The sequence below is a fragment of the Streptomyces xylophagus genome (genome assembly GCF_000716435.1).
Classification (GTDB): domain Bacteria; phylum Actinomycetota; class Actinomycetes; order Streptomycetales; family Streptomycetaceae; genus Streptomyces; species Streptomyces xylophagus.
In genome coordinates, this window is the sequence record NZ_JNWO01000028.1 from 1 (window position 1) to 97,271 (window position 97,271).

89 protein-coding genes and 7 tRNA genes are annotated in these 97,271 nt (G+C 69.9%); 27 read left to right on the forward strand and 69 right to left on the reverse strand.

Features of this window, described 5'->3' with window-relative positions; genetic code table 11:
* Window positions 1–2,002: primosomal protein N' (locus OO70_RS41470; protein ID WP_043683916.1), on the reverse strand; the 2,002-nt coding region annotated here is incomplete at its 3' end.
* A gap of 61 nt (window positions 2,003–2,063) precedes the next feature.
* Window positions 2,064–2,594 (reverse strand): TetR/AcrR family transcriptional regulator, encoded by a 531-nt coding sequence (locus OO70_RS41475; protein ID WP_043683918.1) that lies wholly within the window; start codon window positions 2,592–2,594, stop codon window positions 2,064–2,066.
* A gap of 77 nt (window positions 2,595–2,671) precedes the next feature.
* Between OO70_RS41475 and OO70_RS41480 the strand changes: the two genes are divergently transcribed.
* The 6 genes from OO70_RS41480 (at window position 2,672) to OO70_RS54120 (ending at window position 9,667) form a co-directional block, all read left to right on the forward strand.
* Complete coding sequence (locus OO70_RS41480) at window positions 2,672–3,586, forward strand: ABC transporter ATP-binding protein (protein WP_043683920.1); 915 nt, start codon at window positions 2,672–2,674, stop codon at window positions 3,584–3,586.
* A complete protein-coding gene (locus tag OO70_RS41485) occupies window positions 3,576–4,328 on the forward strand; it encodes an ABC transporter permease (protein WP_043683922.1) in 753 nt (250 codons plus the stop codon). The genes OO70_RS41480 and OO70_RS41485 overlap by 11 nt, the downstream gene beginning before the upstream one ends.
* 201 nt (window positions 4,329–4,529) lie before the next feature.
* A complete protein-coding gene (locus OO70_RS41490) occupies window positions 4,530–5,819 on the forward strand; it encodes a helix-turn-helix domain-containing protein (protein WP_043683924.1) in 1,290 nt (429 codons plus the stop codon).
* A 13-nt stretch (window positions 5,820–5,832) separates the two neighbouring features.
* Window positions 5,833–6,585 carry a TIR domain-containing protein gene (locus tag OO70_RS41495; protein ID WP_043683926.1) on the forward strand — a complete coding sequence of 251 codons (753 nt, stop codon included), beginning with the start codon at window positions 5,833–5,835 and terminating at the stop codon, window positions 6,583–6,585.
* Window positions 6,582–8,534 (forward strand): hypothetical protein, encoded by a 1,953-nt coding sequence (locus OO70_RS41500; protein ID WP_051742096.1) that lies wholly within the window; start codon window positions 6,582–6,584, stop codon window positions 8,532–8,534. Before OO70_RS41495 ends, OO70_RS41500 begins: the two co-directional genes overlap by 4 nt.
* Window positions 8,535–8,581: 47 nt before the next feature.
* A complete protein-coding gene (locus tag OO70_RS54120; RefSeq protein WP_051742098.1) occupies window positions 8,582–9,667 on the forward strand; it encodes a hypothetical protein in 1,086 nt (361 codons plus the stop codon).
* A gap of 60 nt (window positions 9,668–9,727) precedes the next feature.
* Here the strand turns inward: OO70_RS54120 and metK are convergent, their stop codons facing one another.
* The 13 genes from metK to pyrR form a co-directional block, all read right to left on the reverse strand.
* Window positions 9,728–10,936: a methionine adenosyltransferase gene (gene metK / locus OO70_RS41510; protein WP_043683928.1), complete on the reverse strand. Its 1,209-nt coding sequence runs from the start codon at window positions 10,934–10,936 to the stop codon at window positions 9,728–9,730.
* A 239-nt stretch (window positions 10,937–11,175) separates the two neighbouring features.
* Window positions 11,176–12,378 carry a bifunctional phosphopantothenoylcysteine decarboxylase/phosphopantothenate--cysteine ligase CoaBC gene (gene coaBC / locus OO70_RS41515; RefSeq protein WP_043683929.1) on the reverse strand — a complete coding sequence of 401 codons (1,203 nt, stop codon included), beginning with the start codon at window positions 12,376–12,378 and terminating at the stop codon, window positions 11,176–11,178.
* 121 nt (window positions 12,379–12,499) lie between these two features.
* Window positions 12,500–12,772: a DNA-directed RNA polymerase subunit omega gene (rpoZ, locus tag OO70_RS41520; RefSeq protein WP_019059732.1), complete on the reverse strand. Its 273-nt coding sequence runs from the start codon at window positions 12,770–12,772 to the stop codon at window positions 12,500–12,502.
* A gap of 40 nt (window positions 12,773–12,812) precedes the next feature.
* On the reverse strand, window positions 12,813–13,406 hold the full coding sequence (gmk, locus tag OO70_RS41525; protein ID WP_078651760.1) for a guanylate kinase: 594 nt from the start codon (window positions 13,404–13,406) through the stop codon (window positions 12,813–12,815).
* A 59-nt stretch (window positions 13,407–13,465) separates the two neighbouring features.
* Window positions 13,466–13,789, reverse strand: coding sequence for an integration host factor (locus OO70_RS41530; protein WP_019059734.1), 324 nt, complete (start codon window positions 13,787–13,789; stop codon window positions 13,466–13,468).
* 289 nt (window positions 13,790–14,078) lie between these two features.
* Window positions 14,079–14,924, reverse strand: a complete 846-nt coding sequence (gene pyrF, locus OO70_RS41535; protein WP_043683937.1) for an orotidine-5'-phosphate decarboxylase — start codon at window positions 14,922–14,924, stop codon at window positions 14,079–14,081.
* Window positions 14,921–16,030, reverse strand: a complete 1,110-nt coding sequence (locus OO70_RS41540) for a quinone-dependent dihydroorotate dehydrogenase (RefSeq protein WP_043683939.1) — start codon at window positions 16,028–16,030, stop codon at window positions 14,921–14,923. Before OO70_RS41540 ends, pyrF begins: the two co-directional genes overlap by 4 nt.
* Before the next feature lie 52 nt (window positions 16,031–16,082).
* Window positions 16,083–19,391 carry a carbamoyl-phosphate synthase large subunit gene (gene carB / locus OO70_RS41545; protein WP_043683941.1) on the reverse strand — a complete coding sequence of 1,103 codons (3,309 nt, stop codon included), beginning with the start codon at window positions 19,389–19,391 and terminating at the stop codon, window positions 16,083–16,085.
* Window positions 19,384–20,541 (reverse strand): glutamine-hydrolyzing carbamoyl-phosphate synthase small subunit, encoded by a 1,158-nt coding sequence (gene carA / locus OO70_RS41550; RefSeq protein ID WP_043683943.1) that lies wholly within the window; start codon window positions 20,539–20,541, stop codon window positions 19,384–19,386. Before carA ends, carB begins: the two co-directional genes overlap by 8 nt.
* Entirely contained in the window at window positions 20,538–21,122 is a 585-nt protein-coding gene (locus tag OO70_RS41555; RefSeq protein WP_043683944.1) for a PH-like domain-containing protein, read from the reverse strand. The genes carA and OO70_RS41555 overlap by 4 nt, the downstream gene beginning before the upstream one ends.
* On the reverse strand, window positions 21,119–22,405 hold the full coding sequence (locus tag OO70_RS41560; RefSeq protein WP_043683946.1) for a dihydroorotase: 1,287 nt from the start codon (window positions 22,403–22,405) through the stop codon (window positions 21,119–21,121). Before OO70_RS41560 ends, OO70_RS41555 begins: the two co-directional genes overlap by 4 nt.
* 5 nt (window positions 22,406–22,410) lie before the next feature.
* On the reverse strand, window positions 22,411–23,388 hold the full coding sequence (locus OO70_RS41565; RefSeq protein ID WP_043683948.1) for an aspartate carbamoyltransferase catalytic subunit: 978 nt from the start codon (window positions 23,386–23,388) through the stop codon (window positions 22,411–22,413).
* Between the two features lie 85 nt (window positions 23,389–23,473).
* Window positions 23,474–24,037 (reverse strand): bifunctional pyr operon transcriptional regulator/uracil phosphoribosyltransferase PyrR, encoded by a 564-nt coding sequence (gene pyrR / locus OO70_RS41570; protein WP_019066396.1) that lies wholly within the window; start codon window positions 24,035–24,037, stop codon window positions 23,474–23,476.
* 253 nt (window positions 24,038–24,290) lie between these two features.
* Here pyrR and bldD point away from each other — a divergent pair, with 253 nt between their 5' ends.
* Window positions 24,291–24,791: a transcriptional regulator BldD gene (bldD, locus tag OO70_RS41575; protein ID WP_019059743.1), complete on the forward strand. Its 501-nt coding sequence runs from the start codon at window positions 24,291–24,293 to the stop codon at window positions 24,789–24,791.
* Between the two features lie 202 nt (window positions 24,792–24,993).
* On the opposite strand, the gene nusB is transcribed toward bldD, so the two are convergent.
* From nusB to OO70_RS41640, 13 genes are all read right to left on the reverse strand, one after another.
* Window positions 24,994–25,428 (reverse strand): transcription antitermination factor NusB, encoded by a 435-nt coding sequence (nusB, locus tag OO70_RS41580; RefSeq protein WP_043683949.1) that lies wholly within the window; start codon window positions 25,426–25,428, stop codon window positions 24,994–24,996.
* A 2-nt stretch (window positions 25,429–25,430) separates the two neighbouring features.
* Window positions 25,431–25,997 carry an elongation factor P gene (efp, locus tag OO70_RS41585; RefSeq protein WP_043683951.1) on the reverse strand — a complete coding sequence of 189 codons (567 nt, stop codon included), beginning with the start codon at window positions 25,995–25,997 and terminating at the stop codon, window positions 25,431–25,433.
* A 50-nt stretch (window positions 25,998–26,047) separates the two neighbouring features.
* Window positions 26,048–27,160 (reverse strand): aminopeptidase P family protein, encoded by a 1,113-nt coding sequence (locus OO70_RS41590; RefSeq protein WP_043683952.1) that lies wholly within the window; start codon window positions 27,158–27,160, stop codon window positions 26,048–26,050.
* A 138-nt stretch (window positions 27,161–27,298) separates the two neighbouring features.
* The gene (locus tag OO70_RS41595; protein ID WP_063749774.1) at window positions 27,299–28,129 is read right to left on the reverse strand and encodes a Pro-rich N-terminal domain-containing protein; all 831 of its coding nucleotides are present in this window, start codon (window positions 28,127–28,129) and stop codon (window positions 27,299–27,301) included.
* A 164-nt stretch (window positions 28,130–28,293) separates the two neighbouring features.
* The gene (aroB, locus tag OO70_RS41600) at window positions 28,294–29,385 is read right to left on the reverse strand and encodes a 3-dehydroquinate synthase (protein ID WP_043683955.1); all 1,092 of its coding nucleotides are present in this window, start codon (window positions 29,383–29,385) and stop codon (window positions 28,294–28,296) included.
* Entirely contained in the window at window positions 29,382–29,900 is a 519-nt protein-coding gene (locus tag OO70_RS41605) for a shikimate kinase (protein WP_043683957.1), read from the reverse strand. Before OO70_RS41605 ends, aroB begins: the two co-directional genes overlap by 4 nt.
* Window positions 29,897–31,081, reverse strand: a complete 1,185-nt coding sequence (aroC, locus tag OO70_RS41610; RefSeq protein ID WP_043683958.1) for a chorismate synthase — start codon at window positions 31,079–31,081, stop codon at window positions 29,897–29,899. The genes OO70_RS41605 and aroC overlap by 4 nt, the downstream gene beginning before the upstream one ends.
* Window positions 31,082–31,537: 456 nt before the next feature.
* Window positions 31,538–32,377, reverse strand: a complete 840-nt coding sequence (locus OO70_RS41615) for a shikimate dehydrogenase (protein WP_043683960.1) — start codon at window positions 32,375–32,377, stop codon at window positions 31,538–31,540.
* Complete coding sequence (gene mltG, locus OO70_RS41620; RefSeq protein ID WP_043683961.1) at window positions 32,358–34,136, reverse strand: endolytic transglycosylase MltG; 1,779 nt, start codon at window positions 34,134–34,136, stop codon at window positions 32,358–32,360. The genes OO70_RS41615 and mltG overlap by 20 nt, the downstream gene beginning before the upstream one ends.
* 122 nt (window positions 34,137–34,258) lie before the next feature.
* Entirely contained in the window at window positions 34,259–34,723 is a 465-nt protein-coding gene (gene ruvX / locus OO70_RS41625; RefSeq protein ID WP_043683963.1) for a Holliday junction resolvase RuvX, read from the reverse strand.
* Window positions 34,724–34,738: 15 nt separating this feature from the next.
* Window positions 34,739–37,411, reverse strand: a complete 2,673-nt coding sequence (gene alaS, locus OO70_RS41630; RefSeq protein WP_043683965.1) for an alanine--tRNA ligase — start codon at window positions 37,409–37,411, stop codon at window positions 34,739–34,741.
* Window positions 37,411–37,770 carry a hypothetical protein gene (locus tag OO70_RS41635; RefSeq protein WP_043683967.1) on the reverse strand — a complete coding sequence of 120 codons (360 nt, stop codon included), beginning with the start codon at window positions 37,768–37,770 and terminating at the stop codon, window positions 37,411–37,413. The genes alaS and OO70_RS41635 overlap by 1 nt, the downstream gene beginning before the upstream one ends.
* 7 nt (window positions 37,771–37,777) lie before the next feature.
* The gene (locus OO70_RS41640) at window positions 37,778–38,218 is read right to left on the reverse strand and encodes a DUF948 domain-containing protein (RefSeq protein ID WP_043683969.1); all 441 of its coding nucleotides are present in this window, start codon (window positions 38,216–38,218) and stop codon (window positions 37,778–37,780) included.
* 152 nt (window positions 38,219–38,370) lie between these two features.
* Between OO70_RS41640 and OO70_RS41645 the strand changes: the two genes are divergently transcribed.
* A complete protein-coding gene (locus tag OO70_RS41645; protein WP_199827507.1) occupies window positions 38,371–40,539 on the forward strand; it encodes an ATP-binding protein in 2,169 nt (722 codons plus the stop codon).
* A gap of 30 nt (window positions 40,540–40,569) precedes the next feature.
* On the opposite strand, the gene rpsD is transcribed toward OO70_RS41645, so the two are convergent.
* From rpsD to OO70_RS41660, 3 genes are all read right to left on the reverse strand, one after another.
* Window positions 40,570–41,184 (reverse strand): 30S ribosomal protein S4, encoded by a 615-nt coding sequence (rpsD, locus tag OO70_RS41650; RefSeq protein WP_043683972.1) that lies wholly within the window; start codon window positions 41,182–41,184, stop codon window positions 40,570–40,572.
* A gap of 316 nt (window positions 41,185–41,500) precedes the next feature.
* Window positions 41,501–42,856 (reverse strand): replication-associated recombination protein A, encoded by a 1,356-nt coding sequence (locus tag OO70_RS41655; protein ID WP_043684068.1) that lies wholly within the window; start codon window positions 42,854–42,856, stop codon window positions 41,501–41,503.
* A gap of 47 nt (window positions 42,857–42,903) precedes the next feature.
* A complete protein-coding gene (locus tag OO70_RS41660; protein WP_043683974.1) occupies window positions 42,904–43,560 on the reverse strand; it encodes a vitamin K epoxide reductase family protein in 657 nt (218 codons plus the stop codon).
* Between the two features lie 142 nt (window positions 43,561–43,702).
* Here OO70_RS41660 and OO70_RS41665 point away from each other — a divergent pair, with 142 nt between their 5' ends.
* The 4 genes from OO70_RS41665 to OO70_RS41680 are packed head-to-tail and all read left to right on the forward strand — an operon-like array spanning window position 43,703 to window position 47,233.
* The gene (locus OO70_RS41665) at window positions 43,703–44,569 is read left to right on the forward strand and encodes an ABC transporter ATP-binding protein (protein ID WP_043683976.1); all 867 of its coding nucleotides are present in this window, start codon (window positions 43,703–43,705) and stop codon (window positions 44,567–44,569) included.
* Complete coding sequence (locus tag OO70_RS41670) at window positions 44,566–45,417, forward strand: ABC transporter permease (RefSeq protein WP_043683979.1); 852 nt, start codon at window positions 44,566–44,568, stop codon at window positions 45,415–45,417. The genes OO70_RS41665 and OO70_RS41670 overlap by 4 nt, the downstream gene beginning before the upstream one ends.
* On the forward strand, window positions 45,414–46,613 hold the full coding sequence (locus OO70_RS41675; protein WP_043683981.1) for a sensor histidine kinase: 1,200 nt from the start codon (window positions 45,414–45,416) through the stop codon (window positions 46,611–46,613). Before OO70_RS41670 ends, OO70_RS41675 begins: the two co-directional genes overlap by 4 nt.
* Window positions 46,610–47,233 carry a response regulator gene (locus OO70_RS41680; RefSeq protein ID WP_043683984.1) on the forward strand — a complete coding sequence of 208 codons (624 nt, stop codon included), beginning with the start codon at window positions 46,610–46,612 and terminating at the stop codon, window positions 47,231–47,233. The genes OO70_RS41675 and OO70_RS41680 overlap by 4 nt, the downstream gene beginning before the upstream one ends.
* Before the next feature lie 265 nt (window positions 47,234–47,498).
* On the opposite strand, the gene hisS is transcribed toward OO70_RS41680, so the two are convergent.
* Together hisS and OO70_RS41690 are read right to left on the reverse strand one after the other, a co-directional pair.
* Window positions 47,499–48,761 (reverse strand): histidine--tRNA ligase, encoded by a 1,263-nt coding sequence (gene hisS, locus OO70_RS41685; protein ID WP_043683985.1) that lies wholly within the window; start codon window positions 48,759–48,761, stop codon window positions 47,499–47,501.
* 12 nt (window positions 48,762–48,773) lie between these two features.
* Window positions 48,774–49,481 carry an MBL fold metallo-hydrolase gene (locus OO70_RS41690; RefSeq protein ID WP_043683987.1) on the reverse strand — a complete coding sequence of 236 codons (708 nt, stop codon included), beginning with the start codon at window positions 49,479–49,481 and terminating at the stop codon, window positions 48,774–48,776.
* 179 nt (window positions 49,482–49,660) lie between these two features.
* On the opposite strand from OO70_RS41690, the gene OO70_RS41695 reads away from it, so the two are divergent.
* A complete protein-coding gene (locus OO70_RS41695) occupies window positions 49,661–50,485 on the forward strand; it encodes a peptidylprolyl isomerase (protein WP_043683989.1) in 825 nt (274 codons plus the stop codon).
* Between the two features lie 135 nt (window positions 50,486–50,620).
* On the forward strand, window positions 50,621–51,850 hold the full coding sequence (locus OO70_RS41700; protein WP_043683991.1) for a DUF349 domain-containing protein: 1,230 nt from the start codon (window positions 50,621–50,623) through the stop codon (window positions 51,848–51,850).
* An 87-nt stretch (window positions 51,851–51,937) separates the two neighbouring features.
* Here OO70_RS41700 and OO70_RS41705 read toward each other — a convergent pair whose 3' ends face one another.
* The 16 genes from OO70_RS41705 to pgsA form a co-directional block, all read right to left on the reverse strand.
* A complete protein-coding gene (locus tag OO70_RS41705; RefSeq protein ID WP_043683993.1) occupies window positions 51,938–54,478 on the reverse strand; it encodes a RelA/SpoT family protein in 2,541 nt (846 codons plus the stop codon).
* A gap of 670 nt (window positions 54,479–55,148) precedes the next feature.
* A complete protein-coding gene (locus OO70_RS41710) occupies window positions 55,149–55,688 on the reverse strand; it encodes an adenine phosphoribosyltransferase (RefSeq protein WP_043683995.1) in 540 nt (179 codons plus the stop codon).
* Window positions 55,685–56,809, reverse strand: a complete 1,125-nt coding sequence (gene secF, locus OO70_RS41715; protein ID WP_043683997.1) for a protein translocase subunit SecF — start codon at window positions 56,807–56,809, stop codon at window positions 55,685–55,687. Before secF ends, OO70_RS41710 begins: the two co-directional genes overlap by 4 nt.
* A gap of 1 nt (window position 56,810) precedes the next feature.
* Window positions 56,811–58,583 (reverse strand): protein translocase subunit SecD, encoded by a 1,773-nt coding sequence (gene secD, locus OO70_RS41720; protein WP_078651761.1) that lies wholly within the window; start codon window positions 58,581–58,583, stop codon window positions 56,811–56,813.
* Between the two features lie 143 nt (window positions 58,584–58,726).
* Complete coding sequence (yajC, locus tag OO70_RS41725) at window positions 58,727–59,233, reverse strand: preprotein translocase subunit YajC (RefSeq protein WP_043684001.1); 507 nt, start codon at window positions 59,231–59,233, stop codon at window positions 58,727–58,729.
* A 164-nt stretch (window positions 59,234–59,397) separates the two neighbouring features.
* A complete protein-coding gene (gene ruvB, locus OO70_RS41730) occupies window positions 59,398–60,468 on the reverse strand; it encodes a Holliday junction branch migration DNA helicase RuvB (RefSeq protein ID WP_043684004.1) in 1,071 nt (356 codons plus the stop codon).
* Window positions 60,469–60,479: 11 nt separating this feature from the next.
* Window positions 60,480–61,088, reverse strand: a complete 609-nt coding sequence (gene ruvA, locus OO70_RS41735; protein WP_043684006.1) for a Holliday junction branch migration protein RuvA — start codon at window positions 61,086–61,088, stop codon at window positions 60,480–60,482.
* Window positions 61,085–61,660, reverse strand: coding sequence for a crossover junction endodeoxyribonuclease RuvC (gene ruvC / locus OO70_RS41740; RefSeq protein ID WP_043684008.1), 576 nt, complete (start codon window positions 61,658–61,660; stop codon window positions 61,085–61,087). The genes ruvA and ruvC overlap by 4 nt, the downstream gene beginning before the upstream one ends.
* A gap of 203 nt (window positions 61,661–61,863) precedes the next feature.
* Window positions 61,864–62,616 carry a YebC/PmpR family DNA-binding transcriptional regulator gene (locus OO70_RS41745; RefSeq protein WP_043684009.1) on the reverse strand — a complete coding sequence of 251 codons (753 nt, stop codon included), beginning with the start codon at window positions 62,614–62,616 and terminating at the stop codon, window positions 61,864–61,866.
* Between the two features lie 51 nt (window positions 62,617–62,667).
* Window positions 62,668–63,282 (reverse strand): pyridoxal 5'-phosphate synthase glutaminase subunit PdxT, encoded by a 615-nt coding sequence (gene pdxT, locus OO70_RS41750; protein WP_043684011.1) that lies wholly within the window; start codon window positions 63,280–63,282, stop codon window positions 62,668–62,670.
* Window positions 63,283–63,288: 6 nt separating this feature from the next.
* Window positions 63,289–64,200 (reverse strand): pyridoxal 5'-phosphate synthase lyase subunit PdxS, encoded by a 912-nt coding sequence (gene pdxS, locus OO70_RS41755; protein WP_043684013.1) that lies wholly within the window; start codon window positions 64,198–64,200, stop codon window positions 63,289–63,291.
* A 126-nt stretch (window positions 64,201–64,326) separates the two neighbouring features.
* The gene (locus tag OO70_RS41760; protein ID WP_043684015.1) at window positions 64,327–64,869 is read right to left on the reverse strand and encodes a LemA family protein; all 543 of its coding nucleotides are present in this window, start codon (window positions 64,867–64,869) and stop codon (window positions 64,327–64,329) included.
* A gap of 25 nt (window positions 64,870–64,894) precedes the next feature.
* Window positions 64,895–65,779: a formylglycine-generating enzyme family protein gene (locus OO70_RS41765; protein ID WP_051742100.1), complete on the reverse strand. Its 885-nt coding sequence runs from the start codon at window positions 65,777–65,779 to the stop codon at window positions 64,895–64,897.
* 46 nt (window positions 65,780–65,825) lie between these two features.
* Window positions 65,826–66,986, reverse strand: a complete 1,161-nt coding sequence (locus OO70_RS41770; RefSeq protein ID WP_043684017.1) for a glycosyltransferase family 4 protein — start codon at window positions 66,984–66,986, stop codon at window positions 65,826–65,828.
* The gene (locus tag OO70_RS41775; RefSeq protein ID WP_043684019.1) at window positions 66,983–67,894 is read right to left on the reverse strand and encodes a phosphatidylinositol mannoside acyltransferase; all 912 of its coding nucleotides are present in this window, start codon (window positions 67,892–67,894) and stop codon (window positions 66,983–66,985) included. Before OO70_RS41775 ends, OO70_RS41770 begins: the two co-directional genes overlap by 4 nt.
* Window positions 67,891–68,625 (reverse strand): phosphatidylinositol phosphate synthase, encoded by a 735-nt coding sequence (gene pgsA / locus OO70_RS41780; RefSeq protein ID WP_078651762.1) that lies wholly within the window; start codon window positions 68,623–68,625, stop codon window positions 67,891–67,893. Before pgsA ends, OO70_RS41775 begins: the two co-directional genes overlap by 4 nt.
* Before the next feature lie 232 nt (window positions 68,626–68,857).
* On the opposite strand from pgsA, the gene OO70_RS41785 reads away from it, so the two are divergent.
* Both OO70_RS41785 and OO70_RS41790 read left to right on the forward strand, forming a co-directional pair.
* Complete coding sequence (locus OO70_RS41785) at window positions 68,858–71,053, forward strand: elongation factor G-like protein EF-G2 (protein ID WP_043684023.1); 2,196 nt, start codon at window positions 68,858–68,860, stop codon at window positions 71,051–71,053.
* A 208-nt stretch (window positions 71,054–71,261) separates the two neighbouring features.
* Window positions 71,262–72,929: a hypothetical protein gene (locus tag OO70_RS41790; RefSeq protein ID WP_043684025.1), complete on the forward strand. Its 1,668-nt coding sequence runs from the start codon at window positions 71,262–71,264 to the stop codon at window positions 72,927–72,929.
* A gap of 17 nt (window positions 72,930–72,946) precedes the next feature.
* Here OO70_RS41790 and OO70_RS41795 read toward each other — a convergent pair whose 3' ends face one another.
* Window positions 72,947–73,507 (reverse strand): HIT family protein, encoded by a 561-nt coding sequence (locus tag OO70_RS41795; protein ID WP_043684026.1) that lies wholly within the window; start codon window positions 73,505–73,507, stop codon window positions 72,947–72,949.
* A gap of 67 nt (window positions 73,508–73,574) precedes the next feature.
* Between OO70_RS41795 and OO70_RS41800 the strand changes: the two genes are divergently transcribed.
* The gene (locus tag OO70_RS41800) at window positions 73,575–74,231 is read left to right on the forward strand and encodes a potassium channel family protein (protein ID WP_043684027.1); all 657 of its coding nucleotides are present in this window, start codon (window positions 73,575–73,577) and stop codon (window positions 74,229–74,231) included.
* A gap of 36 nt (window positions 74,232–74,267) precedes the next feature.
* On the opposite strand, the gene thrS is transcribed toward OO70_RS41800, so the two are convergent.
* The 3 genes from thrS to OO70_RS41815 form a co-directional block, all read right to left on the reverse strand.
* Window positions 74,268–76,244 (reverse strand): threonine--tRNA ligase, encoded by a 1,977-nt coding sequence (thrS, locus tag OO70_RS41805; protein WP_043684028.1) that lies wholly within the window; start codon window positions 76,242–76,244, stop codon window positions 74,268–74,270.
* A gap of 113 nt (window positions 76,245–76,357) precedes the next feature.
* On the reverse strand, window positions 76,358–77,587 hold the full coding sequence (locus OO70_RS41810; protein ID WP_043684029.1) for a hypothetical protein: 1,230 nt from the start codon (window positions 77,585–77,587) through the stop codon (window positions 76,358–76,360).
* Window positions 77,584–78,150 (reverse strand): DUF4365 domain-containing protein, encoded by a 567-nt coding sequence (locus OO70_RS41815; RefSeq protein ID WP_043684031.1) that lies wholly within the window; start codon window positions 78,148–78,150, stop codon window positions 77,584–77,586. The genes OO70_RS41810 and OO70_RS41815 overlap by 4 nt, the downstream gene beginning before the upstream one ends.
* A gap of 169 nt (window positions 78,151–78,319) precedes the next feature.
* On the opposite strand from OO70_RS41815, the gene OO70_RS41820 reads away from it, so the two are divergent.
* A complete protein-coding gene (locus OO70_RS41820; protein WP_043684033.1) occupies window positions 78,320–79,048 on the forward strand; it encodes a 3'-5' exonuclease in 729 nt (242 codons plus the stop codon).
* Between the two features lie 90 nt (window positions 79,049–79,138).
* Here OO70_RS41820 and OO70_RS41825 read toward each other — a convergent pair.
* A tRNA-Val gene (locus tag OO70_RS41825) sits at window positions 79,139–79,210 on the reverse strand.
* Window positions 79,211–79,263: 53 nt separating this feature from the next.
* Window positions 79,264–79,710, reverse strand: a complete 447-nt coding sequence (locus OO70_RS41830) for an SRPBCC family protein (RefSeq protein ID WP_043684035.1) — start codon at window positions 79,708–79,710, stop codon at window positions 79,264–79,266.
* 66 nt (window positions 79,711–79,776) lie between these two features.
* Between OO70_RS41830 and OO70_RS41835 the strand changes: the two genes are divergently transcribed.
* Complete coding sequence (locus OO70_RS41835; protein WP_043684037.1) at window positions 79,777–82,209, forward strand: SCO7613 C-terminal domain-containing membrane protein; 2,433 nt, start codon at window positions 79,777–79,779, stop codon at window positions 82,207–82,209.
* Window positions 82,210–82,216: 7 nt separating this feature from the next.
* Here OO70_RS41835 and OO70_RS41840 read toward each other — a convergent pair whose 3' ends face one another.
* The 7 genes from OO70_RS41840 to OO70_RS41870 all read right to left on the reverse strand — a co-directional run bounded on the left by OO70_RS41840 (window position 82,217) and on the right by OO70_RS41870 (window position 89,754).
* Window positions 82,217–84,952: an exo-rhamnogalacturonan lyase family protein gene (locus OO70_RS41840; protein ID WP_043684039.1), complete on the reverse strand. Its 2,736-nt coding sequence runs from the start codon at window positions 84,950–84,952 to the stop codon at window positions 82,217–82,219.
* 109 nt (window positions 84,953–85,061) lie between these two features.
* Complete coding sequence (locus OO70_RS41845) at window positions 85,062–85,652, reverse strand: hypothetical protein (RefSeq protein ID WP_043684040.1); 591 nt, start codon at window positions 85,650–85,652, stop codon at window positions 85,062–85,064.
* Between the two features lie 4 nt (window positions 85,653–85,656).
* The gene (locus OO70_RS41850) at window positions 85,657–86,532 is read right to left on the reverse strand and encodes a carbohydrate ABC transporter permease (protein ID WP_043684042.1); all 876 of its coding nucleotides are present in this window, start codon (window positions 86,530–86,532) and stop codon (window positions 85,657–85,659) included.
* Window positions 86,529–87,497 carry a carbohydrate ABC transporter permease gene (locus OO70_RS41855; RefSeq protein WP_199827508.1) on the reverse strand — a complete coding sequence of 323 codons (969 nt, stop codon included), beginning with the start codon at window positions 87,495–87,497 and terminating at the stop codon, window positions 86,529–86,531. Before OO70_RS41855 ends, OO70_RS41850 begins: the two co-directional genes overlap by 4 nt.
* Window positions 87,497–88,783, reverse strand: a complete 1,287-nt coding sequence (locus OO70_RS41860; protein ID WP_043684044.1) for an ABC transporter substrate-binding protein — start codon at window positions 88,781–88,783, stop codon at window positions 87,497–87,499. The genes OO70_RS41855 and OO70_RS41860 overlap by 1 nt, the downstream gene beginning before the upstream one ends.
* Window positions 88,784–89,127: 344 nt before the next feature.
* Window positions 89,128–89,199, reverse strand: a tRNA-Val gene (locus tag OO70_RS41865).
* Window positions 89,200–89,277: 78 nt separating this feature from the next.
* Window positions 89,278–89,754, reverse strand: coding sequence for a TIGR02611 family protein (locus OO70_RS41870; RefSeq protein WP_043684046.1), 477 nt, complete (start codon window positions 89,752–89,754; stop codon window positions 89,278–89,280).
* Window positions 89,755–89,945: 191 nt separating this feature from the next.
* On the opposite strand from OO70_RS41870, the gene OO70_RS41875 reads away from it, so the two are divergent.
* Both OO70_RS41875 and OO70_RS41880 read left to right on the forward strand, forming a co-directional pair.
* Window positions 89,946–90,359 (forward strand): SsgA family sporulation/cell division regulator, encoded by a 414-nt coding sequence (locus OO70_RS41875; RefSeq protein WP_004002642.1) that lies wholly within the window; start codon window positions 89,946–89,948, stop codon window positions 90,357–90,359.
* Between the two features lie 304 nt (window positions 90,360–90,663).
* Window positions 90,664–91,224: a CGNR zinc finger domain-containing protein gene (locus tag OO70_RS41880; protein WP_043684047.1), complete on the forward strand. Its 561-nt coding sequence runs from the start codon at window positions 90,664–90,666 to the stop codon at window positions 91,222–91,224.
* A gap of 71 nt (window positions 91,225–91,295) precedes the next feature.
* Here OO70_RS41880 and OO70_RS55565 read toward each other — a convergent pair whose 3' ends face one another.
* The gene (locus tag OO70_RS55565; RefSeq protein ID WP_019059824.1) at window positions 91,296–91,448 is read right to left on the reverse strand and encodes a hypothetical protein; all 153 of its coding nucleotides are present in this window, start codon (window positions 91,446–91,448) and stop codon (window positions 91,296–91,298) included.
* A gap of 169 nt (window positions 91,449–91,617) precedes the next feature.
* Window positions 91,618–92,061, reverse strand: coding sequence for a hypothetical protein (locus OO70_RS41885; RefSeq protein ID WP_043684049.1), 444 nt, complete (start codon window positions 92,059–92,061; stop codon window positions 91,618–91,620).
* Window positions 92,062–92,366: 305 nt separating this feature from the next.
* On the opposite strand from OO70_RS41885, the gene OO70_RS41890 reads away from it, so the two are divergent.
* The gene (locus OO70_RS41890) at window positions 92,367–92,882 is read left to right on the forward strand and encodes a DsbA family protein (protein WP_043684051.1); all 516 of its coding nucleotides are present in this window, start codon (window positions 92,367–92,369) and stop codon (window positions 92,880–92,882) included.
* Window positions 92,883–92,897: 15 nt separating this feature from the next.
* On the opposite strand, the gene OO70_RS41895 is transcribed toward OO70_RS41890, so the two are convergent.
* Genes OO70_RS41895 through OO70_RS41905 form a run of 3 tightly spaced genes read right to left on the reverse strand, consistent with a single transcriptional unit; the run spans window position 92,898 to window position 95,637 of the window.
* Window positions 92,898–93,722: a GNAT family N-acetyltransferase gene (locus tag OO70_RS41895; RefSeq protein WP_043684053.1), complete on the reverse strand. Its 825-nt coding sequence runs from the start codon at window positions 93,720–93,722 to the stop codon at window positions 92,898–92,900.
* 53 nt (window positions 93,723–93,775) lie between these two features.
* Window positions 93,776–94,597 (reverse strand): aminotransferase class IV, encoded by an 822-nt coding sequence (locus OO70_RS41900; protein WP_043684055.1) that lies wholly within the window; start codon window positions 94,595–94,597, stop codon window positions 93,776–93,778.
* Window positions 94,594–95,637: a chorismate-binding protein gene (locus OO70_RS41905; protein ID WP_043684058.1), complete on the reverse strand. Its 1,044-nt coding sequence runs from the start codon at window positions 95,635–95,637 to the stop codon at window positions 94,594–94,596. The genes OO70_RS41900 and OO70_RS41905 overlap by 4 nt, the downstream gene beginning before the upstream one ends.
* Window positions 95,638–95,816: 179 nt before the next feature.
* Here OO70_RS41905 and OO70_RS41910 point away from each other — a divergent pair.
* The 5 genes from OO70_RS41910 (at window position 95,817) to OO70_RS41930 (ending at window position 96,272) form a co-directional block, all read left to right on the forward strand.
* Window positions 95,817–95,889: transfer RNA gene (locus tag OO70_RS41910), tRNA-Gly, on the forward strand.
* 39 nt (window positions 95,890–95,928) lie between these two features.
* Window positions 95,929–96,002: transfer RNA gene (locus OO70_RS41915), tRNA-Cys, on the forward strand.
* Window position 96,003: 1 nt separating this feature from the next.
* A tRNA-Val gene (locus OO70_RS41920) sits at window positions 96,004–96,075 on the forward strand.
* A gap of 19 nt (window positions 96,076–96,094) precedes the next feature.
* Window positions 96,095–96,166 (forward strand) — tRNA-Val (locus OO70_RS41925).
* A 34-nt stretch (window positions 96,167–96,200) separates the two neighbouring features.
* Window positions 96,201–96,272 (forward strand) — tRNA-Val (locus tag OO70_RS41930).
* 60 nt (window positions 96,273–96,332) lie between these two features.
* Here the strand turns inward: OO70_RS41930 and OO70_RS41935 are convergent.
* Window positions 96,333–96,632, reverse strand: coding sequence for a TFIIB-type zinc ribbon-containing protein (locus tag OO70_RS41935; RefSeq protein WP_043684060.1), 300 nt, complete (start codon window positions 96,630–96,632; stop codon window positions 96,333–96,335).
* Between the two features lie 80 nt (window positions 96,633–96,712).
* On the reverse strand, window positions 96,713–97,271 hold a 559-nt coding region (locus tag OO70_RS41940), incomplete at its 5' end, for a phosphotransferase family protein (protein ID WP_043684074.1).

The window sequence follows — 97,271 nt, forward strand, 5'->3', positions numbered from 1 at the left end:
CCCCCACCGGCGGCCCCCCCACCCGCCGAGGCCCCCCCGCCAAAGCAACAGGCACCGGCACAGGCCCCAACACCTCAGCATCAGAAGGCAGTTCAACGGCCGCAAGAAACTCCGCGACCGCCTCCGCAACCCCCGCCACCGCAGCCATCCGAGAAACCGGCGGAAACCCCAACTCCGCCCGCTCCGCAAGCTCCCGCACCGCATGCCCCACGGGATCCCACCGCACAAGCGCCTGCACAGGCCGCAAGGTGGGCTCAGCCACGACAACCACCGTCCCCCCACCCCCCTGCGGCCGTACCAACGAACTCGCCGCGATCCACCGCCGCAACGCATCCTCCCCGGCCCGCAGATCAGGCCGTCCGAGCATCGCCCACCCGTCCAGCAGCAACGCCGCCGCATACCCGCCCTCGGCAACGGGCTCGGCCCCCGGCGTACTCACGACCAGCGCGGGAGTCCCCGGCACCGTATCGAGCACCTGCTCCCGCCCGGACGTCCGCACCGGCACCGCGGGAAACGCCCGCCCCAACTCCTCGGCGGTCCGCCGCGCCCCCACCACCTGAGCCCGCAGCCGGAACCCACCGCACTCGGGACAGTGCCAGGAGTTCTCCTCGACCCCGCACCACCCACACCGCAGCCCGCCCGCGTCCTGCCCCTCCAACGGCCCGGCACAGTGCCGACACCGCGCGGCAGCCCGGCACTGGGCACAGGCCATCCGCGGCACATACCCCCGCCGAGGCACCTGCACCAGCACGGGCCCGTGCTTCAGCCCCTCCCGCACGGCCTGCCAGGCCAGCGTCGGCAACCGGGCGGCCCGAGCGGCCTCGTCCCGCGCCAAGTCCCCGTCCCCCACGGTCCGTACGAGCGGAGCGGCCCCCCGCACCTGCTCGCGCGACGCGACCAACGGCCGCGCCCACCCGCTCTCCACGAGCTGCGCGGCCTCCACCGTGCAACTCCAACTCCCCAGCAGAAACCCGCACTTGTCCAGCGCGGCCCGCAACAGCAACACCTCCCGCGCATGCGGCTGCGGCGCGTGCTGCTCACTGTGACTGTCGTCCCCGTCGTCCCAGATCACGACGAGCCCGAGGTTCTGCACCGGCGCGAACATCGCGGCCCGCGTCCCGACGACCGCGCGCACGGACCCCCGCCGTACGGCAAGCCACTGCCGATACCGCTTCTCGGGCCCGGCGTCGGCGGTGAGCAGCGCATGCCGCCCCTCACCCAGCAGCGCCGTCAACGCGGCGTCGACCCGCCCGGCAGCCCGCCCGTCCGGTACGACGACGAGCGCCCCGCGCCCGGAGGCGAGCGTCGCGGCGACGGCCCGCGCGATCTCCTCGCTCCACTCGGGCCCCGGCAGCGCGTTCCACACCGCCCGCGGCGCACCCCCCGAAGCCAGCGCCTCCAGGAACCCGGCCCCCCGTTCGTACCGCGCCCAGGAACCCGCATCGGGCGCCCCCGGCGGTGGCAGTGGCGCGGGCGACGGCTTCTGCTCGGCCCGCGCGCTGCGTGGCGGCACGGCCAGTTGCAGCACATCGGCGAGACTCCCCGCGTACCGGTCGGCAACAGCCCTCGCGAGCCCGAGCAGCTCCGCGCTCAGCACCGGCTCCGGCGACACGACCTGCGCCAGCGCGGCGAGCGGCCCGGAGTAGTCCGACTCGGCCAGCCGCTCGACGAGGAATCCGTCGATCAGCCCCCCGCCCTCGCGCCGACCGTCCCGCACCCGGTGCCGCCCGGCCCCGAACCGCACCCGCACCCGCACCCCGGGCTGCGCGTCGGCGTCGAGTTCCTCGGGCACGGCGTAGTCGAAGTACCGGTCGAGATGCAACACACCCTTGTCGACCAGCACCCGCGCGACCGGCAACTCCCCGGCCAGGGCGGCCCCGCGCCACGTCCGCGGCTTGGCCTTCGGCCCCTTCGCCTGCCGCACACTCTCCCGGATCAGCGCAAGCTGCTCGGGCGGCGCACCCTCCGCACCGCCGCCCCGTTCCCCGTTCTCGCTGCTCACGCCTGCATTCTTACCAAACGCGACTGACAACGGCCGCCGACCGCTGTACGCACCCGGTCTTCTAGCCCTCGGCGAGGAGCCGGACGATGAGCTCTTCCGCGCAGGCCATGTCCTCGTCCGGGTCACTGTCACGGAACCGTCCCCCCGCCTCGGAGGCGGCGAATCCGAGCATGAACGTCGACAGCAACCGCTCGGCCCGCGGAATCCGCTCCTCCTGGAGACCGGCGGCGCGCAGAGCGTCGTAGACCGCGTTGCGCGGCCCGACGGCCTCCGGGGTGACCGCGGGACGTTGGAAGAGGAGCAGGAACAGGTCGGGGTGGCGCCGGGCGGTGGCCCTCATGCTGCGGGCGAGCAGGCGCAGTTGATCTCGCCAGTCGAGTCCGGGACCGGGCACGTCGATCTCGAGCAGCAGCCGTTCCACGAGGCCGTCGAGGAGTCCCTGCTTGTCGCCGACATGGCGGTAGAGCGTCATCGGGTTCACATCGAGTTCCTGTGCGACGGCCCGCATCGTGACCGCCGACAGTCCCTTCCGGGTCGCCAACTCCCATGTCACATCCAGCACTTGATCACGACTGATCCGCCGTGGCGTCACTTGACATCCTCCCTCGAAGCTACGTATACACAGTATACGTATACGCTGTATATATCGAGGGAATCGAGGGAGTGGCCATGCTGACAGTCAGTGGCCTGCGCAAACGATGGGGCCCTGTCCAGGCCCTCAACGGCTTCGACCTGCACATCGAGCCCGGCGAGATCTGCGGCCTGATCGGCCACAACGGCGCGGGCAAGACCACCTTCGCCCGCACGGTCGCCGGCCTGGAACGCCCCGACGCGGGTTCGGTCCTCGTAGCGGGGGTGGATCTCGCCACGGCCCCACGTTCCGCACGCGCCCTGATCGGACTGGCACCCCAGGAGCTGGCCCTCTACCCGACCGCCACCCTGCGCCAGAACCTGCGCCTCTTCGGCGGCCTCGCCGGCCTCCGCGGGACTCAACTCCGCACCGAACTGGCCGCCGTAGCGGAGGAGTTGATCCTCACCGACGTACTCGACCGACCGATCGCGACACTCTCCGGCGGCCAGCAGCGCCGCGCCCAGGCAGCCACGGTCCTCCTCCCCCGCCCCCGCGTCCTGCTGCTCGACGAACCCACCGTCGGGGCCGACCCCACCACCCGCGAGGCGTTGCTACGACTCGTCAGGACCCGCGCCGACGAAGGTGCGGCGATCTGCTACACCACGCACTACCTACCGGAGTTGGAGCACCTGGACGCCACGCTCGCGGTCGCGGCGTCCGGCCGTGTGATCGCCCGCGGACACCGCGCCGACCTCCTGGACGGCCTGCCCGGCGAGGTCGCCGTGACGTTCAACGGCCCCGTACCTGAGCACCTGAGCCGGCCCTCAACTGCCCCTGGGGAACTGCGTTTCAGCACCGTGGACCCGGCGCGGGAACTGGCCCAACTGCTACGGGACCTGGGCCCCGACACCACCCGGGTCCGTTCGGCCACGATCCGCGAACCCTCACTGGACGACCTCTACCGCAGCCTGGCCACCCACCAACTCCCCACGGGAGCACACGATGCGGCCTGAACTCGCGTCAACTCCGGCCCGCCGCACCTGGGTCATGACCCGCCACACCCTCGTCCTGCTCATCCGGGACCCGGGAACCCCCGTCGCCTACACCGTCATGTCCCTGGTACTCCTGACCGTGCTCCGCCCGGTGTACGACCGCCTGGCCACCTCCGGCCCACCGGGCATCGTGCAGGCCGCTCCGGGCATCGCGGTGATGTTCACCCTGCTCGCCCTGGACGTGGCCGGCCAACTCCTGCTCTCCGAACGCACCTGGCGCACCTGGGACCGCCTGCGCTCCGGCCCGGCGTCCCCGTCGACGATCCTGGCCGGCAAAGCCCTCCCCCTGATCGCGCTGTTCCTGACCCAGCAGGCCGTACTGTTCCTCGTCGCGACGGCGGCCTTCGGCTTCCCCCTCGCCGCCGGCACCTGGCGCGTCCCCCTGCTGGCCCTCCTCTGGGCGGCCTGCGTCACCTCCTGCGGCCTGGCTCTCGGCGTCCACGCCCGCAGTCAGGGCCAGTTGGCCGCCGCCTCCGACATCGGCGCCCTCACGATCACCTGCCTCAGCGGCTGCCTGGTCCCCCTCGCCGTCCTCCCCCACTGGGTCTCCACGGTGGCCCCCGCGACCCCGGGCTACTGGGCCCTGCACGGCTTCCAGGCAGCCGTCACCGGCAACACCCACGCCTACGCACACGCGGCGGCGGTCATCGCGGCCATCACAGCGGCGGCACTCCTCGTCTCGGCCCGCGGCATCCGCCGCTGACTCACCGGGAACAGAGCCCGCCAGCCGCCGACTTGGGACCACCTCTGGCCGAAACCGCTTACTCGACAAGGGAGTTCACCTCGGCTTCGCTCCGGATGAGGAAACGGGAAACGCCCGTTTCGCCTTGTTCGGCCCAGCCGGCTGCCCCACGCTGAATCGCGGCGCTCATCGGCTGTCGGCCGAGGAGCGACGGAGGTCGAAGTGCTGGAGCAGTCGCACGACTTCGGGCCGGAACTGCGCAGGAGGCGTCTCGCCGCCCGGCTCTCTCTGCACCAACTGGGACAGCGCGTGCACTACAGCAAGAGCCAACTGAGCAAGGTGGAACGGGGAATCAAGCGTCCGACGCCCGAACTGGCCCGCCTGTGCGACACCGAACTGGGTGCCGACGGCGCGCTCAGCCGGCTCGTGCCCGTCCGGCCCCCCGAACCACCTCTGCCCGCCCCCGGAAACGACGACGAGGTGTGGCTGATGCACCTGCGCAAGGTCGGTTCGAGTTCCTTCCAACCCGTGACCCGCCGCGGGCTCATCACCGCCGGCGCCGCCTCGGTGCTGACCCTGCACACGGGCGATCCGTGCTCGCTCCCCCTTGAGGGGGCCGAGACCTTCGCGGACGCCTCACGGATGCTGTTCGACCAGTTCCGGCGGCTCGGCCAGACGTCGGGCCCCGCGAGTGTGCTGCCGCCGCTCATCGCCCAGACCCACAGCCTGGAACAGCTCGCCGCGCGCTGCGGCCCGCGCGGGCGGCGAACCCTGCTGCTCCTCGCCTCCCGCTATGCCGAGTACGCGGGCTGGATGGCCCAGGAGTGCGGCGACGACACGGCCGCGATCTGGTGGACGGACCGCGCCGTGCACCTCGCGGCAGCCGGTGCGGACACCGGGCTGGCCACCTACGCACAGGTCCGCCGCTCCCTGATCAGCCTGTACCGCGGGGACATCGCCGAAGCCGTACAGCTGGCCGCCCACGCCCTGGAGAGCGACGCGCCCGCCCGCATCCGGGGCCTGGCCGCCCAGCACCTGGCCCAGGGTGCCGCCGCCGACGGCGACCACAGCACCTGCATGGCCAGCCTCGACCGCGCCCGCCGACTGCTCGAACAGGACGCCGCCGATCCCGCCGAACCGGTCCTCGGCGCCTCCCATGTCCCCGACGTGGTCTCGATGTTCACCGGCTGGTGCCTGTACGACCTGGGCCGCCCGAAGCAGGCGGCCGCCCTGCTGGACCAGGAGACCGCCCGCATCCCGGAGCACGCCTTCCGGACCCGGGCCCGGTACGGCGTCCGGCGCGCGCTGGCCCACGCGGCGGCGGGAGACATCGACCACGCCTGCCGTATCGCCGGCGAGGCCCTGCCGTCGGTACGGCTCACCCACTCCGCCACGGTCTCCGCCGACCTGCGCCGCCTCGGCCACACGCTCGGCAGACACTCCCGCAACGCCTCCGTACGAGCGCTGATCCCGGACCTGTCCGGCGCGCTGACCCACTCCACCGCCTTCTAGAGGGGATACGGCCATGCACGAGATCTTCGTCAACTACCGCACCAAGAGCGGCAAGGAGGTCGCCTACTCCTGCGACCGCGCGCTGTCGGCCAGGTTCGGCCCCGACAGCGTGTTCCTCGCCCGGAAGTCGATCGATCCCGGCAACAACTACATCGACGTACTTGTCCGGGCCGCCCGCCGCAGTCATGTGCTGCTCGCGCTCGTCGACGAGGAGTGGATCGACGCACCCGACCGGAACAGGCCCGGCAGGCGTGCGCTGGACAACCCTCAGGACTGGGTCCGGCGGGAGTTGGAGGAGGCGCTGGCAGCGGGGGTGCTGATCGTGCCGCTGTTCCTCGGCCGCAGGGTGGAGCAACTCGATCCCCGACGGCTGCCCAGGTCGATCGCGGAGATCGCGGAATGCCAGTACACCCGGGTGGATCAGCACAGCCTGGAGGCCGATCTCACCCGGCTCGGCGACCGGCTCGTACGTCTCGTACCGGCCCTCGCCGCACTGGACCGCGCCACGCCGACCGATGAACCCGCCTCCGCCGAGCCGGACTTCACCGTCCGCAACGACCACCAGAGCGGCGGCATCGGCCAGGTCAGCGGCACCGTAGGAACGTATGTGCACGACGCCCACGGTCCGCTCAACACGGGCGACGGCGATCAGTTCAACGGGACGCAGATCAACGGCGACGGCACGAACCACATCGCCGGGGACAACCAGGGCGGGATACGCCAGGGGTTCGGCACGCGGACGCCCCGTGGGGGCGAGGAACGGTGAACGAGACCTTCGGTTCGTACGTCCACGAGGCCCACGGGTCCGTCAACAGCGGTGACGGACCCCAGTTCAACTTCTACTACGCCGCCGAGGCCCGGCTGCGCGAGCAGGCGAGCAGGCGTCCTCGTGCCGTAGCGAAGGAGGACCGCGAACAGCTCGCCGCGCGATTCGTGCCGCCGCGCGGTATGCAGCTCGCGCGTGACCGGCTGTCGGAGCGGAACACGGTTCTGCTCGACGGACTGCCGGGCCACGGCCGGCGTGCCGCCGCGATCATGCTGCTGCACGAACTGTCCGACACCCGCGGCAGCCTGCACGAACTGCCGGACACCTCCGACGACATGAGCGACGACACGGCCGCGTCGCCGCTCGACATCCGGGACATCGGTGCGGGCGACCGGCTGCTGCTGGACCTATCGGAGGCGGAGGAGTCCCGGTACCTCGCCATCCAGAACACGCTCTCCGACTTCCGCGAGAACCTGGTCCGACGCGGCGCCCATCTCGCCGTGGTACTCCCCCACCACCTCGGCTATCTGCTCCGGGGCGAACTGAAACGCCTCACCGTGGAGATCGGCCGCCCTTCGGCGCACCGGGTGCTCGTCCGTCATCTCCGGCACGACGGCATCGATCCACCGCAGTCCGACCTCGCCGGCAGCGAGCTCCTCGGCTACCTGACCCAGGCCCCGATGCGTGAAGTGGCCGGCCTCGCCGACCGGATCCGGCGCTGCCGGGACATCTCGCCGGCCGACCGGGGTTTCTCCGACTGGCTCGCCGAGTCACTGATCGACCAGCACGACCAGAGCGCCCGGGTCGCGGCGGATCTCTCGGCCCAGCAGGACGGCCGGCACCGAGCGCTGCTGCTGTCCCTGGCCCTGTTCCACGGGGCCGGTCCGGGGGCGGTGCTCCAGGGCGCGAACGCCCTGCTGCGCGTGCTCAGTCATCCACCGGACCCCACTCCCCGGCTCGACCGGGCCGACCTGCACGCCGAACTCGCCGACATAGGCGCCGAGACACGGACCGACGGCCGCGTCCGGTTCCGCATCGCCGGCTACGACCAGGCCGTACGGGACCACTTCTGGACCTTCCTGCCGGACATCCGCAGACAGCTGCGCGACTGGTTCGACGAGTGCCTGGTCCAGTCCTCCCTCCTGCCGTCCGACCGCAAGGAAGCCGTCGCGAGATTCGCCGCCCAGAGCCTGCGCACCGCCCGTCCCGAGGATCTCTCCTGGCTGGCGCATCGGTGGACGTCGGACAGGGCACCGGCGCATCTCGTCCCCGACGCGGCCCAGGTACTGGCATGCGGGCTGGAGGACGAGCGGTACGGCCGTCTCTTCCGGCAGCACATCTACGACTGGAGCACGTCGACGGAGACGGGCCCCGGGTTCCGGCAGGTACTCGTCGTGGTCTGCTCCACGACCATGGCCCGCTCGCATCCCGACCAGGCCCTCGTCCGGCTGCACCATCTGGCGCGGCGCACGAGCGGCGTCGTAGGGGCGAAGGCCCGCCGCGCGCTGCTGGACCTGGCGCGGTCGGACCACCGGCTGTACCGACGCATGCTGGACCGGCTCGCTGCCGGGATCGCCCAGGGCCAGTGGGAAGAGGACCGCGCCCTCTTCCTCGAACTCGCCGACCCCGTGCGGCTCGTGGGGTATCGAAGCGTCCGCGAGTCGCTGATCAACTGCTGGAACGGCGTGCTACGGCGTCCCGTCGCATCCTGGACGGCGCCCCTGGCCCGCTGGCTGACCGCGAGCGAGGACGTCCGCCATCGCGACCTGGTGCTCAGGGTGCTGTCCGCCGCCTGCGACGCGGACGTCCGGATCTCCGGGTGCCTCTACGGCGCCGCCCGGCACTGGCTGCACGCCGATCCGAGCGCCTCACGCGCGGAGACCGTCGCCGTCCTGCTGCGGAAGATCGACACCGCCCAGGGCATCGAGTCCTACCCACTCGCCGTCTGAGCGCGAGCCGTCATCGGGGGCCTTCCATGAGTTCTGGACACAAGGCAATGACGCTTTTCCTCACGGTCATCCTCGGCCTGCTCCTCGTCATCCTCGGCCTGTGCGCGGACTGGCCGCTGTGGGCCTGGGCCGCGTCCGCCGCGCTGCTGACGGTCGTCGGAGTGGTGACGAACCGATTCCTCACACCGAAGCCCGAGGCGTTCCCACGGGATCTGCTTCCGGAGCCGGATCTCCCGCTGCCGGAATCCGCACGACAGGAGCAGCGGGTGGCCCATGTGGCACTGCCCAGTTCAGTCGCCGACTACGACTTCTCCTTCTCTGCCACGGTGCGTTGGCTCGTGCTGGACGCCCCTTCGGACGCGCCCTACATCAGCCCCGCGGGCCTGGCGATCGACGCCGTACTCCAGCGTGCCCGCGTGGTGACGGCCCAACAGCCGCCCCACCGCAGCGCGTTCGCCCAGCATCAGCTCGACGGCTCCCTGGCGACCATGCGCGTGGAGTCCACCGGCCGGATCATGGCGATGGCCTTCGACGTCTCGCTCAGCCTTCCGGAGCACGACCGTGAACGGCTCGCCAAGCTCTCCGACGTACGCAAGGACGAGGACGTCTGGGAGCACGAGCGCAACTACGAGCGCAGCAAGCGGGCTTATCTCGGTGACGACGTGCTCAAGGACACGGGCAGCGCCGTGGTGTGGTGGCTCTCCCACAACGAGAAGGAGGTGGAGGGTGCGGTCGACCGGATCGGTCTCCTCGCTCAGCTCTCCGCCGCTGCCAAGAACGAGCCGGTCGCGCCACCGTTCGACCACTTGGTGTCCCCGCCGAGATCCGTCTTCGCGGACGGCACCCCGGACGGCCACGAATCGGCCGACTGGCAGCAGCCGTACGACATGGGGGACGCGTCGGCGTCCGACAACGGCTCGGGCGACGGTCTGTCCGTCGACTCGCTGCTGGAGTGGTTCGGTTTCTCCGTCACCGATCCGGATGTCGACCTGTTCACAGAACGCCTGATCCACCTCGCGTCGGTGCACGGCAAGACAGGTGCCGTCGACGAGATCAGGCGCCGCTTCGGCTACGACCCGGAGGAGCCGCCGGACGACTCGGCCCCGTCCCCGGGTGACGAACCCGCGCCCTGACGAAACGGCGAGGCCCGGCTCCCCCACAGGGAAACCGGGCCTCGCAACGGCAATCGCGGGTTACAGCCCCGCGGCCTTCCGCAGCGCGTCCACGCGGTCGGTGCGCTCCCACGTGAAGTCGGGGATCTCGCGGCCGAAGTGGCCGTAGGCCGCGGTCTGGGCGTAGATCGGGCGGAGCAGGTCGAGGTCGCGGATGATGGCGGCCGGGCGGAGGTCGAAGACCTCGTCGATCGCCTTCTCGATCCGGTCCGTGTCGACCTTGGCGGTGCCGAAGGTCTCGACGAACAGGCCCACGGGCTCGGCCTTGCCGATCGCGTACGCGACCTGGACCTCGCAGCGCGAGGCGAGACCCGCGGCCACGACGTTCTTCGCGACCCAGCGCATGGCGTAGGCGGCGGAGCGGTCGACCTTGGACGGGTCCTTGCCCGAGAAGGCGCCGCCGCCGTGACGGGCCATGCCGCCGTACGTGTCGATGATGATCTTGCGGCCGGTCAGGCCGGCGTCGCCCATCGGGCCGCCGATCTCGAAGCGGCCGGTCGGGTTGACCAGGAGGCGGTAGCCGTCGGTGTCGAGCTTGATGCCGTCCTCGACCAGTGCCTTCAGCTCGGCCTCCACCACGAACTCGCGGATGTCGGGGGCCAGCAGCGACTCCAGGTCGATGTCCGACGCGTGCTGCGAGGAGACGACCACGGTGTCGAGGCGGACGGCCTTGTCGCCGTCGTACTCGATGGTGACCTGGGTCTTGCCGTCGGGGCGCAGGTACGGGATGGTCCCGTTCTTGCGGACCTCGGAGAGGCGCTTGGCGAGGCGGTGCGCCAGGAAGATCGGGAGCGGCATCAGCGTCGGCGTCTCGTCCGTCGCGTAGCCGAACATCAGGCCCTGGTCGCCCGCGCCCTGCTTGTCGAGCTCGTCTTCGTCGCCCTCGACACGGTTCTCGTACGCCGTGTCGACACCCTGCGCGATGTCCGGGGACTGCGCGCCGATGGACACCGAGACGCCACAGGAGGCGCCGTCGAAGCCCTTCTTGGAGGAGTCGTAGCCGATCTCCAGGATCTTGTCCCGGACGAGCTGCGCGATGGGCGCGTAGGTCTTGGTGGTGACCTCGCCGGCCACGTGCACCAGGCCGGTCGTGATCAGCGTCTCGACGGCGACCCGGGACGTCGGGTCCTCCCGCAGAAGCGCGTCGAGAATGGTGTCGCTGATCTGGTCAGCGATCTTGTCGGGGTGACCTTCGGTCACGGACTCCGAGGTGAAAAGGCGACGGGACACAACGCTCCCTGAGGTTGCAGCGGCTGCTGGCTGATCATTGGCGGACGGGACGGGAGCTGCGCCCGACGTCGTCCGAGAACAGTTTATCGGTCGCGGTCGGCAGACGGTCCCCCTGTCTCGTCTCTCGGGAAACCCTGTGACCTGCGGCACGCGCATTTTGCCGAATGCCGAGTGCCGTTGGCCAGAGCCGCCACGCACCAATGTGGGGTTTCGGCGAACTGACAAATGGCTGAAACAAATCAGGCCAGACGGTGTGCCACCAGGTCCCACACCGTATCGGCCAGGGCTTCCTTAGGGCCGTGCGGTACGGCGGTCTCGCTGCCGTCGGCACCCAGCACGACCGCCTCGTTCTCCTCGGAACCGAACGTCTTGCGCTCCCCCACCTCGTTCACCACCAGCAGATCGCAGCCCTTGCGGGCCAGCTTCTTGCGGCCGTTGGCGAGGACGTCGTCCGTCTCGGCGGCGAATCCGACGACCACCTGTCCGGGACGGGCCCGGTCGGCGGAGATCTCCGCGAGGATGTCCGGATTCCGCAGCAGGACGATGGGGTCGGGGTCCTTGTCGTCCTTCTTCTTGATCTTCCCGGCCGCGTACTCGGCCGGTCGGAAGTCCGCGACCGCCGCGGCCATGACGACGGCGTCCGCGTCCGCGGCGGCCTTGAGCACCGCTTCCCGCAGCTGTACGGCGGTCCCGACCGGGACGACGTCCACGCCGGCCGGGTCCGGCAGTCCCGTGTTCGCCGCGATCAGCGTGACCCGGGCGCCCCGGGCGGCGGCCGTGCGCGCGAGGGCGTAGCCCTGCTTGCCGGAGGAGCGATTGCCGAGGAAGCGGACCGGGTCGAGGGGCTCGCGGGTGCCGCCGGCGCTGACGACGACGTGCCGGCCCTTGAGGTCGGGTTCGGTGACGCCCCGCGCGAGCACCCGGCGGCAGACCTCGAAGATCTCGGCGGGGTCGGGCAGTCGGCCCTTGCCGGTGTCGACGCCGGTCAGCCGGCCGACGGCCGGTTCGATCACCACGGCACCGCGGCGGCGCAGTGTCGCCACGTTCTCCTGGGTGGCCGGGTGCTCCCACATCTCGGTGTGCATGGCGGGCGCGAAGACGACCGGACAGCGTGCGGTGAGGAGGGTGTTGGTGAGGAGGTCGTCGGCGAGGCCGTGGGCCGCCTTCGCCAGCATGTCCGCCGTCGCCGGAGCCACGACCACCAGGTCGGCGCCCTGGCCGATGCGCACGTGCGGGACCTCGTGGACGTCGTCCCACACCTCGGTCGAGACGGGGTGTCCGGAGAGCGCGGACCAGGTGGCCGCGCCGACGAAGTGCAGGGCGGACGCGGTGGGGACGACACGGACGTCGTGGCCCGACTCCGTCAGTCTGCGCAGCAGTTCGCACGCCTTGTACGCGGCGATGCCACCACTGACTCCCAGAACGACCTTGGGCTTGTCCACCGTCTCTCCCCGAGTTCGGAAACGTGAATGCGACTCGTGCGACCCGTACGACTCCATGACACACCACAGGCCCGACAGTCGCTGCCGGGCCTGTGGATAAAGCTGCTAAAGCTGCTGCGTCTCAGGTCGCGGGGCCCTCGACGGCCTCGGAGGTGAGCAGACCCGCGTTGATCTCGCGCAGGGCGATGGAGAGCGGCTTCTCGTGGACGTGCGTGTCGACGAGCGGACCGACGTACTCGAGCAGGCCCTCGCCCAGCTGCGAGTAGTACGCGTTGATCTGACGGGCGCGCTTGGCGGCGTAGATCACGAGGCTGTACTTCGAGTCGGTGGCCTCGAGGAGCTCGTCGATCGGAGGGTTGATGATGCCCTCGGGAGCGGTGATGGAAGAGGACACGCTCTGCCTTCCGAAAGATGGGATGAGATCGGAAAAACGATCACACAACTTCCATCAAGGCTAGCAGCTCGCGCGCTACGTCCTCGACGGAGGTGTTGACCAGGGTCGCGTCGAACTCGGGCTCGGCCGCGAGCTCGACCTTGGCCGCGTCCAGACGGCGCTCGATCACCTCGGGCGGCTCGGTGCCCCGTCCGGTGAGCCTGCGCACCAGCTCCTCCCAGGAGGGAGGAGCCAGGAACACCGAGTGGGCCTCGGACATCGACTCGCGAACCTGACGGGCGCCCTGGAGGTCGATCTCCAGCAGGACCGGTACGCCGGACTCCAGGTGCTCGAGAACGGCGTCACGCGGCGTGCCGTAGCGGTTGCCGGCGAATTCGGCCCACTCCAGCAGCTCGCCGTTGGCGATCAGCTTGTCCATCTCCTCGTCGGAGACGAAGAAGTAGTGGACCCCGTGCTTCTCGCCGGGGCGGGGCCTACGGGTCGTCGCCGACACCGAGAGCCACACCTCGGGGTGTTCCTTGCGCATATGGGCGACGACCGTGCTCTTACCGACCCCAGAGGGGCCGGAGAGCACGGTCAGCCGCGGACGTACGTCCGGGGGCTCGGGGGTCGTCCCCCGGAATGTTGCAGCCATGCAGCGATTATTCCAGCAATCCCGGTGTGCCCGGGACTCCCGGTCCGGAGGGCCCGGACTCAGGAACCGGTGCTGCCGAACTCACGCTCCAGGGAAGCGATCTGGTTGGAGCCGAGGCCACGCACTCGGCGGCTCTCGGAGATGCCGAGTCGCTCCATGATCTGCTTGGCGCGGACCTTGCCCACGCCAGGCAGGGACTCAAGCAGCGCGGAGACCTTCATCTTGCCGATGACGTCGTTCTCCTGGCCCTGCTTGATGACGTCATGCAGGGAGGCGCCGGAGTGCTTGAGTCGATTCTTGACCTCGGCCCGCTCCCGGCGAGCCGCGGCGGCCTTTTCGAGCGCGGCTGCGCGCTGTTCAGGGGTAAGGGGCGGAAGAGCCACGCCTACGTCACCTCGGATGTCGAACTGTCGGATACGGACCGGTGAGGAACCTAGTCGCCCCACACCTGGGGAGCTACGAGCAACACGCTTGCCCGTTGACTCTGCTCGGAGACTAGCGGCCAAGGGCGCCAGAGTCAGCGAGAACAGAGGAAAAGTCCTGGTCAGCCTGCGCCAGGCCGGACATTTCCGACATAACGCCCCGGATTTGAGGATGTATTCAGACTCAAGTCGCTCCGGAGTCGCCCGTCGAGCCACTCATCGGAGGACTCGATCGACCCGTTCGAACACCTCAGACGGTCGCAAAGGCGACGCGGATCTCCTCCGCGAAGCGATCCGAGGCCGTCCGGAGCGCTCCCACATCGGGACCGTGACGTAGAACACTCCGGCTCACGTTCGGGACGACATTGCGCAGGACCGTCCCGAAGACCCCGGGAAGATCGGCCGGAGTGGCCCCCTGCGCGCCGATGCCGGGCGCGAGGATCGGACCGTTGACGGCGAGGTCGTACGACGACAGGTCGCCCAGGGTCGCGCCGACGACGGCACCGAAGGAGCCCAGCGGCTCCTCCCCCGCGTTCTCGGCCGCCAGGTGCGCCAGCATGGTCGCTCCGACGTTCCGGCCGTCCGCGCGGACCGCGTGCTGCACCTCGCCGCCCTCCGGGTTGGAGGTCAGCGCGAGCACGAAGAGCCCGGCGCCGCTCTCGCGGGCCAAGGCGATCGCCGGGGCGAGCGAGCCGTAGCCGAGATACGGCGAGACGGTCAGCGCGTCGGAGAACAGCGGGGAGTCCTTCCGGAGGAAGGACTCGGCGTACGCGGCCATGGTCGAGCCGATGTCGCCGCGCTTGGCGTCCATCACGACCAGCGCACCGGCCGCCCGCGCCTCCTCGACGGACTTCTCCAGGACGGCGATCCCGCGCGAGCCGAAGCGCTCGAAGAAGGCGCTCTGCGGCTTGAGGACGGCGACCCGGTCGGCCAGCGCCTCGACGACCGTGCGGCTGAACCGCTCCAGTCCGGCGACGTCGTCGTTCAGGCCCCACTCGGTGAGCAGCGAGGCGTGCGGGTCGATGCCGACGCAGAGCGGGCCGCGTTCGTCCATGGCCGTGCGGAGGCGGGCACCGAAGGGTTCGAGTGGGCTCATACCGGCTTCTTCCTTACGTCGGCGCCGACCGCGTCGGCGAGGGTGGCGTACGGGCTGGTGCGCAGGCGGGCGGCGAGGCCCTTGTGGAGGGCGCGGCCCCAGAAGGGACCTTCGTAGATGAAGGCGCTGTAGCCCTGCACGAGCGTGGCTCCGGCGATGATGCGCTGCCAGGCGTCCTCGGCGTTCTCGATGCCGCCGACGCCCACGAGGGTGATGCGGTCGCCCACGCGCGCGTAGAGGCGGCGCAGTACCTCCAGGGAGCGAGCCTTCAGCGGAGCCCCGGACAGTCCGCCGGTCTCCTTGACGAGGGAGGGTGCGGAGGTCAGACCGAGTCCCTCGCGCGCGATGGTCGTGTTGGTGGCGATGATGCCGTCCAGGCCGAGTTCCACGGCGAGGTCGGCGACGGCGTCCACGTCCTCGTCGGCGAGGTCCGGGGCGATCTTCACCAGCAGCGGGACACGGCGGTCGGTCACCGCGCGGTCGGCGGCCTCGCGGACCGCGGTCAGCAGTGGGCGCAGTGCCTCGGTCGCCTGGAGGTTGCGCAGCCCGGGCGTGTTGGGCGACGACACATTGACGACCAAGTAGTCGGCGTGCCGGGCGAGTCGCTCGGTCGACTTCACGTAGTCGCCGACGGCCTCCTCCTCCGGTACGACCTTGGTCTTGCCGATGTTGACGCCCACGACGGTCCGGAAGACCGCCTCACGGGCCGCCAGCCGGGCCGCCACGGCTGCGGAGCCCTCGTTGTTGAAGCCCATGCGGTTTATGAGCGCCCGGTCCGGTACGAGGCGGAACAGCCGCTTCTTGGGGTTGCCGGGCTGCGGCTCCCCCGTGACCGTGCCGATCTCGACGTGGTCGAAGCCGAGCATCGACATGCCGTCGATCGCGACGGCGTTCTTGTCGAAGCCGGCGGCGAGCCCGAACGGGCCGTGCATGCGCAGTCCGAAGGCCTCCGTCCGCAGTTCCTCGAACCGGGGCGCGAGGGCGGCGGCGACGAACGTGCGCAGTACGGGGATGCGGACGGCGAGCCGGATCCAGCGGAAGGCGAGGTGGTGGGCCTTCTCGGGGTCCATGTGCTTGAAGACGAGAGTGAAGAAGATCTTGTACATGGTGTCCTCATGAAGAGGGGGACACCGTTTCCGGTGTCCCCCTCTTCGGCTGCTAGTCGCGGGCCGCGGTCAGGTGCTGGGCGTGTTCCTGGAGTGAACGCACGCCCACGTCACCGTGGTTGAGGGCGTCGATGCCCTGGACGGCGGCGGCGAGCGCCTGGACCGTCGTCAGGCAGGGCACGGACCGCGCCACGGCCGCCGTACGGATCTCGTAGCCGTCGAGGCGGCCGCCGGTGCCGTAGGGCGTGTTGACGATGAGGTCGACCTCGCCGTCGTGGATGAGCTGGACGATGGTCTTCTCGCCGTTCGGGCCGACGCCCTCGGACTGCTTGCGGACGACCGTCGCGTTGAGGCCGTTGCGCCTGAGGACCTCGGCGGTGCCGGACGTGGCGAGCAACTCGAAGCCGTGGGCGACCAGTTCACGCGCCGGGAAGATCATCGAGCGCTTGTCGCGGTTGGCGACCGAGATGAACGCGCGGCCCTTCGTGGGCAGCGGGCCGTAGGCGCCCGCCTGGGACTTGGCGTACGCCGTGCCGAAGACGGAGTCGATGCCCATGACCTCGCCGGTGGAACGCATCTCCGGGCCCAGCACTGTGTCGACGCCACGGCCGTGGATGTCGCGGAAGCGCGACCACGGCATGACGGCCTCCTTGACGGAGATCGGCGCGTCCAGCGGGAGTTCGCCGCCGTCGCCGTGGGCCGGGAGCAGTCCCTCGGCACGGAGTTCGGCGACGGTCGCGCCCAGCGAGATGCGGGCGGCGGCCTTCGCAAGCGGTACCGCGGTCGCCTTCGAGGTGAAGGGGACCGTACGGGACGCGCGCGGGTTGGCCTCCAGGACGTAGAGGATGTCGCCGGCCATCGCGAACTGGATGTTGATCAGTCCGCGCACTCCAACGCCCTTGGCGATGGCCTCGGTTGAAGCCCGCAGCCGCTTGATGTCGAAGCCGCCCAGGGTGATCGGGGGCAGGGCGCAGGCCGAGTCGCCGGAGTGGATGCCGGCCTCCTCGATGTGCTCCATGACACCGCCGAGGTAGAGCTCCTGGCCGTCGTAGAGCGCGTCGACGTCGATCTCGATCGCGTCGTCCAGGAAGCGGTCGACCAGGACCGGCCGGGAAGGGCTGATCTCGGTCGACTCGGCGATGTACGACTCCAGGCGGGTCTCGTCGTAGACGATCTCCATGCCACGTCCGCCGAGGACGTAGGAGGGGCGGACGAGCACCGGGTAGCCGATCTCGTCGGCGATGGCCTTGGCGCCCACGAAGGTGGTCGCGGTGCCGTGCTTCGGCGCCGGGAGGCCCGCCTCCGCGAGGACCTGGCCGAAGGCGCCGCGGTCCTCGGCGGCGTGGATCGCCTCGGGGGGCGTGCCCACGATCGGCACGCCGTTGTCCTTCAGTGCCTGCGCCAGGCCCAGCGGGGTCTGGCCGCCGAGTTGCACGATCACACCCGCGATCGGACCGGCCAGGGACTCCGCGTGGACGATCTCCAGCACGTCCTCGAGCGTCAGCGGCTCGAAGTACAGGCGGTCGGAGGTGTCGTAGTCCGTGGAGACGGTCTCGGGGTTGCAGTTGACCATCACGGTCTCGTAGCCGGCGTCGCTGAGCGCGAAGGAGGCGTGGACGCAGGAGTAGTCGAACTCGATGCCCTGGCCGATGCGGTTGGGGCCCGACCCCAGGATGATGACCGCGGGCTTCTCGCGCGGGGCGACCTCGTTCTCCTCGTCGTAGGACGAGTAGAAGTACGGCGTCTTCGCGGCGAACTCGGCGGCGCAGGTGTCGACCGTCTTGTAGACCGGGCGGATGCCCAGCGCGTGCCGGACCTCGCGGACGACGTCCTCGCGCAGCCCGCGGATCTCACCGATCTGCTGGTCGGAGAAGCCGTGCCGCTTGGCCTCGGCGAGCAGCTCCGGGTCCAGCTTGTCGGCGGCGGCCAGCTCGTCCGCGATCTCCTTGATCAGGAAGAGCTGGTCGACGAACCAGGGGTCGATCTTCGTGTACTCGAAGACCTCCTCCTGGGTGGCGCCCGCGCGGATGGCCTGCATGACGGTGTTGATCCGACCGTCGGTGGGCCGTACGGCCTCTTCGAGGAGCTGGGTCTTGTCGCCGGGGTCGCCGACGAACGTGAACTGGCTGCCCTTTTTCTCCAGGGAGCGCAGCGCCTTCTGGAAGGCCTCGGTGAAGTTGCGGCCGATGGCCATGGCCTCGCCGACCGACTTCATGGTGGTCGTCAGGGTGGAGTCGGCGCTCGGGAACTTCTCGAAGGCGAAACGCGGGGCCTTCACGACCACGTAGTCGAGGGTCGGCTCGAAGGAGGCCGGGGTCTCGCGCGTGATGTCGTTCGGGATCTCGTCGAGGGTGTAGCCGACGGCCAGCTTCGCGGCGATCTTGGCGATCGGGAAGCCGGTCGCCTTGGAGGCGAGAGCCGAGGAGCGGGACACGCGCGGGTTCATCTCGATGACGATCACCCGGCCGTCGACCGGGTCGATCGCGAACTGGATGTTGCAGCCGCCGGTGTCGACGCCGACCTCGCGGATGATCGCGATGCCGATGTCACGGAGGGTCTGGTACTCGCGGTCGGTCAGTGTCATCGCGGGCGCGACGGTGATCGAGTCGCCGGTGTGCACACCCATGGGGTCGAAGTTCTCGATGGAGCAGACGACCACGACGTTGTCGTTCTTGTCGCGCATCAGCTCCAGCTCGTACTCCTTCCAGCCGAGGATGGACTCCTCCAGGAGGACCTCGGTGGTCGGCGAGAGGGTCAGGCCCTGGCCGGCGATGCGGCGCAGCTCCTCCTCGTCGTGCGCGAAGCCGGAGCCCGCGCCGCCCATGGTGAAGGAGGGGCGGACGACGACCGGGTAGCCGCCGAGCGTCTCGACGCCGGCGATCACGTCGTCCATGGAGTGGCAGATCACCGAGCGGGCCGACTCGCCGTGCCCGATCTTCTGGCGCACGGCCTCGACGACGCCCTTGAAGAGGTCGCGGTCCTCACCCTTGTTGATGGCCTCGACATTGGCGCCAATCAGCTCGACGCCGTACTTCTCCAGCGTGCCCGCCGCGTGCAGCGAGATCGCGGTGTTGAGCGCCGTCTGGCCGCCCAGGGTCGGCAGAAGAGCGTCCGGCCGCTCCTTGGCGATGATCTTCTCGACGAAGTCCGGGGTGATCGGCTCGACATACGTGGCGTCGGCGATCTCCGGGTCGGTCATGATCGTCGCCGGGTTGGAGTTGACCAGGATGACGCGGAGGCCCTCGGCGCGCAGGATGCGGCAGGCCTGGGTGCCGGAGTAGTCGAACTCGGCGGCCTGACCGATGACGATCGGGCCGGAGCCGATGACCAGGACGGACTGGATATCGGAGCGCTTAGGCACGCTGGCCCTCCATGAGAACTGTGTCCATCAAAGACGTGAAGCGGTCGAACAGGTAGGCGGCGTCGTGCGGGCCCGCTGCCGCTTCGGGGTGGTACTGAACGCTGAACGCCGGCCGGTCCAGGAGCCGGAGCCCCTCGACGACCTGGTCGTTCAGGCAGACGTGCGAGACCTCGGCGCGGCCGTAGGGCGTCTCGGAGACCTTGTCGAGGGGCGCGTCGACGGCGAAGCCGTGGTTGTGCGCGGTGACCTCGACCTTGCCCGTCGTACGGTCCTGCACCGGCTGGTTGATGCCCCGGTGGCCGTACTTCAGCTTGTACGTGCCGAAGCCGAGCGCGCGGCCCAGGATCTGGTTGCCGAAGCAGATGCCGAACAGCGGGGTGCCGCGGTCCAGGACGGCCTGCATGACGGCGACCGGGTGGTCGGCGGTGGCGGGGTCGCCGGGTCCGTTGGAGAAGAAGACCCCGTCGGGCTGGACGGCATAGACGTCCTCGACGGTCGCCGTGGCCGGGAGCACGTGCACCTCGATGCCGCGCTCGGCCATGCGGTGCGGGGTCATGCCCTTGATGCCCAGGTCGACGGCGGCGACGGTGTACTTCTTCTCGCCGATCGCGGGGACGACGTACGTCTCCTTGGTGGCGACCTCGGCGGAGAGGTCGGCGCCCGCCATCTCGGGGGCCTGGCGCACCTCGGCCAGCATGGTCCCGTCGTCGGGCAGCGCGTTGCCGGAGAAGATGCCGACGCGCATGGCGCCGCGCTCGCGCAGATGACGGGTCAACGCGCGCGTGTCGATGCCGGAGATCCCGACGACACCCTGGTTGCGCAGCTCCTCGTCCAGGGAGCGGCGGGAGCGCCAGTTGGACGGCACGCGCGCGGGGTCACGCACCACGTAACCGGCGACCCAGATGCGGGCCGACTCGGGGTCCTCGTCGTTCACGCCGGTGTTGCCCACGTGCGGGGCGGTCATCACGACGACCTGGCGGTGGTACGACGGGTCGGTCAGGGTCTCCTGGTAGCCGGTCATGCCGGTGGAGAACACGGCCTCGCCGAAGGTCACCCCCACGGACCCGTAGGCACGGCCGCGGAAGATCCGGCCGTCCTCCAGGACGAGTACGGCGGGAACCTTGGCGGCTCCCCTGGTGGAGGTGGTCATCGTGCGCCTTCCGTGTCGGTCGTTTCGAGACTCTTGTTGATCATGCAGTTCAGGGTGTCGACCCACTCGGTGTGCTCGGCCGCGTGGTCGGACCGGAACCCGGAGTCGATCAGCCGGTCGCCGTGCGCCCACGTCACGATCAGCAGGCCGCCCTCGCTGAGGACCTTCCCGGCGATGCCCTTGCCGAGCAGGGCCTCGCGCAGCGCCTCGGCCGGGACGAAGAAGTCGGTGGCTCCCGGTCGTACGACATCCAGGCCGGCCTCCGTCAGGGTCAGCTCGACCCGGCTGCGGGTGCCAAGGCCGTGCGCCACAATGCGGTCGAGCCACTGCCCGGCGGTGGTGGAGCCGTGGTAGCGGCCGCTCATCGTCAGTTTCACCTCGCCGGGCTCTTCCGGCGACGTGGGCAGCTCGGGCAGGTCACCCTGGAGCGTGCCGCGCCACTTCCAGCCCTCGCGCATCAGCCAGTAGACGAGCGCGACGAACAGGGCCAGGCCGACGACCCAGCCGATACGGGCCGACCAGTCGGTCACCGGGGCGGACTTCTCCCCGGCCGCGAGGTGGGTCAGTTGCAGAGGTGTCACGTGAGCTTCCCGTCGACGAGCGTGGCCTTGCCCCGGAGCCAGGTGCGCGTCACACGGCCCGGCAGCTCACGCCCCTCGTACGGGGTGTTGCGACTGCGCGAAGCGAAGCCCGCGGGGTCCACCGACCCACGGTATTCCGTGTCGACGAGCGTGAGGTTGGCGGGCTCACCAGCCGAGACGGGACGGCCGTGGCCTGCCGCCCGCCCGATCTCGGCGGGCTTGGCGGACATGCGCTCGGCGACCCCGGCCCAGGTGAGGAGCCCGGTGTCCACCATGGTCTCCTGCACCACTGACAACGCGGTCTCCAGGCCGACCATCCCCATGGCGGCGGCGGCCCACTCGCAGTCCTTGTCCTCGTGCGGGTGCGGTGCGTGGTCGGTGGCGACGATGTCGATCGTGCCGTCGGCAAGCGCCTCGCGCAGGGCCAGCACGTCCCGCTCGGTGCGCAGCGGCGGGTTGACCTTGAAGACGGGGTTGTAGGAGCGCACCAGCTCATCCGTGAGGAGGAGGTGGTGCGGGGTGACCTCGGCGGTGACGTCGATGCCCCGGGACTTGGCCCAGCGGACGATCTCGACGGACCCGGCGGTCGACAGGTGGCAGATGTGGACGCGGGAGCCGACGTGCTCGGCGAGCAGGACATCCCGGGCGATGATCGATTCTTCGGCCACCGCCGGCCAGCCCCCGAGCCCGAGTTCGGCGGAGACGACGCCCTCGTTCATCTGGGCGCCCTCGGTGAGGCGGGGCTCCTGCGCGTGCTGGGCGACGACTCCGCCGAAGGCCTTCACGTACTCCAGCGCCCGGCGCATGATCACCGCGTCGTCGACGCACTTGCCGTCGTCGGAGAAGACGGTGACCCCGGCGGCCGACTCGTGCATCGCGCCCAGCTCGGCGAGCTTCTTGCCCTCCAGGCCGACCGTGACGGCACCGATGGGCTGCACATCGCAGTACCCGTGCTCCTGGCCGAGCCGGTAGACCTGCTCGACGACACCGGCGGTGTCGGCGACCGGGAAGGTGTTGGCCATGGCGAACACGGCCGTGTAGCCACCGCTGGCGGCGGCACGGGTACCGGTCAGGACGGTCTCGGAGTCCTCGCGGCCGGGCTCGCGGAGATGGGTGTGCAGGTCGACAAGACCGGGGAGGAGGACCTTCCCCTCCGCCTCGACGACCTCGGCGCCCTCGGCACTCAGGCCGACGCCCACCGCCGCGATCTGCGAACCGTCGATCAGCACGTCCTGCGGCTCGCCGCCGAGGATCTTCGCACCACGGATCAGGATCTTGCTCATGTGACTTACTTCTCCTCGATGCGGGCGTGGCTGACGGCGGGTTCGTTGCCGCCCAGAAGCAGATAGAGCACGGCCATCCGGATGGACACTCCGTTTGCGACCTGCTCGACGACGGTGCAGCGGTCCGAGTCGGCGACCTCGGCGGTGATCTCCATGCCCCGGACCATCGGCCCCGGGTGCATCACGATGGCGTGCTCGGGCATCTTCGCCATCCGGTCGCCGTCGAGGCCGTAGCGCCGCGAGTACTCGCGCTCGGTCGGGAAGAACGCGGCGTTCATCCGCTCGCGCTGCACGCGCAGCAGCATCACCGCGTCGGACTTGGAGAGCGTGCTGTCGAGGTCGTACGAGACCTCGCAGGGCCAGGCCTCGACGCCGACCGGCACCAGGGTGGGCGGGGCGACGAGGGTGACCTCGGCGCCGAGGGTGTGCAGCAGGTCGACGTTCGAGCGGGCCACGCGGCTGTGCAGGATGTCGCCGACGAGGGTGATCCGCTTGCCGGCCAGGTCCTGCCCGAGCCCGGCGTCCCGGCCGACCAGGCGGCGGCGCATGGTGAACGCGTCGAGCAGGGCCTGCGTCGGGTGCTGGTGGGTGCCGTCACCGGCGTTGATGACTGCCGCGTCGATCCACCCGGAGGTGGCGAGCCGGTACGGCGCTCCGGAGGCACCGTGCCGGATGACGACCGCGTCGACGCCCATGGCCTCCAGGGTCTGCGCGGTGTCCTTCAGGGACTCGCCCTTGGAGACGCTCGACCCCTTGGCGGTGAAGTTGATGACGTCGGCGGAGAGGCGCTTCTCGGCGGCCTCGAAGGAGATACGCGTGCGCGTGGAGTCCTCGAAGAAGAGGTTGACCACGGTACGGCCGCGCAGGGTCGGCAGTTTCTTGATCGGCCGGTCGGCGACCCTGGCCATCTCCTCGGCGGTGTCGAGGATCAGGACGGCGTCGTCGCGGGTGAGGTCGGCGGCCGAGATGAGATGACGCTGCATCTGTCAGGCTCCGTAAGGCAGTTCAGGTCGGGAGAATTCGGACGTGCCGAGACGCGGCGTGCCACGGGGGCACGACGTGCGTCCGCTACGGGGTCTGCTTGGCGCCGAGCAGCACGGTGTCGCGACCGTCCTCCTCGGCGAGCTGGACCTTGACCGTCTCCCGCAACGACGTGGGGAGGTTCTTGCCGACGTAGTCGGCGCGGATGGGCAGTTCGCGGTGGCCTCTGTCGACCAGGACCGCGAGCTGCACCGCGCGGGGGCGCCCGATGTCGTTCAGGGCGTCGAGGGCGGCGCGGATGGTACGGCCGGAGAAGAGCACGTCGTCGACGAGGACGACGAGGCGGCCGTCGATGCCGTCACCGGGGATGTCGGTGCGGGCCAGCGCGCGCGGCGGGTGCATGCGCAGGTCGTCGCGGTACATGGTGATGTCGAGGGAGCCGACCGGGATCTTGCGGTCGGTGATCTCCTCGAGCTTGACGGCGAGCCGCTGGGCGAGGAAGACGCCCCGGGTCGGGATGCCGAGGAGCACCACGTCGTCGGCGCCCTTGGCGCGCTCGACGATCTCGTGGGCGATGCGGGTCAGGACCCGCGCGATGTCGGGGGCTTCGAGAACGGGCCGGGCATCGGACTCGTACTGCTGAGTGTCCATAAGAAACGGACCTCCTTCTCCGCCTCACGGGACGGACCTTAAAGGACGTCGGATTTGCGCCATCCACGGTAGCAGGCCGGGACGACGTCCCTGATCACCCCTATGGAGTAATCGGCCACCGCTGCCGCGGAAGTGCCGGTGCGGACCATTCGGCTTGACGCGGAAGTGTAACGCTGCGTAACCTCACAGTGAGTTACCAGCCGCGCGGCGCGGAAACACTGTTGCCGCGTCGACACAGTGTCCGGGGAGCTATATGTCCAGCGAATACGCCAAACAGCTCGGGGCCAAGCTCCGGGCCATCCGCACCCAGCAGGGCCTTTCCCTCCACGGTGTCGAGGAGAAGTCCCAGGGACGCTGGAAGGCGGTCGTGGTCGGGTCGTACGAGCGCGGAGACCGTGCCGTCACCGTGCAGCGCCTCGCCGAGCTGGCGGACTTCTACGGGGTTCCGGTGCAGGAGCTGCTGCCGGGCACCACGCCGGGCGGGGCCGCCGAGCCGCCGCCGAAGCTGGTCCTGGACCTGGAGCGGCTGGCCCACGTGCCCGCCGAGAAGGCCGGCCCGCTGCAGCGGTACGCGGCGACGATCCAGTCCCAGCGCGGTGACTACAACGGCAAGGTGCTCTCGATCCGCCAGGACGACCTGCGCACACTCGCCGTCATCTACGACCAGTCGCCCTCGGTCCTCACCGAGCAGCTGATCAGCTGGGGCGTGCTGGACGCGGACGCGCGTCGCGCGGTCTCCCACGAGGAGAACTGAGCCGCTCCCCGTCTCAGCAGAAACGTGCCGCCGGGGTGGCCGGAACTTCACTGTTCCGGCCACCCCGGCGGCTTTCTGCGGCCCTCAGAGGCCTCTTGGGTACACGGACGCCGGAGGGCCCGCAGCGGTCGCGCTGCGGGCCCTCCGGCGTTTTCCGGACTGACCGGACTGACTGGTCCTGCTCCGGGCTGACTCGTACCGCTTACGCCTCGTCCCGGCGCAGCGACGGCTTCAGGTCCTTGAAACGGCCCAGCAGGCCGTTGACGAACGAGGGCGACTCGTCCGTGGAGAACTCCTTCGCCAGCTGCACCATCTCGTCGAGGACGACGGCGTCCGGGGTCTCGTCGGCCCAGATCAGCTCATAGGCGCCGAGGCGCAGGATGTTGCGGTCCACCACGGGCATGCGGTCGAGCGTCCAGCCGACCGAGTACTGCGCGATCAGCTCGTCGATGCGGCGCGCGTGCTGCGCGTACCCCTCGACCAGCTCCATCGTGTACTCGCTGACCGGCGGCTGCCGGGTGTCGTCCCGGGAGAGCCGGATCCAGTCCGCGAGGACCGTGGTGACGCCGACTCCGCGCTGGTCGCCCTCGAAGAGGATCTGGAAGGCGCGCTTGCGGGCCGTATTGCGGGCAGCCACGGTTAGCTGTTCACCCGGCCGAGGTAGTCGCTCGAGCGGGTGTCGACCTTGATCTTCTCACCGGTGGTGATGAAGAGCGGGACCTGGATCTGGTAACCGGTCTCCAGGGTGGCGGGCTTGGTGCCACCGGTGGAGCGGTCGCCCTGGACGCCGGGCTCGGTCTCCTGGATGGTCAGCTCGACGGCGGCCGGCAGCTCCACGAAGAGCACCTCGCCCTCGTGCTGCGCGACCGTGGCGGTGAAGCCCTCGATCAGGAAGTTGGCGGCGTCGCCGACGGCCTTGCGGTCGACCATGAGCTGGTCGTAGGTCTCCATGTCCATGAAGACGAAGTACTCGCCGTCCATGTACGAGAACTGCATGTCGCGCTTGTCGACAGTGGCCGTCTCGACCTTGACGCCGGCGTTGAACGTCTTGTCGACGACCTTGCCGGAGAGCACGTTCTTGAGCTTGGTGCGCACGAAGGCAGGGCCCTTGCCGGGCTTGACGTGCTGGAACTCGACGACGGACCAGAGCTGGCCCCCGTCGAGCTTGAGCACCAGGCCGTTCTTGAGGTCGTTCGTGGAAGCCACGGTTGCGGAATCTCCTGGACTGACGTGGACGACCCCGGGGCACGCGCAAGCTAGAGCGCGAGCAGTTCCTTGGTCGTGATGGTGAGTAGCTCGGGTCCGCCGTCCGCCTCAGGGCGTACGACGAGCGTGTCATCGATCCGGACACCGCCCCGGCCCGGGAGGTGAACCCCCGGTTCGACGGTGACCGGCACGCAAGCGTCCAGTTTACCCATGGCCGCGGGGGCCAGCTGCGGCTCCTCGTCGATTTCGAGCCCGACACCGTGGCCGGTGAGGGCTGCGAGGCCCTCCGAGTACCCCGCGGAGTCCAGTACCTGGCGGGCCGCGCGGTCCACATCCCGGTAGGCGGCACCGGGCGCCAAGGACTCCCGCGCGGCCCTCTGGGCGGCGAAGACGAGGTCGTACAGCTCGATCTGCCAGTCCGCCGGCGAGGTGCCGATGACGAACGTACGGCCGATCTCACAACGGTATCCGCGATAGGTGGCACCGAGGCAGACAGAAAGGAAATCTCCCTCCTCGACCCGGCGGTCGGTCGGCCGGTGGCCGCGTCTGCCGGAGTGCGGGCCGGTGGCGACGGAGGTGGCGAAGGCCGGTCCGTCGGCGCCGTGGTCGACGAGGCGCCGCTCCAGTTCGAGCGCGAGATGGCGTTCGGTGCGGCCGACGAGGATCGACTCCAGCAGCTCTCCGAGGGCCTGGTCGGCGATCTCGGCGCCGATTCTCAGACAGGAGATCTCCTCCTCGTCCTTGACGACCCGCAGCTGCTCGACCGCGCCGCCGATGTCGGTGAGGCGGAGCGTCGGGGCGACCGAGCGGAGGGCTCGGTGGCGGGTCACGGTGAGGTGGTGTTCTTCTACGGCCATGGATTCGGCGCCGGTCGCTGACGCGAGGTCTGCGGCGGCTACGGCGGGGTCGCCGTCCGGGGTGGAGAGTGCGTGGATGCGGAGGGTCTCGTCGGGGCGGCCCTCGCCTCCGGCGGGGCGCTCGTCGAGGGGGCCGGTGCAGACCAGCATGTCCTCACGCTTGCCCAGCAGCAGGACGGTGCCGTGCGGGGCGGGGCCGGCCAAGTAGCGCACGTTGGCCGGGCTGGTGACCAGGGTGGATTGGCTGCCGCCGGCTTGGGCGCGTTCCCTGAGCCTGGCTCGGCGTGCTGCGTGGACCTCTGACATGAGATGAGCGTAGGAGCGGTGGCTGGAATGTGCTGGTTGGGAGAGTGCCGTTCGGGGGACGGGGCGGGCTCGAAGGTTGTGTGCCGGGTGCGGGCCGGTGGGGGTTGAGCGCGCAGTTCCCCGCGCCCCTAAAAGCCGTTACCAGCTCGGGGGGCTTGCTATCGAGCGGGCCAGGACGTCGTTCAGGACCTGGGCCGTTTGCTGGACGTCCATCTGGGAGTTGTCGATGATCGGGAGGCCTGAGCCGTACCAGCCGGCCATGCGGCCGTGGATGCGGGCCACCTCTTCGTCGGTGAGGCGGCGGTTGCCGGAGCGTTCGGCGTTGCGTTCCAGGACTATTTCCAGGCCGGGCAACAGGACCACTGGGAGGAGGCCGGGGCCCACGTGGCGCTTCCAGCCGCCGAGGCCTACGACCGGGCGGTCGGGGAAGACCGCGTCGTCGAGGATGCAGGAGATGCCGTTGGCGAGGAAGTTGCGGGCGGCGAAGCCGCAGGTGCGGCGGGCCAGGCGGTACTGGGCCTCGGAGTGGTCGTTCCAGCCCGACTGGGGGTCGGCGAAGCCCGAGCGGACCCATTCGCGTACGTCGTCGAGGCTGATGTGGGCGGTGGGGACCCGGCGGTGGTCCGCCCAGTACTTGGCGACGCTCGTCTTGCCCGCGCCGGCCGGGCCGATGAGCAGCACCGCGAGGGTCGTGGAGGTCGGGTCGGAGGCTGCCGTGGCCGGTGGGGCGCTGGGCATGGGTACGGGGCCGCCCGGCGGCAGTTGGACGTGCCCTGTGGTGTCCGGGGCGTGGCGCGGGACCGTGTGCGGCACCGGTGGGGTGGGCGCGAAGCCCGGGGCCGGTGGTGGCACAGGGGGCGGACCCGGATGGTGCGGGCCCGGGTGTTGTCCGGTCGGCATCCAACCGGTGGCCGGTCCCTGCCCCGGCTGGTGGGGCGGCGGCAGCGGAGACCCCACTGCGTGCTGCATCCGGTGCCACTCCATCTCGTACAGGCGATTGGCGCTGGCAGCGGGCCCGAACCCCGCTCCGTACCGAACGGTACCTTCCCCGGCCGCCATTTGGTGAACGGCCGGGAAGGGGCCGAAGTGCCCATCCCCGTAAGGCAAATCGGAAGGAACGGGCTTCGCTGGACTTACACGCCCACTTCGCCGTACGCGGCGAGGAGGACGGCCGGGTCGGGGCCCTCCAGGACCGTCGGCTTGGCGAGGCCGTCGAGGACGATGAAGCGGAGCAGGTCGCCGCGGGACTTCTTGTCGACCTTCATGGTCTCCAGCAGCTTGGGCCACTGGTCGTAGCGGTAGCTGAGCGGGAGGCCGACCGATTCGAGGACCGTCCGGTGGCGGTCGGCCGTCGCGTCGTCCAACCGGCCCGCGAGACGGCCCAGTTCGGCCGCGAAGTGCATGCCTACGGCCACTGCGGCGCCGTGCCGCCACTTGTAGCGCTCGTTCTTCTCGATGGCGTGCGCGAGGGTGTGGCCGTAGTTCAGGATCTCGCGCAGGCCCGACTCCTTGAGGTCGGCCGAGACGACCTCGGCCTTGACCTTGATGGAGCGTTCGATCAGCTCGGCGGTGTGCGGTCCTGCCGGGGTGCGCGCGGCCTGTGGGTCGGACTCGATGAGGTCGAGGATCACCGGGTCGGCGATGAAGCCGGCCTTGATGATCTCGGCGAGTCCGGAGACGTAGTCGTTGACCGGGAGGGAGTCCAGCGCGGCCAGGTCGCAGAGCACGCCGGCCGGCGGGTGGAAGGAGCCGACGAGGTTCTTGCCCTCGGCGGTGTTGATGCCGGTCTTGCCGCCGACAGCCGCGTCGACCATGGCGAGCACGGTCGTCGGTACGGCGATCCAGCGGACCCCGCGCAGCCAGGTCGCGGCGACGAATCCGGCCAGGTCGGTGGTGGAGCCGCCGCCGACGCCGACGATGACGTCGGAGCGGGTGAAGCCGGACTGGCCCAGCGCCTTCCAGCAGTAGGCGGCGACCTCGGCGGTCTTGGCCTCCTCGGCGTTCGGCACCTGGATGGCGACGGCCTCGAAGCCCTGCCCGGCCAGGTCGGCGCGCAGCGCCTCGCCGGTCTCGTCGAGCGCCTCGGGGTGGATGACGGCGACCCGCTTGGCCCGGTCGCCGACCAACCCGCCGAGCTCGCCCAGGAGTTGACGGCCCACCAGGACCTCGTACGGGTCGCTGCCCGCCGTGCCGCCGACCTGGATCCGCGTCACTGACTCGCTCATGCTTCCTTCAACTCCAGTGCGTCCAGGACGGCTTGGGTGACGTCCTCGGGGGTGCGGCCGTCGGTGGGTACGACGGCCTGCGCGACCTCGGCGTACAAATGGCGCCTGGCTTCCATCAGTTCGCGCCACTGCTTGCGCGGGTTGATGGCGAGCAGCGGGCGGGCCGCGTTGAGGCCGGTGCGCTTGACCGCTTCGTCCACGTCCATGGAGAGGTAGACGACACGGTGTCCGGCGAGCAGCGCGCGCGTGTCCTCATCGAGGATCGAGCCGCCGCCGAGCGCGAGGACGCCGTCGTGCCCGGCGAGTGCCTGGTGCACGGCGCGCTTCTCGATCGCGCGGAAGACGGGCTCGCCCTCGTCGACGAAGATCTCCGCGATGGTGCGGCCCTCGGCGGCCACGATGTCGTCGTCGGTGTCCCGGTAGGCGACGCCGAGCCGCTCGGCCAGCTGCTGTCCGACCGTCGACTTGCCGACGCCCATCGGGCCGACCAGGACGACCAGTGGTGCAGCGCTCACCGGATGGCCAGGTTCTCGAGGTACGACCGCACGTTGCGGCGGGTCTCGGGCACGGAGTCGCCGCCGAACTTCTCGGCCACGGCGTCCGCGAGGACGAGGGCGACCATCGCCTCGGCGACGATGCCGGCGGCCGGGACCGCGGAGACGTCGGAGCGCTGGTGGTGGGCCTGCGTGGCCTCACCGGTGACGACATCGACGGTCTGCAGGGCTCGGGGCACGGTCGCGATCGGCTTCATCGCGGCACGCACGCGCAGCAGTTCACCCGTGGACAGCCCGCCCTCGGTACCACCGGAGCGCCCGGAGACGCGCCGAATACCCTCGTCGGTCTTCACGATCTCGTCGTGCGCCTGCGAACCGGGGACACGGGCGAGCTCGAAACCGTCACCGATCTCGACGCCCTTGATCGCCTGGATACCCATGAGGGCACCGGCCAGCCGGGCGTCCAGCTTGCGGTCCCAGTGCACATGCGAACCGAGGCCGACGGGAACGCCGTAGGCAAGGATCTCGACCACGCCACCGAGGGTGTCGCCGTCCTTGTGGGCCTGGTCGATCTCGGCGACCATCGCCTTCGAGGCGTCCGCGTCCAGGCAGCGCACCGGGTCGGCGTCGAGCTTCTCGACATCGGCCGGGGTGGGCAGGACACCCTGCGGGGCCTTCGCGGAGGCCAGTTCGACGACGTGCGAGACGATCTCAATACCGGCCGTCTCCTTGATGTACGACCGGGCCACCGCACCCAGCGCGACACGCGCCGCGGTCTCCCGCGCCGACGCACGCTCCAGGATCGGCCGGGCCTCGTCGAAGCCGTACTTCTGCATGCCGGCGAGGTCGGCGTGGCCGGGACGGGGGCGAGTCAGCGGGGCGTTGCGAGCCAACCCCGCGAGAATCTCCGGATCGACCGGGTCGGCCGCCATGACCTGCTCCCACTTGGGCCACTCGGTGTTGCCCACCATGATCGCGACCGGGGAACCGAGGGTGAGACCGTGCCGGACACCACCGAGGAAGGTGACCTCGTCGCGCTCGAACTTCATGCGCGCGCCGCGTCCATAACCGAGCCGGCGCCGGGCCAGGTGGTCCGCCACCATCTCCGTGGTGATCGGCACGCCGGCGGGAAGACCCTCCAGCGTCGCCACGAGTGCGGGACCGTGGGACTCCCCCGCGGTCAGCCAGCGCAACCTGCTCAACGGTGCTCCTCATGCTCGCGCCCTGGTACTGCTGCGTACGCGCGTCCTCGCGTACGGCGACGGCGAAACCGGGTGCGCGGCCCTGGCCCGCCGCCCCCGATCCTCCCACGTCCGGGGCGTACACCTGGCCTGCGGTCCAGAGAGCGGACGCGGCACGGGGGTGCGCGGGCGGCGGGCGCGGGCTTGGTGTGCCCTGCTGGGGCGGGGCAGGCACCCTTGCTGCGGCCGTACCGGGTCAAGGGCGGCGGTTCCGTCGGCGCGTCCTGGGCTGCCCTGCCAGGGCGGGATCAGCAGCCGACCCGGTCTCCTCGCACCACTCTGCCGCGACAGGGACAGGAGCTGGCCGGCACCCTCTCGGCGGCTCTGTTGGATCGAGGTCAGCGGCCCGTCGGTCTCCCACCGATCTACCGTTCAACAGTCAGCCGGCGCCCTCTCAGCCACCCCACCGCTTCCCCGTCAGCGCTCCGCCAGCGCCTTCTCGCCCGCCCTGCGCATCGCGTCCAGCGGTGCCGGGTGGAGGCCGGTCATCTGCTCGACTTGGAGCACGGCTTGGTGCACCAGCAGGTCGAGCCCGCTGACGACGGCCCCGCCGTAGCCGGACCAGCGGGCCGCGAGGTCCGTGGGCCAGGGGTCGTAGAGGACGTCGAAGAGAGTAGCGGGGCGTTCCGGTACGGCGGAGGAGAGGGCGTCCGTGGTGCCGGCGGGGGTGGTCGCGAAGACGAGGGGGGCGCGCAGGCCTTCCGCCGCGTCCGCCCAGTCCGCCGTACGGACCTCCACGTCGAGCCGCTCGCCCCATTGGCGCATCTCGGCGGCGCGGGCCTCACTTCGGACGTAGGCGACGACCTCGCCGGTGCAGATCCGGGAGAGGGCCGCGAGCGCGGAGGACGCCGTGGCGCCGGAGCCGAGGATGGCGGCCGAGTCGACCTGTTCGATGCCGTGTTCGCGCAACGCGGCGACCATGCCGGGGATGTCGGTGTTGTCGCCGACTAGTCGGCCGTCCTCCGCGAAGACGACCGTGTTGACCGCGTCCACCGACGCGGCGGTCTCGCTGATCTCGTCGAGCAGCGGTATCACCGCGCGCTTCAGCGGCATCGTCAGTGACAGCCCCGCCCACTCCGGTCCGAGTTCCTTGAAGAACTCCGGCAGTCCGGCCTCGTCGACGTCGAAGCGGTCGTACGACCAGGCGTCGAGGCCCAGCTCCCCGTATGCCGCGCGATGCAGCACCGGGGAGAGGGAGTGGGCGATGGGTGAACCGAGCACGGCGGCCCGGCGGGCGTCAGTTGCCCGAGGTGGCATTGAACTTGTCCTTGAGTGCCTGGAATTCGGCGTACGTCTTGGCGAATTCCGTCTTGTTCTCGCCGTCGGTCGCCACGAAGTAGATCCAGCCGTCGTGGGTCGGATTCAGTGCCGCCGCCAGAGCCTCGTCACCGGGGTTGTCGATGGGACCGGGCGGCAGGCCCTTCTGGGTGTAGGTGTTGTACGGGTCCTTGTTGCTGTTGATCTCGGACTCGCTGATGTGAATCTTGCTCTGACCCTTCAGGTAATTGAAGGTCGAGTCGAATTGCAGATACCGGTTCGTCTGGTCGTTCGTGGTCTTGAGACGGTTGTAGACGACCTCGGCCATCTTGCGGAAGTCCTCGTGCGTCTTGCCCTCGGCCTGGACGAGGCTCGCGACCGTGATGACCTGCAGCGGGCTTTCCAGGTTGAGCGCCTTGGCCTTCGCCTCGAGGTCGATCGCGTCGTATTTGTCATTGGCCTGGGCGACCATCTGCTTGAGGACCGTCTCGGGTTTCATGCCCTTGGCGGCGCCATAGGTGCCCGGGAAGAGGAAGCCCTCCAGCGGGTCCTTGATGTTCTTGTTGTCGTTCGCCCAGTCGGGCAGTCCGAGGCTCTTGTATTCCTTCTTGGCGACGGCCTTGGTGGTGCCGTCGGTAATCTGGAGTTTCTTGTCGATCGCCGCGTACACCTGGGCGCTTCGCCAGCCCGGGGCGACGATCAGATTGTCCTGGCTCTTGGGGTCGAGCATCAGCTTGACGGCGGCCGCGGCGGACATTTCCTTCTTCAGCAGAAAGACGCCGGCCTGGATCTTCTTCCCGTCCGGATTCTGGGACTGGGCGGCCACGAAGGCGTCCACGCTCTTGACGACGCCCGCTTCTTTCAGCTTCTGCCCGATATCCGATCCGAAGGCGCCCTTGGGAATGGTGACGCTCACCGAACCGGTGCCGTCGCCGGCGTAGTCCGGCGCCGAGCCGAAACGGTTCTGGTAGAACTGCCAGCCGAAATAGCCGACAGTGGCCAGGCCTCCGCCGAACACCATGACGACCACGAGGCAGGCACAGCCGGTGCGGCGCTTCTTCTCCTTGCCGCCTTTTCCTTTGCCGCCTTTGCCCCGCCGGTCACCGCGTCCGGTCCGGTCCCCCGCCTCGTCGTCGGCGTCGTCATCGTCGTCGCCACCGCCCGCGAAGAACGCGTGTTCGCCCTGATCGGGGCCCGGGTCCCAGTCGGTCTGCTCCGGCTCGGGTTCCGTACGGCGCTTGCTCGGCGGCTCCGGCGGCGGGAACGCGTCGGGCGTGCCGTAGAAATCGGGCTGCTGGTCGCCATAGGCCGCGGCCTGCTGTCCGTACGGGTCGCCGGGGTCCGCGGCGTACGGAACATGGGCATGCGTGTGGGTGCCGTCCCAGCCGCCCTGCTGGTACTGCTGCTGCTGATCGACGTACTGCTGATGACTCTGATCGGCGTACTGCTGCTGGTCCGCCCACTGCTGCTGGCCGGGGTACTGCTGGTCGGGGTACTGCTGCGGGTGGCCCTGCTCGTCGTAGACCTGGTACTGCTGCTGCGCCTGACCGTAATCGGCCTGCTGGCCATGGCCCCAGTCGCCGTACTGCTGCTGCGGCTGCTGCGGCTGCTGCGGCTGTTCCGGATAGTGCTGCGGCTGGCCGCCGTAGGAGGACTGCTGGCCCATCTCGGCCTGCTGTCCTTCCCATCCGACGTCCCCGAACAACGGGTCCTCCGGATGCCACGGTTCGGAGCCTGGGCCCCGGCCATACTCAGTCATCGATCCCCTAGAGCCGCGAGGCGGCGGTCGCGGCGCTTGCGGCTCCGGCTTCCGTACCGCCTCTTGCTGTGCCATGGCTGTTCGAACACCATCGCATCGCGCGGAACGTTACCGTATCGCGATCAGATGACCACTTCGACGCCCTCGCCGGGTGGTTTACCTGACACCCGTTCGGATTCCAACGCCTGCTGGAGGATGATCACAGCGGCCGCCTGATCGATGACCGAGCGGCCCTTCTTGGACTTCACCCCCGAGGCGCGCAGTCCCTGACTGGCCGTCACCGTGGTCATCCGTTCGTCCAACAGTCTGACCGGTACCGGGGCGATGCCCTTGGCCAGCTCCTGGGCGAAGGCCCGGACCTTCACGGCGGCCGGTCCCTCGCCCCCCTTGAGGGAGCGAGGGAGACCGACGACGACTTCGATCGGTTCGTACTCCTCGACGAGTTGCCTCAACCGGCGGTGCGCCGCCGGGATGTCGCGGCCGGGGACCGTCTCGACGGGAGTGGCGAGGATTCCGTCGGGGTCGCACGAGGCGACCCCGATCCGGGCGTCCCCGACGTCGATCGCGAGTCGGCGGCCTCTTCGCATGTTCTCGACCGCTTCTTACTTGGCCGTGTCGGCGACGAGTCGCTCGACGGCGTCGACGGCCTCGCCGACGGCGGCCGGGTTCTGGCCACCGCCCTGGGCCACGTCCGGCTTGCCGCCACCGCCGCCGCCGAGGGTCTTGGCGGCGGCGCGGACCAGGTCACCGGCCTTGAGGCCGCGCTCGCGGGCGGCTTCGTTGGTGGCGATGACCGTCAGCGGCTTGCCGTTGTTGACCGTGAACAGGGCGACTACGGCGGCCCGTCCGCCCTGGATACGGCCGCGCACGTCGAGGACCAGCTTGCGCAGGTCGTCGGCGCTCGTGCCGTCCGGCACCTGGCCGGTGACGACGGCGATCCCGTGCACGTCCTTGGCGGACTCGACGAGACCGGCGGCGGCCTGCAGCACCTTCTCGGCGCGGAACTTCTCGATCTCCTTCTCGGCGTCCTTCAGCTTGCCGAGCATGGCGGAGACCTTCTCCGGAAGCTCCTCCGGACGGCCCTTGATCAGCTCCTGGAGCTGGGCGACGACCGTGTGCTCACGGGCGAGGAAGTTGTAGGCGTCGACACCGACGAGTGCTTCGATACGGCGCACCCCGGAGCCGATCGACGACTCGCCGAGCAGCTTGACCAGGCCGAGCTGGGAGGTGTTGTGGACGTGGGTGCCGCCGCACAGCTCCTTGGAGAAGTCGCCGATGGTCACGACGCGGACCCGCTCGCCGTACTTCTCGCCGAACTCGGCGATGGCGCCCTGCTTCTTGGCCTCGTCGAGGCTGAGGATCTCGGCGTGCACGTCCAGGTCGCGGGCGAGCACCTCGTTGATCTTCTGCTCGACGTCGGTCATCACGGCCGTGGGAACGGCGGACGGCGAACCGAAGTCGAAGCGGAAGCGGCCCGGCTGGTTCTCGGAACCGGCCTGCGCGGCCGTCGGACCGAGCGCGTCCCGCAGCGCCTGGTGGGTGAGGTGCGTGGCCGAGTGGGCGCGGGCGATGGCGGTACGGCGGCGGATGTCGATCGCGGCCTCGGCCTTGGCGCCGACGGTGACCTCGCCGAACTGGACGACGCCCTTGTGGACGTAGACACCCGGGACCGGCTTCTGGCAGTCGCGGATCTCGATCACGGCACCGGACTCGACCTTGATCCGGCCGGTGTCGCCGATCTGGCCGCCGCCCTCGGCGTAGAAGGGCGTGCGGTCGAGGACGATCTCGACCTCGTCGCCCTCGGTCGCGGCCGGGGAGGAGACGCCGTCGACGAGGATGCCGACGATCGTGGACTCGCCCTGGGTGTCGGAGTAGCCGATGAAGTCGGTCTCGCCGGCCTTGTCGGCGATCTCGCGGTAGGCGCCGACACCGGCGTGACCGGTCTTCTTGGCCTGGGCGTCGGCCTTGGCCTGGTCGCGCTGCTGCTTCATCAGGCGCCGGAAACCGTCCTCGTCCACGGAAAGGCCCTGTTCGGCGGCCATTTCGAGGGTGAGGTCGATCGGGAAGCCCCAGGTGTCGTGGAGCAGGAACGCCTTGTCGCCGGCGAGGACCTTGCCGCCGGACTCCTTGGTGTCGGAGATGGCCGTGTCGAGGATGTTGGTGCCGGCCTTCAGCGTCTTGACGAAGGCGGCCTCCTCGGCGAGGGCGACGGTCTCGATCCGCTGGCGGTCGGTGACCAGCTCGGGGTACTGCTGGCCCATCATCGCGATGACCGTGTCGATGAGGTCCTTGACGACCAGGCCGGTGGCGCCGAGCAGTCGCATGTTGCGGATGGCGCGGCGCATGATGCGGCGCAGGACGTAACCGCGGCCCTCGTTGCCGGGGGTCACGCCGTCGCCGATGAGCATCACGGACGTGCGCATGTGGTCGGTGACCACGCGCAGGGAGACATCGGACTCGTGGGAGTGGCCGTACTCGACGCCGGTCAGCTCGGTGGCCTTCTTGATGACGGCCATGGAGGTGTCGATCTCGTACATGTTCTGCACGCCCTGCAGGATCATCGCGAGGCGTTCCAGGCCGAGGCCCGTGTCGATGTTCTTGCTGGGCAGCTCGCCGAGGATCTCGAAGTCCTCCTTGCCGATGCCCTCGCCGCGCTCGTACTGCATGAAGACCAGGTTCCAGATCTCCACGTACCGCTCGTCGTTGACGGCCGGGCCACCCTCGACGCCGAACTCGGGGCCGCGGTCGTAGTTGATCTCGGAGCACGGGCCGCAGGGTCCGGGGACGCCCATCGACCAGTAGTTGTCCTTCTTGCCGAGGCGCTGGATGCGCTCGGCCGGGACGCCGATCTTGTCGCGCCAGATGGTCTCGGCCTCGTCGTCGTCGAGGTAGACCGTGATCCACAGACGCTCGGGGTCGAGGCCGTAACCACCCTTGTCCTGGGGCGAGGTCAGCAGCTCCCAGGCGTAGGTGATCGCGCCTTCCTTGAAGTAGTCGCCGAAGGAGAAGTTGCCGCACATCTGGAAGAACGTGCCGTGGCGGGTGGTCTTGCCGACCTCTTCGATGTCGGGTGTGCGCACGCACTTCTGCACGCTGGTGGCGCGCGGCCACGGCGGCTTGACCTCGCCGAGGAAGTACGGCTTGAACGGGACCATGCCGGCGGGGACCAGGAGCAGAGTCGGGTCGTCCGCGATGAGCGACGCCGAGGGGACAACGGTGTGGCCGCGCTCCTCGTAGAAGCTCAGCCAGCGGCGGCGGATTTCAGCCGACTCCATCAGTGGTCCTCATTCCGGTTGTACGAGTACGTCGTCCTGTCGTTTCTTTCGACGGACATAGGGGTGTTGCGGTTCTCGATGGCGATGTGGTGCCTGGCGGCGGGGAGTTCGGGGTCGACCGGGGCGTTGATCCCCAGGGCGTCGCCGAGTTCGGCCTCCCGCTGGGCCATGCCCGCGCGGACGTCGAGCGCGAAGCCCACGGCGCTGTCCTTGAGCCGGTGGCCCGCTTCGAGCGCCTTGTTGGCCGCGGAGACGGCGAGGTGCTCGGGGGTCAGCTGCTTCAGCTTGCGATTGACCTTGGTGGTCGCCCAGACACCGGCGGCTACGCCCGTGCCGAACCAGAACGTACGGCGGAACATGGCTCGGTCAGTCCTTCTTCCGGGTGCGCTTGACCCGCCGCGCGGCCGGGACCGTACGGCCCACGATCACGGTACGGCGGGACGCCTTGGCGGGCGCTTCCTCGCGGCGGCCGCCCAGGGCCCGGCGGACGCCGTAGCCGAAGGCCGCGACCTTGACGAGGGGGCCGCCGAAGGTGGAGGCGACGGTGGTCGACAGAGCGGAGGCGTTCGACGTGACCTCCTGGACGTCGGTGGCGATCGCGTCGACCCGGTCGATCTGGGTCTGCGCGGAGCGCACCGCCGAGGAGGCGTCCGCCAGCAGTGGGACGGCCTGGTCGGTCACGTCCGCGACGAGCTTGGTGGTCGCCTTGAGCGTCTGGGCCAGCCTCACGAGTGCGACAGCGAGGAAGGAGACCAGGATCGCCCAGAAGACGGCCACCAGAATCCCGGCCACCTCTCCACCGGACACCTGACACCCGCTCTCATGAACACCTGCAGATAACTGGTCCCGAGCCTATCGCGCCGGGGGTGGCGGTCCGTACCGCATTACCGCCCCGCGCGCGGTGGAGTTGAGCGAAGCGATTGTACGGACTGAATACGGTTCAGTACGCTCCGTGTTCCATGCGAGCTTCCCCTGGCGGCGGCGCCACCGCGGACGGCAATCTGCCCCTCGAACCCGACCGGTTCGTGGGCCGCTCGGCCGAACTGACCGAGCTGGCACGGGCGCTCGACGACTCGCGTCTGGTCACGGTGACCGGCCCCGGCGGGGTCGGCAAGTCGCGGCTCGCGGCCCGTGCGGCGGCCCTGTCCGCGCCCCCGGACGGGGTGTGGCGGGTGGAGCTGGCGCCGGTGCGCGACCCGGAACTCGTGGACTTCACCGTCGTAGAGACGCTGGGGCTGACGGATCACACCACGCGGTTGCCGCGTGAGGCGCTGCTCGCGCATCTGGCGGAGCGTCAACTCCTGTTGGTGCTGGACGGGTTCGAGCATCTGGTGGAGGTGTGTGCCTCACTGGTGGCCGAGTTGCTGCGGCGGGTGCCGGGGCTGCGGGTGCTCGCGGTGGGGCGGCGGCCGTTGGAGCTGGCGGGCGAACGGGTGGTGGCGCTGGCGCCGTTGGGCGAGGACGAGGCGGTGGAGCTGTTCGCCGACCGGGCCGCGCAGCAGGGGGTGGTCCTCGAAGACGATCCGGACGTACGGGAGTTGTGCCAACGGCTGGACGGGATTCCGCTCGCCGTCGAGTTGGCAGCGGGGCGGCTGCGGGCCTTGTCCCCTACGGAGTTGCTGGCGCGGTTCGACGACCGGTTCCAGCTGCTGGCGGGCGGGCGCAGGGACGCGCTGCCCCGGCATCAGACGCTGCGGACGGCGATCGGCTGGAGCCATGAGCTGTGCACGCCCGAGGAACGGCTGCTGTGGGCACGGCTGTCGGTGTTCGCCGGGCGCTTCGACCTGGAGGCCGCCGAGTACGTGTGCGGCGGCGACGGACTGCCCTCGGACGACGTCCTCGACGTGCTGTCCGAGCTGCTCGCGCAGTCCGTGGTCGTCCGCGAGGAGTCGGCGACGGGCGTGCGGTACCGGATGCTCGACACGATCCGGGCCTACGGCGCCGACTGGCTGGAGGCGACCGGGGACGCGGCGCGGCTGCGGCGGCGACACCGTGACTGGTATCTGGGGCTTGCCACTTGGTGCGAGCTGGACTGGTTCTCGCCGCGCCAGCGCGAGGTCGCCGCGCGGGTCGAGGCGGAGCTGCCGAATCTGCGCGGCGCCCTGGAGTACTGCCTGACCGAGCCGGACGAGACGCATCTGGGCCAGTATTTGGCGGGCTCCCTGTGGTTCTACTGGGCGGGCTGCGGGCGGCTCTCGGAGGGCCGGCACTGGCTGGAGCAGGCCGTCCAACTCGACGCGGAGAACACTGCCAACGACCAGTCACGGCTGAAGGCCCTGTGGGTGCTGGGCTATGTGGCGATCCTCCAGGGCGACACCGTGCCCGCGCTGGCCGCGCTCCAGGAGTGCCGGGAGGAGGCGGCCGAGGCCGCGAACCCCACGGCGGTCGCGTACGCCGAACACCGCACCGGCTGCCTGGCGTTGGTCACGGACGACATGCCGCGCGCGGAGACACTGCTGCGCTCCGCGCTCGACCGCTATCAGCAGATCGGCGAGCTCAACAGCAATGTCCTGATGGGCCAGGTCGAGCTGGCGATGACGCGGGCGTTCCAGGGCGATCTGGCGGACGCGGTGAAGCTGTGCGAGGACGTCCGGCGGGTGTGCGAGGACCACGGCGAGCGGTGGACCCGGGCGTACGCGCTGTACGTCCTGGCCTATGTCGCCTGGAGCGAGGGCGAACTCCCGCACGCGCGCGACCTGTTGGCGGACTGCCTGGGCAGCGCGCACGGCTTCCGCGATCTGCTCGGCTCGGTGCTGGCGGTCGAGCTGCTGGCCCTGGTCACGGTGGCGGAGGGCGATGCCGCCGAGGCCGCGCTGTTGCAGGGCGCGGCGGGCGGGATGTGGCCGTCGGTGGGGCTGCCGCTGTTCGGGTCGGCGTACTACAACGCGCCGCACGAGCTGTGCGAGGCGATGGCCCGGGAGCGGCTGGGCGACGAGCGGTACGAGGAGTGCGTACGGGAGGGCGCGCGGCTGGGCCGGGAGGCGGCCGTGGCACGGGCGTTGGGGCAGTCGCGGTCGCTCGACGCGGTGCCGGTGCCGCGCGGCCCGGTGCGGCACGGGGCGGTCCGCGTGGACATGCGAAAGCCCGCCGCCTCGCCCACCCGGAAGGGCGGGGAGACGGCGGGCTGACGGAGAGGTGGTGCTACGTCCGTGAGGTGATCAGCGGGCGTAGTACTCGACGACGAGCTGCTCGTCGCAGATCACCGGGATCTCCTTGCGGTTCGGCTCGCGGTCCAGGCGGAACGCCAGGGCGCCGAGGTTCACCTGGAGGTAGCGCGGGGTCTCGCCGTCGGGGGCGAAGCCACCGGCGCGGGAGACCTCGAACAGGGTCTTGCTGCGGCTGCGCTCGCGGACCATGACGACATCGTCGGGCTTGACGCGGAAGGACGGCTTGTCGACCTTGCCGCCGTTGACCTCGATGTGGCCGTGGACGACCATCTGGCGGGCCTGGTAGATCGTGCGGGCGATGCCCGAACGAAGGACCAGCGCGTCGAGACGACGCTCCAGCTCGATGATCAGGGCCTCACCGGTCTTGCCCTGGACCTTGGAGGCACGCTCGTAGGCGCGGACGAGCTGGCGCTCGGACACGTCGTACTGCGCGCGCAGACGCTGCTTCTCCAGCAGACGGACCTTGTAGTCCGAGTTCTGCTTGCGGCCACGACCGTGCTCACCCGGCGGGTAGGGACGGGCCTCGAAGTACTTGACGGCCTTCGGGGTCAGCGCGATGCCGAGGGCACGCGACTTCTTGACCTTGGGGCGGGACTGATTCGCCACGATGTCTCTTTCCTGGTTATCGGCTTGTCAGGGTCGTGAGAGAGGTCGCATCCGCAGCCGGGGGAAACCCGCCGGGGCCCTTGCGGGACCTGGTGGGCAGCCGCTCCCCTGATCTGGGCACATACGTGCAGCACGCGAGTGGCCCACCGACCGGTCCCGTCCTGCGACGGGTGGTGATGGGCTGCCCGCGACACCATTCGAACGGTGCGCGACGCTCTTGGAGCCGGTCCGAGGACTGGGTCCTTTGACTGGCTCCGGCTGACCGTCCCGTTCTGACCGCACGGGACACAGCGCTTCGAGGGATTCTACAGGGTGCTCAGGACCGCTTACGACCAAGGTGTTTCCGGGTCCACTCCACGGCGTCCGCGTACCGCGCCTCCGCTCCGTGGCGGGTGGGCTCGTAGTACTCGCGGTCCTTCAGCTCCTCCGGGGCGTACTGCTGCTCGGCGATGCCCTCGGGCAGGTCGTGCGGGTACACGTACCCCTGGGCATGCCCGAGCTTGGCCGCGCCCTTGTAGTGCCCGTCCCGCAGATGCATCGGCACCGGGCCCGCATGCCCCTTGCGTACGTCCTCCATGGCGGCGCCGATCGCCATGGTCGCCGCGTTCGACTTGGGTGCCAGGGCGAGCGCGATGGTGGCGTGGCTGAGGGTGAGCGCGGCCTCCGGGAAGCCGATCATCGCTACGGCCTGGGCGGCGGCGACCGCGATCGGCAGCGCGTTCGGATCGGCCAGGCCGATGTCCTCGCTGGCGGAGATCATCAGGCGGCGGGCGATGAAACGGGGGTCCTCGCCGGCCTCGATCATGCGGGCGAGGTAGTGCAGGGCCGCGTCGACGTCGGAGCCGCGGATGGATTTGATGAGGGCGCTGGCCACGTCGTAGTGCTGGTCGCCGTCGCGGTCGTAGGTCACCGCCGCGCGGTCGACGGTCTCCTCCAGGGTCTGGAGGGTGATGGCCGGCTCGCCCTTGTCGAGGGCGGCACCGGCGGCGGCCTCCAGGGCGGTGAGCGCGCGGCGGGCGTCGCCGCCGGCGATGCGCAGCAGGTGGTTCTCGCTGTCCTCGGGGAGGGTGACCGCGTCCTTGAGGCCGCGCTCGTCGGACAGTGCCCGGCGGAGCAGGGCGCGCAGGTCGTCGTCCGTGAGGGGTTCGAGGGTGAGGAGGAGGGAGCGGGACAGGAGCGGGGAGATCACCGAGAAGTACGGGTTCTCCGTGGTCGCCGCGATCAGGGTGATCCAGCGGTTCTCGACGGCCGGGAGCAGGGAGTCCTGCTGGGCCTTGCTGAAGCGGTGGATCTCGTCGAGGAAGAGGACGGTCTCCTTGCCGAAGCCCCCGGTAGCCCGGCGGGCGCCGTCGATGACCGCGCGGACCTCCTTGACGCCTGCGGTGATCGCGGACAGCTCCACGAACCGCTTGTTGGTCGCCTTGGAGACGACGTACGCGAGGGTCGTCTTGCCGGTGCCGGGCGGGCCCCAGAGGATCACCGAGGACGGTCCGGCGGGGCCGCCCGCGCCCTCGCCGACCAGTCGGCGCAGGGGTGAACCCGGCTTCAGCAGGTGCTGCTGGCCCACGACCTCGTCGAGGGTGCGCGGGCGCATCCGTACCGCCAGGGGACTGCTGGACGGGTCCGTCTCCTGGCGTGCTTCGGCTGCGGCGGTGAAAAGGTCGGGCTCCACGTCCAAAACCCTATGTCACCGCACTGACAATGCGGTCTGGCCCGGAGTTACGCCCAGAGCTGGGTGCCCCAGCGGGTCAGGATCAGCATGGCGATGATGCCGACGTGGGTGACCGGGAGGACCCAGGTGAACTCGCCCAGGAAGTTCTTCACCGGGCGCGGGACCTTCAGGAAGTCGTTGCGCATGTTGAACGACGTGACGTACCAGAACATCGTGATCGTGGCGACCCAGGCCAGCGAGCACCACAGGCACAGCGCGTTGATCCGGTACAGCGACTGGAACTGCAGCCAGGTGCAGAAGGCCACCCCGAAGAGCGTGCCGAAGTTGAAGGTCAGCCAGTACCAGCGCGGGAACTTGACCCGGGTCAGCAGGCTGATGCCGACGCAGATGACGATGCCGTAGGCGACCAGGCCGAGCATCGGGTTCGGGAAGCCGAAGGCCGCGGCCTGCTTGCTCTCCATGACGCTGCCGCAGGACACGATCGGGTTGATGCTGCAGCTCGGGGTGAACGTCTTGCCCGCGAGCTTGCCCTCAAGGATCTTGAACTTGTCGATCGTGATGACCCACGCGGCGAGCAGACCGGCCGCACCGGTGATCACCAGCAGCACGGCGAAGGCCCGGCTGCTGCCCACCGTGCGCGGCTCCGCGGCCGTGTGCTCCGGCTCGGAGTCGGTGGAGACGTCCTTCACTGTCGTCTTGCTCATCACGCCGATCCGTCACTTGAGAGTTGGACCTTCTTCGGGCACGGCCATTGTGCCGCACGCGCACCTCTGTCCACCGTTCGGTGGACATAAGGAAGTACGCACGGTCGTCCCTGAGCGCTCGATTCCGGACGATGCTCAAGGCATGACAGCACAGGCGAACGAACTCGCAGTGGATGTGCGGGGGCTGCGCAAGCAGTACGGGGACGTGACCGCCGTAGACGGAATCGATCTCGAGATCCGCACGGGAGAGGTGTTCGGGCTGCTCGGGCCCAATGGGGCGGGCAAGAGCACCACGATCGAGATCCTCCAGGGCAACCGCGGCCGGGACGCGGGCGAGGTGTCGGTGCTCGGCTCGGACCCCGCGACGGGCACACGCGCGTGGCGTTCGCGGGTGGGCATCGTCTGGCAGGACGAATCCGCACCCGCGGAGTTGACGGTCGGCGAGACCGTACGACACTTCGCCCGCTACTACCCGCGCCCTCGCGACCCCGAGGAGGTCATCGGCCTGGTGGGGCTCGAAGCCAAGGTGGACAGCCGGATCAAGGGGCTCTCGGGCGGGCAGCGCCGGCGTCTCGACGTAGCCCTCGGGGTCATCGGCGATCCGGAACTCCTGCTCCTGGACGAGCCGACGACCGGTTTCGACCCGGCGGCCCGACGCCAGTTCTGGGACCTGATCCGCAAGCTCTCCGACGAGGGCACGACCATCCTCCTCACCACGCACTACCTCGAGGAGGCGGAGAACCTCGCCGACCGCCTCGCCATCGTCGCCAGGGGCCGCGTGGTCGCCGAGGGCGAACCGGCCGCCCTGCGCGAGCGCCACGGCACCGGAGCCACCGTCGAGTGGACGGAGCCGGACGGCACCCCGCGCGCGGAGCACACCGACACTCCTACCAAGGTCGTAGCCGAGCTCGTGCACCGATTCGACGGCGAGATCCCCGGGCTGCTGGTGAGCCGCCCCACCCTGGAGGACGTCTACCTCCGGCTGACCGGACAGGAGGACGCGCGATGACCACGACCACGACCGCTGTACGGGCCCGGTCCAGGACCTCCGAGAAGCGCCTGCCCGGCGCCTGGGGACTCGGCCTCCGGCGCGGGTCCCTGGAACTCAAACAGTTCTTCCGGCAGCGCGAACAGGTGGTGTTCACCTTCGCCTTCCCGGTCGTCTTCCTCTTCCTTTTCGCGTCGATCTTCAAGGACGACGTCCAGGGGGCGGGCATCAACGCCTCGCAGCTCTACGTCCCGGCGATGATGGCGGCCGGCATCATGTCGACGAGTTTCCAGTCCCTCGGCATCTCGATCGCGATCGAGCGGGACGAGAAGGTGCTGCGCCGGCTGCGCGGCACTCCGATGCCACCGGCCGCGTACTTCCTCGGCAAGATCTGGCTGGTTCTGGTCACGGGGTTGGCGGAGACGGCGATCCTGCTCCTGGTCGGCACCACCTTCTACGACGTGGATCTGCCCTCGTCCGCGGTGAAGTGGCTGGACTTCGGATGGATCTTCGTGCTGGGTCTGACGGCCTGCGCCCTGCTCGGCATCGCGGTCAGCTCGGTCCCGAAGTCCGGCAAGAGCGCGACCTCCGTGGTCGTACTGCCCTTCCTGGTGCTGCAGTTCATCTCCGGGGTGTACATCGCCATCGACACCATCCCGGACTGGATGCTCAACATCGGCGCGCTGTTCCCGCTGAAGTGGATGTGCCAGGGGCTGCGCGGGGTGTTCCTGCCTTCGTCGGCGCAGGTGCTGGAGCAGGCCGGGAGCTGGGAGTTCGGGAAGATCGCGCTGGTGCTCGGGGCGTGGTGCGTCGGAGGATTGGTGCTGTGTCTGCTGACCTTCCGGTGGAAGAACCGGCGCGACGGATGAACGCCTCGGGCGGAGCGACGGGCACGGACGCCTGGGACCACTCGTTCCGGCTCTGGGACACGTACTTCGCCCTGATCTGGCTGGCCACCCTGGTGTTCGTGCTCGGCACGAACTTCCCGGGGTGGCCGGTGCGCGTCGTGGCGGCCGGGCTGCTCGTGCCGCTGGTTCCCCTCTACGTCTGGTACGGGCGCCCGAACCTGCGGGGCGAACCGCCCGACGAACGGCGGGCCGTCGGCTACCTCGCCGCGCAGATGGCCCTGTTCCTGCCGTCGGCGGTCCTGGTCGGCGAGACCCGGCTGATGGCCTTCGCGCTCGTCCCACCCTGCTTCATGATGCTGCGGCTGCGCTGGGCGCTGATCGCGGTGACCGTGATCAACATCGCGCCCGTGATCGGCTGGGCGCTGCTGTGGTGGCCCAGCGCCCAGGACGTCTTCTTCAACTCGGTGTTCGGCGTGGTCACCCTGGTCTTCTCGATGGCCCTCGGCACCTGGATCATCCGTGTCATCGAACAGAGCCAGGAGCGCGCGGAGTTGATCGCCGAGCTGGACGCGAGCCGCCACGAGGTCTCCCGGCTGTCCTCGGCGCACGGCGCGCTGGCCGAACGGGAGCGCATGGCCCGCGAGATCCACGACACCCTCGCCCAGGGCTTCACCAGCCTGCTGATGCTGGTCCAGGCGGTGGAGGCCGAGTTGGACGACGACCTGCCGCAGGCCCGCCGTCACCTGTCGCTGATGGACGAGACGGCCCGGCAGAACCTCGCCGAGGCCCGTGCCCTGGTCGCCGGCGGCGCGCCCGCCGACCTCGCGGACGCCACGCTGCCGGACGCCCTGCGCCGGCTCGCCGCCCGCCATGACGCGACGTTCCAAGTCACCGGCCCTGTGCGTGCGTTGCCCGCCGGGCCCGAGGTGGTCGCCCTGCGTTCCTGCCAGGAGGCGCTCGCCAACGCCCGCAAGCACGCGGGGAGTTCGGCGACGGTGTGCCTCGCCCTGACGTACACCGACGAGACGTTGACCGTGTCGGTGCGGGACGACGGGTGCGGCTTCGACCCGGGGGCGGTGTCCGGCGGGTACGGTCTGGCGGGGCTGCGGGCGCGGGTCGCCGAGGTGGGCGGGACGGCGCGGGTGCGCAGCGCGGCTGGTGAGGGCACGACGGTGACGGTCCGGTTGCCGGTGTCACCGCTAAGGAGTCCCCGATGATCCGGATCGTCCTGGCCGACGACCATCCCGTCGTACGGGAGGGCCTGCGCGCCATGCTCAGCGCCGAACCGGACCTCGACGTGATCGCCGACGCGTCGAGTGGGCCACAGGCCGAGGCGTTGGCGGCTGAACTCCGCCCCGACATCGTGCTGATGGACCTGCGGATGCCGGGCGGCGGGGGCGTCGACTCCATCGTGCGGATGAGCGCGGCCGGGCTGGCGTGCCGGGTGATCGTTCTCACGACGTACGAGACCGACCGGGACATCCTGCGTGCCGTGGAGGCGGGGGCGGCCGGCTATCTGCTGAAGGATCTGCCTCGGGGCGAACTCGCGAACGCGGTGCGGGCCGCGGCGCGCGGTGAGACGGTGCTTGCGCCTTCGGTGGCCGCTCGGCTGGTTGACCAGTTGCGGACGAAGCCGGAGCGGCCTCGGCTTTCGGAGCGGGAGACCGCGGTGCTGCGGTTGGTGGCGGAGGGGTGCACGAACGCGGAGATCGGGCGGCGGTTGTACATCGGGGAGTCGACTGTGAAGACCCATCTGCTGCGGGTCTTCGGGAAGTTGGGGGTCGATGACCGGACGGCTGCGGTGACGAGTGCGATGCGGTACGGGTTGCTGGACTGAGGATTCTCGCCCCCGCCGCCCCTACCCGTCCCATCACTGGGGGCTCCGCCCCCAGACCCCCGCATCGGCCTGAACGGCCTCGTCCTCAAACGCCGGACGGGCTGAGTGATGCGGACCTGGGTTTGAAAAATCTGGCCGGCAAAATCTCAGCCCCTCCGGCGTTTGAGGAGCGGGGGTCCAGGGGGCAGAGCCCCCTGGCGGGGGCTGGGGCGGAGCCCCAGAAGGATGGGACGGGTAGGGGCGGCGGGGGCGAAGAAACCAGGCCTCAGCCCAGCTTCGACTCCAGCTCCGCCACGATCTCGTTCACCCCAACCGCTCGCTGCTCCCCGGACTCCATGTCCTTGAGCTGCACGACACCCTCGGCGAGATCACGCTCGCCGGCGACGATCGTGTAGCGGGCGCCACTGCGGTTGGCGTTCTTCATCGCGCCCTTGAGCCCCTTGGAGCCGTAGGAGAAGTCGGCCGCGATGCCGAGCTTGCGGAGTTCGGTGACCTTGGCGAAGAGGACCCGGCGGGCCTCCTCGCCCAGCGGGACGGCGAACACGCTGGTGGACGCGGGGAGTTGGAGTTCGACGCCCTCCGCCTCCAGGGCCAGCACCGTACGGTCGACGCCCAACGCCCAGCCCACGGAGGGCAGCGCGGGACCACCGATCATCTCGGACAGGCCGTCGTAACGGCCACCGCCGCCCACCGCGGACTGGGAGCCCAGTCCGTCGTGGACGAACTCGAAGGTCGTACGGGTGTAGTAGTCCAGGCCTCGCACCAGCTTCGGGTCGTCCTCGAAAGCCACGCCCGCTGCCGTGATCAGTTCGCGGACCTCCTCGTGGTACGCCTTGCACGCGTCGCAGAGGTAGTCGCGCAGCAGCGGCGCGTCCGTCAACTGCTTCTGGACGTTGGGGCGTTTGTCGTCGAGGACGCGGAGCGGGTTGATGTCCGCGCGGCGCAGCGTCTCCTCGTCGAGGTCCAGGCCGCGCAGGAAGTCCTGGAGCGCGGCCCGGTACACCGGACGGCACTCCTTGTCGCCCAGGCTGTTGAGGAGGATGCGGAAGTTCCGCAGACCGAGCGAGCGGTACGCCTGGTCGGCCAGGATGATCAACTCGGCGTCCAGCGCCGGGTCTTCGGTACCGATCGCTTCGGCGCCGACCTGGGAGAAGTGACGGTAGCGGCCCGCCTGTGGCTGCTCGTACCGGTAGTAGGAGCCCGAATACCAGAGCTTGACCGGGAGGTTGCCCTGCCGGTGCAGGTTCGCCTCAAGGGCGGCGCGCAGGACGGAGGCCGTTCCTTCGGGGCGCAGGGCGAGCTTGTCGCCGCCCTTGGTCTCGAAGGCGTACATCTCCTTGCTGACGATGTCGGTGGACTCACCGACACCACGCGCGAACAACTCCACGTTCTCGAAGCCGGGCGTCTCGACATAGCCGTAGCCAGAGTTGCGCAGCGGTGTCGCGATCGCCTCGCGCACCGCGAGGAACTTCGCGGAGCGCGGCGGAATCAGGTCGTACGTGCCCTTGGGGGCCTGAAAGGTGCTCACGAAAATCTCTCGTCACATTCCTCGTCGGGGAGCGTCCGAGCTCCCGAGGCCGGCGGCCACTTCCCGCAGGTACGGGTTCGTGGCGCGCTCCTGGCCGATGGTCGTCTGGGGGCCGTGGCCGGACAGCACCACGGTCGAGTCGTCGAGCGGCAGGCACACACGGGCCAGCGAGTCGAGGATCTCGGCGTGGGAGCCGCCGGGCAGGTCGGTGCGTCCGATGGAGCCGGCGAAGAGCAGATCCCCGGAGAAGAACACGGAGGGGATCTCCGGGTTCTCGGGCATCTGGAACGTCACCGACCCCTTGGTATGGCCGGGCGCGTGCGCGACCGAGAACTCCAGGCCCGCCAACTCCAGCCGCGCACCGTCGGTCAGCTCCTTGACGTCGTCGGGCTCCCCCACGGTCAGCTCGCCCATCAGCGGCATCCCGATCGAGCGGCCGAGCGCCTTCTCGGGGTCGCTCATCATGTAGCGGTCCTCGGGGTGGATCCAGGCCGGCACGTCGTGCGCGCCGCACACCGGGACGACCGAGGCCACATGGTCGATATGGCCATGGGTGAGGACGACCGCGACGGGCTTGAGCCGATGCTTCCTGAGCGCTTCCTCGACTCCCTGGGCGGCCTGATGGCCCGGGTCGATGATCACGCACTCCTCACCGGCGGCGGGGGCGACGAGATAACAGTTCGTCCCCCAGGCCCCGGCGGGGAACCCGGCAATGAGCACGATCGTCCTTCGTTGTGTCGATACGGGTGGGGATAAGGATCCCTGCGTCAGTGGTCAGAGCCTACCGGCGCTGCCGAATCCTCAGCGAACCCATATACGGTACGGGGCACACGCAGGCGGTCGGCTCACAAGACGCACGCGTCCCAGTCGACGTACGAGACGCATGAGGAGAGAATCCGGTGGTCACCCAGGAACAGCGGAAGCGGCAGCTCGCGCGGGAGAAGTTCTTGCGGCAGCAGCAGCGGCGTACGTCCGCTCGACGCAAGGCGCGCATGCGCAACTCGGTGATCGCGTCGGTGCTCGGCGTGATCGTGATCGGCAGCGTGGCGCTGTACACGACCGGGGTCATGAAGAACGACGACAAGTCCAACGCGAGCGCGAACGTGACGCCCACGCCCAGCGCCTCGGCGACGAAGAAGGCGCCGGACCCGTGCGAGAAGGCGGCGGCGGGCAAGATCAAGACGGAGACGTGGAAGAAGGAGCCGGCTGTCACGATCGACAAGTCGGCGAAGTACACGATGACGCTGGCGACGACCTGCGGTGACATCGACATCGCGCTGAAGACGTCGGCCGCCCCGCACACCGTGAACTCGTTCAACTTCCTTGCCGGCAAGGGCTTCTTCGACCACACGAAGTGCCACCGACTCACCACCAGCGGCATCTACGTGCTGCAGTGCGGCGACCCGACGGGCGCGGGCAGCGGCGGTCCTGGCTACACGATCCCGGACGAGAACCTGAAGGACACCAGCCTCAAGGGCGGGACCTACCCGGCGGGCACGGTGGCGATGGCGAACACCGGTCAGAAGCACACCGGCGGCAGCCAGTTCTTCCTCGTCTACAAGGACAGCCAGCTTCCGGCCAGTTACACCCCGTTCGGTACCATCTCGGCCTCCGGGATGAAGGTCCTGAACAAGATCGCGGCGGCCGGTGAGAGCACGGGCGCGGGCGACGGGGCACCGAACGCGACGGTCGTGATCAACAAGGCGACCGTCACCAAATCCTGACCGTCAACAGCGAAATTTCGGTCGCGCGGGATGCGGACAGGCAACCCGCCGGTCGCCTATGTTGGCCGTGACGAAACTGTGGACGATGCCCGGGGGCACAGAGGCCCTGTGCAGGCATCATGTGGAGGAGGCGCTGTGAGCAGCGACCCGTGGGGACGCGTCGACGAGACGGGGACCGTGTACGTGCGTACGGCCGACGGCGAGCAGGTCGTCGGTTCCTGGCAGGCCGGCTCCCCTGATGAGGCGTTGGCCTACTTCGAGCGCAAGTACGAGGGCCTGGTTGTCGAGATCGGCCTCCTCGAGAAGCGAGTGAAGACCACCGACCTGTCGGCGAAGGACGCGCAGGCCGCCGTCGACCATCTGCGCGAGCAGGTCGACGCCCACCACGCGGTGGGTGACCTCGCGGTGCTGCGGGTCCGGCTGGACAAGCTCGTGGAGACCGTCGAGGCGCGCCGCGAGGAGCGCAAGCAGCAGCGCGCCAAGCAGTCCGACGAGGCCCGGCACGCCAAGGAGGCGCTGGTCGTCGAGGCGGAGGAGCTGGCGCAGTCCGACCAGTGGCGGGCCGCCGGTGAGCGGCTGCGCGCCCTGGTGGACACCTGGAAGGGTCTGCCGCGCCTGGACCGCAAGTCGGACGACGAGCTGTGGCACCGCTTCTCGCACGCCCGGTCGGCCTTCTCCAAGCGCCGCAAGGCGCACTTCGCGTCGCTGGACGCGCAGCGCGAGGAGGCCCGCAAGACCAAGGAGAAGCTGGTCGCCGAGGCCGAGGGTCTGTCGGCCTCGACGGACTGGGGTCCCACGGCCGCGCGTTACCGCGAGCTGATGGCGGACTGGAAGGCGGCGGGCCGCGCCCAGCGCGAGCACGAGGACGATCTGTGGAACCGCTTCCGCGGTGCCCAGGACGTCTTCTTCGCCGCCCGCAGCTCGGTCTTCGCCGAGCGGGACGCGGAGCAGACGGAGAACCTGAAGCTCAAGGAGGAGCTGGCCGAGGAGGCCGAGAAGCTCCTGCCGGTCACCGACCTGAAGGCGGCCCGCGCGGCCTTCCGCTCGATCAACGAGCGCTGGGAGGCCATCGGCCATGTGCCGCGTGACTCCCGCCCGAAGGTCGAGGGCCGGATGCACACGATCGAGCGGGCCCTGCAGGAGTCCGAGGAGACCGAGTGGCGCCGGACGAACCCGGAGGCACGCGCGCGTGCCGAGGGTCTGACCGGTCAGCTCCAGGCCGCCGTGGACAAGCTCAGGGGCCAGATCGAGCAGGCGCGGACCCAGGGCAACACCTCCCGCGCCGACAAGCTGGAGCGCGAGCTGGAGGGCCGCCAGGCCCTGCTGGACCAGGCCCTGAAGGGCCTCCAGGAGTTCGGCGGCTGACACGGTCGTAGGCGCACGTCGTAGGCATGGAGAAGGGGCTCCCGTACTTCACGTACGGGAGCCCCTTCTTCATATGAGCCGTGTGTCCTACGACTTGTTGCGCGCCGACGTCACGCGGTAGACGTCGTAGACGCCCTCGACGCCCCTGACGGCCTTCAGGACGTGGCCCAGGTGCTTGGGGTCGCCCATCTCGAAGGTGAAGCGGGAGGTGGCGACGCGGTCGCGGGAGGTCTGGACGGCCGCGGAGAGGATGTTGACGTGCTGGTCGGACAGGACGCGGGTGACGTCCGAGAGGAGCCGGGAGCGGTCCAGGGCCTCCACCTGGATGGCGACCAGGAAGACCGAGGACTGGGTGGGCGCCCACTCGACCTCGAGGATGCGCTCGGGTTCGCGGGACAGTGACTCCACGTTGACGCAGTCGCTGCGGTGAACCGATACGCCGCTACCCCGAGTGACGAAACCGATGATGGGGTCGCCGGGGACGGGCGTACAACAGCGGGCCAGTTTGACCCACACGTCGTCGACGCCCTTGACGACGACACCGGGGTCGGCGTTCGACCGGCGCTTGCGCCCGCGGCCGTGCGCCGGCGGCACGCTCTCGTCGATCTCCTCGGTGGCCGCCTCCTCGCCGCCGAGCGCCTGCACCAGCTTCTGTACGACGTTCTGCGCGGCGACATGTCCCTCGCCGATCGCCGCGTACAGCGAGGAGATGTCGGGGTAGCGCATCTCGTGCGCGAGCGTGACGAGGGAGTCGCCGGTGAGGATGCGCTGGATCGGCAGGTTCTGCTTGCGCATCGCGCGGGCGATGGCGTCCTTGCCCTGCTCGATCGCCTCGTCGCGGCGCTCCTTGGAGAACCAGGCTCTGATCTTGTTGCGGGCGCGCGGCGACTTGACGAAGCCGAGCCAGTCGCGGGAGGGGCCCGCGCCGGGTGCCTTGGAGGTGAAGACTTCTACCAAGTCGCCGTTGTCCAGGGTGGATTCGAGCGGTACGAGCCGCCCGTTGACCCGTGCTCCTATGGTCCGGTGGCCGACCTCGGTGTGCACCGCGTACGAGAAGTCCACCGGGGTGGCGCCCGCCGGCAGCGCTATCACGTCGCCCTTCGGCGTGAAGACGAAGACCTCGTTGCGGGACAGGTCGAAGCGCAGGGACTCCAGGAACTCGCCGGGGTCCTCCGTCTCCTTCTGCCAGTCGAGCAACTGGCGCAGCCACGCCATGTCGTTGAGGTGGTCGTCCTTGCCGGTGGTCCTGGGGGTCTCCGCGCGCACCTTGGAGGTGCCGGCGACGGCCTCCTGCTTGTACTTCCAGTGCGCGGCGATGCCGTACTCGGCACGGCGGTGCATGTCGAACGTGCGGATCTGGAGCTCAACTGGCTTGCCGTTGGGGCCGATCACGGTCGTGTGCAGCGACTGGTACATGTTGAACTTGGGCATCGCGATGTAGTCCTTGAACCGGCCGGGAACCGGGTTCCATCGCGCGTGCACCGTGCCGAGGGCCGCGTAGCAGTCGCGGACGGTGTCCACGAGGACGCGGATGCCCACCAGGTCGTAGATCTCCGCGAAGTCGCGACCACGGACGATCATCTTCTGGTAGACGCTGTAGTAGTGCTTCGGTCGGCCGGTGACGGTCGCCTTGATGCGGGCGGCGCGCAGGTCGGTCTGGACCTCGTCGGTCACTATGGCCAGGTACTCGTCACGCTTCGGTGCCCGCTCGGCCACCAGCCGGACGATCTCGTCGTACATCTTGGGGTAGAGGATCGCGAAGGCGAGATCCTCCAGTTCCCACTTGATGGTGTTCATGCCCAGGCGGTGGGCGAGCGGCGCGTAGATCTCCAGGGTCTCGCGCGCCTTCTTCTCCTGCTTCTCGCGCTTGAGGTAGCGCATGGTGCGCATGTTGTGCAGGCGGTCTGCGAGCTTGATGACCAGGACGCGCGGGTCCTTGGCCATCGCGACGACCATCTTGCGCACGGTCTCGGCCTGCGCGGCCTCGCCGAACTTGACCTTGTCGAGCTTGGTGACACCGTCGACGAGGAGGGCGACCGAGTCGCCGAAGTCGCGGCGGAGCTGGTCGAGACCGTACTCGGTGTCCTCGACGGTGTCGTGCAGCAGGCCGGCCATGAGGGTCGCCGGGTCCATGCCGAGTTCCGCGAGGATCGTGGTGACGGCGAGCGGGTGCGTGATGTACGGGTCGCCGCTCTTGCGCTTCTGACCCCGGTGCCAGCGCTCGGCGACCTGGTAGGCGCTCTCGACCTGACGGAGGGTGGCCGTCTCGATCTTCGGGTCGTTGCTGCGCACTATCCGCAGCAGGGGCTCCAGGACCGGGTTGTACGGGTTGGAGCGCTGGACGCCGAGGCGGGCGAGGCGGGCGCGGACGCGGTTGGAGGAGCCGCCGCCGGTGCGTGCGGGCTGGCCTGCGGTGGGACGGGGCGCGGGGGTGGCCGACGGACGCTCGGGCTGGTCCGGCTTGGGGCGCGGAGGCTCGGCCGCCTTGTCGGCGGGCGCCGTCTGGGCGTGCTCCGCCGTCCCGCGCGGCTCGCTGGGCGCGGTCGTCGCGCTGGGCGCGGGCTCCGCCGCGGGGCCCGGGGTGGGCTCGGGCTTGGCGGCGGTCAGGGGCTGGGCCTCGTCTGCCAAGAGGACTCCTCGTGCGCGATCCGGGTCCCCCGGTCAGGCTCCGGAGTGCCCATGGTAGCGATCCCGGGCTCCGGGCTCGCCTTCAGCCCGATGTGAGGGCCGTCTACGGGTGAAACGCGGGGGGCTGCCGCCGGCATTCCTGAGGTGACGTGAGGGCGCCTTGGAGGTGTCCGGCGGGGGTGTTTCGGGGCGGGGCACGGGGGCCGGACGCGCCTGGCCGTCCGTGGCGCCGTCATGGCTCGACGCACGGCGGGCGACGGGGGCGGGGGTACTTGGCCGACTGCGGCGCCGCCGTGGCTCGTCCCACGGCGGGCGAGAGGGGGCGGAGGCGCCTGGCCAACTGTGGCGCCGTCGTGACTCGTCCCACGGCGGGCGACAGGGCGGCCGGAGGCGGCCTGGCCGACCACAGCACCATCGCAGCACATCCCACGGCGAACGACAGGGAAGGCCAGCGGCGGCCTGACCGACGCACCGTTGCGGCTCGTCGCACGGCGGGTGACAAAGCCCGGAGGCGCCTGGCCGACCTCCGCGCCGTCGTGGCCCGTCGCGTCCACGACGCGGCGGAGCCGCACATTGATACAGCCCCGTGTCCCCAGGAGGTACGGGAACGGCCGCCCCGGTGGTATCGGGACGGCCGTTCTCGAAATCGACGCAGGACGAGCTGTCGGCGTCAGACCACCAGCAGCGCTTCCAACGGGGCGCCGTCCAGAGCCGGTTCCAGGCGGGCGCGGCCCGCGAGGAAGCCGAGTTCCATCAGGACCGCGAGGCCGGCGACCTCGGCGCCCGCCCGGCGGATCAGCTGGATGGAGGCCTCGGCTGTGCCGCCCGTGGCCAGGACATCGTCCACGATCAGGATGCGGTCTTCGGCCGAGAGGTCCTCCGCGTGCACCTCGATCTCGGCGGAGCCGTACTCCAGGTCGTACGCCTGGCTGAGGGTCGCTCCGGGGAGCTTGCCCGCCTTGCGCACGGGGATGAAGCCGACGCCCGCACGGACGGCCACCGGGGCGCCCAGAATGAAGCCGCGGGCCTCCAGGCCTACGACCTTGGTCGCGCCGGTGCTCACGACGATCTCGGCGAGCGCGTCCGTGAGCGCCGTGAACGCGGCCGGGTCCGCCAGGAGCGGGGTGATGTCCTTGAACATCACGCCCGGCTCCGGGTAGTCCGCCACATCGCGGATACGGCTGAGCAGCAGCTCCTGGATGTCGGTCATCGGCGCTTGCCCGAGGGGCGCCCACGACCGCGGTTGCGGGACGCCGGCTGAGTGCGCGGGCCCACGACGGCTGCCGCGTCCTCCGGCTCGTCGTCGTAGTCGTCGTCCGACCGGTTGGTGACCTCGGGCTCCGGCTGCTCGCCCTGCGCGGCGGCCTGGGCACGCTTGGCGAGGACGCGCTTCTTGAGCGCCTTCATCTGCGGCTCGGCCTCCTTGAGGTCGGCGACGAGCGGCGTGGCGATGAAGATCGAGGAGTACGCACCGGCCGCGAGGCCGACGAACAGCGACAGCGAGATGTCGTTGAGCACGCCCGCGCCGAGGAAGCCACCGCCGATGAACAGCAGGGCCGCGACCGGCAGCAGCGCGACGACCGTGGTGTTGATGGAACGCACCAGCGTGCCGTTGATCGACCGGTTGGCGATGTCGCTGTAGGTCCAGCGCGTCTGCTTGGTGATGTCCTTGGTCTGCTCCTTGAGGCTGTCGAAGACGACGACCGTGTCGTAGAGCGAGTAACCGAGGATCGTGAGCAGACCGATCACCGTGCCGGGCGTGACCTCGAAGCCGACGAGGGCGTAGATGCCGATGGTGATGGTGATGTCGTGGATCAGGGCGACGAGCGCGGCCAGGGCCATGCGCCACTCGAAGGCGATCGCCAGATAGATCACGACCAGCACCATGAAGATCGCCAGGCCCTCCCAGGCCTTGTTGGCGACCTGGTCACCCCAGCTGGGGCCGACGAGGTCCGCGGCGATGTTCTCCGAGCTGACGTTCAGGTCCTTCGCCAGCTGCGTCTTGATGCCGTCGGACTTGTCGGTGTCGATGCCGGCGATCTGGATGCGCAGGCTGCCGTCGCCGAGCTTCTGGACGACCGCGTCGTGGCCGGAGGCGTCCTGGGCGTACTTCTCGGCCTGGCTGACCGAGGCGCTCATGCCCTTCGGCGTGGTGAAGGCGGCGCCGCCCTGGAACTCGATGCCCATGTTCAGGCCGCGCACCGTCAGACCGAGGATGGCCGTGATGGTGATCAGGATCGAGATGCCGTACCAGATCTTGCGATTGCCGACGAAGTCGTACCCGACCTCGCCACGGTGCAGTCGGGCGCCGAGGTTGCCGAGCTTCGACATCTCACGCCTCCTTCGGGTCGACGGGGGCGGAGGGGCGGCGGGTGCGGCGCAGCGGCGGCTTGGCGCCCAGCGCCTTCGGGTCGATGCCGGACCACTTGTGGCCGTCCGCGAAGAACTTCCTGCGGGCGAGGATCGTCATCAGCGGCTTCGTGAAGAGGAAGACGACGACGACGTCGAGCACGGTGGTCAGACCGAGGGTGAACGCGAAGCCCTGGACCTTGCCGACGGTGACGATGAACAGCACCGCGGCGGCGAGGAACGACACGAAGTCGGAGACCAGGATGGTGCGCCGGGCGCGGGGCCAGGCCCGCTCCACGGAGGGGCGCAGCGAGCGGCCCTCGCGGATCTCGTCCCGGATGCGTTCGAAGAACACGATGAACGAGTCCGCGGTGATACCGATCGCGACGATCGCACCGCAGACGGCCGGCAGGTTCAGCGCGAAGCCGATGCCCGGGCCGAGCAGCGCCATGATCACGTACGTGAGGATCGCGGAGACCAGCAGGGACGGGATCGCGATGACCGACAGGCCGCGGTAGAAGATCAGCAGGTAGATGACGACCAGCGCGAGGCCGATCGCGCCCGCGATCAGACCGGCGTGCAGCTGCTCACCGCCGAGGGCCGCGGTCACCGTGGTGACGCTGTCCTCCTTGAAGGTCAGCGGCAGGGCGCCGTACGACAGCATGTTGGCGAGGCTCTGGGCCTCTTCCTGGGTGAAGCTGCCGGAGATCTCCGCGTTGCCGCCCGTGATGGACGAGCTGACGTACGGGCTGGAGACGACCTGGCCGTCGAGGACGATGCCGAACTCGTTCTGCGGGGTGGTGTTCTTCGCCAGCTCGCCGGTGATCTTGGCGAACTTGTCGGAACCCTTGCCCGTGAAGTCCATGGTGACCTGCCAGCCGGCGGCGGTCGTCGTGTTGTAGACGGCCTGCGCCTTCTTGACGTCCGTGCCGTCGACGGCGGCGGGACCGAGCAGGTACTTGTACCAGACGCCGGAGACCTTGCCGCAGGCGACGGTCGCGTCGGTGGCCTTGGCGTCCTTGCCCGCGGTGTTCTGGACCGCCTTCTTGGAGCAGTCGAGCGCGGTGTACTGGGCCTCCAGCTTGGCGGCGGCCTCGCTGGCCGCGCTGCTGCTGGTCGCCGACGGGGTGGCGCTCGCCGAGGCCGTGGCGCTCGGGCTCGCGGACGACGTGGAGTCGGCCTTCAGGGCGTCACTGACGGCACGGCCCTGAGAGGTGGCGGAGGCCGACGGCGTCGCGGAACTCGACGCGGACGAGGAACCGGTCGCCTTGGGCGTGGCCGAGCTCGACGAGCTGCTGGAGGCACTGCTGGACGCGCTGGGCGACGGGCTCGCCGTCGCGGTACCGGCGGAGGCCTCCGTGGCCAGGACCGGGCGGAAGTACAGCTTGGCCGTGGTACCGACCTGCTGCCTGGCTTCCTCCGAGTTCGTGCCCTTGGGGATGTTGACGATGATGTTCCTGGTGCCCTGCGTCTGGACCTCGGCCTCCGAGACACCCAGACCGTTGACACGGCGGTTCATGATGTCGACCGCGGTGTCCATGTTGGTCTTGTTGACCGCGGACTCCTGGCCCTTCTCCGGGACGGCCCGGAGGGTGATGCTCGTGCCGCCGGCCAGGTCGATGCCGAGACGCGGAGTGGTGTGCCCGGATGCGAACATGCCACCGGTGAGCGCCACGATGGCGATCAGGATGAGGGCCAGCGAGCGCCCTGGCTTGCTCTGGGCGCTCGCGCTACGGCCCCTCTTAGGTGCTGCCACCTTCTCGTACTCCCTCTCGGGCCGCCCCGCGCCGGGTCAGCGCGGCCTGCGGCCATGACATGGTGTCGGGATCCCGTGCGAGCGACGCACGTGCCCTGGGTGCGCGGGGCGCGAGCGGGTCGCGCCGCGCTCCCGGGACGTGACTACTTCGCGTCGGAGTCGCCGTCGGTCTTCTTCGGCTCTTCGTCCGTCTTGGCCTCGGCGGCCTCAGCCGGCTCCTCGGTGGCGTCGGCCGGCTCGTCGGCCGCGTCCTTCTTGCCGAGGTCGATGGGCTTGTCGTCGGAAGAGTCGGCGGCGGGCTCGTCGGTCTCGGTGAGGGAGGAGGCGTCGTCCGGGACGATGTCGGCGTCGTCCTTCAGGTCGTGCTCGACGCCGTGGACGATGCGGTTGTACTCGTCGTCGGTGAGGACGGCGCCGATCGCGTTCTTCGCGAAGAGAAGCTCGACGCCCGGGCCGGCGTCGAGAAGGACCGTCTCTTCGTTGACCTCCTTGACCGTCGCATACACGCCCCCGATCGTGCGGACGCCGGTGCCGGGCTGCATGTCATTACGCATCGACGCGGCCGCCTGCTGCTTGCGCTTGGCAGAGCGGGTCATCAGGAACATGGCCCCGATGAGCACGATGAACGGGAGGAGGGTCACGATATTCACGGGACGGAATTTCCTTCGCACGACCGCGGCGGGAGCGGCCTGGTGGATGGGGGTGGTCGGCGCCGCCCACAAAGGCGGCATCGGCGGAGTCTAAGCGAGTCCACGCTGATGGAACAACGCTCAGCATGGCACCGGGGTTCCTGACCCGGCCAGTGCCCCCGCCGTCACGCCCCGAACAGGTCCCCTTGTCCGTTTCCCCCGGTTGACGAGCGGGGCGGGGTGAGGCCGAGATGGGCCCACGCGGCGGGGGTGGCGACGCGTCCGCGCGGGGTGCGGGCCAGCAGACCCTCTCGTACGAGGAAGGGTTCGGCGACCTCTTCGACGGTCTCGCGCTCCTCCCCCACGGCGACCGCGAGCGTGGACAGGCCGACCGGGCCGCCGCCGAACAGCTTGAGCAGGGCTTCCAGCACACCCCGGTCGAGCCGGTCGAGGCCGCGGCCGTCGACCTCGTAGACCTTGAGGGCGGCGCCGGCGATGTCCTGGGTGATGAAGCCGTCGGCCTTGACCTGCGCGTAGTCCCGTACTCGGCGCAGCAGCCGGTTGGCGATACGGGGTGTGCCGCGGGAGCGGCCGGCGATCTCGGCGGCGCCGGCGGGGTCGATCTCCACGTCGAGGAGGTTCGCCGAACGGTGAATGACCCGCTCCAGCTCGGTGGGTTCGTAGAACTCCATGTGCGCGGTGAAGCCGAAGCGGTCGCGCAGCGGGGGCGGCAGCAGTCCCGCGCGCGTGGTGGCGCCGACCAGGGTGAACGGCGGCAGTTCGAGCGGGATCGCGGTGGCGCCGGGGCCCTTGCCGACGATGACGTCGACGCGGAAGTCCTCCATCGCCATGTAGAGCATCTCTTCGGCGGGCCGTGACATGCGGTGGATCTCGTCGAGGAAGAGGACCTCGCCCTCCTGGAGGGAGGAGAGGATCGCGGCGAGGTCGCCGGCGTGCTGGATGGCGGGGCCGCTGGTGATGCGGATGGGGGCGCCCATCTCGGCCGCGATGATCATCGACAGTGTGGTCTTGCCGAGGCCGGGAGCACCGGAGAGCAGCACGTGGTCGGCGGTGGCGCCACGCGCGCGTGCGGCGCGCAGAACGAGGTCGAGCTGTTCGCGGACCTTCTCCTGGCCGATGAACTCGCCCAGGTCCTTGGGGCGCAGGGCGGCCTCGACGGCCTGGTCCTCGCGGTCGGCGACAGAGCCCACCAGCCGCTCGTCGGCGGTCTCGTCGGTCGTGTCGTCCCAGTTCACTGAAAGGTCTCCTAGCGGGCGCGGTTCAGGGTCTGCAGGGCGGCCTTCAGCAACTGCCCCACCTGCGGCGCCCCTTCGGCGGCCTCAGCCTGCGGTGCTACGGCGGCCACGGCTTCGTCGGCCTCGCGGGTGGCGTACCCGAGGCCGATGAGCGCGGCGTGCAGCTGATCGCGCCAGCCGCTGGTGACCGGGGCGCCGATCGCCGGGGCGGACCCCACCGGGGCGCCGAGCCGATCCTTGAACTCCAGCAGCAGCTTCTGCGCGCCCTTCTTGCCGATGCCCGGCACGGCCATCAGCGCTTTCTCGTCATCGGAGGCCACCGCCCGGCGCAGCGCGTCCGGGGTGTGCACGGCCAGCATCGCCTGCGCGAGCCGGGGGCCGACGCCGGTCGCGGTCTGGAGCAGCTCGAAGATCTGACGTTCGTCGTCGTCCACGAAGCCGTACAGGGTCAGGGAGTCCTCGCGTACGACGAGGGAGGTGGCGAGCTTGGCCGGCTTGCCGAGGCGGAGCGTGGACAGCGTGTTCGGCGTGCACTGGATGGCCATGCCGACACCGCCGACCTCGACCACCGCGGCGTCGGGAGCGAGTGCGGCGACCGTGCCGCTGACGAAGGCGATCATGCGGGGCGGCCTTTCGAAGCGTTCGATGCTTTGGCTGCGTGCAGGGCGACGGCCTGCTGAAGTCGGTTCTGGGCGACCGCCTGTTGGAGGCGATTCTGCGCGGGAGCGCGCCAGATGTGGCAGATGGCGAGGGCGAGGGCGTCGGCCGCGTCGGCGGGCTTGGGGGGCGCGTCGAGCCGCAGCAGCCGGGTCACCATGGCGCCGACCTGGGCCTTGTCGGCGCGTCCACTGCCGGTGACGGCGGCCTTGACCTCGCTCGGGGTGTGCAGGGCGACGGGGATGCCACGGCGAGCAGCGCACAACATCGCTACGGCACTGGCCTGGGCGGTGCCCATCACCGTCCGCACGTTGTGCTGGCTGAACACCCGCTCCACGGCGACGAATTCGGGCCGGTGCTCGTCCAGCCACGCTTCGATGCCCTGCTCGATGGCGACGAGGCGCAGCCCCAACTCGGCGTCCGCCGGGGTCCGTACGACACCGACGCCGACCATGGTGAGCGGCCGGCCCGCGACGCCTTCGACGACACCGACACCGCAGCGGGTCAGTCCGGGGTCCACCCCGAGTACGCGCACGAGCCCTCCCCATCTTTGCGGCTAAACCGCCGCCGCTCTCGCGGACCTGGCTGAGCACCGTCGGGGTTCCTCAATTGATGGTTGCGGCCCGCGATCGGTGATCTTTGACTTCCGCCAGGCTATCCGGTGCCACCGACAACGGCGGCGGGCCGATGGGACGTGTCCCGTCGGCCCGCCGAAATCCCGCCCAGCTCGCGGCAGCGCTACGCGTCGACCTTCTCCATGACCTCGTCGCTGACGTCGAAGTTGGCGAAGACGTTCTGCACGTCGTCGCTGTCCTCGAGGGCGTCGATCAGCTTGAAGATCTTCCGGGCGCCGTCCTCGTCGAGCTCGACCTGCATGGTCGGGACGAAGTTGGCGTCGGCGGAGTCGTAGTCGATGCCGGCGTCCTGGAGGGCGGTGCGGACCGCGACCAGGTCGGTGGCCTCGGAGATGACCTCGTAGGTGTCGCCCAGGTCGTTGACCTCTTCGGCACCCGCGTCGAGCACGGCACCGAGGACGTCGTCCTCGCCCAGCTCGCCCTTGGGGACGATGACGACGCCCTTGCGGTTGAAGAGGTACGACACGGAGCCGGGGTCGGCCATGTTGCCGCCGTTGCGGGTCATGGCGACACGCACGTCCGAGGCTGCGCGGTTGCGGTTGTCGGTGAGGCACTCGATGAGCACCGCGACACCGTTCGGGCCGTAACCCTCGTACATGATCGTCTCGTAGTCGGCGCCACCGGCTTCGAGACCGGCGCCGCGCTTGACCGCGGAGTCGATGTTCTTGTTCGGGACCGAGCTCTTCTTGGCCTTCTGGATGGCGTCGAACAGCGTCGGGTCGCCGGACACGTCGGCGCCACCGGTACGGGCCGCGACCTCGATGTTCTTGATCATCTTCGCGAAGAGCTTGCCGCGCTTGGCGTCGATCACGGCCTTCTTGTGCTTCGTCGTAGCCCATTTAGAGTGGCCGGACATCTGCCTGTCTCCTTCGCGTAACCCAACTCTTTACGAACCCCAGAGATCCTACTAGGACCCCGGAGCCAGGTTCGCGCGCACCATGTCGACGAACAGGGAGTGCACGCGGTGGTCGCCGGTCAGTTCCGGGTGGAACGACGTGGCGAGCGCGTTGCCCTGGCGGACCGCGACGATGTGGCCCTCGTGTTCGGCGAGGACCTCGGTCTCGGCACCTACGGACTCGACCCAGGGGGCGCGGATGAAGACGCCCTCCACAGGATCGCCCTCAATGCCCCGGACGTCGACAGCTGCTTCGAAGGACTCGTTCTGCCGTCCGAAGGCGTTGCGGCGCACGATCATGTCGATGCCGCCGATCGTCTCCTGGCCCGAGCGCGGGTCGAGGATCTTGTCGGCGAGCATGATCAGGCCGGCGCAGGTGCCGTAGACAGGCATACCGGCACGCACGCGTGCGCGAAGGGGGTCCATGAGGCCGAAGAGGACGGCCAGCTTGGAGATGGTGGTGGACTCGCCGCCGGGGATGACGAGGCCGTCCACCTCGGCGAGTTCCTCAGGGCGCCTGACCTGCCTGGCCACGGCGTCGGCCGCGGCCAGGGCGATGAGGTGCTCCCGTACGTCGCCCTGGAGGGCCAGGACGCCGATGACAGGGGTTGAAGAGACATCCGCCATGAGTGGTTACCAGCCGCGGTTGGCGTAGCGCTCGGCCTCGGGGAGGGTGTCGCAGTTGATGCCGACCATGGCCTCGCCGAGGTTGCGGGACGCGTCCGCGATGATCTTCGGGTCGTCGTAGAAGGTGGTCGCCTTCACGATGGCGGCGGCGCGCTTGGCCGGGTCGCCGGACTTGAAGATGCCGGAGCCGACAAAGACGCCCTCGGCGCCGAGCTGGCGCATCAGCGCGGCGTCGGCGGGGGTGGCGACGCCACCGGCGGAGAACAGCACGACCGGGAGCTTGCCGAGCTCGGCGACCTCGCGGACGATCTCGTACGGGGCGCGCAGCTCCTTGGCGGCGGCGTACAGCTCGTTGTTGTCGAAGCCGCGCAGCTTGGCGATCTCGTTCTTGATCTGGCGCAGGTGGCGGACCGCCTCGACGACGTTGCCGGTGCCGGCCTCGCCCTTGGAGCGGATCATCGCGGCGCCCTCGGCGATGCGGCGCAGGGCCTCGCCCAGGTTGGTGGCACCGCAGACGAAGGGGGTCGTGAAGGCCCACTTGTCGGAGTGGTTGACCTCGTCGGCCGGGGTGAGGACCTCGGACTCGTCGATGTAGTCGACGCCGAGGGACTGCAGGACCTGGGCCTCGACGAAGTGGCCGATGCGGGACTTGGCCATGACCGGGATGGAGACCGCCTCGATGATCTCCTCGATCATCGTCGGGTCGGACATCCGGGCCACGCCGCCGTCCTTGCGGATGTCGGCGGGGACCCGCTCCAGGGCCATGACGGCGACGGCACCGGCGTCCTCGGCGATCTTCGCCTGCTCGGCGTTGACCACGTCCATGATCACACCGCCCTTGAGCTGCTCGGCCATACCGCGCTTCACGCGCGCGGTGCCGGTCTCGGGAGTCTGGGCGGAGCTGGGGATGCTGGACACGGGGTGACCTCACTCGGTGAAAGAGGGTTGCTGCAGTACCGAGGAAACGCGAGAGGTGCAGGCCACAGCAAGGGCCAATGGGTAGGCGGTGGATCATTTTCGAACCGGTGTGCCCCGGGGCAACCGTTACGCGGCCCGGTCCACCAGTGCCGCCGGCGGCTCGTCGTCCATCTCGAAGGCCATCGGGAAGGGTGCGTGTCCTGCGAGCTTGAACCAGCGGACCTTGCGGTGTTCGCGCAGGCGCCGGGCCGCGCCGACCGCGTCGTTGTGGAAGCGCCGGGCCATCGGGACGCGTCGTACGGCCTCCGCCAGTTCGCGGGCCGCCTCCTCTCCCCCGGGTGCCTCGCGGACGCCCTCCACCTGCGGGGCCTCCGCGAAGACGGCGCGCAGGGCCTGGCTCAACTCGCTCTCGGCGACCTCCCGTTGCTCCTCCTCGGCCTGCCGGGCGGCGTGCGCGGCCTCGTAGAGGACGATCGACGCGGCCGGGTCGAGAACTCCGGAGGTGGCCAACTCCTGGGTCACCGAGGCGCGGCGCAGCAGTTGGGCGTCGAGTGCCGCGCGGGCCGCGTCGATCCGGGCGTGCAGCCGGTCGAGCCGGCCCGCGGTCCAGCTCAGGTACAGGCCGATCGCCACGAGGGCGACGAGGATCCAGATCAGGGTGGGGGTCACGGGCGGCAAGGCTACCCGCCCGCGGTCACGGTCCCGTCAGGTCCCACGCGCACCGGAAACCCCCGTGCCCCGTCGACGAGTCGGGGGTGTTCTTCGAGCGGGCGGCGACCCGGTACCGATGGCAGTAGGAGGCGTGACAGAGGTACGAGCCACCGCGGATCACGCGCTCCTCACCGTCCGAGGCGAAGAGGTCGGCGCACCACTCCCACACGTTGCCCGATGTGTTGAACAGGCCGAAGCCGTTGGGCTCGTACGTGTCCACGGGGACCGTGCCCGTGGCGCCGCCGGGGCGGGTGCTGACCCGGGGGAAGTCGCCCTGCCAGGTGTTCAGTTGCTCGGGAGCGAAGTCGCCGCCCCAGGGGTACCGCCGACCCTCAAGGCCGCCGCGTGCCGCGTACTCCCACTCGGCCTCGGTGGGCAGCCGGGCGTCCGCCCAGGCGCAGTAGGCGAGGGCGTCGTGGTGCGAGACATGCACTACGGGGTGGTCTGCGCGGCCCGTGACGTGGGAACCGGGGCCCTCAGGTGCTGCCCAGTAGGCGCCCTCCACGCCGAGCCACCAGGGTGCCGCCTCGACCTGGCCGAACACGGCGTCCCGCGCGCGGGGGTGCAGCAGCAGGTGGAACACGAACGAACTGCCGTACCGCTCCGCCTCGGTGACGTATCCGGTGTCCTCCACGAAGTGGGCGAAGCGCGCGTTGGTGACGGCGGTCGCGTCGATACGGAACGGCTCGACGGTGACCGTCCGGACGGGTCCTTCGGCGTCCTGCGGGTAGCCCTCCTCGAAGGCGTCGCCCATGCGGAACTCGCCGCCGGGGAGAGAGATCGCGTACGTGTCATCGGCGAATCGACCACTGTGCACGGTCAGTTGGAAAACCGAACCGACCTCCCCGCGCGCGGGCGCGCAGGGCATACAACACGCCGCCCCCTCGTGGCCGTCGCCCGGGCCGACCGGCACCTCAGTCCCGGGCCAGTCCGAACCGCGCCCGCAGTCCGGTGCGTTCGTCGGTGGCCACGGCCGCCGCTCCGGCGGTCACCGTCTCGTACACGGAGAGGATGTCGGCCCCGACGGTGGACCAGTCGAAGCGCCGGACATGTGCGCTCCCCTGCCGGCTCAGCTGCTTCAGCCGCACGGGGTCCCCCAGGAGCCGTACGGCGGCCTCGGCGAGGGTGTCCGCGTCCTCGTTGGTGAACAGCTCGCCGGCCGCGCCCTGGTCGAGGACCTGCGCGAAGGCGGGCAGGTCGGAGGCGAGCACCGGGGCGCCCGCGGACATGGCCTCGACGAGGATGATGCCGAAGCTCTCGCCGCCGGTGTTCGGGGCGATGTAGAGGTCGATGCTGCGCAGGAAGCGGGCCTTGTCCTCGTCGCTGATCATGCCGAGGAACTCGACGCGCGAGCGCAGTTCCTTCGGCAGCGTCTCAACGGCCTCCTCCTCGTCGCCGCGCCCGGCGACCAGAAGCCGGGCGTTCGGGCGCTCGGCGAGGATCTTCGGCAGGGCCTTCATCAGCACCGGGAGGCCCTTGCGGGGCTCGTCGATACGCCCTATGAAGCCGATGGTCTCGCCCTGCCATTCCGGCTTGGGTTCGGCGCGGGCGAAGTAGTCGACGTCGACGCCGTTCGGGATGACGACCGCGTCCCCGCCGAGGTGTTCGACGAGCGTACGGCGGGCGTACTCGCTCACGGCGATCCGCGCGCTGATCTTCTCCAGCGCGGCCTGGAGGATGGCGTACGCGGCGATCATCGCCCGGGAGCGCGGGTTCGAGGTGTGGAAGGTCGCCACGATCGGGCCCGAGGCCGCCCAGCAGGCCAGCAGGCCGAGGGACGGCGAGGTCGGTTCGTGGATGTGGATGACGTCGAACTCGCCGTCGTGCAGCCAGCGTCGGACCCGGGCGGCCGACAGGAAGCCGAAGTTCAGCCGGGCCACCGAGCCGTTGTACGGCACCGGGACCGCGCGGCCGGCCGAGACGACGTACGGCGGCAGCGGGGTGTCGTCGTCGGCCGGAGCCAGCACGGACACCTCGTGGCCGAGCCGGATGAAGTACTCGGCGAGGTCCCTGATGTGGAACTGGACGCCGCCGGGCACGTCCCAGGAGTAGGGGCAGACGATGCCGATCCTCACGAGGGTCCCTTCGTGGGATCGAGATCCGCGAGCCACAACCGCTGCAGCATGTGCCAGTCCTCCGGGTGGTCGGCGATGCCGGTGGCGAAGGCGTCGGCCAGCGCCTGTGTCATGACAGACGTCTTCTCGGCCCGATCGCCTGACTCGGGTACCTCGACCGGCGGATGGACCCGCCCCTGCATGACCGGCGAGTCGTCGTACCAGAGCGTCACCGGGAGCAGCAGCGCGCCCGTCTGTTGGGCGAGGAGAGCCGGTCCTGCGGGCATCCGGGTGGCCTCGCCGAAGAACTCGACCTCGACCCCGGAGGCGGACAGGTCGCGCTCGGCGACCAGGCAGACCAGGCCGCCGTCCCGCAGTCGCCGGGCGAGCGTGCCGAAGGCGGTGCCGCCGCTGTGCGGCAGGACCTCCATGCCGAGGCCCTCGCGGTAGGCGACGAAGCGGTCGTAGAGCGTCTCGGGCTTGAGGCGTTCGGCGACCGTGGTGAACGGTGTCTCCAGCTTGGTGGTGACCCAGGCGCCGGCGAGGTCCCAGTTGGCGAGGTGCGGCAGCGCGAGGACGACGCCCCGGCCGGAGGCGATGCCGTCGGTCAGGTGGTGCACGTCCTTGGGGTCGAAGCCCGTCTTGACGCGCTCGGCGCTCCAGGCGGGGAGCCGGAAAGACTCCATCCAGTAGCGCAGATACGACCGCATGCCCGCGCGCGAGAGCTCGGCGAGGCGCTCGGGGCTCGCGTCGGGCACCACGCGCGCGTAGTTGCTCTCCAGCCGCTGGACGCCCTTGCCGCGCCGCTTCCAGGCGAGGTCGGCGATGGCGCGTCCGAGCCGTACCGCGACCGGCTCGGGGAGCTTCTTGACGGTGCTCCAGCCGAGGCCGTACAGCGCGTCCGTCAGCCGCTCCTGGGCACTGCTCACGGAGTCGCCCCGGTGCTGTGCTGCTCGGTTTCCTGAGCTGCGGCGGCGTCGGCCTCGGCGGCCTCCCTGCGGACTGTGACGACCCGCTGGATCAGCGTGACGATGCTGCCCACGGCGACGATCCACAGCGCGATCGGCAGCAGCCACTGGATGCCCGGGACGCCGAACTTGTGGAGGCCGGAGAGACCGCACGCGACGAGTGAGATCACCAGTCGTTCGGCCCGCTCGACCAGACCGTTGACGGCCACCGGCAGGCCGATCGCCTCGCCGCGTGCCTTCGTGTACGACACCACCTGGCCGCTGGCCAGGCAGAAGATCGAGACGGCGCACAGGGCGATGTTGTCGCCGCCGCCCGCGTACCAGAGGGCCAGGCCGCCGAAGACCGCGCTGTCGGCCACCCGGTCGAGCGTGGAGTCCAGGAAGGCGCCCCAGCGGCTGGAGCGGCCCAGCTGGCGGGCCATGTTGCCGTCGACGAGGTCGGAGAACACGAACAGCGTGATCACGACCGTGCCCCAGAAGAACTCGCCCATGGGGTAGAAGACCAGCGCGCCCGCGACCACTCCGGCGGTGCCGAGGAGGGTGACCGTGTCGGGGCTGACGCCCCGGCGGATCAGAAACGCGGCGAACGGCGTGAGGACACGCGTGAAGAATGCACGCGCGTACTTGTTCAGCATGGCCTTCCCGAGGGTCGGTGTCGCCGCGCGGCCCCTGCTGGCCACCGGCTGGCCCATCGTAGCCACGCGCACGCGTGAGCGACGGCCGGGCACCCGCGTGCCCGTGTTTTGAATGGCTGCGGCACGACGCGATGCCATCGGTGTCACGGTCGGATCGCGTCCGCTGTATGGACGCACCGTGACGGGAGTGGAAAGCTCGAACCACCGCGGGCGTCATCGGAGCCGCCACCGCACGCGGCTGCGTGTGTCCGCGCCCACAGTGACCTCACCGTGCACGGGAGGCAAGGCCATGGGCGACAAGGCGAACGCACACCCCGGAGCCGCCGGCAGGGCTACAGCGGCCGACCACCCCGCGTCCGTACGGAATGTGGTGCTGGTCGGCCACTCCGGATCGGGCAAGACGACTCTGGTGGAGGCCCTCGCGCTGACCGCGGGGGCGGTGAACAGGGCGGGCCGTGTGGAGGACGGCGGCACCGTCTCCGACTACGACGAGATCGAGCACCGGCAGCAGCGCTCGGTGCAGCTCTCCCTGGTGCCCGTCGACTGGGACGGGTACAAGGTCAATCTTCTCGACACCCCCGGATACGCCGATTTCGTCGGCGAGTTGAGGGCCGGTCTGCGAGCTGCGGACGCGGCCCTCTTCGTCGTCTCGGCCTCCGACGGGGTGGACGGCTCGACCCGCATGGTGTGGGAGGAGTGCGCGGCGGTCGGCATGCCGCGCGCCATCGTGATCACGCATCTGGAGTCCGCGCGCGCGGACTTCGAGACGATGACCCGCACCTGCGCGGAGGCCTTCGGCGCGGACGACCCCGACGCCGTACTCCCGCTGTATCTGCCGTTGCACGGCGCGCAGGGGTCGGACGGGCACGCGCCCGTGACGGGTCTGGTCGGGCTGCTGTCGCAGAAGCTGTTCGACTACGCGTCCGGGGAGCGCAAGGAGTCCGAGCCGGGGCCCGACCAGCAGCCGCGGATCGAGGAGGCCCGTAACCGGCTCATCGAGGGGATCATCGCGGAGAGCGAGGACGAGACCCTCATGGACCGCTATCTCGGCGGCGAGGAGATCGACGTCAAGACGCTGATCGGGGACTTGGAGCGGGCCGTCGCGCGCGGGGTGTTCTTCCCCGTGCTGGCCGCCGCCCCCGCCGCCGAGGGCTCCAAGCAGGGCCTCGGCACGGTCGAGCTGCTTGAGCTGATCACGGGCGGTTTCCCGACCCCCCTGGAGCGCGAGGCGCCCGGGGTCACCACGGTCGACGGCAGGGCGCGGGAGCTGAAGCCGTGCGACCCGAACGGGCCGCTGGTCGCCGAGGTCGTGAAGACCGCCTCCGACCCGTACGTCGGCCGGGTCTCCCTGGTGCGCGTCTTCTCCGGGACGCTACGGCCCGACGCGACCGTCCATGTCTCCGGGCACGGGCTCGCCGACCGCGGGCACGAGGACCATGATGTCGACGAACGCGTCGGTGCCCTCTCCGCACCCTTCGGCAAGCAGCAACGGGCGCTCACGCACTGCATCGCGGGGGACCTCGCGTGCGTGGCGAAACTGGGCCGCGCGGAGACCGGCGACACCCTCTCCGCCAAGGACGACCCACTCCTCATGGAGCCCTGGGAGATGCCCGACCCGCTGCTGCCGCTCGCCATCCAGGCGCACAGCAAGACGGACGAGGACAAGCTCTCGCAGGGCCTGAGCAGGCTCGTCGCCGAGGACCCCACCATGCGCCTGGAACAGAACCAGGACACCCACCAGGTCGTCCTGTGGTGCCTCGGCGAGGCCCACGCGGACGTCGCGTTGGAACGGCTGCGCAGTCGCTACGGCGTCCAGGTCGACCTCGTACCGCACAAGGTCTCCCTACGGGAGACGTTCGCCGCCAAGGCGCAGGGGCGCGGCCGCCATGTCAAACAGTCCGGCGGACACGGGCAGTTCGCGATCTGCGAGATCGAGGTCGAGCCGCTTCCGGGCGGCACCGGCATCGAGTTCGTGGACAAGGTCATCGGCGGTGCGGTGCCGCGCCAGTTCATCCCCTCGGTGGAGAAGGGCGTAAGGGCCCAGGCAGCAAGGGGAGTTGCGGCCGGGCATCCACTGCTCGACGTACGGATCACGCTCCTGGACGGCAAGGCGCACTCGGTGGACTCATCTGACGCCGCGTTCCAGACGGCCGGCGCGCTGGCGCTGCGGGAGGCCGCGGTCGACGCGAAGATCCATCTCCTCGAACCGGTTGCCGAAGTGACCGTGCTGGTCGGCGACGACTACGTGGGCGCGGTGATGAGCGACCTGTCCGGGCGCCGTGGCCGCGTGCTCGGCACCGAGCAGACGACCGGCGGGCGCACCCTGATCCGGGCCGAGGTACCGGAGATCGAGATCGGCCGCTACGCCGTCGACCTCCGTTCTCTCTCGCACGGCACGGCCCGCTTCAACCGCACGTACGCCCGGCACGAGCCGATGCCTCCGCAGATCGCGGAGAGAATCCGCGAAGAGGCGGGCGACGCCTAGCAGTTGGTACCGGGCGGCTCACTTGTGGCGCGCGACGACCCACAAGTGGCCTAAATGGAACGGTCTCTTCCGGGTCGGCGGGCAGCTTGGGCTGTCCGCCGACGAATGTCAGTGATGGCCGATACGCTGATGACCTGATCAACAGGTGTGCGGAGCACGGAAGTCGGGAAAGCCGCAGAAGCGGGAGCAGCGGCGATCGGGGGCGGGAATGACCGTTGACAGCGGTTACGCGGACATCTTCGGACCACAGGTGCCGCGCACCGGTGACGAGGGGCAGACGGCGACCTTCGCGCTGGCCTCGGCGGCCTACCGGGACAACCCGGTCGCCGAGATCAAGAAGGCCGACAACGAATGGCACCAGACGGCCGTCAACGAGGGCCGCAAGTGGGCGACGATCTTCCGCCCCAACCTCGGCGAGGCCTTCTCCGGAGCCCTGGTGGCCCGCATGCTCGGCCCCGGCCGCCAGCCGCTCATCCAGTCGTTCGGCACCGAACCGCAGGCCGTCGTCGAGCACGCGCTGGCGGCCAACAACATCCGCCGGGCCCGGGACAACAGGCTGTCCATGGTCATGGTGCTGTGCGGCCTGCTCTTCCTTCCCGGGCTGGTGATCTGGCTGCTGATCTTCCAGCTGCGCAGCCTGATCGACAAGCGCACCCAGAAGAACAAGCGGGCCGGCGCGCTCGCCACGACCCTGCTCGTCGGGGTGGGCGCGGTCGCCGTGATCTTCCTGATCAAGATGCCGTTCACCGGCTTCTGGGCCTGGTACGCACGCGCGTGCGTCGTCCTCCCCGTGGTCGGCTGGCTGTGGGCCAAGCAGATCTGCGAGAACACCGCGAAGGACCTGCGCGGGCGGTGGGACAGCCTGCTCTCCGGCAGCAGCGTCGGCGCCAAGGTCCCCGAGGCGGTACCGACCAGCCCCGGCGAGACCCAGGCCGAGCAGCTGCGCCAGTCCCTGGCCAAGCTCAGCGCGGAGCAGCAGTCGAACTCGATCTTCTACGCCGGCCCCAAGGGCATCCTCGGCATGGGCACCCGCTGGGGCAGCTGGCAGCTCGCCGAGGACCTGATCGCGCGGGACGCCAACCGGGAGATCCACCCCTTCCGCAGCTGGGACGTCATCCGGAACATCCATGACGACCTGCGCATGCTGGAGCGGAACACGATCAACACCGGCGGCTTCCCGAAGGCGTCCATCCGCCACTGGGTCGTCACACCGATCGGTGAGGGCGCGAAGGCGGTGTCCCGGCCCGAGGGCACGGACGTGGACGCGTACCAGGTCAAGTCGCACGCGATACAGGACATCTGCAACAAGCAGCAGTTCGGCGCCGGTGACCGCCACTACCTGGGTGTCCAATGGACGCTCTGGGAAGGGCAGTTGGTCATCACGATGATGATCACCGTCACCGTGCTGCACAAGACGCTGCGCATCGAGATCACCGGGCACGCCCTGGGTCCCGTGAACTCACTGTTCACCGGCAAGCCCGAGGCCCCCTCGAAGGACGTCCAGAAGACCTTCAAGCCGTGGGAGACCCGCAAGGTCAGCCTCCCGCTGGTCCCCACCGACGAGGTGGTACGCCTCGCGGTGCGCGCCCCGATCACCTGGTACCCGCCGCTGCTGAACTGGCTCGGCGGTTCCATATCCCTGCCCGAGCCGTTCGGCCTGCGGCACGCCTGGGCCGACCAGCCCTGGCGCCACCGCTTCATGGCGGACGACGCGCTGCGCGCCGCGACACCGGTTCTGCGGGTGGTGCACGCCGCGGCGATCCGCGTCCTGGACGAGAACGGCGTGGACACGGAGAAGTTCGGCAACCGCTCGTCGTTCCTCAGCACGAACGTGCAGGACGCGTCACCGAGGAAGGCCGACCTGTACGACGCGTAGTCAGCCGACCGCGTGGCTCACGCCGTGGGCCACGCCTCCGCCAGCATCTTCCGTGTGTCCGCGAGGAGTTGGGGCAGCACCTTGGTGTGGCCGACCACCGGCATGAAGTTCGTGTCGCCGCCCCAGCGCGGGACGATGTGCTGGTGCAGGTGGGCGGCGATGCCCGCGCCCGCCACGCTCCCCTGGTTCATGCCGATGTTGAAGCCGTGGGCGCCGGACGCGGTGCGCAGGGCCGTCATCGCCTGCTTGGTGAGGGCCGCGAGTTCCACGGTCTCCGCGTCGGTCAGGTCGGTGTAGTCGGCGACGTGGCGGTAGGGCACGACCATCAGATGGCCACCGTTGTACGGGTACAGGTTGAGCACCCCGTACACCAGCTCACCGCGCCTGACGATCAGCCCGTCCTCGTCCGATTTCGCCGGAATCGAGCAGAAGGGGCAACCGTCGTCGGCCCCGGGGCCGGTCGGCTTGTTCTCACCCTGGATGTAGGCCATCCGGTGGGGGGTCCAGAGGCGCTGGAACGCGTCCGGCGTCCCCACTCCGATCTGCTGCTCCGGCTCACTCGTCATGCAAGGAAGCATATGGCTTCGCCCGTTCGCGGCGTGTCGCCGGGGTTGCGGGAAAGGCGCCCGCAGCCAAGCTGGACCGATGGACGACGACAGTCGCAAGGAGCGGTGGGAGCGGCGCACCGAGGTGCCGCTCGCCGTGGCGTCGATGGTCTACCTCGCCGCGTACGCGGTCCGCATCCTGGCGCACGGCCTGTCGGGCGACTGGCAGGACGTCTGCCTCGCCGTACTGTTCGCCGCCTGGGCGCTGTTCGCCGTCGACTACGCGGTGCGCTGGCGGCTGAGCGGCCAGCGGCTGCGCTTCGTACGGACGCACTGGCTGGACACCCTCGTGCTGCTTCTGCCGCTCCTGCGACCGCTGCGGGTGGTCAAGGTCTACGAGGCCGTGCAGCGGCGGCACGGCCAGCCGCGGCTCGCGCTGCACGCGCGCGTGATCGTCTACGCCGGACTGTCCACCGTCCTGCTCGGCTTCGCGGGCGCCCTCTCCGTCTACCAGGAGGAACACACGGCCCCGGGCGCGACGATCAGGACGTTCGGCGACGCCGTGTGGTGGACCTGCGCGACCTTCGCGACCGTCGGCTACGGCGACGTGGCGCCCATCACCCCGCTCGGCCGGCTGATCGCGGTCGGCATGATGGCCATCGGCCTGGCCCTCCTCGGCGCGGTCACCGGAACCTTCGCCTCCTGGCTGCTCCAGGTCTTCGCGCGGGAGGACGACGAGAGGCCCCCGGGGGTCTGAACTCCCCGAGGGCCTCCCGAAGCCGAAGCAACAGACTCAGACCTGCGCCCTGTCCACCACGACCTGCTCGATCTTCGCGATGGCGTCGTCGAACGCGATGCCGTTCTCCTGGGAGCCGTCGCGGTAGCGGAAGGACACCGTGCCGGCGTTCATGTCCTCGTCGCCGACGATGACCATGAACGGCACCTTCTGCTTCTGCGCGTTGCGGATCTTCTTCTGCATCCGGTCCGAGGAGGAGTCGACCTCGACGCGCAGCCCCTTCTTCTTGGCCGCTACGGCGAACTTCTCCAGGTACTCGACGTGCGCGTCCCCGATCGGAATCCCGACCGCCTGCACCGGCGCCAGCCACGCCGGGAAGGCACCCGCGTAGTGCTCGAGCAGCACCGCGAAGAACCGCTCGATGGAACCGAACAACGCACGGTGGATCATGACCGGCCGCTGCTTGGAGCCGTCGGGGCCGGTGTACTCCAGGTCGAAGCGCTCCGGCAGGTTGAAGTCCAGCTGGACGGTGGACATCTGCCAGGTCCGGCCGATCGCGTCCTTCGTCTGGACGGAGATCTTCGGACCGTAGAAGGCGGCGCCACCCGGGTCGGGAACGAGCGGCAGCCCCTGCTTCTCGGCGACCTGGCGCAGCGTCTCGGTGGCCTCTTCCCAGACCTCGTCCGTGCCGACGAACTTCTCCGGGTCCTTGGTGGACAGCTCCAGGTAGAAGTCGGTAAGGCCGTAGTCGCGGAGCAGGTTGAGGACGAAGGTGAGCGTCTTGTCGAGCTCGTCGGCCATCTGCTCGCGCGTGCAGTAGATGTGCGCGTCGTCCTGCGTGAAGCCGCGCGCCCGGGTCAGTCCGTGCACGACGCCGGACTTCTCGTACCGGTACACGGTCCCGAACTCGAAGAGCCGCAGCGGCAGTTCACGGTACGAACGGCCGCGCGCGTCGAAGATCAGGTTGTGCATCGGGCAGTTCATGGGCTTGAGGTAGTAGTCCACGCCCTCGTCGAGCTGCATGGGCGGGTACATGCCGTCGGCGTACCAGTCCAGGTGCCCGGACGTCTCGAAGAGCTTCCCCTTCGTCGCGTGCGGGGTGTAGACGAACTCGTAGCCCTCCTCCTCGTGGCGGCGGCGCGAGTAGTCCTCCATGACCCGGCGGACGACGCCGCCCTTGGGGTGGAAGACGGCGAGGCCGGAGCCGATCTGCTCGGGGATCGAGAACAGGTCGAGCTCGCTGCCCAGCTTGCGGTGGTCGCGCTTCTCGGCCTCGACCAGGAAGTCGAGGTGCGCCTTCAGCTCCTCCTTGGAGGGCCAGGCGGTGCCGTAGATGCGCTGGAGCATCGGGTTCTTCTCGCTGCCGCGCCAGTACGCGGCGGCGTTGCGCATGAGCTTGAACGCCGGGATGTTGCGGGTGGTGGGCAGGTGGGGGCCTCGGCAGAGGTCCTTCCAGCACAGGTCGCCGGTCTTGGCGTCGAGGTTGTCGTAGATCGTCAGCTCGCCGCCGCCGACCTCGACGTCCGCGCCGTCGTCGGTCGAGGCGGAGCCCTTGATGCCGATCAGTTCGAGCTTGTACGGCTCGTTCGCGAGCTCTTCGCGCGCGTCCTCGTCGGTCACCACGCGCCGCGAGAACCGCTGCCCGCGCTTCTGGATCTCCTGCATCTTCTTCTCGACGGCCTTGAGATCCTCGGGCGTGAACGGCCGCTCGACGTCGAAGTCGTAGTAGAAGCCGTCCTTGACCGGCGGGCCGATGCCCAGCTTGGCCTCGGGGAAGAGCTCCTGCACGGCCTGCGCCATGACGTGCGCGGTGGAGTGGCGCAGGATGTTGAGGCCGTCGGTGGAGGAGATCTCGACGCCCTCGACCTCGTCCCCCTCGGTGACGACGTACGCCAGGTCCTTGAGCTCTCCGGCCACGCGCGCGGCGATGATCGAGCGCTCGCCGGCGAAGAGCTCCGCGGCCGTCGTGCCCGTCGTCACCGTGCGCTCTTCCCGCTCGGAATCGCGTTGGATGATCACACGGACGTCTGACACCGGTCTCTCCTGACTGCAGGGTGGATGCGGCGCCATACCGTGAGCGCGCGCAATAGGGGATCGTACCGACCCTACGGGCCCCACCGCGAAACGGTTGCCGCACTCCCCCTCGCTCAGTCCTCCCCGCTGCACGCCTCCTCGAAGAAGTCGAGGTTCTCCTGGAGGGACTTCAGCAGCCGGTCCCGCTCCGCCTCGTCCACCTGCACGGGTACGACCCCGGAGGCGCCGGTGAGCCTGCGGAAGCCGCCCCGGCTCTCCAGCCGGCCGTGCACCCGCACCGGGAGCCCGACGAGGTGGGCGTGACCGGCTATGCGGTACGACTCCTCGTCCAGGGTCATGCGGACGTGCCCGACCTCGGCGCCGGCGATCACCTGCATCCGTACGGTGCCCTCACCGCGCGGCCCCGACCTGCGCATCCGCACCACCGAGCCGGTGATGCGCACGGGCATGGCCGGTTCCTCGCGCAGATAGCGGGCCCCGGCGGCGCGCAGCACGGGCAGGTCGCCGGGTGAGAACTCGACGGCCTCGGCGGGGGCGGCGCAGCCCTCGGGGACGCCTGCGGCGGGCGCCCACTCGACGGCGATCCGGGCGCCCTCGGTGCCGCGCACGAGAGCGACGACGGCCTCGGTCAGCTCACGGCTGACGCCCGCCTCGACGGCACCGTCGAAGGCGTCCATGCCGCCGGTGGCCCGCTCGTAGTCGATCGCCTCGCGGGTGGCGTACAGGGCCTGGTGGAGGCGTACGGCGAGAGCGCGGCCGGTGTCGACGGGGACGAACGCGGTGAGCCGGCGGCCGCCGGGTGCGGAGCCGACGAGCACGTTCTCCAGGGACGCGGCGGCCGGGCGGCGGTGCCGGGCGCCGTAGTAGCCCGCACGCGCGCGGTTGGCGAGTGCGGCGGCGAGCAGCATCTGGCGGGCTGCGGCGCGCAGTTGGTCCTCCACGGTCCAGGGCGCGGCGCCGGCCGGGCCGGTCGGGATGTCCCGCCACCAGCGGATCTCGTCGCTGGGTACGGCGAGGCCGATGAGGACCTCGCGGGCGGAGGGGGTGTTGCTGCGGGCGAGTGCGATGAGCGCCTCGCCGAGGAGGTCGTCGCTGTCGGGGAAGGCCCGGCTCTCGGGGACCAGCAGGCTGGTGCCCGAGCCGCCGGGCCCGGGTGGGGTCCAGCGGCCGTACCGTCCGGCGGCTCCGCCGCGCCGCTGCCAGCCGTGCCGGCGCAGCAGGGCGCCGAGGACGGCGGGGTCGACCTGGTCGGGCGCGGGGGAACCGTCCCAGGCGGTGGCGGCCTGGTCGTCGGGATGCGGTCGTACCGACCGCAGGTGTTCCTCGACCGAGCGGTGCCTCATGGCCTGCCTCCCGTCCCGACCCGCGTCATGATCTCGCACAGCGCCCGGTCGTCGAAGATGCGCGAGGTCGGTATCCGCACGGTGGTCCGGGTCCGGCCGGTGATCGCGTGACCGGCGAGGTTGACCCAGTAGCAGCAGTGCCGCAGGTCGAGCCGGTCGTGGCTGGCGCGCAGCCAGTCGTCCTGGGAACGCGGGACGAGCATCACGACCAGGATCTTGTGCACCGAGACCGGGGTGCGGGCGAGCTTGCGCAGATGGTCGTTGTCGAGCGTGAAGGAGAAGGAACGTCCCGGCGGGTTCGGCGGGATCTGGTAGGTGCACTTGAGCTGCACTTTTATGGTGACCTCGTCGTCCACCGTGTGCCCGGGCGAGCCGTGACTGACGTGCCAGTCGATGCCGTTGTCCGGAAAGGGTTGCGACAGCGAGCAGCCGGCCGCCGCGGCGACGGCGTGCAGATAGCCCACCTGCAGTGTCTCCATGCAGGCGGTGGTGGCGAGCGATCCTCGAAGGGGTGCCGTCCGTTCGGGCAGCAGCCCGCCCCGCTCGGGCTGCGCTATCGCCATGACCAAGTGCCTTCCGAATTCAGGTGTATCCCCGTGCCGGGTCGCTGAACTGCAAAGACCCGTACTCCTGTTGTGTCCTTCCGGCGTACGGCGCAAACAGCCCGGGTATCACCAAACTGGCAGAAGACGGTGCGTCACCTGCCGTGGGTGAACGAGGAGTTGTGTACGTATGACGTGCTGGTACGAGGGCCCGCTGGCCGCGTTCGACACGGAGACCACGGGCGTGGATGTAGAGACCGACCGCATAGTGTCGGCCGCTGTCGTCGTCCAGGACGCCCCCGGCACCCGCCCCCGGGTGACCCGGTGGCTGGTGAACCCGGGGGTGCCGGTGCCCGCCGGGGCGACGGCGATCCACGGACTGACCGATGAGCATCTGCAGCGCAACGGCCGCTGGCCCGCGCCGGTGATGCGTGAGATAGCCGACGAACTGGCCGAACAGGCCGCCATGGGGCGCCCGTTGGTGGTGATGAACGCCCCCTTCGACCTGACCCTCCTGGATCGCGAACTGCGCCGCCACCGCGCGTCCTCGCTGGACCACTGGTTCGAGTCGACGGCGCTCCAGGTGCTGGACCCCCGGGTCCTCGACAAACACCTGGACCGCTACCGCAAGGGCCGCCGCACCCTCACCGACCTGTGCACGCACTACGGCGTCACGCTGGAGGGCGCCCACGACGCGGGCGCGGACGCGCTGGCCTCGCTCGAGTTGGTGCGGGCCCTGGGCCGCCGCTTCGCGACCCGCCTGGAACGCCTGTCCCCCGCCGAACTGCACACCCTGCAGTCGACGTGGCACGCGGCCCAGGCGCGGGGCCTCCAGGCGTGGTTCGCGCGGAGCGGCACGCCGGAGGCGGTGGACCCGTCGTGGCCCCTGCGCCCGGACGTGACGGCGGAGGCCGCGTAGGCGGACGTCACATACGTGGGCGCTGCATACGCGGTCGCCGCGTCGGCGCACAAAAAAGCCGGTCCGCTGCTGCGGACCGGCCTTTCCCGGTGGGCGATACTGGGTTCGAACCAGTGACCTCTTCGGTGTGAACGAAGCGCTCTCCCACTGAGCTAATCGCCCGGGAACGCACCGAACAATACAGGCCCCCGCCGCTTTCCTTCAAACCGCTTCCGTCAGACCGCGTCCAGCTGTGCGAGGAGCCCGCGCCGTCCGGCCCGCATCATCAGCGCGTGGTTGAGGCGGAACACCGGCCGCCCGGGTATGGCGAACCACCTGAGCAGCGGCCGGTTCAGGTCGACCTCCTGGTCGTAGCGGGCGAGTGTGCCGGGGCCGTCGGCCGTGAGCCTCCAGCGCGCCCAGCCCTCCAGGTCGCCGGTCATCGCGATCTCCAGCACACCGGCGTCCGGATCGCGCCGCACCTCCCTCGCGGTGAAGGTCAGGGCGTACGGCAGGCTCGCCCGTATGCGGATGACGCCGGTCGTGTCGTCGATCTGGTTGACCTCGCGTACCTGCGGCCACCAGCGCGGATACTCCTCGGCCCGCTCCAGAACCGGGTACACGACGGCGGGCGGCGCGGGCAGGGCCCACTGGGCGTGGAAGCGGTAATGGGTCCAGTCCATGGCCGGAGTCTGCCCGCTCGCACGCCCATCTCCCGTCATCCGCACGCGTTTTGAGTACGCGTACTCATGCCGTACGACGTGACGGGCACCACACTCCGAGTCATGACGCACATTCCGCCCCCGGTCGTGGAGTTGCGGCTCCTGGACACCGAGCTGCACCAACTGGACGCCCGCCGTGCACAGTTGCTGCACCGGCGGGCCTGGCTGATGACCGTGCTTCAACCGGTCGAGCCCATGCCCGTGGTGCCGCCGCCCGCCACACCGCCCCGTCCGGAGGCCACCGCCCCCGGCGTGCAGAACGTGCTGCTTCTGCTCGGCGGCATCCTGCTCACCCTCGCGGCGATGGCGTTCACACTGGTGAGTTGGGGGAACCTGGGGATCGCGGGCCGGGCGCTGGTGCTCGGCGCGGTGACCCTGGCGGCGCTCGGCGCACCCGTCGCGCTGCTGCGGCGGGGCCTGCGTTCCACGGCCGAGTCGGTCGCGGGCCTCGGTCTCGTCCTGACGGTGCTGGACGCCTACGCGCTGCACGAAGTCGCGTTCTCGGACGGCGACGCCGTGACGTTCGCGGCGGCAGCGGCGACGGTACTGACGGCGGTCTGGACGGCGTACGGCATCGGACTCGCCGCGCTCCCGAACCCGGCCGTCACCCGCGCGGTACCCACCACCGCGCACACCCCACCGACCCTTCTCCTCCCCCTCCCCGCCGCGCTCGCGATCGCCCAACTCCCCCTGTTTCTCTGGGCGATCGCGGCCGGCGGGGGCCCTCGTGCGAACACGGCCGCGATACTGCTGACCGCCGTGATCGACATGGTTGTCGCGCTCCGCGCCACCCCCAGGGCCGTTCGTCTCGTCGCCGCCGGCGGCGCGTTCGGTATGGGCGGCTGGGGCGTGCTGGCGGCCGGCCTCATCTCTCTGGATGCGGCCGGTCCGGGCGCCGCCGCCCGTGCGGCGGCGCTCTTCGCTCTCGCGGCGGCGGGCGCGTTCGGCGCCGCGTGGCTCGCGACCGGCCGGGGGCTGAGGACGAGTACGGCCGCGGCGGGCGGTCTGTTCGTGGTCGCCGGGCTGGGTGGTGTGGTACGCGCTTCGCTGTCCGCCGACTGGACGGTACCGGGCTATCTGGCGTGCGGAATCGCCCTGTTGGCGCTGGTCCGGGGCCGGCTCCCCCAGCCGGTGCGCGAGGGACTCGGCTGGGCCTCCGGCATCGTCCAGACGGGCGCGGTCCTGTGGGCGCTGCCGGTCGTCGGCATCACGCTGTTCGGCCCGGCCGCGTGGTTGTCGCACGTCTGGTCCGGCGCACCGGGCAACGCCCGTGACGCGGCGACGGTGGACACCTTCTGGCCGCCGCACGCGACCGCAACTCCCCTGGTCCTGGCCGCAGTTGCAGCAGTGCTGGCCTTCGTAATCCGCACCACCGAGTGGCGCTCCCACGCACTCACCACCGCCCTGACCCTGACATGGGCAACGGCACTCGCCCTCCCAACCGCGCTTCAACTGCCGTACACCGTCGGCCTGTTGGTGCAGGGACTCACGGTCATGGCCCTGCTCGCCCTCACCCACCGCATGGCCACCACGCTCGCGCTGGTCACGTCCCTCAGTCTCACCTTCCTCTCCCTCGCAGCCGAACCGGCCACCCTCGCCGTCCTCGCGTCGCTGACCGTCGTGTTCGCGGGTGCCGCCCGGCTCGGGCGCCTCGCGCCGGTCTCCGCCGCCGCGTCCCTCGGATACGCCACGGGCCTCGCCTGTGCGGTGGGCGCCTCCTTCGACTGGCAGCCGCAGTACATCGCGCTGCTGGTACTCGCCGTACCGGTGACCACCGCGCTGCTCGCCCCGAGCATCGGCGATCCGACCACGGCCAAGGCCGTCGAGATCATGGGTGCCGTCGCCGGCCTGGTCGCGATCGGCCTCGCGGCGGGCGAACTGCCCATGCTCGCGCTGGTGTTGTCCCTGTGCGGAGTGATCGCGGCGGGCACGGCGCTACGGCCCGAACGCAGGAACATCGGCTATCTGGCCGCCGCCCTCTTCATCCTCGCGACCTGGGTGCGGCTGTCCGCGTGGGACATCGGCAGCCCCGAGGCGTACACGCTGCCGGTGACCGCCCCGGCGCTGCTCGTGGGCGCGCTGCGCAGGCGCCGTGACCCGAGCACCTCGTCCTGGACGGCGTACGGCCCCGGGCTCGCCGCCACGCTCGCCCCGAGCCTCGTGGCGGCCTGGGCGGACGCGCACTGGGCGCGCCCTCTGCTGCTGGGCATGGCCGCGCTGTCGGTCACGCTGATCGGCGGGGGGCACCGTCTCAAGGCGCCGCTCGTCCTCGGCGGCGGCACCCTCGTCCTGGACGCGCTGCACGAACTCGCCCCGTACATCGCCCAGGTGGTCGGCGCCCTGCCCCGATGGGCACCGCCCGCCCTCGCCGGACTCCTGCTGCTCGCACTCGGCGCGACGTACGAGCAGCGGATCCGGGACGCCCGGCGGGTGCGGGACGTCCTGGGGAAGATGAACTAGCCCTGCACTAGGGCATCTTGTCGCCGAGCAGGGCCAGGTTCTCGATGGCGGCGAGGCCGTACAGCGCGGTGTCGTTCGACGACACCCAGGCGGCCTCGCTGCCCGGGACGAGGGTGACCGGGCCGGTCAACGCCTCCGTCTTCCACGGCGAGGTCTCCATATAGCCGTCGGAGCTGTAGAACTTCGTCCAGGCCCGCTTGGCGAGCGTCGCGTCGTCGAGTTGTACGGCCGCGTAGGCGTCGAGGCGTGAATGGCCCTGGAAGAGCAGCAGGGTGCCGAAGTTGGAGCCGTATCGTGCCGCCTGTTCCGTCTTGGAGGCGTTGAAGTAGCGGCAGTAATCCATGTACACCTCCTTGAACTTGGGCATGTCGACCAGGTAAATCAGCTCCGCGCACAGCTCGTTGAGGCCGAAGACCGCCGAGAGGTGTGAGACGGAGACGACGGGCGCGGAGGCGACGGCGAACTTGCCGGTGTCGAGGTCGTACAGCCCGCTGCCCTGCACAAATCCGTTGGGCTGGGCGGCAATTGTCTCCATCGTGGACAGGACGCGCGCCTTGGCCTTCTCCCACTTGGGGCCCCTGCGCTCCCACTCGGTCAGCCACGCCGACACCAACCCGCTCCAGTCCGTGCCGAATCCGATCGACAGGGCGTGTCGGTCGGGTGTGTACGGCTCGGTGCGGATCTTGCGGATCGGGTCGAGGACGAGGAACGTCTCGTCGGAGTCGACGTTGGCGGCCATGAGGTCACCGACGCGTTCGTCGGCGGTGAGGAAGTAGTAGTAGCGCCGGTAGGTGGTGTTGGCGATGCGCTGCTGCTTGGCGCTGTCCGCGTAGTGCTGGACGCCGTGCCGGGTGCCCAGGCCGGCCCACTGACCGAGGTGGTAGACGTCGACCTCGCCGGTGTGCCGGGTGAGCGCCTCGGCGAAGCGGAAGATGTCCGAGCGGCCCGAGCGGATGTACGCGAACCAGAGCCAGATGTCCGGCGACAGCTCGGAGTTGTCCCAGGCGTAGCCGCCGATGTCGTACCGCCACTGGTGGCGCACGGTGTCGTACGAGTGCATGAAGTCGCCGTAGTCCCAGAAGCCGTACCAACGGCGTTGCGCCACCTGGTCCTTGTAGTAGGTGAAGAGGAAGTCGAGGTGGTCCTCGATCTTCGCCTTGGCGGTGGTGGAGCGGTCGGGCTCGGAGTAGAGGCCTGGGCCGAAGACCTTGGACTTGATCAACTGCGCGGGCGGGGCGGCGAGTTGGGGCAACACCTTTACCGCTTCGACCTGTTGGGCGAGGGTCTCCGGCGTCGGCGTCGACTCGTTGGCCCAGAAGAGGAGTTCGGAGGTGCGGGCGATGCCGTACGGGGTACCGAACTCGGGTTCGTAGTCCTCGTAGGTGATGTTGAGGCCTTCGAGCTGTTCGGCGTACGTGTCCTGGCCCATGCCATCGTGGTAGAAGCGCAGGTCCATCGGCTGGGCCTCGGGTGACCAGAGCCAGAGGGTGACCTCGGCCTCGTCGGTGTGGGCGTCGCGGATGTCGAGCTGCGCGGGGAACTTCTCCCAGAAGTCCCGCAGCCCGAAGGAGAATCCGCCGCTCGCCCCGCCGACGTACCCGAATCCGGAGGCGTGTCCGCCACCGCCGACGGGGATCCAGCCGTAGCCCTTCGTGGTGCGCTTGCGCAGGGTGAAGCCGTCGGCCGAAAGCTGGGAGAGGGTGTAGTCGCCCCACTTGGGGATGTACTGGAGGCGGGTCGTGACGCGCTGGTCCCAGGTGGACGGGTCGGCCAGCTTCTGGCCGGCGTACTGGGCCGCCTGGACGGTCGCGCCCGGGTCTCGGCGCAGGCCCGTGATGCCCTGAACTGCCTCGCGCAGCAAGCCCGTTCCCTCTCCGCCGATGCGGATGTGGCGGTCGTAGGCCTGGTCGCGCATCGGCACGGTGAAGCGGACGCCGAGGCCGCGGATGAAGTCGCCGCTGGCCTTGCCGGGTTCCACGGTGCCGTCGAAGGTGATCGTGTGCACCATGCGGAAGGAGTCGGCGCCCGCGTAGAAGTAGAGGCGGATCGAGAACGGCAGCCAACTCCGGGCGCCCTTGCGGTGTTTGCCGTCGATGCGGACCACGGCGCGGACCGGGCCGTCCTGCTCGACGGTGACCTCGCCGATCACTCCGTCGAAGCGTTCGGTCTTCACCGCGCCCTGGTCCTCGTCCTCGATCTCGGGCTGGCGGACGAGGACGAGCCGGCCGTTCTTGGCGATCTCCGTGCCGCCCCTGGTGACCGACTTGATGAGGGTGGAGCCGTTCTTGCCGATCTTCGCGGTGATGACTCCGGTCGAAACGTCGATGGAGCCGCCGCTCTTGTCGACGGTGATCTTCTTGTCGGGGGCGGCCGTGTCTCCGGCGGTGAGGGTGAGCTTGCCGGAGCCCGAACTCACCGCGTGGGCCGTCCACTTGAGCGAACCGTCGGGCCAATAGGCGATCGGCCACGACTGCACCGGAACGGCCGTGCCCTCGGCGTCCGTCAGCGCGAAGGTCTGGCCCTCCGGGTAGGTGCCCATCGGCCACGGCACGCCGACCGTCGAACCAGGTGCGGCGCCGAGTCCGCCGTCCTCCAGCCAGTCGAGGGTCACGGGATCGGCGTCGGCGGCCGCGGCTCTGGGTGCGGCCTGGGCGTCCTTGGCTCCCAGCGCCCAGCTGAACTGCGCGGCGGCTCCGGCGACGGCGGCCGCCTTGAGGAGGGACCTGCGGGGAATCGGAGACATGACCTGTCCTTTCCGTGCGGGAAGCTTTCTTCAAGTCCGTCTGGTCAGGGGCATGACAGATAGAGGTGCGACGCCTGGAGCGCGCCGACCTGATGCAGGGCACCGCCCGTCAGCGGTGCCGGTACCGCTCCTCCACGGCGACGGCCGCCGCGGCCACGGCTCCCAGCACGGGGACCGCCAACGGTGCGATGAGCAGAGCGGAACAGCCGACGAGGACCAGCCCGCCGACGAGCAGGAAGGAACCGGCGGGGTCGAGCACCGTACGGCGACCGGCGGCGGCGAGCAGCGCCCGCCAGGTGTCCCCCGGCGCCCAGACCGCCGCCGCGCGCAACCCGGCGACGACGACCCCGATCAGCGCGAAGACACCGACAGCCCCGACGAGCGGCCCACCGGGCAGCCCGGCACGCACGGCCTGGACGTCCACCCACACGGCGGCGCCCGCGCCCCACCCGGCGACCCCGACGACCCACCCGCCACGCCCGGCCGCCCGGAAGTCCGCGACGAACTCCCGCCAGCCTCCGCCGACATGGCCCGTACGACGCCTCAAGTGCCGCGCCCCGGCGGCGAACGCGGCCGGATATGTGACAACTCCCGCCGACGCGACAGCGATCCACACGCCGGTGAGCAGACATTCGGCGAAGACCCCGAACCGCTCGGCGAAGACGGACTCCCTGCGTGCCTTCACTCGTGCCTCGGCCACCGTCTCAGCCCTTCAGTCCGGAGGTCGCCATGCCGTCGATCAGGTACCGCTGGAATGCGAGGAAGAACAGCAGCACCGGCAGCAGCGCGACGAGTGACATCGCGATCATGCCGCCGTAGTTCGCGGCCACGCCGTCGGAGTCGCGGAACATCATCAGACCCAGTGAAACCGTGTATTTTCCGGGCTCGTTGAGGTAGATCAGCGGGCCCATGAAGTCGTTCCAGGCGTTGATGAAGGTGAAGATCGCGCTGGTGATGAGCGCGGGCCGGCACAGCGGCAGCACGATCGACCAGTAGATGCGCAGATGTCCGCAGCCGTCGAGCCGGGCGGCCTCGTCCAGTTCCTTCGGCAGGTTGCGCATGAACTGCACCATCAGGAAGACGAAGAAGGCCTCGGTCGCCAGGTACTTGCCGATCAGCAACGGGACGTAGGTGTTGACCAGTTGGAGCTTCTGGAACATCACGTACTGCGGGATCAGCAGCACGTGGTACGGCAGCAGGAGCGTGCCGATCATGAGGGAGAACAGCAGATTCCGCCCGGCGAACCGGATGCGGGCGAAGGCGTAGGCCGTCAGGGAGCAGGAGATGAGAATGCCGAGGACCGAACCGAGGGCGTAGAAAAGGGAGTTCTGGAAGAAGGTCCAGATCGAGATGTCGGCGATGCCCTTGGCCAGGCCCTTGAAGTTGGCGAGGATCGGGTGCCCGGGGAAGAGTTGCAGGCTGCCGATGACGTCCTTGCTCGGCTTGAACGAGGCGCCGATGACCCACAGGACCGGGTAGAGGACGACGGCGAGGACGGCCAGCGCCCCGAGGTGCCAGACGAGGGAGCCGGTGCGCTTGCGCCCCAGACCTGGGGACTTGGGGACAGTGGTGACGCTCATCGGACGTCCTCCTCGTAGTGCACCCACTTCTTCTGCGACCAGAAGAGGACGGCCGTCACGAGCGCCACGGCGAGCAGCAGCATCCAGGCCATCGCGGACGCGAAGCCCATCTGGGCGTTCTTGAAGCCCTGTTGGTAGAGGTAACAGGTGTAGACGAGCGTGGCGTCGGCCGGACCGCACTGGGAGTTCGAGACGACGTACGCCGAGCCGAAGATCTGGAAGGAGTGGACGGTCTCCAGCAGCACGTTGAAGAACAGCACCGGGGAGATCATCGGCAACGTGATGCTCCAGAAGCGGCGGAAGGGCCCGGCCCCGTCCATCTCGGCCGCCTCGTACAGCTCCCTCGGCACCTGCTTGAGTCCGGCGAGGAAGATGACCATCGGTGCGCCGAACTGCCACACGGTGAGCGCGACCAGCGAGTAGAGGATCCAGTCGGGGTCGCCGACCCAGCCGCCGACGTGCATGCCGAAGAGGGACTGCGTACGGTCCACGACGGCGCCGTCGGAGAACAGCGACCGCCAGACGAAGCCGACCGAGACGCTCGCGCCGATGAGCGAGGGGGCGTAGAAGGCGGCCCGGTACAGGGCCTGGCCGCGGCGGCTCTGGGCGAGCAGCATGGCGACGCCGAGGGCGAGGAGCAGCTTCAGCGGGGTGCCGATGACGACGTACTTCGCCGTCACCTCTACCGACTTCTGCCACCGGGGGTCGTCGAACATCCGGGTGAAGTTGTCGAAGCCGATCCACTTCGGGCTGTTGAAGAGGTTGTAGTCGGTGAACGCGAAGTAGAGGGAGGCGACCATGGGGCCCGCGGTCAGCAGCAGGAAGCCGGCGATCCACGGGGACATGAAGAGATAGCCGGCGAGGTTCTCGCGGCGCCCCCGCCGCTTCCGGTCGGCGGGGGCTGCGGAACGGGTCTTCCGGGCGGCGGGCGGAGCGTCCTTGACGAGCGTCACGGCGGTTCCCATCAGGCGGAGAAGGCGGCCTGCGCCTCGGAGAAGAACTGCTTCACCGCGTCGGCGACCTTGGTCTTGCCCAGCGCCATGTCCCCGCCGATCCGGAGGAAGGCGGACTCGGCGGTGTCGGCGCCGGACGGGTGCGGGGTGATCGTCCCGAGGACACCCGCCTTGGCGGTGTCCACCTCGTACTGGGCGATCTCCTTCTGGACCGTGTCGGTCGGCTTGAAGGCGTCGTACTGGTCGGTGGTCGCGAGGATGCCCCGGTCGTAGCCCATGATCTTGCCGACGGCGGGGTCGTGGACCATGAAGTTGATGAACTGGGCGACTTCCTTCGGGTGCTTGGTGCGCGCGGAGCCGCTCAGCATCAGGGAGGCGAGGTACTGGCCGGTGTCCTTGCCGTCGGTGGTGGGGATCGGGGCGAGGCCGTAGGTGCTGCTGCCCTCCGCCGTGTAGCGGACGGTGAAGTTGTCCCAGGTGAATTCCGAGGCGCCGTGTCCTGCCGAGAGCGAGGACTTGGGGGTGTCCTGGGCGACGACCTTCGGGGAGGTGACGATCCCGGCCTTCACCCGGCTGTACCCGTCCGTCCACCACTCCGTCAGATCCGACTCCTCGAAACCGAGGCCGTCCTTGGTGAAGAACGCCTTGCCGTTCTGCCGGAGGTAGAGGTCGTACAGGTACATGATGCTGAAGTAGCCCGTGTCCCCGGGGACTTCGGTCTTGTCGTAGATCGTCTTGAGTGCCTTGAAGTACTCGTCCCAGGTCCAGCCCGCCGTGGGGTCGACGCCCGCCTTCTCGTAGACCTTCTTGTCGATGACCAGCGCCATGGTGTTCGAACCGACCGGAATACCGAGTTGCTTGCCGTCGACCTGGCCCACCGAGGTGACGCCCGGGCGGAAGTGATCGAGGCTCAGATTTCCCGCGTCGATCTGCGTCTTGAGATCGAGAAGGATGCCTCTCTTGTCGTACTTCCGAAGAAATCCAACGGCGTTCTGGAATACGTCCGGTGGATTTCCGCCCGCGGCCTGCGTCTGGAACTTCTCCCAGAAAGAGGGATAGTCCTGAAAGTCCGTCTTCACCTTGATCTTCGGATACTTCTTCTCGAAGAGCGCGATGGACTGATTGATCTTTTTCGCCCGCTCCTCGGCACCCCACCACGAGTAACGGATCGTCACCGTCCCGTCCGCGGACGTCCCGTCACTCCCACCGCACCCCGTCGCGGTCAGCCCCAGCGTGACCGCCGAGACTCCGGCGACCTTCAGGACCGTACGCCTCTCCACATTCGTGCCGGTTCCCATGATGGGCCCTCCCCGTAGCGTCGTTGCCACCTGCATGAATCGTTTCAAGTAAGCGCTTGCTGGCACAAGTTACGGAGGCCCTCGGGGTGCGTCAATGATTCGGACAGGAATTTCTTGTGGACCGGCTGAGCGCTACGACGGCGACGACGGGCGCGTGGCACGGGCCGGGCGGCGGACACCGCAGGTGAGGCGGCCGCGATCGGTCGGCCGAACAGGATGCGGCCTGCCGCGCTCAACTGCCGACCGGCCGAAAAACGCCTGGGCGGTGCGGAGTTGAACCCACGCACCGGCGGTCGAACGACGACGGCCCGCCTGTGTGATCACAGGCGGGCCGTCGGTCCGGGTGGGCGATACTGGGTTCGAACCAGTGACCTCTTCGGTGTGAACGAAGCGCTCTCCCACTGAGCTAATCGCCCGGGCGCACGGAGAACATTACCCCATGTCAGCGGGTGCCTCCGACCAGCGCGGGGAGGCGTCCGGGCGCCGTCAGCGGGTCACTGGTCCTTGATCTTCCAGGGCATCACGACGCCGAACTTCCAGATGTAGACGCCGACAAGGGCGATCACGATCACCAGGCCGATCGAGGTCAGGACGATGTTGCGGCGGCGCACCTCGGGGTCGAGCGCGCGCTGTGCCGCCTCGGTGACCTTGCGTTTGGTCCAGCGCAGCACCAGCTGGGCCCAGACGAACTCGGTCGCCCAGATCGCCATGCCGCCGAAGATCACCACCCAGCCGGGTCCTGGCAGCGGCAGCATGATGATGCCGGCGACCACGACCGCGAGGCCGATGACGAAGACGCCGACCTGCCAGCTCAGATGCAGCGCACGGCGTGCCTTGATGAATTCCGGCGCCTTGGAACCGAGCCCTTGCCCGTCCTGCGCCCCGCCCTCTGTCGTCTCGTCCGGCGTCTCGTCGGCCGCCCCGTCCGGCGCCACGACAACCTCACCCGGCTCGTCACTCCCCGTATTCATACGGACAAACCCTACCCGAGGGAAACCAGTCACCGGAATGGCCGCACCGAGCGATCGAGCCCTCGGCCGGAAGAGTTACGTAAAGGCACGCAAAACACTCAGAGGGGTTTACAACGGCACCGTAGGTGGCATGTCGATTTCGCCGACGTGCGAATCCCCGAGCGCACACTGAGCGAAAGGCCCTGGCGCTTATGAACACCACGGTCAGCTGCGAGCTGCACCTGCGCCTCGTTGTGTCGAGCGAGTCATCCCTGCCTGTCCCCGCAGGCCTGAGGTACGACACGGCCGACCCCTACGCCGTGCACGCCACCTTCCACACCGGAGCCGAGGAGACCGTCGAGTGGGTGTTCGCCCGCGACCTCCTCGCCGAGGGCCTCCACCGGCCCACCGGTACCGGCGACGTCCGTGTCTGGCCATCCCGTAGTCACGGTCAGGGCGTCGTCTGCATCGCACTGAGCTCTCCCGAGGGCGAGGCCCTGCTGGAGGCTCCCGCGCGGGCCCTGGAGTCCTTCCTGAAGCGGACGGACGCCGCCGTGCCACCTGGCACGGAGCATCGGCACTTCGACCTGGATCAGGAGCTGTCGCACATCCTGGCGGAGAGCTAGAACGAGGGTCCCGACCAAGCCACCCGGCGCCGTCCGAACTCGGGGAGACGGCTCGGGCCTGGACAACCGCATAGGGCACACACCGGCGCCGTCGCCGCGATTCGTCGCGGGGGCGGCGCCGGTGCGTGCGGCCACCGGCCGAGCGACCCTCCGTGATCCCGGCCGAGAGCACTCCCTCGTCGGTCCGGGGAACCGCTAGGGGCGCGATGCCGTTCATAGATGCATGGGGCCGCCCTCCGGGAAGCCACTACCATCGGCCAGCATCGGCGGGCGCCCGCCCGACCCCCAGGCCAGGGAGCGAAACGTGCTGATCACCCACGACACCCGGTGCGCCCTCGACACCGTGGTCGATCTGGTGAACACCGCACCGGAGGACGCCACGGCGCCGGACGGACTGCAGGATGTCGCGCTGCTCGCGGATTTCGTACGAAACCACGAGATCAGCGATGTCGGGGTGCTGTCGGAGTTCGACCTCTCCGCCGTGCGCAAGATCCGCGGGCGGTTCACCGCGGTCTTCTCGACCCAGGACCCCCGGACCGCCGCCGGGCTGATCAACGACCTGGTCGCCGCCGCGGGCACCACACCCCGACTCACGGACCACGACGGCTACGACTGGCACGTGCACTATTTCGCGCCCGGTGCCTCGGTCGCCGACCATCTCGCCGCCGACTGCGGGATGGCGCTCGCGTACTTCGTGGTGGCCGGCGAGCAGGAGCGGCTGCGCCGCTGCGAGGCCCCCGACTGCCGACGTGCCTTCGTCGACCTCTCCCGGAACCGCTCGCGCAGGTACTGCGACAGCCGCACCTGCGGAAACAGGCTGCACGTGGCCGCGTACCGGGCGCGGCGCAAGGAGGCGGCGGGCTGACGACGCCCGGCGCGAAGGAAACGATGAGTTCGTGGCCCCCGGCGGGTGACGTCGGGGACCACGAGTACAGCTCACAGCATCAGCAGGTCGTGCAGCGAGGCCATGAGCAGCAGACACCCGATCACCGCAAGGAAGATCATCAGCGGTGGCTGGGAAAGGGCGAAAAGGCACCCGCGCGGCTCGTCCTTCGGCGGCGCGGCGTCGCTCTGTGTCGTGTCCAGCATCTCGCGGCGATGATGACGCAGCGGAGACCCTCGGCGCGATCAACACGCCCGATAAGAGAGGGAGTTCGCCGAATTCCGTGATGTCCGTTTCGGGTCGCGTCGAGTCCTGAACGCTTACCGGCGGACCCGGCTCACTCTGTGTCGTTTCAGTCGCAGTCCGGTTCGACCGTCATATGCCGTGCTTCTTGAGGATCGCCTCGATGTCGCTGAAGTCGTCACCGCTCTGGGCGCGGGGCGCTGCCGCCGGCCGGGTCGCAGGACGTTTCGCCGGACCCAGCGAGGGGGCCGAGGCTGCCGGAGCCACCGCGTCCGACTGACCGGAGCCACGGGCCGCCCGGCGCTCCGCACGGGTGCCACCGCGGCGGCGCTCCACCGCTCGGGTACCGGTGAACAGCAGCCAGGCGCCGCCCAGCACGACGAAGCCCGCCCAGGCCGTAGGGCTGAACGCGGTGTCGGCCGCCCAGCCGACGACCCCCGTCATCACCAGGCCGACCGGCACCAGCGAATAGGCGGCGATACGGGCTGCGGAGAGAAAACGCTTGCGGTACGCGGTGACCGCCGCGATGCCCAAGCCGGCCGCGGAGGCGGCGGAACAGACGGTCTCGGCAATCATCCGGTCCTCCAGGCAGGTCCGTCGGGCAGGTCTCGGTCAGGCGAGTTCGGTCGGCTCGGTCGCTCCGGCCGGACACGTGCGGTCGGGCGGGTCCGCGCTTCCGGTCCAGCAGGTCGCACGTCCAGTCCGGCAGGTCGTACTTCGTCCCTTCCATCCTGCACCGTCCGGTCCCCGGGATGCCATGCCCCGGTACGACATCAGGGACATCTCCGGGTCGCGTCCTCCCCAGGTGCCGGTCGGCGTCGTACGCCCGCAGTGGGTGATCCCGGTTGGGGCTGCGCAGCCGGGGCTGGGAGACTGGTCGCATGAGTGACCTCTCCTCCGTGCGCACCCCCGTCCTCGACGTCTGGTGCGAGCTGCAGTGCCCGGACTGCCGCACCGCCCTGGACGATGTGCGCGCCCTGCGGGCCCGCTACGGCGACCGGCTGGAGCCCCGGCTGCGGCATTTCCCGGTGGAGAAACACAAGCACGCCTTCGCCGCCGCGCAGGCCGCCGAGGAGGCCGTGGAAGAGGGGCGCGGCTGGGACTACGTCGAGGCCGTGCTCGGCCGGGTCGAGGAGCTGGACCGTAAGGGAGAACCCTTCCTGGTCCAGGTGGCCGGTGAACTCGGTCTGGACGCCGAGGAGTTCGACACCGCCCTGATCGACGGCCGGCACATCCTGATCGTCGACGCCGACCAGGCCGAGGGCAAGGCCATCGGCGTGACCGGCACCCCGACGTACGTCATCGGCGGCGAGCTGCTCGACGGCAGCAAGAGCCAGGAAGGGCTCCGCGCCCGGATCGAGGAGATCGCCGACCGGCTGCTCGCCGAGGGCGAGTGAGCCGCGAGGCACGTCTCAGAGCAGGCTCTTGTACAGGTGATAGGTGGCCGTCTCGTAGCCGAGTGACTCGTAGAGGCGCTCGGCGGGGGTGTTGCCCGCGAAGACGTTCAGCCTGATGGTCGACAGACCGGCCGCGATGCCCTGTGCCTCGGCCAGGAGCATCAGGGTGCGGCCGTGGCCCTTGCCCCGGTGGCGCGCGTCGGATTCGACGTCGTAGACGAAGGCCCTGCCGTCGCGTGGGCCCGCCCAGAGCGTGCCCACCTCGGTGCCCTCGTGCTCCAGGACGCTGAAGAGCATCCCCGCGGTGGCCATTCCGTCGGGCAGCAGGGTGGCGTTGCCCTCCAGCGCCCTGGTCCGGGCCTCGGCCTCGGGCACACCGCGCTCGGTCCAGCTCTGGATGAAGCCCTCCGTGCCGCGCTCGAGCCAGGGGTCGAGCTCCTCCCGCGTCATGGGCCTCCCCCGGCTCCCCGCGGGCAGTTCGGGCGCGGTGTCGCCGAGGGGCTTCTCCAGGTGGCGGTTGCGGACGACGTATCCGAGGGCGGTCACCACCTTGAGGGCCGCCTCCGCCGCCGCGGGCACGGATGCCTCGATCCGCTCGCAGCCCCAGCCGCGCACCACCTCCTCGGCGGCGAGCGCGGCCACTGTGCCACGGCCGCGCCGGCGGTCCTGCTCGTCGATGCGCAGGTCGAGGATCTGGGCCACCGAGTCGCCGAAGAGCGGACTCGTGCCGAGGTGTATCGCGCCGACGGGACGGCTGTTCACACACACCTGGTAACGGCGTGAACGCGTCCCGTCGGCTTCCTGCTGAAGCGGCTCGGTCGGCCGCAGGGTCGTGGTCATCACCTGTGTTCTACCCGACCTGGAGCCCCAGGTCAGCCTCTTAAATGAGGCTCTTACGGATCAAGGTCGTCGGCCGACCGCTCGTCGAACACACGCATGGCCTTGGCGGTCACCGGCCCGGCCACGCCCGGGAGTTGACGCTCGTCGACCAGGTGCACGGCCTGTACGTCCCGCAGGGACGACGTGAGGAACACCTCGTCTGCGCGCTCCAGGACGTCCAGCGGCAGGTCGGTCTCCTTGGCGCCGGTCCATTCGACGGTCAGGGCGCGGGTGATGCCGGCGAGACAGCCGGAGGTGATAGGCGGGGTGTGGATCTCGCCGTCCAGGACGACGAAGACATTCGACCCGGTGCCCTCGCAGAGTTGGCCGACCGTGTTGGCGAACAGGGCCTCGGAGGCGCCGTGTTGGTGGGCGCGGGCGAGGGCGACGACGTTCTCGGCGTAGGAAGTCGTCTTGAGGCCTGTGAGGGCGCCGCGTTCGTTGCGCGTCCAGGGGACCGTGACGGCGGCCGTGGAGTCGGGGCGGCGGTTCGACTCGCCGAGGGCGATCACGAGGGTGGGTCCGTGTTCGCCGCGGTCGGAGCCGAGAGGGCCGTGGCCGCCGGTGTACGTGATGCGCAGCCGGCCGAGCGGCATCGGGTTGGCGTCGAGGACGGCCGCGCAGCCGCGGCGGACCTCGTCCAGGTCGGGGTCGGGCAGCCCGAGGCCGCGCGCGGAGCGGGTCAGCCGGTCGAGATGGCGGGTCAGCGCGAACGTCTTCCCGTCCGTCGCCTTCACCGTCTCGAAAATGCCGTCGCCCACGGTCAGTCCGTGGTCGAAGACGGAGACACGGGCGGACTCGCTGTCCTGCAACCCGCCGTCGAGCCAGATCTTCATGAAAGAGCCCCTCCGCTCACCTCGTACGCGCCCGACGCTACCGCGAGCAGCCGTGACGCCTTCAGCTCGGTCTCCCGCCACTCCCCCTCGGGGTCCGAACCCCAGGTGATGCCCGCGCCGGTACCGAAGCGCAGCATGCCGTCCGCGCGGTCGATCCAGAAGCTACGGATGCCGACGGCCAGTTCGCCGGTTCCCCGGTCGGCGTCGACCCAGCCGATGCCCCCGCAGTAGGGGCCCCGGGGCGCGGTCTCCAGGGCGTCGATGATGCGCAGGGCACTGGACTTGGGGGCGCCGGTGACGCTCCCGGGCGGGAACGCGGCGGCCAGCAGCTCCGGCCAGCCTGCATCCGCCGGCAGCTCACCCCTGACGGTCGACACGAGGTGGACCAGCCCCGGATGCTTCTCCACGACGCACAGGTCCGGCACGGTCACGCTCCCCGTGGCACACACCCGGCCGAGGTCGTTGCGGACCAGGTCCACGATCATCACGTTCTCGGCGTAGTCCTTCTCCAGCAGGTCCGCCTCCGTCCGCCCGGTGCCCTTTATCGGGCCCGACTCGACGACCCGGCCGGTGCGGCGCAGGAAGAGTTCGGGTGATGCGGTGGCTATCTCCACACCGTGGCCGGGCAGCCGGATCGTTCCTGCGTACGGCGCCGGGTTGCCGCGCGCGAGCAGGGCGGTGAGGGCGTCCACGTCGGCGTCGGGGGCGACCGGGGCGGACAGGACGCGGCACAGGTTGGCCTGGTAGACCTCGCCGGCCGCGATGTGCTCCCGGATGCGGCGGACGCCGGCGGTGTAGGCGGCCCGGTCGAGGGAGGAGGTCCAGGCGTCGGTCGCGGGGCCGTGCCAGGCGCCGGGGACGGGTGCCGGGACCGGTTCGTGTCGTACGTCGCGGAAGCGCGCGCAGGTCAGACGGCCCTCGAAGTCGGCCGCGACCGCCCAGAAGCCGGTGGAGTCCAGGGCCGCGGGATCGCTGGTGACATCGAGGAGACCGGTGGCGAGACGGTCGCCGAAACGGGCGAGAGGGACGAGGCGGGACACGCCGTCGAGTCTATGGCGGGTGTCTCACAGGTTGCCCGGCCGTGTCCCCACGGCTGCCCTGACCATGTGTTCCCGTAGTCGCAGGCCAGCACGCTGCACAAACGCGTTTTTGTACTGGCCCCGGAATCCGCTAGAGTTCAACTCGTCGCCGCGACGCGCAAGCCGAGCGGAAACGACAAGCGGACGTAGCTCAGTTGGTAGAGCGCAACCTTGCCAAGGTTGAGGTCGCCAGTTCGAACCTGGTCGTCCGCTCGCAGGAAGTGGGGGATCTTCCCGAACCCCTACGCTCCTGGTGGAGTGGCCGAGAGGCGAGGCAACGGCCTGCAAAGCCGTCTACACGGGTTCAAATCCCGTCTCCACCTCCAAGGACGATTAGCTCAGCGGGAGAGCGCTTCCCTGACACGGAAGAGGTCACTGGTTCAATCCCAGTATCGTCCACTGGTCCGCAAGGATCCCCGCGCGATTAGCTCAGCGGGAGAGCGCTTCCCTGACACGGAAGAGGTCACTGGTTCAATCCCAGTATCGCGCACGCACCGCCCACGGTCTGCGGATCGTGGTCCCGAGGACGATTAGCTCAGCGGGAGAGCGCTTCCCTGACACGGAAGAGGTCACTGGTTCAATCCCAGTATCGTCCACACACCGAAGCCCCCGGCGCTCTCCGCGTCCGGGGGCTTCTTCGTGGTGCCGGGTGCCGGTCAGCTGGAGAACAGCATGTGACCGAAGCTCTTGTGGCGGTGGTGGGAGCCGTGGCCGCCGTAGTGGCCACCGCCGTGACCGCCGCCGTGCGGGGCGCCCCAGGCGGGCGCGGGCGGGGCGGGGTAGGCCTGCGGGCCCGGGGGCGGCGGGGCGGGCTGCTGCCACTGGGACTCCACGCGGGTCAGCGCCTCGAGCTCGCCGTAGTCGAGAAAGATCCCCCGGCAGTTGCTGCACTGCTCGATCTGGACACCGTTGCGGTTGTACGTGTGCATCGGCGCATGGCACTTCGGACACTGCATGCTCGGCTCAACTCCTCGCCCGTCGGTACATCTTGGTGTTTCCCCAGGACAGACTCCGTCCGACCCCGGTCGGTTGCAGCCTACTTCGCGAATCCGGGCGCCAACTCGGGCGGGACGGAACCCATTCGGGCACAGGCGTCCACGACCGCCCGCTCCACCTCGTCGAGCGGGCGGTCCGCCGTGACCGCCTTGACGATCGCGAGGGCCGCGGTCTGCACGGTGAGGGCGCGGGCCGGGACGTCCAGGGCGGGCCAGGGGTCGCCGTCCGCGGGAACGGCCGGGCCGCCCGCCGTGCGGTACGCGGCCAGGAAGCGGGTCCACTCGTCGGGCGGGAGCAGCCCGCAGGCATACCAGGCGGCGGGCCGGGCGAGGTCCCATCCGGGGGCTCCTACGCCGAGGTCGTCCACGTCGATCAGCAGCCAAGGGCCGTCGGGGGCCGGGTGGCGGACGAGTTGGCCGAGGTGCAGGTCGCCGTGGCAGAGGGTGGTGGTGTCGGGCTGGGGGGCCTCCGCGCGGGCCCAGGCGGGGAGCGATGTCCAGGCATTCAGGACCGGGGCGACTGCGGGGTGGCTGCCGCCGGCCTCGCGGAGCCGGGTGATCGCTCGGACTGCCTTGAGGGGGCCGCGCATGGGTGGGAGG

What these genes read in the sequence shown, in the direction of transcription:
- bldD (WP_019059743.1), top strand. Translation starts at nt 24,291, where the DNA reads ATGTCCAGCGAATACGCCAAACAGCTCGGGGCCAAGCTCCGGGCCATC.
- OO70_RS41875 (WP_004002642.1), top strand. Translation starts at nt 89,946, where the DNA reads ATGAACACCACGGTCAGCTGCGAGCTGCACCTGCGCCTCGTTGTGTCG.
- gmk (WP_078651760.1), bottom strand. Translation starts at nt 13,406, where the DNA reads ATGGCTGCAACATTCCGGGGGACGACCCCCGAGCCCCCGGACGTACGT.
- OO70_RS55565 (WP_019059824.1), bottom strand. Translation starts at nt 91,448, where the DNA reads ATGCTGGACACGACACAGAGCGACGCCGCGCCGCCGAAGGACGAGCCG.
- pgsA (WP_078651762.1), bottom strand. Translation starts at nt 68,625, where the DNA reads ATGGGCCAGCCGGTGGCCAGCAGGGGCCGCGCGGCGACACCGACCCTC.
- OO70_RS41855 (WP_199827508.1), bottom strand. Translation starts at nt 87,497, where the DNA reads ATGGGAACCGCCGTGACGCTCGTCAAGGACGCTCCGCCCGCCGCCCGG.
- OO70_RS41860 (WP_043684044.1), bottom strand. Translation starts at nt 88,783, where the DNA reads ATGGGAACCGGCACGAATGTGGAGAGGCGTACGGTCCTGAAGGTCGCC.
- OO70_RS41645 (WP_199827507.1), top strand. Translation starts at nt 38,371, where the DNA reads ATGCGAGCTTCCCCTGGCGGCGGCGCCACCGCGGACGGCAATCTGCCC.
- OO70_RS41660 (WP_043683974.1), bottom strand. Translation starts at nt 43,560, where the DNA reads ATGAGCAAGACGACAGTGAAGGACGTCTCCACCGACTCCGAGCCGGAG.
- secF (WP_043683997.1), bottom strand. Translation starts at nt 56,809, where the DNA reads ATGTCGAAGCTCGGCAACCTCGGCGCCCGACTGCACCGTGGCGAGGTC.
- OO70_RS41885 (WP_043684049.1), bottom strand. Translation starts at nt 92,061, where the DNA reads ATGATTGCCGAGACCGTCTGTTCCGCCGCCTCCGCGGCCGGCTTGGGC.
- OO70_RS41800 (WP_043684027.1), top strand. Translation starts at nt 73,575, where the DNA reads ATGGACGACGACAGTCGCAAGGAGCGGTGGGAGCGGCGCACCGAGGTG.
- OO70_RS41540 (WP_043683939.1), bottom strand. Translation starts at nt 16,030, where the DNA reads ATGTACAAGATCTTCTTCACTCTCGTCTTCAAGCACATGGACCCCGAG.
- OO70_RS41670 (WP_043683979.1), top strand. Translation starts at nt 44,566, where the DNA reads ATGACCACGACCACGACCGCTGTACGGGCCCGGTCCAGGACCTCCGAG.
- pyrR (WP_019066396.1), bottom strand. Translation starts at nt 24,037, where the DNA reads ATGGACACTCAGCAGTACGAGTCCGATGCCCGGCCCGTTCTCGAAGCC.
- OO70_RS54120 (WP_051742098.1), top strand. Translation starts at nt 8,582, where the DNA reads ATGACGCTTTTCCTCACGGTCATCCTCGGCCTGCTCCTCGTCATCCTC.
- OO70_RS41485 (WP_043683922.1), top strand. Translation starts at nt 3,576, where the DNA reads ATGCGGCCTGAACTCGCGTCAACTCCGGCCCGCCGCACCTGGGTCATG.
- OO70_RS41890 (WP_043684051.1), top strand. Translation starts at nt 92,367, where the DNA reads ATGAGTGACCTCTCCTCCGTGCGCACCCCCGTCCTCGACGTCTGGTGC.
- OO70_RS41745 (WP_043684009.1), bottom strand. Translation starts at nt 62,616, where the DNA reads ATGTCCGGCCACTCTAAATGGGCTACGACGAAGCACAAGAAGGCCGTG.
- OO70_RS41565 (WP_043683948.1), bottom strand. Translation starts at nt 23,388, where the DNA reads ATGCAGCGTCATCTCATCTCGGCCGCCGACCTCACCCGCGACGACGCC.
- OO70_RS41765 (WP_051742100.1), bottom strand. Translation starts at nt 65,779, where the DNA reads ATGCCCTGCGCGCCCGCGCGCGGGGAGGTCGGTTCGGTTTTCCAACTG.
- OO70_RS41830 (WP_043684035.1), bottom strand. Translation starts at nt 79,710, where the DNA reads ATGGACTGGACCCATTACCGCTTCCACGCCCAGTGGGCCCTGCCCGCG.
- mltG (WP_043683961.1), bottom strand. Translation starts at nt 34,136, where the DNA reads ATGACTGAGTATGGCCGGGGCCCAGGCTCCGAACCGTGGCATCCGGAG.
- OO70_RS41615 (WP_043683960.1), bottom strand. Translation starts at nt 32,377, where the DNA reads ATGCCACCTCGGGCAACTGACGCCCGCCGGGCCGCCGTGCTCGGTTCA.
- OO70_RS41935 (WP_043684060.1), bottom strand. Translation starts at nt 96,632, where the DNA reads ATGCAGTGTCCGAAGTGCCATGCGCCGATGCACACGTACAACCGCAAC.
- ruvA (WP_043684006.1), bottom strand. Translation starts at nt 61,088, where the DNA reads ATGATCGCCTTCGTCAGCGGCACGGTCGCCGCACTCGCTCCCGACGCC.
- OO70_RS41900 (WP_043684055.1), bottom strand. Translation starts at nt 94,597, where the DNA reads ATGAAGATCTGGCTCGACGGCGGGTTGCAGGACAGCGAGTCCGCCCGT.
- OO70_RS41785 (WP_043684023.1), top strand. Translation starts at nt 68,858, where the DNA reads ATGGGCGACAAGGCGAACGCACACCCCGGAGCCGCCGGCAGGGCTACA.
- OO70_RS41560 (WP_043683946.1), bottom strand. Translation starts at nt 22,405, where the DNA reads ATGAGCAAGATCCTGATCCGTGGTGCGAAGATCCTCGGCGGCGAGCCG.
- alaS (WP_043683965.1), bottom strand. Translation starts at nt 37,411, where the DNA reads ATGGAGTCGGCTGAAATCCGCCGCCGCTGGCTGAGCTTCTACGAGGAG.
- pdxT (WP_043684011.1), bottom strand. Translation starts at nt 63,282, where the DNA reads ATGGCGGATGTCTCTTCAACCCCTGTCATCGGCGTCCTGGCCCTCCAG.
- OO70_RS41810 (WP_043684029.1), bottom strand. Translation starts at nt 77,587, where the DNA reads ATGAGGCACCGCTCGGTCGAGGAACACCTGCGGTCGGTACGACCGCAT.
- OO70_RS41665 (WP_043683976.1), top strand. Translation starts at nt 43,703, where the DNA reads ATGACAGCACAGGCGAACGAACTCGCAGTGGATGTGCGGGGGCTGCGC.
- OO70_RS41590 (WP_043683952.1), bottom strand. Translation starts at nt 27,160, where the DNA reads ATGTCAGAGGTCCACGCAGCACGCCGAGCCAGGCTCAGGGAACGCGCC.
- OO70_RS41850 (WP_043684042.1), bottom strand. Translation starts at nt 86,532, where the DNA reads ATGAGCGTCACCACTGTCCCCAAGTCCCCAGGTCTGGGGCGCAAGCGC.
- OO70_RS41835 (WP_043684037.1), top strand. Translation starts at nt 79,777, where the DNA reads ATGCCGTACGACGTGACGGGCACCACACTCCGAGTCATGACGCACATT.
- carA (WP_043683943.1), bottom strand. Translation starts at nt 20,541, where the DNA reads ATGACCACCTCCACCAGGGGAGCCGCCAAGGTTCCCGCCGTACTCGTC.
- OO70_RS41635 (WP_043683967.1), bottom strand. Translation starts at nt 37,770, where the DNA reads ATGTTCCGCCGTACGTTCTGGTTCGGCACGGGCGTAGCCGCCGGTGTC.
- OO70_RS41870 (WP_043684046.1), bottom strand. Translation starts at nt 89,754, where the DNA reads ATGAATACGGGGAGTGACGAGCCGGGTGAGGTTGTCGTGGCGCCGGAC.
- OO70_RS41790 (WP_043684025.1), top strand. Translation starts at nt 71,262, where the DNA reads ATGACCGTTGACAGCGGTTACGCGGACATCTTCGGACCACAGGTGCCG.
- OO70_RS41820 (WP_043684033.1), top strand. Translation starts at nt 78,320, where the DNA reads ATGACGTGCTGGTACGAGGGCCCGCTGGCCGCGTTCGACACGGAGACC.
- OO70_RS41680 (WP_043683984.1), top strand. Translation starts at nt 46,610, where the DNA reads ATGATCCGGATCGTCCTGGCCGACGACCATCCCGTCGTACGGGAGGGC.
- pyrF (WP_043683937.1), bottom strand. Translation starts at nt 14,924, where the DNA reads ATGAGCCCACTCGAACCCTTCGGTGCCCGCCTCCGCACGGCCATGGAC.
- ruvX (WP_043683963.1), bottom strand. Translation starts at nt 34,723, where the DNA reads ATGCGAAGAGGCCGCCGACTCGCGATCGACGTCGGGGACGCCCGGATC.
- OO70_RS41710 (WP_043683995.1), bottom strand. Translation starts at nt 55,688, where the DNA reads ATGACCGACATCCAGGAGCTGCTGCTCAGCCGTATCCGCGATGTGGCG.
- OO70_RS41480 (WP_043683920.1), top strand. Translation starts at nt 2,672, where the DNA reads ATGCTGACAGTCAGTGGCCTGCGCAAACGATGGGGCCCTGTCCAGGCC.
- OO70_RS41795 (WP_043684026.1), bottom strand. Translation starts at nt 73,507, where the DNA reads ATGCTTCCTTGCATGACGAGTGAGCCGGAGCAGCAGATCGGAGTGGGG.
- OO70_RS41895 (WP_043684053.1), bottom strand. Translation starts at nt 93,722, where the DNA reads ATGACCACGACCCTGCGGCCGACCGAGCCGCTTCAGCAGGAAGCCGAC.
- aroB (WP_043683955.1), bottom strand. Translation starts at nt 29,385, where the DNA reads ATGAGCGAGTCAGTGACGCGGATCCAGGTCGGCGGCACGGCGGGCAGC.
- OO70_RS41495 (WP_043683926.1), top strand. Translation starts at nt 5,833, where the DNA reads ATGCACGAGATCTTCGTCAACTACCGCACCAAGAGCGGCAAGGAGGTC.
- OO70_RS41595 (WP_063749774.1), bottom strand. Translation starts at nt 28,129, where the DNA reads ATGCAGCACGCAGTGGGGTCTCCGCTGCCGCCGCCCCACCAGCCGGGG.
- OO70_RS41815 (WP_043684031.1), bottom strand. Translation starts at nt 78,150, where the DNA reads ATGGCGATAGCGCAGCCCGAGCGGGGCGGGCTGCTGCCCGAACGGACG.
- OO70_RS41675 (WP_043683981.1), top strand. Translation starts at nt 45,414, where the DNA reads ATGAACGCCTCGGGCGGAGCGACGGGCACGGACGCCTGGGACCACTCG.
- OO70_RS41840 (WP_043684039.1), bottom strand. Translation starts at nt 84,952, where the DNA reads ATGTCTCCGATTCCCCGCAGGTCCCTCCTCAAGGCGGCCGCCGTCGCC.